The organism is Paenibacillus sp. sgz302115 (assembly GCF_056120445.1).
Genome location: NZ_JBVYOK010000013.1, coordinates 115,343 through 200,057 on the forward strand (window position 1 = coordinate 115,343; position 84,715 = coordinate 200,057).

The following is an 84,715-nucleotide window of genomic DNA, read 5'->3' on the forward strand; positions in this document are numbered from 1 at the left end:
TATTGGATACTTTGACCCACAGAAATCCAGCGAACACGATCACAATATAGACACCCATTTGTTTCGCATCCTCGGAGATGTTGAACGCAGAGACATACAGCTTCGAGCCTGCTGCAATAATGCCCCCGACGATTAGAGAGATCACGATGCCAAGGCGGATGAACTTTTTCGCGTGATCGAGTGCGATGTCGGTTTCGTTCGCGCCTAAACGGTTGCCAACCAGTACTCCGGCTGCACTGGACAGACCTGACAACAAACCAATGCACAGCCCTTGCAGCGGAAATGTAATGGTCATCGCAGTCATCTCCATCGTTCCCATGCGGCTGTAGATGATCGCATATGCCGTTTCGCCCAATACCCAGATCAATTCAGTCAACAGCAGCGGATAGGTCGTTCCAAAAAACTTGCGGATGAGCGGTTTAGGAATAACAAACAAGTTCTTTAGCCCGACAGCCCCCGGTAAACGATACCGGTACACAGCACCGATGATCAACAAACATTCAAAAACCCTGGAAATAAGAGTAGCTATGGCCGAGCCCTTCAGACCAAGCTCAGGTGAGCCGAAGTGGCCGAAAATAAGCACGTAGTTCAGGATAATATTCAAAACAACTGTAATTAAGCTTACATACATCGGCCATTTGGCATGTCTGGTACTGCGTAAAATCGCGGAATACATCATCGTAAACATGACAGGCACGAAGCCAAGTGACATGAATCTCAAGAAAATATGCCCATCGTCTATTACATTCGCATCTGTGGTGAACATGCTCAGAAAAAGCGGTGAGTCGATGAATACAGCCGCTGAGAACAGGAACGAAAACACAAAGCCGACGAGCAGACCGAGACCCAGCACCTGGGATACACTTTTGGTATCCTTGTTCCCCCAGAACTGGGCAGCATAAATGGATACACCCGTTGATAGACCGGCCAGTACAACTGCGATGATCCCGTATATTTTCGTAGACATCCCGACCGAGGCAATTGCCACGTCTCCAAGCTGTCCGACCATCATCTGATCCGTCAAATTGAGGAGTGCCATCAGCAAGCTTTGAAGCGTAACCGGTACAGCGATTTTATACACACTTTTATAGAAATTATCCTTCTCTAGCATGAATTTTTCATAACCCCCATTTTCTTGATTTTACAGCTCCCATAGCCACTCGAAGTCTATGAATTAAATGAATGTCATATCACTTTTTTATAGCGCATGAGTGTGTAGTTATCCTTGGGCTGGATCTCTACAACCTTGAACTTTTTGGTAAAGCACAATTGCTGATACCCGTCTCCATCCACTAAAGTAATGTTCGAAGCGCCTCCGATGATGATTGGGAGCTGCATCAAAATAATTTCATCAACGATATCCTGATTAAAAATATGCCAGTTCAAAAAGCCGCCGCCTTCTACCATGATGCTGGTAATCCCATAGTTGTCCTCCAATTGCCGCTCAAGCTCCACGAAATCTACTTTATCCTCGCCGCAGATAAGGCACTCCTTCCCTCTTTCCCGGATCTGCTTGATTTTGCCCTCGTCCCGCCCTTTCTCGGTCGTGACGATAATCGTCTTCCCCTCATCCGAGAGCACATTGCTATCCAGCGGAATGTCAAGGGTCGTCGTCGGAATGATACGGATTGGATTTTTGTTCTCCTCATACCGGTTAGTAAGAAACGGATTGTCTGTCAGGATCGTATTTTTACCAACCATAATCCCCTGCACATTTCCCCGGAATAGATGGATGAACTCGATATCTTCACTGGAAAACAAAGAAAAAAGCTCTTTACTCGAATTACCGGCCCCCATAGTTAGCTTTCCGTCAATCGAAATTTGGCTGAATATCGTTGTTTTCATTTCTCTTCCTCCGTCTCTTATTAGCTTTGAAATGCGCGTGAAGCTTCATGGATGGTCTGTTCCATTTTTTTCAACGCTTGTTCAGGATTGCTCAAGGGCAGCTCAGTCAGGCCCGCATTCATCGCTTCCCATACATGGATCATGAAAGGATTAGTTGGCATTGGGCGTGCATGATCTAAAAGCGACAAAATCGTTTTTTTGTTAGGCGCAGCAGAGGCAGCCAGGCGGTTCAGCACCTCTTCCTGAGCCGGAATCCGCTGCACATCGAGCGTCCACATGGTTTGGCATTCATCACTCAGCATAAAACGCGTGAACGACAGGATATCCTCCCGCTCCCCGGAAGTTAACGAATGGTTCGGGTAAATCAGGCCGATGGAAGAAGACATGGATAGCGATTGCCGGCCTTCTATGACCGGAAGCTGGCAAACGGCAAGCTTGTTACCCATATGCTTGTCCAGGTGGTTATAAATCCACTCGCCGCAAATAATGGCGCCGATCTTACCGTCAATGAACTGCTCTAGCAAATCTGTGGAGCCGTCGAGACTGACGAGCACGCCTTGATCCATCTTCTCGCGGATGAACTGGAGCGCCTGCTTCATTTCAGGGGTGATGATATCCGGCTTTCCGTTCTTTACAGGCCAACCGCCGAAAGCCGTGAGGAACGGAATAAACCAATAGCCCTGCTGCAAATCTGCCCCTAGTGGCACAATGCCTTGAGCGGACAGCTCCTCTGCCGCCTCCTCGAACATATCCCAGGCCGCCGGCGCACTGACGTAAATCTCCTGATTGTAATACACAACCAGATGGTTGCCCCGAAGTACCGGGGTACCATACTGAACGCCATCCAGTTGCATCGTTGAAAGGGCCCCTTCACTCAGCACATCGTCCAACAACCCTCCCGGCACTTCGGAGTAAAGGCCATTCTGGACGTAGGAGGACATATCGGCTGGAACCATTGCCAGGTGGGGACCTTGATGAGTGTCCTTAATTCGGTTCAACCCTGCAGTCAGCTCCGAAATATTCATCACTTGTGGCGTAATTTGTACGCCAAATCGTTCCGTATACAGCTTGCAAATTCCCTCCAGCACTTCAATCGAGGTATCTCCCGGACCGTCAAACTCATGCCATAACACGATTTCCTTTTTGTTTTTTTCCATCGCAGCTTCTCTCCTTTAACTGATAAGTTGAACTTTAGATTTTTATATTAGGTATTGGTCGTAACTGCGGGGAATGTTTGGACTTCCGGCCGCTGTTGTCTGCAGATTTCTTGATTGTTACCGCTCTTCGCGGTAGAAATCCGCAGACAAAGGCGGACGCGTTCGCTCCTCCAGTTCCAAACTTCCCCTCCGTCACTTCTGCCCTTTTTTTATTTTCTTTCGTTCAACTTATATGGCTTGTCTAATATTGTTAACGAGCACTAAAGCTTGATTCGGTGCAAGCAGCAGGCTGTCGAGGGTCTGCCCCACACTGCTGCCCGTTAAGGAACTATCTAGTGTCACGGTCATTGGGCATCGTCCGGGTACGGCAGCCTTCAAATCGACGTGGCAAGCATCAGAACTCAAATTAAAGCTGCACAGCAGCGTCTGATCTCCATGCAGATACCCATATAGCACAGTACCTTCCGGGGATTGAGCCACAAAGAAGTTTTCCGGCTTGACCAGCTGAGGCCAATCCTTCTTGAATTCACTTAACTCAGCCAGCAGCGGCAGCATTGGCGCAGGGTTGGTCCAATTAATCTGCATGACATTAAAAAAAGCGCGCGCGATATCCTCTCCGTTCGTATTGTCTCCAAGACCGCAGTTGAGGGGCTGCTCCTCATTCATTTCATAGCCGGTCGTCACGTATGGAATCGCGTTCGGAAGAAATTGATTAAATACCGCGATCATACGGGCAACCTCGACACCACCACGGCTCGTGATCCGCGGAGTATCAGCCGTTTCTGCACAGGCAAACACATGAATACACAGCTCAGGCAGCTCCTCTAGGAATGAAACGAGATTCTCCTTCGTAATTTGCGTCATGACGTTCCATCCGCTGCCAAGCATAATGTTATAGCCGGTGCTCGCCGCCTTCTTATGGTTGCGGTTGAACAAGTCTTCGCTGATCAAGATCGCATTCGGATTGATCTCTTTAATCGTGTCAAAAATTCGGGTCAAGAGCGGCGTAGGCAGCACATGTCCGATATCGATGCGGAAGCCGTCAATCCCGTACCTTTCGAGATTGAACCGTACTGCCTGCTCCAGTACGTCCCACAGCTCAAGATTCGGCTCATCTCCCGGATAATAGTTGCATTTGATCGTATCAAAAAGGACATAGGGCGCTTGATCCGGACTTATAAGATGTCTCACTTGAGGAGAAACATCCTTGTAAAGGCGCAAGAACGTAATATCTGTCCAAATCGGCTGCACATCATTAATCCAATCCGAATGCGCCGGAGCAGTCGTTATCCCCATTTCTTGCTCCACCAAGGTTAATAGTTCCTCCCCGGTTTTAGCAGCCTTTTCCTTTAACTGCTGCCAAAGGACCGGATGAAGTTCATTTGGCGGCAGTGAAAACTTCCGAAGGAACGCTGCAGTTTCCTGGCTGCGGTAGACCGTCTCCAGCTTGTCAGGCGTACACTCCTCAAAAAATCCAAGCTCAGGAATGGGAGGCGGCGCAAACCCCTCCAATGCCTCAGTTTTGATCCAGTACACCCAATCCGGGTGTTCGGTAATGAACTCACTGTTTTTCGCCGTTACCCGGGGAATGAAATCGAGAACGGTCTTTATATCAAGCAAATGGCAGGCTTCGACCAGAGCGCTGAGCTCATCGTGAATCGTGAACTGCTTCATGCCGTCTAAAAGGCTGTCGTGCAGGTTCTGGTCCAAGTGGAATAACGATTGCACCGCGTAAGGTGATCCGATATCCCCCTTCAGGTTCAATTTGCTGTATTGGTTAACCGGAAGCATGTACAGAATATTGATCCCCATCTTTTTCAGCAGCGGCAGCAGAATGCAGAACCTTAAAAAAGTACCTGATTCGATTGTTCCGTCATGGTTATAGTCCCAAGCAGTCGAATAGCGAATTAGCGAGGAATAGATCGCGCTGTCGTCCAGATCCGTACGTTCCTTGAGCGAATACCTCCATGAAAGCTTGTCCAAGTAATTGAAGTTCTCCGTCATAAAATCATACGGATGTACACAAATCTCACCGTCTTTTTCGGAAAGAACACGCTCATATTGGCACTCATTCCACACAGCAGGTATCCAGATCGGCTCTATATCCTTATCTTTGTGTGCAGACAGGTAATCCTGAACAAGTCTAAAATTGCTGTCTTTACTCATTGGCAGGTGCCACCTCTCGTTGATTGTAGTTCTACGTTTAGGGAACAAAAACCGTCTTGACGGTTTCACTCCTAACCACCTTCAAAGAGTTCAATTCATAGCCGATCAGCTCGTTAATTGCTGTTTCATATTGATTGAGCTTAACTTTTCTGGTCACCAGCTTCTCCAGCTCCGGTGTCTCAGCGGCAAACCGCAAAGCCTCCTCGAACATGTAGCGGTATTCGCCTGCTCCAATAATTTTGATGGCATTCTGTACGAATTTGGTAGGAGAAAAGGTATACTGGTACTTCGCATTAATTCCAAAAGGAATGATGCGGCCTCCACGCTCAATCCATCTCTCTGCCACTTCGAGCTGAGTGCCCACCGTGTCGATAATCAGATCAAACTTATGTCCTGAGCAGATCTCATCTACGACAGCTTGATCTAATTGGGACGGTGTTAGCGCATAATCTGAAAATCCTCTGGCAAAGGCTAGCCGATATGGATTAATTTCCGTCGCAACGGTGAGCGCCGCTTTTGATTTGCTGACGATTTGACTGAGCAGTCCCATCGGACCCGACCCGATAACGAGCACCTTATCGTCTGCCGATACGTTAGCTTCTTTGAAATTGTGCAGGACACAGGCTAGCGGCTCAATCAAAACCCCTGCTTCCCAGCTCATATGATCCGGGAGAAGGTGTGCAAACGTTTGTTCAGTTGAGTAAAAAAAAGTGAACGTCCCATTTCGATTCAAACCCGCAATAGGCATTCCCTTGCCGTCGGTACCCGTACACAGGTGCGGCTGTTTCTTCAGGCAAAAATAACATTCACCGCAGCTTAGATTCGGATCAATAACAACGCGGTCCCCCACCTTAACTCGGTCAACCTTGCTGCCGATTTCGATTACGGTCCCTACAGCCTCATGACCGCGAATGACCTCTGGAACTCCCTCTTCTTTACCGGTTATGACCGCCAGATCCGTTCCGCAAACCCCTGTCATCTCAATCCGAATCTTGACCTCATCTGGAGCTGTAATCAGCGGCTCTTCACATTTGCACAGCTCCAGCCGGTGGTTGGATGTCCACACCAGTGCTTCCACATACGTTCTTCCCTTCTATTTTTTTATAGATTCGAGAAAAAGTGCTTAATATTCATCCAGAATATACCACATCACAAAAGTCGAAGTAAGGTGAATGTTGTCGATGAATGTTAATGATTTGCAATTTTCATGAAAATACCATATATTTACATAAAATCAGACAAACAATAACAAAAACCCAATCAACACCCTCATATGTTGATTGGGTTTTTGTTATTGTTTAGATAAATGCCGCCGGTTTGATAAATTCCAGAGCACATTTGCAGTTATAGTCAGCGATATCCTTGGCAAGCTGCTGATCCGGGTATCCGCGATGAATCAGCTTCAAACCGCCTGAAATCAAGGAAAGATGGTGATGGAATTTATAAAATAACATCCTGTCCGGATCGAGGTTATCCTGCTTTAAATACCGGTAAAAATCCCTAAAGCGAAACTCCAGGAAGCTGTGTTCATGCTCAATATCAAAGAACTCGGCTCCGTCTATATCAATTAAGATAGGCTCCAAATGATCTGTGACCAAAACATGGTCAGGACCCAGCTCCCCATGTATAAATCCATAACGGCTTCTGGGCTCAATTCCCGATTCAAGCTCATGCAGCTTATCAAGCAGCTTGCTTTGATTTTCTCTGATGCTGTCAATATGCCGGGAAGCATAGATTAACTGCGATTTTGCATTTTCCAATTGGGCAAGATGGCATTGCCCCGTGTTGTTCCCGCTATGATTGGCCTTCCCGTAGGTACTTCTTTCGCCCGCATGCATGCCGGCAATCATATCCCCCAACTGCTGAAAAACCTCATCTTTAACCCGCAGATCGGAATGGTGGAAATAATCTTCAGCCTTCTGGCCTGCTACATACTCAACAAGAGCGTAGTCGAAAGTGTAGCGACTTCTTTCCTTATTCAAATCATAAAGAACAGGGGTTCGAATGGAATGTTCAATTAAATACCTGTTGTTTATCTCAAATAATTCACTGCCGAAGGATTGGGCATTTATATGATTATTAGCTATTTCCTCTTGAAAATAATTCATCGTAAGATCCCACACATACATAACGCAGGAAAATCCATTAGTGCAGTCTATCTTGTAGACCACCTTTTGTGCACCACCATGCATTTTCACAACATTTGCGACTGAGTAGCCCGCACCAAACACCTTAACTATATACTCCTGCAGACTGGCAGGATCGAGGTGACAACAAGATTCCAAGGAATAACACTCCATTTCTTCTTTTATTGCCGGCTACCTCACTGTATTATAATCCCAGGCAAAAATATAGACTGTTTCTTCAGTCTCTGTTATGATGTTGAATAAGGTCTTGAAAAAAATAGCCATACAAAACAGCCTTTGGAATGATTCCAAAGGCTGTTTTGTATAATGCATAGTGATCGGCTTGTCTAACATTTAAGGTCAAATCCAATTGGGAGGTGCTGACGATGAACGAGCCTGTGTTGAAAAAAGCAATGGACACATTGGAATTTCTTAGTCAGGATGCTGAGGCACGCCGATTGTATGAAGATAGACAGAAGTATCTGCACGACGAAGCTTCCATGATTGAGGGCGCATTAGCTGAAGGGGAGAAAAAGAAAGCAGTTCAGATGACCCTAGAGCTCCTTAAGCTTGGAGTTGACACATCAATTATATCCAAAGCGTCCGGACTGTCTGAGGCCGAAATCATCGCTTTGAGAAAGCACAACTGAATTAAGCAAATTAATTACAAAAAAGAGCGAATAAGCAGTTATCTAAGCTGCCTATTCGCTCTTTTACTATAGAAGGATGATTGTCTTCTAATTACTTGATGATGACGTATTCCAGGTTAACCAGCTTGGCATAGGTAACAATTTGGTCTGTTGTCAAGTTCAAGGAAACAACGGTATGATGGCCGCCGCCGTTCTCGATCCAGGCCTTAACCCCATCCTGGAAGTTAGGCTTAACTTTCCAGAGTACACGGGCCACTGGAAGCTTAGGAGCCGGAACCGTAGGTTCGAATGCCGTAACTTCGTTGATCAGCAGCTTGTAATGAGTACCGAAGTCAGCCATGGATACAACTACGCCTTCTCCTGCCTTGCCGTCAAACACCAGACGGGCCGGATCTTCACGGTCGCCAATACCCAGCGGAGATACGATGACTTTTGGTTTGTTGCTTGCGAGACTTGGATCTACCTCAAGCATATGGGATTGCAGAATGGCTTCCTGGCCTGCAGCCATTTCATAAGTGTAGTCTTCCATGAAGCCTGTATTCAGGTTGTGGCTCATCACTTTCATCAAGCGGTCAAGTGCAGCCGTCTTCCAGTCGCCTTCACCGGCGAAGCCATATCCCTGTGCCATCAAACGCTGCACCGCAAGGCCCGGAAGCTGCTTCATACCGTGCAGGTCCTCGAAGTTCGAAGTGAAGGCATTGTAGCCGCCTTTGTCCAGGAAGCGTTTCAGGGCGATTTCATAGCTTGCCTGAACCTTGACGCTGGCTTCCCAAGCTTCCTTGCTGTAAGTGCCGTAGTCAAATTCATAAAGCTTTGCATATTCCGCAAACAGAGCATTAACTTCTTCTTCCGTAACCGCGTTCACGTACTGAACAAGGTCTCCAATGCCGAAATAGTCAACGGTCCAGCCGAATTGAATTTGGGCTTCAACCTTATCCCCTTCGGTAACACCGACGTTGCGCATATTGTCGCCGAAGCGGGCAACCTTGATGCTGAAGCTTTCGTTATAAGCAACCGCTACGTCCATCCAGTCCGCAATTTGCTTCTGCACTTCAGCGCGTTCCCAGTAGCCTACTACCACTTTATTTTGTTTCTGCAGACGGGCATTGATGAAGCCATATTCCCGGTCGCCATGAGCGGCCTGGTTAAGGTTCATGAAGTCCATATCAATCGTTGCCCAAGGAATGCTCTCGTTGTATTGGGTTGCCAAATGCAGCAAAGGCTTCTGCAATAATTTCGTTCCGCGAATCCACATTTTTGCCGGGGAGAAGGTATGCATCCAAGTGATGACACCGGCAACCTCGTCACGATAGTTGACTTCCTTCATGATGGAGGTGATTTTATCCGCGCTGACAGCCAAATCCTGCAGTACAAGCGGGTAAGGCAGGACACCGCTGTTATTGAGTGCATCGGTCATAGCCTGCGCGTGAGCCTTAACCTCTCCCAGAGCTTCTTCACCATAAAGATGCTGCGATCCTACGACAAACCAGAATTGTTTGGCACTTACTGTTGACATGATGCTCATCCTCTTCTCTTTTGATAGTTTGTATTATTTCTGCCCGTAGTAGGCGTCTTTCCCATGCTTCCGTAAATAGTGCTTATCCAAAATCCGCTGCGGCAATTCTTCGGCAAAATGATTTAATTCCCGTGCGAACAAATTCATTTTCGATACTTCTTCCAGCACGACGCTGTTCATTACTGCAGATTTGGCATCTTTGCCCCAGGTGAATGGAGCATGACCCTTGAGCAGGACACCGGGAACTGCCATAACATCCAGGCCACGCTGTTCGAAGGTCTCGATGATGACACGCCCGGTCTCTGCTTCATAACCGCGGTCAATCTCCTCCTGGGTCAAGAACCGGGCACATGGTACAGAGCCATAGAAGGTGTCGGCATGGGTAGTTCCCATTACTGGAACATCAAGCCCGGCTTGAGCCCAGACAGTCGCCCAAGTCGAATGCGTGTGCACGATACCGCCGATCTCTGCATAATGCTTGTAAAGCACGGCGTGGGTCGGTGTATCGGAGGAGGGTCTCATTTCTCCCTCAACCACATTGCCGTCAAAATCAACAACCACCATGTCACTCGGCTTCATCTTCTCATAATCTACGCCGCTAGGCTTGATTACGAACAAGCTGCTCTCGCGGTCAACAGCACTTACATTTCCCCATGTGTATTTGACAAGTCCATGCTTGGGCAGGTCCAGATTGGCCTGGTATACCTCTTCTTTCAACCGCTCTAACACGTTAATCCCTCCAGTTCTCCACTAGATTATCTACAGCAGCCTGCTCAATCGCCAAACCCTTCGTGTAGCGTTCCATAAAGGTTTCGAAGCCTTTAACGTCGGAACCGTCCGGATATATTTCTTGGCCCTCAACGTTGCTGAAGACTTTGCTGTCGAGGAAGTCGTCTAAGCGCTCCTGCTGATCTTTGTTCATCATATAGGAAGCGAGAATAGCCATTCCCCACGCTCCGCCTTCTCCGGCTGTTGCCATAACGGAAACAGGAACATTGAGTGCAGCCGCAACAATTTTTTGTCCAACGATAGGGGTTTTAAACAAACCGCCGTGAGCCAGAATGCTGTCAATTGCGACGTTTTCTTTCTTTGTCAAAATATCCATTCCGATTTTCAAAGCCGCAAAAGCCGTGAAAAGGTGGGTCCGCATGAAATTGGCCAAATTGAAGTTGCTCTCAGGTGAGCGGACAAACAGCGGCCGGCCTTTTTCGATTCCGGTGATATTTTCGCCTGAGAAATACCCGTAGCTAAGCAAGCCGCCGCCATCCGGGTCTGCTTCCAAAGCCTTGTTGAACATCACACTGTATAAATGAGCCGTATCCACCTTTTGTCCCGCTGCTTCAGAAAATTCACGGAACAAGCCCAGCCAGGCGTTGATATCGCTTGAGCAGTTGTTGGCATGAACCATGCCGACCGGGCTGCCGTTTGGAGTGGTTACCATGTCGATTTCCGGATATACGGTTGAAAGCTCGTTCTCTAATACAATCATGGCAAAAACCGAAGTTCCTACGGAGATATTACCGGTCCGTTTTCTCACGCTATTCGTGGCAACCATCCCTGTTCCGGCATCGCCTTCCGGAGGACAAAGCGGAATGCCTGGCTGCAGGTTTTCAGATTGGTCCAGAATTTTTGCTCCGGTTGCGGTTAATACCCCTGCCTGCTCGCCGGCGGTATAGACCTTAGGGAGAATATCCTTCAGCTTCAAGGAGTAGCCTTTGGCCGCGATGAGCTCCTCAAACTGCTTAACCATCGCTTCATTGTAATCTTGTGTGGCTTCATCTATCGGGAACATACCCGAAGCATCTCCGACACCGATGGCCTTATTGCCAGTCAGCAGCCAGTGAATGAAACCGGCTAAAGTCGTAACAAATTCAATACGAGGCACATGCTGCTCTTTGTTTAGTATGGCTTGATACAGATGGGCAATACTCCACCGTTCAGGGATGTTGAATTGGAATTTATCCGTTAATTCTTTAGCTGCAGCACCAGTTGTTGCATTACGCCAGGTCCGGAACGGAACAAGCAGCTCGCCTGTGCTGTCAAAAGCCATATACCCGTGCATCATTGCAGAAAATCCGATCGAACCAATGGTTCGGATGGTGACTCCATATTTCCGTTCAACTTCTTGCTTCATTTCACTATAGGCCTCTTGCAGACCCTTGATAATCTCCGCTAAGTTGTACGTCCAATACCCGTCTACCAAAAGATTTTCCCACTCATAGCTTCCAGATGCGATCGTCTCAAAACGCTGATCAATCAGTACTGCCTTGATACGTGTGGATCCAAATTCGATACCAAGTGAGGTTTCTCCCTTAGTAATCGCTTGCTTAATGTTCTGATCCATAATCACGTTACTCCCCTCTATGACAACTGTTTTAACACCTATAATCGAAAGAAGGCGCTTTCCCTTATTGACAGCCTTAGTATATTTTTTGTTCGTACATTTGTCAATACAGAATAGCAGATATGCCTACAAATTTTACAATAGACAATTGTATGCTTTCCTTATACTGTTTATACATAGAAAACAAAGGATTATAATAAGTTCATAAGCGTGTTATGATATGTACATACAAATATTGCGGGTGAGTCAATTAGTATTAGAACAACTTTGGAGGAAGTGAGTACAATGAAACCAAAATATCAGGTTATCCTTGAAGATATAAAAAGCAATATTCTTTCAGGAACGTATAGCGTAGGTGAACAAATCCCTACAGAATCCGCTTTGCAGGAGATGTATCAAGTAAGCCGACAGACAGTGCGGAAGGCCATTTTAGAGCTGTCGAACGAGGGTTTTCTAAGAAGTGAAAAAGGATCAGGCACTTATGTCAGCAACCAGTTCCGGTCCAAATCCGGCGGGAATCCCAATAATCGGACCATCGGTGTGATCACGACCTATATTTCGGATTACATCTTTCCCTCCATTATCCGCGGGATTGAAGGCCGATTGAATGAGGATAATTATTCGTTGCTATTAGCCAGCACCAATAATGATGTTGCGCAGGAAAAGAAAGCCTTGGAAATGATGCTGTCCTTTGGTGTGGACGGCCTGATTATTGAACCTACGAAGAGCAATCTATACAATCCCAATATCGCTTACTACCTGTCGTTCAAGGAACAGGAGGTCCCTTTCATCATGATCAATGCTTATTATGAAGAATTGGAGGTTCCTTTCTTTTGTCTGGATGATGTACAGTCCAGCTATCTGGCGACTAAAGAACTGATTTCGAAAGGACACACCCAAATTGGGATCATTGCCAAAATGGATGATTTACAGGGGAAATATCGGATGAAGGGGTATATCAAAGCTCTTGGAGAAGCCAAATTACGGTTTCACCCCGAGCAGGTGCTCTCCTTCGATACCGAGACGAAGCAGGACCTGTCCACAAGCTTAAAGAAATTTCTAACCGAAAATAGAGACATATTGACCGGAATTGTCTGCTATAACGACGAGGTAGGGCTTGAGGTCGTAAATGTGTGCAGACAACTTGAGCTATCCGTTCCGGAAGACTTGTCCATTATTGGTCAGGATAATTCTTATATCGCCAAAAATGCGAACATCAAGCTAACGACCTTGACGCACCCCCAGGAGCAAATGGGACGCGACGCCGCCGATTGGGTCATTAAGAAGCTGCAGGGAAAGAAGGATTTACGAAACAGCACCTATTATCAACCTGTTTTAGTTGAAGGGGAGACTGTGAAAGCGAGATAGGGAGAACACTCCTGTGTTGTTTAAATGCTCCTACAAAATGGCCCTTGGAACTTGGAATCATTCCGAGGGCTGTTTTTCTTCGAATAGATCCCCGGGAAGCAGGAGGTGCCGGACCCAAACTACTTGCTTGCGGAAGTATCTTTTGCATACCCGAAAAACGTCATTTGGCTGTCCTCGTTCTCAGTCATACTGTACGGATGAATCTGATCAGAATGTCTGCGGACAAATTTCCCTTCACCTACCGGATAGATCTCGATATGAAGATTGCCGGAGTATCTTGTGAAATATAATTTTCCATTGATAAGTTCTACTTGTATCTTGTCTTGTAAATATGTTCCGCAATACTCTCTAAGCTTTTCTTCGTTGCACGGGAACTCTTCATGGTTTGCCGGAAGCTCTACATCCACTTGATGTACAATATCCGAAATAGCATTGCCCAGTCTGTACTGATCAATAGTCTCATTATTTGAAAGAATGATGATACACATATCTTCATCGAAATAATCCTGCATATACGTGCTTACCCCAAGATGATCACCGCCATGAGAATATCTGTCTGTACCGTAAACTTGATGATGCTCCAGTCCATAGCAGTAATTATTGCTGTTCTCCTTGAAAAACCTGGTGTACGTTTGTGGCGACAGGATTTTACGATCCCGCAAACAGGTATACCATTTGTACAAATCATCGCAGTTTGAGACAATAGCTCCTGCGCCGATGCCGAATTTCTCGTTATGATACGGAGCTTTGATGTTGGCATCCATATTTTTCACATAATTACATGATCGGTTCTTAATAGGTTTACAGCCATCATCAACATCGCTGTTCACCATATTCAAAGGCAGAAATATGTTGTTTCGAATATAGTCTTCGTACTTCTGTCCTGACACATGCTCAATAATCCATGCGAGCAAATTGTAGTTTGAGTTATTGTAATCAAATGCCGTACCCGGCGGCCTTGTAGGCTTTTTATTAATGTACTGCCGGTAGAAATCCTTTTGCGAATATTCTGTTCTATTGTATCCGGCAAAAAAATCATTTTCAAAATTATAGAAATTATACAAACCAGAAGAATGCGACAACAAATGATGTACCGTAATAGACTCGTCAATCTCCATATCGGCAGGAAGGTGCACTTGAGCAGGTTTGTGGATGTCCAGCATCTTCTTCTCGTGCAGAAACATAATCGCAAAGGCGGTAAACTGCTTGGACATAGAAGCGATTGAGAAGCATGAATTTATACTGTTTTGTATTCCGAATTCGATACTTGCATAACCGTATGCGTTTTCAAATAGGACTTCGCCCTTTCGGATGACTTGAATAACGCCGTAAAAGTCCCACAGCTCCAGATATTTGCTAATATACGCTTCTAGCTTCATTTGCAGTGCTTGCATCAGACCTCACTCCTCTAAAAATGTAAAATATGCCCTGTCTGTATGGTATCATGCGAGGCAGGCTTGAGTAAAAAGAAACGGTTGGCCCAGGTTCCCCCTGATCCAACCGTTTCTTGTGTAGCAGCTCCATACAAATAAGTGCCTTAACCGGGCTATTTTAAGATAATATTATCAATCAGTACCGCAGAATCAAAAATGCTGTCTCCCTGATCCCACACGTGGAAACGGAGCACAATCGAAGCCTTGCCGGCAAATTGGCTTACATCGAATTGTACATGCTTCCAGTTGGTCATGTATGTCGTATCATCCCCGCCGTAGAAATCAATCGGCACTTTGTTCGCATCAATCCAATATTGCGTGGAGCTATTGATGGATTCGTATCCGATGGTGACGGACTCTTTACCGTAGACACTAGAGGTTACAGTCTCCCCTCCATTAAGATGAGAGGTAACAACGGATGCCGGATTGATATATACACTGGAGGTTACCGTTGTTTTAAAAGTGTCGTTATATTTGGAATTAATATATTCCGTCGGCTCCTCAGAAATGAAATTGTAATCGAAGGAAAGCGTCGTTGCTCCAGCCGGAACTATGAAGCTTTGCTCGATATAACTATCCGAATTGTAGTCAAAGCCTCCATTATTGTTGTTTTCGAACCCGAGGCCTGTGCTGATAATCGCCATGTAGTTGCCCTCTGTCGGTTTGAGCGGTCCCAGCTTGGAGATCACCCGGACATCCCCGTTTCCATTCCAGCCCATCCAATTTCCAGTTTCAAAAGTTCCGTTGATCAGGCCTTCTGTCTTTGCACCAATGTTGTTGCCCTTCATAGCGAAAGCAGCCCGCCCATCGTTTGCGCCAACCGCAGCCACCGCTGCCTTGAATGCTTCTTCAGTCGTCTTGTTCTCATCGAACAAGGCGGTGAATACCGATTGAACTATCGCTTGATCATACGTAACCTTTACATAATCGGTATATCCATAATAAGTGCCAGCGCCGTTGTTGATGAATGCATCTGCCATCGAATTGTTGTACAAGCTCCGGCAGCTCCCATTAAATACGATCGTATCCGGCATCATATCGTTATAACGTGTAATAAAAGAAGGCGTAATCGCATAGTAACCGGAGATAATAGCCAGTCTTCCTTTTTTCAAGTCCAGCTCATAGGCTTTCTTACTCTCTGCTGTCGCCTTTTCCCCGGTCAGGAACATGACCTGCGGCCCGGCATACTTGAAATCAATACCGTACTTATAATGAAGAATCTGGAGCACAGCTTCATCATAGTAAGTATCTCCGTGCGTATCTAAAAACAAAGCTCCATAGTTGTTCAGCCCTTTAAAGAATTTAACATCTGCTGCAGTATCTTTTACTCTGTCCACAGGGGCCGGATACTTCGACTGAACGAACTTATTATACACAGCGTCATAGACTGTTGATGAGGCAAGCTTGCCGGAGAATGGAGAAATCACAGCAACCCGCTTGCTTCCTATGGTTGCAGCAGTTTGTTCCACACTTTGCGTTAGCGTATTTGCCTCCAGCACATTGCTGAATGCAGCATGTTCTCTGGTGCCAGCTAGACCCTTCGTATTCTCGGGAGCTGATGAAATCCCCCCCAGAATCCCGTTTTCCAATAGGTACCATACACTTCCGCCCTGGCCGGAAATACCTGCACGTCGCACGTCCTCTTGTTTTTGCAGCCAAGCTACGGTTTCTTCCTTCGCTTTTTGCAAATCCCCGTATTTAGCAGCCAGATCATTAAGCTTATCCTGCGTATTTTTTTCAATGATTTCCGTTTGTGCAAGCTGCTCATCCGTAAGATGCTTCACTACAGATAATTTCAAGACATTACCGCTTGGAGCATTTCCCGTATAAACCTGCAGATTTATGTAACCTTCCGTGCTTTCAGTCAATTTAGCTTTTCCACTGTAGATCCCGTCTGCCTGGAGGCTGTCTCCATGTTCCTTCAAACCATCATCATAAAGTGGTGTAATTCCCTTAATTACTTTACCGCTGTAATCCACCTGATAGACACTCGCATTTACCGTCATGGCCTCATTAAAAGATACGCGGAACGAAACCTCTGTTGGCTCATCCGCATAAATGGAGTCGGCGCTCTCCCCGTTCACCACAACCTGGAGACCGCTTGACTGTGCGGACGATGTTGGTACAGGAGTGGCCGGTGCAGGCGTTGCAGGTGCAGAAATCACCGTAGAAGTCCCGGACCCGTTTGGCACAGCAGATGCAGCCGGGGTTGCTGTAGGAGTTCCACCCTTGTTAACCTCAGCCAGCAGCTCCTTGGATTTCTCGATATATACCGACTTATTGGTTTTGAATTCATAAGCCAGACGAGCCAGCGCCTGCCGCTCCGCTTGGTCTTTCGGCTTAAACTTCAGCGTCCCGTCACTGCCTTGGGTTCCGTTGATGAAACCGCTCTTGAAGGCCAAGGATACGTGCGCTTGCGCCCATTTGGACACCTCCGACATATCCGACAGCTTGGTGTCCAGCGGAAGCTTCTTCGCTGTATCTTCCAATTCGAAAGCCCGAATGAAGAACACGACCAGTTCTTCACGGGTAACATGCGCATTAGGGCTGAAAGCAGCAGCCGAAGTACCTTCGGTGATCCCGCTCTCTACCAATGCACCTACGTAGCCGCGGTACCAGCTATTCGGAGCAACGTCTTTGAACATCGCCGCTTGACCGCCATTTTCTTTCAGACCGAGGGACAGGACGATGATCTTGGCCAGCTCGGCGCGTGTGATCGCCTTATTCGGTTTAAACGTGTGATCTTCATACCCAGAGATTATACCTGCTTCTACTAACGATTGAATCTCCTTCTGCGCATAAGAACCAGCGATGTCTGTGATCTGCCTCGCCTCACCAAACGCCATACTTGGCACAAGGGTGCTTAACAGCAGAGCAAATACCATCATCAGACTGATTCTACGGCGCACTGCATGCACTAGCATTGTCTTCTCTCCTTCTGAATTAAGATAATTCGACAACTTCTTGATTTTACAATAGGCACTGAGGAGCTTACATTATTTATCGGTAATTTTACACAGAACTTTTTACCTATTTTAGAATAAATGAACATGATTTATAGGCACAGCTTATCCAACCGCCGACTGGTTATCAGACCATCGAAGCAGTAGAAATGTCGCAGTATAAAAAAAGCCCCTGCAGAGCTCCGGCTGCTGCAGGGACTAATTCCCGTTAATTAGATAAAGATTCTGCCCACGCATCGACAGTTACCACCTCTGCCTGACGGGGGAACACCTTCTCGGTCAGAACGCGATGCACCTCGGGGTCGGCATCAATACAGGCATCGGAAAGCACCGTAAGGGCAAAATCTTTATCTGCCGCTTCCCGCAAGGTCGATAGAACGACCCCGCTTGTGGCGATGCCGCTAAGAACGAGTGTGTCGATCTGGCGGGACCGAAGGATCACCTCAAGATCACTCCCGGCGAACGCGCTCACCCGAACCTTGGTCACAATGGGTTCATCCGGCCGGGGCTGCACGGATTCGCTTATTTGCATCGCCGCTTCCGGTGCCGCCGCTGTTCCCGCCCGGCTGGCAATTTCCCCGAACATTTTGTTTCTGGAGCTAATCTCAGGATAACCGGCGCGGAACGCGACCCGTACATAAATCACGGGAATAGCGTGACTGCGTGCGGCTTCAATAGCCTTTTGGAACGGAAGCAATGCCTTCTCATTGTCTACGAACCGCGATACGACGCTGTTTTGCATATCCATGACCAATAGTGCGCTTTTGCCCGGCGAATTGTGCATGTGTTATTTAACTCCTTTTCTTCGAAGTGGACACGTTTGAATCACTAGCCCCATCATAAACGGAGTGCTGCCTCCGGTTAAAATTATACGGAGGTCCTTCTCCGTTTGTCAATCAACCGCCGGTGATGTACTATTTACAATGAGGTGTTATCCCAAGATGTCCAAAAAGAAAATTTCAGTTGGAAGCAGTGACACTACAGAATCCGTCGTCACGCCTCCCGTGAAGGCATTGCGTGCAGATGCCATAAGAAATCGAGATAAGCTTCTCCAGGTTGCCCATAAGGTGTTTACGACCGAAGGCGTCTCCGTTTCGATGGATGAAATCGCCCGGCGTGCCGGTGTAGGCGTAGGTACTGTTTACCGGCATTTCCCGACCAAGGAGGATTTGTTCGGAGCCGTCATTGTCAGCCACAAATCGCGTCTTATCGAAGAAGCAAATCAATTGCTGTACCACGACGATCCGGGTGAGGCGTTCTTTCATTATTTTGCAAAAATCATACGTGAGGGGATTGCAAACAAGGCGATAACCGATGCCCTTGTTAGCAGACTGAATAACGGTGGGCGTTCGGAGGTTGCGAGGGACTTTTGGCGGGGAATTGACAATCTTCTCGGCCGCGCCCAACAAAGCGGCTCCGTCCGGGCTGATGCCAGCATTGAGGATATCAAAATCCTGCTTACCGGCATCTTGCAGGCAGCCGCGGACGGCGAAACTTTCCCGGACCGCGCCGTGTCGATTCTATGCGACGGCCTTCGCGGGAATGCCAAATAACCGCTTGCTGTCCACGAGGGCGCAAGTGGTTAAGGTGAAGTCATGTTCATTAGATTTCTTTCACGAGAAATTCTATTTCGTACGGCAACGTCTTTCGTTGCTCTACTCGTTTTGATGTAGCGACTACTCGAGTTCGACCCAACCTATAAAAAAATCACCTTTACAATTGTTTTCTCATTAGGTTTCGAAGAAAAAGATAACTCTGCATGATGTTGTCTGCAGTTCAAATGCTGCCAATGTCAACCTTCGGCGTCGAATGTACTCAGATAACGATACTCCAGTAATAAACGGAAACATTCGTTGAAAATGATAAGTAGAGCATAGACTATCTACGCCATTTTATCATATGATATATCGTCTGCTAGATTTGTTTCGATATACTCCTGCTCAACCAATCCATCGTTTTCCGTTAGCGGAACGTAATCAGTAAGCATTTTCCCTTATTTCATTCAGTTCCTCCGCGCTAAACAATTCTGCCTGGTACAGATTGAAAAATCCCCCTAGATTCTTAATAAAGACTTTATATTCTACACTTGTTTTTTGATAACGGGTATCCAGATTTCGCTTCTGAAGGTTGGAGAGGATACATCCTTACTCTCATTCCATAATATTTCCGGTCCTCTTGCCAACTCATAACTCGCGGAAGGAAACCATTCTGAATAAATACGTCCCCATACGTTCTGCAAAGTCGCCGGGAATGGGCCGACCGCTTCAAAAACGGCCCAAGTGGCTCCAGATACCTCCAGTTTCGTCAAAAGCTCGGGACACTCCCGGCTGGTAGCCACGCCGACGTAGTGATCAAGCGATCCCTTCTCCTCCATACGCTCCTCGGAAAAATTCACCGATGCTTGAATCAATCCCCTCGGTTCAATATCCGAGAGTGCTTTGAGTTGAATAATGTCCTCCGGCGTTAAGCTTCTCCACATAGATTCGATTTCCGAATTCACACCATTGAATTGAATAGGTACCCTCTTCATGATGCCTACGATCTGGAATGGCTCCTTCTCTACAATACGGTAATTCATTGCGGTTCCTCCCTGAACGGTTAAGTGAAAGGTCATAGGTGGATAGGCCTTTAGGGAAGGTCCATTGGACTTTGCCGTTGATGGCGACATCCCATGCTGAGTCTGAAAGGCTCTAGAAAAGGCGTCGGCTGAGTTGTATCCGTACTTCATCGCCACATCAATAATCCGTACATCACGGGTTTGAAGCTCAAATGCAGCAAGGGTCAGGCGTCTCCGGCGGATGTATTCCGATAGCGTCATTCCGGCAAGAAATGAGAACATCCTTGAAAAGTGATATTCGGAACAACAAGCCTGCCTCGCCGCTTCCTTCAAATCTAAATCTTCCACAAGATTTTCTTCGATGTATTGCATAGCCCGGTTCAGATTTGCAAGCCAATTCACGTGAATAACCTCCCTTCAGATACAGAATAGCAAAGAACGATTATAGGCATCCGACATTTCATGTACGATTTTGTAGTACGGCCATTCCAATCGTTTACTGAGAAGTGAATGGCGCCGCCGCTCGCGCCTCCTATCACTAACCTTCCTGCCGTTCCATCAAATAAAACAAATAATCGGTCAGAACCCCGGCATCCCCTTGCTGCCTCAACATCGCGGTCACATTCCCCCGGTGATAAGTCCCATGGTTGACCACATGCTGCAGGATGTCAGAGAAATACGTATCGAGACGGCCGTACTTCGGATGCTCGATCGTCATCGCCTTGTCCGGGTCAGGCGTAGATAATTCCACCTTTCCTTTTTTTATGGAGAGTTTTATCAATCAAAAAAGACGCTCAGGAGCGCCCCACACTTAACAAATATTATAGACATTGGAGTAAATTTTATAGAAACTCGGGCCACGCCTCCTGTGAAGCGTGGCTCTTCCTCATAATCAGCCTTTCAAGAATTGCAACAATGCATGGTTAAATTCCTTAGCGTGGGTAGCATTGAATCCGTGGGGGCCGCCATCAATCACGACTAACTGACTGCCTGCGATCCGCTCATGCGCTTTTTGACCACTGATCTCGACAGGAACGATCGCATCGGCGTCACCATGGAGAATTAGCGTTGGCAATTTAAATTTCTCAAGGTCCCCACGGAAATCGGTATAGCTGAATGCCGAGATGCAATCAAGCGTACCTTTCGGCGACGCAAAAGCCGCAATATCGCGATTGTATAAGCGGAACGCTTCGTTTACCAAGTCGGTTCTGTCCCCAGAGGCGAAGAAATTGGTTGTGAACTCATCTAGGAACGCTAGACGATCCGCCTTCACCCCGTCTTGAAATCCTTTAATAGTCGCATCGTCGAATCCGCCGTCCGGGTTATCCGATGATTTGTACAGGTACGGCGGGATAGCACCGGCCAGCACCGCTTTCGATACCCGCTCCGTTCCATAAGTACCAATGTAACGCGCTACTTCGCCTCCGCCCATGGAGAACCCGACCAGTGTCACATCGTGAAGATCCAGGTGCAAAATCAACCTATGCAAATCCGCCGCGAACGTATCATAGTCGTATCCGTTCCACGGCTGGGAAGACTGACCGAATCCACGACGATCATACGTGATCACTCGATAACCGGCTTCCACTAGTGCAGGCACTTGCTTCTCCCAGGACCTTCCGCTGAGCGGCCACCCATGGATCAACACAACCGGCTTGCCCGCTCCGACATCCTCATAATGAAGCTCGATTGCAATTCCATTCTCGTGTCCAACCGTAACCTTTGCCATTTATATATCCCTCCGTTTTTTGTTTTTGGGCGCTTCCATATGCTTCCACTAATAGTGTTTTTTTATTAACACAGCGTTTTCTCTGATCATATTCTATCCATTAAAAGAATTATTTTGGTGATCACCGTATTCATGGACCTCCCCTTTCACTGTTGAATTTAGTTAAAATTCTTAACGTCCGGAATATACCAATTAATAATCTAGCTGTCAACGCCCAAAAAAAAATAGATTATTATGTCGATTACTATGAATTGACTATAATCTCTATTACTCTTATGACTAAAGTTCTATTTCACCGAAAAATCAACCTACCCTCTCTTTAGTGACGTTTTCCATGTACCATGATGTGAACTACACACACCTAAGAGGTGGGTGCTTCTTGGTCAATAGAGCTGCTGCTCCAAGTTTACCCAAGCTTATAGGATTGAGGAATTTATGCAGACCAGCCGGCTGTTTCGTGAAAGCTGGCCGATGCATGACGTCCAGATCGTCTTAAAATACTTATGACTTGCGTTCACTCAAGAACCGTAGAACCAAGACCCCCTTCGAGGGGTCATTTTCTTTTTTAGGAGGTATATAGATTGAAAATCAACAAACGAAGCAGGATATGAATACCTCAAGGATTGTCACCGCGGTATCTTATGCGGCTTCAATCGAGTGTGCATCCGTCTTGCGCCGAAAGAACGGCTTGCCTTTCGACCAATTGATGAACGGCCGCTCTATGACATAATAAGAGATCACCGCCGCCGCATACGAGATTACGACGACGGATACACTGATGCCGAGCCATCGCCACACGTCTTCAATCCCGGATTGGTGATAATCCTTTATGCCGTACTTTTCGATTAACGTAATGAACAAATAGTGCCAAATATACAGGCCGAACGAAATTTTCGCGGTAAATCGGAAAAACCGGTTATCAAGATAGCGCCCTAATATCACGCTGAACGGTGCCGACAACAACACGACTCCGAACAAAATGGCATAAGCCGGGAAGTAGTACGGTTGCTGCTGAAAGCTGAAGTCAAATTCGCCCCGGTGGCGCATACGCCAGAGCAGCAAGCCGGCAAGCCCCAAAGCAACTGCCCCGATTGCATCGAACAACCCAAACTTGCGCAACCGCTCGATCGCCGTGCCGCCCCGCATGATTGCGGTCGTAACGCCCGCCGCCAGGATGCCGATGGTGAAGTGGCCGAAGAATCCGATCGGATTGTAATTCGGCATCCAGTATTTTGCACCGCCAAGCTGACCAAATCTCCAACCCCGGCCCGTCTCGCTAGGCGTAAACCACTGATGTACGAGCGAGTTGGCGACAAGCACCAATCCAAACGCGACGACCCAGAACAAGATCGCTTTTCCAAACGAACGCCGCTTGCTGAGCATAAACAATAAAGCCATAAACAAAGGCATAAGCATGTAGCAAAACACCTCGAAGCTAATCGACCAGAATGGCCCATTCAAGTCGGACGGAAAAAACGTTGTATAGTGGAAGCCCGCCGTAAACGTGAAACCCGTTAGGATTCGCCGCCACAAGTACTCCGTAGGAATGTCCAGCCTCCATACGAGCAATAGACAAAACAGGAATGAAACATAGAAGCCGGGCATAATTCTCGCAGCGCGACGCACTGCATACGTTCGGATACTTGGATACGGCTCATTTTCCAAGTAAGCGCTCCAAAAGGGGAACGACAACAAAAACCCGCTTAACACGAAAAACAAGCTCACCCCGCTGTTCCCAAGCAAGAAAACCGACTGCAATTCTTGAAGCCAAGGCTTTTGTGCGGGCATCGCCAGCCGTTGTGACAAATGATGCAGGATGACGGACAGGCAAGCCATAGCACGAACGCCATCTGCTCCTGTTAATCGGGTACTGCCTAACCGAAGCGTTGACATCAGCTCAATTCCCTCTTTTCCCAAATGATTTCCCGAACGGATGAGCATCCGCGTAGACAACGAAAGGGCCGTCGAATTGAACAGGGGAACTGATGCCTGGAACACCGCAGCCGTATGTACACTACTCCCATTCGCAATGGCGCTGTACATTGATTTCAGGTACTATATCTTTCAATAAATCACAGAAAAATCCTTCAACGCTCATATTATTCAGTACAAAAAAATTCAAAGACCGAATTCCAAGATTGTATCATTCACCTATTGACTCGATATATAAATCAAAGTAAAGCTAATTGAATCAGGCGCTATTAATACAGACTTTGGCGGAAGATCAATGGAATTCTTTTTTAGTACAGTAGAATTGATACACCGCCGCCTCTAAAAGCAAAAAGGTACGGAAAAGCCGGTTCATTACCGGGTTTTCCGCACCTTCGCTCTCTGCTCTAAATCAACGCGTCGAAATGGCCCTCCGAGTTCACCGTCGCCGTCCGGGGATCGGTTAGACTAATGCCTTTAAGGCCTCCCTTTCCTTCAGTCCGCCAGAGCGGGAGATGGTCTTGAAGCGGAGAAGCCGGTACAAAATTGACCGGGGTGCTGCTCCCGCTTTTCTGCACCAGTTGGGTCTCCAGCAGCCGGATTTTCCGCTGCAGCTGCTCCCGGAGATAAGGAGTCTGCATATCGCTACCCTGCGCCGCATTCACCTTGTCCAGCTCAATCATCAGCCGGTTTCGCTGCTCCTCCAGGGAACTGACATCGCTCTCTGTGCCGCCGTAAGCTGCAGTGGCTTGTACTGGGCTGATTCCTGATACTGTCTGTGCCGCCATGATCTGTTCCTCCGTTTCCTTAGCCCCATTCCGAATCCGGCCAATTCAAAAGTTCTATTCATTTCTATTACCCGGCCGTTTCCGCCATGACACACCCGAACCACCATATCAGCAATAATCGTCGCATAGTCTCAGCCGGCCGCTTTTTCGACCATACCAAAGACCCACCGGAGCCCGGCAAAAGTCTCTTATAGGTAATCATCATTTTGTAGCATAATGCTTATTGGTTCAACAGAAGACGGAAACTTGCCGCTACTTATGATACGGTTCACGCGCTGTCTGTAACGGCAAGTTTTAGGGCCATCCTTTTGCGGGATGGCCCTTTCTTTGATTCGCTTTGATACGCCTTTTAGGTTCTTACTTGGATTCGATGCGGCCTAACGGATTGGTGCCCTCCTCCAGAGCTTTCTGGGCTTCCAGCCAGCTGAAATCGTCGAGATTAAGCACATCGCGAAGGTAAGACCACGTGAGTTGCCGGAGCAAAGCAACTCGTTCGGGGTTCTCGTCCGTCGTCTCCGCGATGTTGTACCCGGTAATTCCGCCAAGAGTGTGTTCTGCCCCAAAGAGGGTGAGCAGGCTCTTACTGCCCGGACTCAGGAAATAGGGGTCGGTGAACCAGTCCGGTCCCCGAGTAGACAGCAGGGATTGGTCATGATCCCCCACCACCACCAGGGTCGGCGTTCTCATGTCGGAGAAGCTCGGGTTCATAAATGAGAAGTGCTCTGCCGCGAACGGAGTCAAGTCAGCCCCGCCCAGTCCGGGTGTTGCAAGCAATACGCCCGCCTTGATACGCGAGTCGGACATGTCCTCTCCCAGTTCCCCGTAGGCATCGAGAACGCGCGCACCGAGCAGCATGCTCACCGTTTGACCTCCCCACGAGTGTCCGGCTGCAGCGATACGACTTCGGTCGAGACGTCCGCTTAGACCCGGAACGGAAGCTTCAATAAAATCAAGTTGGTCAAGGACGAGCTTTAGGTCCTCGACACGGAAAAGCCAGATCAATGGTGTACGGGAATCGTCAGGAGGAAGATTCAGCGTCCTCGAGTCGAGATGGGTGGGTTGAATGACCACGAAGCCGTGAGCAGTCCAGTAGTCGACTAACGGATCATAGCTGTCCAACGACTTACCAAAGCCATGCGAGAAAATAATAATAGGCAATTGCCCCCCCATCGCTGGCGCTGAGACCCGCACTTGCAAATCCTCACCGCGGCCCGGGGCTGACAGCACTACCGGCTTTACCGAGATGACTGGAGTAGACGTACTTACGTTCATTTTCATAATAGATGTTCCTTTCTTGATCTTCTCAATATCAGCTCGGGTTGACACGTCAACCTAAAGCAAATGTAGCATATTGAAGTTGACACGTCAACCATGCTATTATATTCCCATGGATAAGAGCAAACTGAACGAAGAAGAAATTCAATTATGGTATAAGTGGAAAGGCTCCTTTCACAGCATCTTCGGTCGCGTAATTAAAGAGATGTCCGAGCACACCGGACTATCCGAGGGCGATTATGGGGTATTGGATCGGTTAGACCTTCTGGGGGACGGCAGCCTTCGCCAACAGGAGCTGGCCGAATCCATGGACTGGGATAAGAGCCGATTGTCACATCATCTGACGCGGATGGAAAAACGCAGGCTTGTGATGAGGAAGCCAATAGACGCAGATCGCGGTGTTCAAGTCAGCATCACTCCCATTGGAAAATCAGCATTAGATGGTGCCCGTCCCATCGTCTCAATGGCCATACGCAAACATTTTCTGGATCAATTAACCGATCTGGACATTGAGTCGATTACGAAGCTGGCGGAAAGAACAAAAAAAGGGCCTACAGCGTCTTGTAATGCCTCGACGCCATGACCGCATTTTTTGAAGCAGATAAGTTGAACGTTAATTGAACAGGCCCCTTCCGCCACAACGGCGGAGGGGGCTTTGGCTTTCCGCAAGCAAAAGTCCCCCTCCAGGTATCACATCGTTCTATGACCCCAAAAGCTCGCAGAAGCCCGTTGCGCCGACTTTTCCGCCGACTGGCCCATACCATACCAAACCCATGCCCGGCAAAACGCCTTTCCAAGCCCTGTAATTCAACAATTTGACCATGATGTCGGTAACTACACCACTTGCCTAATAGTCTCAAATGGGTGCCTAATCCTATCCAACCCTCTTTCACTAAAAAGCGACATACATTAGAGTTAGGAACAAGGATTGTTATAGGAGGAGCTTATGTCAGATCAAATCAATCAGCTACAAAAAGAGCTTGCTGAACGCATTGAACGTCATACCGGCAGGGACGGCTTTCAGTTTACTGAAATTCCAGCCCTCACATTCTCGCGTTATTCCACATCGCATTACTCCACCGTGTCCGGGCCACCATATGGACTTTATAACCCATCCCTCTGTATCGTTGTTCAGGGCATGAAAAAAGTAATATTTGGTGGAAATCACTTCAGGTTTGGTCCATCGAAATACCTTGTTGCATCTATGGATTTACCGATTATCAGCGAAGTGCTGGAAGCATCTGCTGAGTTCCCCAGCTTGACATGTAAAATCGATTTTACGCCCGTTCAAATTCTAGAGTTGTTAAGCGATGATGAACTCAAGATAAAATCACGTGGAACATCCAGAAGCGGAATGTATGTTGCCCAGCTAGATGTATCTTTGTTAGATGCTGTCGTAAGGCTAGTTCGTCTACTGGAAAAACCGGCCGATATCGCTGTCCTTGCCCCGCTTTTTATAAAAGAAATTTTATACAAAACGCTTCACGGTGAGCATGGGGACTCATTACGGCAAATTGCAAAGGATGTGAGTCCCGCCTTTCATATTAAACATGTAATCCAACACATTCTGAAACATTTTCAGGACGCTTTACGCATTGAGGATCTGGCGGATATCGCCAGGATGAGCGTTCCATCGTTCTATAGACATTTTAAAGAAATAACCGCCATGAGCCCGATTCAATTCCAGAAGCAACTGAGGCTTCAGGAAGCCCGTCGCCTATTAATATCCGAGTCAGCGGATGTTGCAAATGCTGCATTTCAGGTGGGCTATGAAAGTCCGACACAATTTAGCCGCGAGTACTCCCGGATGTTTGGATATCCGCCAAGAGAAGATATGAAACGACTTAAAGGAATGGATTAGCAAAGAGAGGATGCTTGATCCTGATAGGATTAGGCATCTTTTTGATTTGATTGTGGTAACGGATGCTTATGCATTCGCTGCATAATTAGAGATGAAAAACGAACTATTAAGTTCTTACCAGAGAGGATGATTATCTTGTTAAAGCGAACCCTGGGGAGCAATGGTTTAGAGGTTTCTTCTATTGGGCTGGGTTGTATGGGAATGAGCATGGGTTATGGCCCTGCTCCAGATAAGAAGGAAATGATTTCGCTAATTCACAAAGCTTTTGATCAAGGCATCACATTCTTTGACACCGCTGAAATGTATGGCCCTTATACAAATGAAGAGTTGGTTGGCGAAGCTCTTGCTCCGTTTAAAGGGAACATCGTTATTGCAACGAAGTTTGGCGTTGAAGTGGAAACCGGCAAGCCCGTGCTTAACAGCAAACCGGAGAAGATCAGACAGTCGGTTGAAGGTTCTCTTAAGCGACTTAAGGCCGATACGATTGACCTGTACTATCAACATCGCGTCGATCCGAATGTCCCTATCGAAGAGGTCGCCGGAGTCATACAGGATCTCATCAAGCAGGGCAAGATCAGACATTGGGGACTTTCAGAAGCAGATGTGGACACGATTCGCCGTGCCCATGCCGTACATCCCCTCAGCGCAATTCAAAGCGAATACTCGATGATGTGGCGCAGCCCTGAGGAGGAATTGCTGCCTGCCCTTGAGGAACTTGGAATCGGCTTAGTCTCCTTCAGCCCGCTTGGCAAAGGCTTTCTAACAGGTACAATCGATAAAAATACCAAGTTCGACCATTCTGACAACCGGAATTTTTCCCCTAGGTTCAACACGGAGAATCGGGAAGCCAATCAGGTTTTGGTGGAACTTATAAATAACCTTGCCGCGGAGAAAGAGGCAACGCCCGCTCAAGTCGCATTGGCTTGGGTGCTTGCTCAGAAACCATGGATTGTTCCGATTCCTGGCACAAGTAAATCGGAGCGGTTGGAAGAGAATCTTGGAGCGGCCGAAGTTAAGCTTAACCCTGAAGAGCTAAGCCAATTGGACATCGCGCTGTCAAAAATCAAGATATCCGGCGATCGCTATCCGGCTGAGATAGCAAACAAAATGAGCAAATAAAACTTAAGTATGACTCGACGTCCGACCGTTTTTGAACCAGCCCCTTTCACAGCAAAAACACTGTAGGGGCTTTTTGATTTTCGGCAAGCCCTGCTATGAATACTCTTCGTTAATTTCGACCTGCTCCAAAATATTCAGCCATTCCTGAGGATTTGCATAAGTCAAAATCGGGTGATGTTTTGAGAGCACCAAATCCCCTATTACGGCAATTTTGTCTTCCGATCAAAGAACTTTCGATTATTTTACTAAAGACGAAGAAGCTGTTTTTGCCCTCAATTTAGCAAGGTTCTCCCCATGAAATCCCTTCACAATTAACCAGGCTGCCAAGCTCATCTCGTAAACGCCCACAGGAAGCGCCATCAAGCCTTTTACCGCCGAATAGGGTCCGATGATCCCGAACATTTGCAGCAAACCAGCTAAAAATACCATAACCGCTGTAATCATTCCGAAAATCGCTAACGGTTTAGGCACATAGCCTGTTCGATAAAGCAAATAACTATACAGACTAGTATTTATGCCCAACATGAAATTTGGACCCAACATAGCCGTCCAGCGATAAATCGACTGCAGCAACAGTCCTATGGGCTCAAAATTGGTTTTACTTGCTAAGTTAGTTGTATCATAATACGAACTAAGTTGTAACAAACCCAATATGCTTACGAGACCTATCGCAATAAAAACAGCTTCCATAAATCGAAAACAAAGATACCCTAATGCAAGATGCTCATTCCAATGCCGAACGTAGGGAAACAGCATGACTGCCGTACCAACAGCCGTTACCACAAGCAAGAGGTCATTCAATACACCGATTAACACCTTCGTTTCCGATCCATTTGCCACGACCATCTGCCATTGTTCTGACAAAACCGGTCCATACAAAACAACCGCTATGATGGACGTCACTGCGGCAAGAATATAAAAAATCCCCAGTATCCTTGCATTCCTTCGGTCTCGCGTCATCTTTTTTGCCTCCTAAGATAATAAATTTATTTGCTGATGGACGTATGGTATACTTACCTGCAAACACTTCACATAAGGAGTCACTATGGACCATAACGAAGTCATCGAACGCGCTTTGATCCATATCGAGGGCCATTTGCAACAATCCTTGACCGTAGAATCCGTTGCCAATACCTTCAACATGTCTAAATACTATTTTCATCGGCTGTTTTCTGCTATGATGGGCTGTTCGTTAAACCAATACATCCTATCCAGAAGATTGAATGCATCTTTAACCTTTATTCAGGACAAGAACAGGTCGCTAACCAATATTGCATATCAGCTCAACTTCGGTACGCAAGCCTCATTCACTCGTGCTTTCAAACGACAATACGGTGTAGCTCCAAGTTCTTTAAGAACAGGAGTCACAACTATCCCTCCGGTCCCCATACCTACAGTAGTGAAAAGACCCATAAAAAACATTAACGGTGATATCGTCACGGATTTCACCCTGACCGAATTCAAGGAGACCCGAATCAGCGGGATCGCCTTTGAAGTGAATTTAGCCAATAATGATTACAAGGAGAAGATTCGCGCACATTCAGAAATGCTGTTGAGTCACATTGATGAAACTATAAATGGTCCCTGTTATGTCATTTATTCAAACTGTCAACCCGATTCAACTCGGTTTAAGGTTCTGTTTGGGATCCCAAGCAGCATTGAAATCGATAAACCTTATTATTTCACGGTGGATGTGCCGCAAATTTTTTGTGCCAGGTTCAACTATTGCGGTGAACTACTTGACATTGGGGATGTACTGAAAAGCGACTATGCCCGATTTTTAAAGATCTCCAGGCAGGAAACGGCAGAAACCGATATTGAACTCATTCAAGCTTTTGATGACGTCCACCATCTGGATTCAACCTACCATATCTATGCACCTATCAAAAAACTCCCTGCCGATTCTGACTTGTAATTTCGCGGCTCGCCTGTCATTCTGTCTGCTCCTTTCTTTGCTTGACTTTGATCATTCCTTCTCTGCAAATAAAATAACATAACGGGTTTTGCTCGGCTTTCCACATCTTGCTGTAATCAGGGACGAAAAAATGCATCTCTCTCGAGATGCACCCTGATTGACTTCTTGTTAACTAACAGGAGCAATCCGCCCATCAGTGATTTAATGATACAGTTCCCCACGCTGTCTGTTCATCATTGCGTTGCTCTGTTACCTAAACAAAATTAATAGGCCGCTCTCTAACTTATACAGCTTTAACCGAGTGTGCATCCGTCTGCTTGCACCGAAAGAACAGCTCGCCCTTCGACCAATTGATGAACGGCTGCTCTATTGCATAATGCTGGCGTGAACTTTTGATAACTAAGTCCGAATACCTGCTTTATGTCGCGACAATGTGGTAATTCCTGACCATTGATTTTGGAAACGATCATTGTCACAATAGGATAAACAGCCAGATATTACGGAGTTGTTACTTTTTGAGGCAGGCAAAGACCTGAGAAGAGTCATGTTCGGCCCATTCTTGAATTGAAGGGACGATGCTTGATTCTATAAAGGTCTATTTGCCGCGCGAAATGATAGCCGCTACATGCACCACGGTTGGGAGGAGCTGCAATGCCCCGGGAAAATATTGCCCCGAAACAGAATGAACAGACCGAAAGGGAGGACCGCGGGTCAGCAAAAGCATCGGCTGTACGTCTGATTGTGCTGGCGGGTGGCGCCAGCAATATATCAGAAGCTACTCACTGCACAACCCGGCTTCGCCTTAGACTCCGGGACATCTCCCTAGTGGATGAAGCCAGCCTGTCTGGCTTGCCGGAGGTTCAGGGTCTATTTTTCCAGTCCGAACAGCTGCAAATCATACTCGGACCGGCCTACGTCTTCAAGGTACACCGGCAGATTGTCCGTATCCTTCAAGACGGTGGGCCTGTCCAGCAGCAGGAAGTGGAACTCCCGCCGATGCCGTCATTAGAACAACCAAACCAAAAGTACACTGCCGGTTCCGTCAGGACGCCTTTTTCTTTGTTAAGAAAGGCTGTCGATACGGTCAGCTTCTTCTCCGATATTGTGGTGCCCATGATTCCGCTTTTTGTCGGGGTCGGCCTCCTGCTCGGTTTGCTCGGTATGATAGAGGTCTTCGGGTGGGCAGCGCAGGACAGTATCTGGTTCAGGACCTTGTCACTATTGACCCGATCGGCATTTCAGCTGATGGCCGTGATGTTTGGCTACCACACCGCCAAGCGGTTTGGAGGGACCCCACCGCTCGGTGCTGCAATCGGCATTATCATGACCCAACCCGATCTGCTGCGGGTTACCGGATTCGGAGGAACGCAGGTAAGCTCGGCTGATCTATTGCTCGCACCACAGTTCGGATATCAAGGTGTAGTGATTCCTACTATTCTTGCCGTATTGCTGATGACTCTAATCGAGAAGGGGCTTCGCCGGATTCTCCCGTCGTCGACTTCAATGATGCTAATTCCCTTCCTAAGCCTTGCCACTGGAGGCACCTTTGCTATCCTGGTCATTGGACCGCTCACTTCTCAGCTTGGCGGCGCTCTAAGCAGCATGCTGGAACTTGCGTTCAGACAAGGCGGTACCGTTTTCGGGCTGCTGCTTGGCGGAATCTACAGCGCAATCGTCGTAAGCGGGCTGCACCATGGGATTCAGGCTGTTGAAATCGGACTGATTACCAATCCGGATATCAGCGTCAATTTCCTGCTCCCTATCTGGTCTATGGCCAATATCGCACAAGGTGCAGCCGGACTGGCCGTGTACGCCAGAACCCGGGACAAGGCATTGAGGAAAATAGCGCTGCCCGCCTCGATCACTGCCTTTTTCGGGATCACCGAACCGGTTACCTTTGGAATTAACCTGAAGCTTGGCCGCCCTTTCTTGGGCGCTGCGGCAGGAGGAGCTGCAGGAGGCGCTTATGTAGCTTTTCATCAGGTGGCAGCTGATTCATTCGGTTTGACCGGGATTCCAATGATCGCATTTATCGTCCAGCTCGGACAGATGAATCTTATCCATTACATGATCGGATTTCTGCTGGCAGCAGTAACAGCTTTTATGATTACCTGGATTCTTAGTGTTGACGAGCCGTCTGGCTTAAGGAACGAAAGAGCATAGGAGAACAACATGAAAATCAAAAAAATTCTGAACAACAACGCGGTTGTGGTGAACGACCTCGGAGAGGAAAAGATTGTCATGGGCTCCGGGATTGCTTTTCAAAAACGGAAAAACGATATTATTGATCCATCCCTGATCGAGAAAGTGTTCATTATGGACGACCCGGAGCAATACGGCCATTTGCAGGAAATGCTGCGGACATTACCTGAAGAGGAGATTGCAGCATCAGAACTAATTATTTCATACGCGGAGCATGAGCTGGAAGTAACGTTTAATGAACGCGTGCATATTGCACTGACGGATCATCTCTCCTTTGCTTTGGAGCGAATCCGTAAGGGGACGATGATCCAGAACACGCTGCTGGATGAAATCCGCATTTTATTTCCGAGAGAGTTCAAGATTGGACTTCATGCCAAGAGCATCATTCGCGAAGCATTGCAGGTTGATATCCCTGAAGATGAGGTGGGATACATCGCCATGCATATCCATACCGCCTGGAAAAACGCTGGTGCTCGCGGGACTGCCGCCGAAATGGCGGCAATGCTGCGGGATATTGCCGAAGCCGTGGAGCGGGCCGCTGGCATTATTCTGGAACGAAGTTCTGCCAACTATGAGCGTCTAGTGACCCAGCTTGAAAATATTCTGCGGTCCGACGAAACCGGCAAGCTGCTTAGTGAGCTGAACCCGGAAATTGTACGAATTGCAAAGGAACGTTATTCCCAGGAATACGCCCAAGCCAAAGAGGTTGGGGAGCAGGTGGAAGAAGATTATGACTATGTGCTCATCGACAGCCAGCTGGTATTTATCGCCATGGAAATCAACCGGATCAGCATCCGGTCGAAGAATGGGAATATATTGTAACCGGACATTCCGGGTCCATAGACCCTTGATAATGCTATGAACTAACGAAAAACACCTCTTTCATCCTAAAAAAAACAGGAATTTCAGTCTATAGCGATTATCCGTCATTAAATAATAGAATTAACGTGACAGCAAAATATTGTCGGGATTGTTACTGTTAAGCAGGCAAGACCTAAAAATCCATTTGGGAATCGATACTTTTTTAAGTGTCCCCCAATGGTATTTTTAGGTCTTTTTTCTGTTTTAAGAGGACATAGCCGAAACAGAAAAGGAGACAGGAAATATGAAGATCAAAAAGATTGTAAGACAAACAGCAGCAGTAACCTTTGCAACAGCATTACTTGCAGGTGGCGGGGCTTCAGCTTTTGCAAAAGGTGGAGACAGTAAAGACTTCAAAGAAAGCTACGGCTTTTCCCACATCACCCGTTCTGACATGCTAAAAATACCAGAGCAACAAATGAGCGAGCAATTCCAAGTGCCTCCATTCAATGCTTCCACAATCAAAAACATCTCTTCTGCACAGGGTGCAGACCAGTGGGGCAACCCTATCGACCTTGATGTCTGGGACAGCTGGCCGCTCCAAAACGCGGATGGAACGGTTGCTGAGTACAACGGGTACCATATCGTTTTTGCTTTGGCGGGAGATCCGAAAAGAGGATGGGACACATTCATTTACATGTTCTATCAAAAGGTGGGCGACACCTCGCTGGATAGCTGGAAAAATGCCGGAAGAGTATTTAAGGATAGTGATAAATACGTTTCAAACGATCCGATTCTTAATAATCAAGCAGAAGAATGGTCCGGTTCTGCAACCTTGACGAAGGATGGCAAAGTCCGCTTGTTCTATACCAACCGCCAAGGCTGGGATCCGGCGAACGGATTTTTTGGCAAGCAAACCTTGACGACCGCTCAGGTGAATGTATCGAAGCCGGATGCGGATACACTGAAGGTGGATGGTGTGGAAGACCTCAAATCAATCTTTGACGGAGACGGAAAGACCTATCAGAATGTGGATCAAGCCTTCGGTGGAGGCGATTATGCGGATAACCATACATTAAGAGATCCTCACTACGTTGAAGACAACGGTCATAAATACCTTGTTTTCGAATCCAATACCGGAACGGAAACGGGTTACCAGGGAGAAGAATCGCTAAATAACAGAGCTTACTACGAAGGAAACAAACCCTTCTTCGAAGCTGAAAAAGATAAATTGTTGTTTGGTCCCAAGAAATCTCTGGCGACATTAGCGAACGGCTCACTGGGTATTATCGAGTTGAATGATGACTACACACTGAAAACCGTTATGAAGCCGCTCATCGCCTCCAATACCGTAACAGATGAAATCGAACGCGCGAACGTCTTTGAAATGAATGGCAAATGGTATTTGTTCACGGATTCCCGAGGCTCCAAAATGACTATTGATGGAATTGGCGCCAATGATGTATACATGCTGGGCTATGTATCAAATTCATTGACCGGTCCTTACAAACCACTGAACGGCAGCGGACTTGTTCTGCACATGGATCTTGATCCGAATGATCTTACCTGGACTTACTCTCACTTCGCAATCCCGCAAGCGAAAGGAGACAATGTGGTCATCACTAGTTATATGACTAACCGGGGCTTGTACGCTGACCAGCATTCCACCTTCGCGCCAAGCTTCCTGGTGAACATTAAAGGCTCAAAAACCTCGGTTGTCCAAGACAGCATTCTTGAACAAGGACAATTGACAATGAACTGATCCCTTGAACAAAGATAAGCGTGCTTTTAAACGCCACTCTCTGATCTGTCACATTTGCTTGGCCTTTATACTCACTATTGGAATAGCGGTTTATTTTTCCGGACGGAACACGGCACCGGAGGAAACCTCTGCTACCCAATCACATCAGACCTATCGAGCCAATTATCATTTCACAACACCCGACAAATGGAAAAATGATCCGCAAAGGCCGGTTTATATCGATGGAGTATACCACTACTATTATCTGTATAATCGAGACTATCCCACCGGGAACGGCACCGAATGGCGGCATGCGACCTCCACAGATCTGGTGCACTGGAAAGACGAGTCGATCGCGATCCCCAAGTATACCAATCCAAATGGCGATCCCTGGTCAGGGTCGGTCGTTGTAGATGAGGCAGGTACGGCCGGGTTTGGAAAAGGAGCTCTGATCGCGATTGTAACGGAGCCCTCCGCCGATAGCGGGCAGCAGGAGCAATATTTATGGTACAGTACCGACCATGGATACACATTTACCGCTTACGGTAATGCTCCCGTTCTGCAGAACCCGGGGACAACCGATTTTAGAGATCCCAAAATCATCCGGGATGACTTATCCGGCAAATGGGTCATGGTCTTGGCTGAAGGCACAAAAGTAGGCTTTTATGAGTCTCTGGACTTAAAAACCTGGCACTATGTCAGCGGCTTCGCAACGGAGAAACTCGGAATTGTAGAGTGTCCTGATCTTTACCTGATACAGGCGGACGACGGGACCTATAAATGGGTGCTTGGCGTTAGCGCCAATGGCACCTCATCCGGTAAACCTAACACCTATGCTTACTGGACAGGAGACTTTGACGGCAAGACATTTTTCTCCGATCAGAAGAAACCGCAGTGGCTGGATTACGGTTTTGACTGGTACGGCGCTGTAACCTTTGAAGATGGTACAAGCAGCGACAAATCACATCACCGTTATGCTTTAGCCTGGATGAATAATTGGGAGTATCCCCATAATACACCCACGCTGCGGGAAGGGTTCAACGGAATGGACTCGATTGTTCGCCGAATTGAGCTGAAACAGGCAGGCGAGGGCAGCTATCAACTTGTCTCGAAACCCCTGGAGGCCTTAAGTCAAGCATCAGATGCAGCCGCCGCCTATGGGCCAATCGTTGTGAATGGTTCTGAAACGCTGCCTTTCACAGGAAATGCATACGAGCTTACCGCCGATATCACTTGGTCAGCGCTCAGGAATGTTGGGCTCAGGCTTCGGGAATCAGCCGATGCAAGCCATCATGTGGACACCGGAGTTTCTGTAGAGGGCGGGTACAGCTATGTCAATCGGGCTTACACAGGGAACCCTGATAAGAGCGGCAAATATCTGGAGAGCAGGGCTCTCTTCGATGTAAGCAATAAGAAGGTTCACCTGAGGGTTTTTGTCGATAAGACGAGCGTGGAGGTCTTTATAGATGAGGGGGCCATTGTTTTTTCCAATGTCGTTTTCCCCGAATTAGACGATCAGGGAATTACCCTGTTTTCGGACGGCGGCACAGCAGTTTTTAGTAATATTATGATCAAGCCGATCAAATAAATTTCCTTGCCATTCACCCGATTCCACATCAATTTGGAATCGGGTGTTTTCTGCGGCTCATCTTTACTTCTATACTATTCGTTCCGAACCATCCTCGCATCACCATACAAATCAAGATAACCTGACAACATACGTTATGAACTGGTACACATTATCCTTCAGAGCCGAGACGGAAGCCAGCAGCTTTTTGCCGGAAGGGCTCCAGCGCAATTGGTCAGCAACCTCAATATCGTTCAGCACGGGCGTCTGTTCTCCAGTCTCCACCTCCGTAATGAACAGACCATCCTGATTGTCGGCGGCGCTTGCGGCAGTCGTCACATAGGCTAGCTTGCTGCCGTCCGGCGACCAGCTTGTGCCGAAAATCTGCTGGCCCGATGCCACCCGGGACTGTTCATTACCTTCGCTGTCGCAGAGCAGCAGCACCATTTCTCCTGGCCCCTTCCGCTCCACAATCGCCAGTCTGCTTCCATCCGGTGAGGGAACGACCCACATGACATTTTTTTTCAGAGCCTTGGACTGCTTCGTTGCGGTATCATAGGCGGTAAGCTGGCTGTCTTCCCCGGTCACATAGAACACCCTGCTGCCGGACTGAACAACCTCATGCACATAAGGGATTCCGGTCTTGAGTACTGTGTCCTGCTTGCCGTTTATATCGGTTGAAATGATGTTTCCTTCCATATCCGGGAAAATAACATGCTCATTATCTGCCCATTTTCCTTCCTCATTTCTGAATTCCGCATCGCTTACTTTCACCGAAGTCCCGGCAGCCAGGTTCATGATATAGCCGATCCCGGTCGCGTCATACAGTTCTTTGTAAAAGAGCTGTTTCTTGTCCGGAGACAGCTGCGCCGCGCCATAATTTTTGTCTCCCTCCTGAAGCGGCGTGTCATTCCCCGAGGAGAGCGTGCGGAGATAGAGATTATGCGGATACCGTTCCTGGCCCTCGATTGTCTGCGGGGGAAGGCTGCGGTTCTCTTTGTCCACCACAATCGTATCCTCACTGGCAAAATCCAGCCCGCGCACACCCTCCACCTTGTCGATGCCCGCAAGCTTCAGCTTGGTGTAGACCGATTCGCTGGTGTTGTCGAGGACGGTGATTTTTTGCCCGCCTTTTTCTACGACCTGCCGTGTCTCCGTATTTCCTGTGCTGCAGGCTGTGACCCAGAGCAGAACTGCTGTGCTCATGAGAATCAGCGCCACCTTGCCTGCTCTGCCGCTCATTGTAATGTTCATGAATGTATCCCCCTAGAGGTTGTGTTGCTCCAAGCATACTGAAGGCATATTTCCAAAGCATCGCGGAATGTTTCCAAGTTGTAAAACTTCAGCCCTTAATCCACCGCCGGAAAAGAGAGTTCAAACGCTGATCCGGCTCCACCTGTGTCCAGCAAAGTAATGGTCCCGTTCTGCTTCTCCACCAGATTTCGAACGAGGGAGAGGCCAAGCCCCGTACCCCCGGACTGTCTGGACCGGTCGCGGTTGACCGTGTAAAAGGGCTCGAAGATTTTGTCCCTGGACCCATCCGGAATGCCGATCCCGGAATCCTTCACCGTAATCCAGACCCGGTTGTCCCTGACCTCGCTGTGAAGGTGGATCATCCCTTGCGGAACATTGTATTTGATCGCATTGTCGAGGAGGTTGATGAAGATGTGCATGAAGCTCTCCCGGTCGATCCAAATATGGGCCGGCTGGACATCCAGCGTAATCGTCAGACCATACCGCTCCGCCTTGCCGTTCATGCGCCCGCAGATATCGCGCAGTTCCTCCGCTACCTCCAGCCGCCCGGCCTGGGACTCGAAATCATATTTCTCAAGCGCCGTCAGTTGCAGCACCTTCTCTACCATTTCGTACAGCCGCTGCGTTTCTTTGGCGATGTTAAGCTTGGCGTCATGCAGCAGCTTGGGATCATCCTCGTACATGTTCAGCAGATCCACATAAGCCTTGATCGAGGTCAGCGGCGTCTTGAACTCATGGCTGATGTTGCCGATGTACTGCTTCTGCTGCTGCTCTAGCGCCTGCAGCTTCTGGACGGCGAGCTGCAGCTTATGCTGCTCCGCATCCTTCGCGGCAATGCTGCTCTCAATCTCCCGGCTCATAAAATAAATACCCTCGGCCAGCTCGCCCAGCTCATCCTTGCGCTTCACCGGCGGTGCAGTAATATAGTCGGCCCGCTGTATAGACTCCGCCGCCTTTTTCAATCGCCCGATGGCCACCGCAGCCCGGTTGAAATAAAGGTAACCTCCGATGAAGCTGAGGAGCAGAACCGCGCCCCCTGTGGTTAGGAACAGATTCAGCAGCGTCCGCTGGAAGCTCTGTGCGCTTGCCAGCGAATACTCCAGCTGCATAGCCCCCATCTGGCTGTCCGGCCCTTGCAGAGGCGCCAGATAGAGCAAGGTATCGCCTGCGCTCTGGTAGGCGATTTTATTCTGCAGCGCATAGGCCAGCGCATTTGCAGGCTTCGGTCCCGCTGATGCAGCCTCCCCTTGCCGGGAGCTGCCGACCTGCTGGCCCTGCGCATCATAGAGCGTAACCGCAAGGCCGGTGAATCCGGCCAGTTCGGCGGCCAGCGCCTTGCCCCGCTGCTGCATGAACGCCTGCGGCTCCAGCCGTGCTCCGGTATAGTAGGTCTGCTTAACCCGCAGATTTACTGTTTTGGCATGCTGGGCCAGCGTGCTCTCCATCTGTGCCTGCTGATTCAGACTCACTCCGCGCAGCACGAAAAAGCTCAGGATGCTTATCGCCAGAATTAGCAGCACGGCCAGGAACAGGCTGAACTTCAGCTTGATGCTGATTTTCATGCGAAGCTCCCTGCCGGGACGGCCTTATAGCCGACGCCATAGACGGTCTGGAGAATATTCTGGTACGGCTCGCCCAGCTTTTTGCGCAGCCGCTGGATATGGATGTCCACCGTGCGTGTGCCGCCGGCGTAGTCCATCTCCCAGACCTGCTCTAGCAGCTCTTCGCGCATATAGACGCGCTGCGGATGGGACAGCAGCAGGAGCAGAAGATCGAATTCCTTCGGCGTCAGCTCCAGCGACTCGCTGCCCAGCAGGACCGAACGCCGGTCCGCATGGACCTGCAAAGCGCCGTACTCAATGACCTCGCTTTTAACCTCGGCGGTGTTCTTCTCGAGCCTACGCAGCAGCGCCTTCACCCTCGCCAGCAGCTCACGGATTTCAAATGGCTTGGTCATATAATCGTCCGCACCCAGCTCCAGACCGACGATTTTATCGACGATATCATTTTTGACGGTTAGAAGAATAATTCCGATATCATCCCGGTCCTCCAGCTTGCGGCATACATCATATCCGCTCATCTTCGGCATCATCACATCAAGCACCATCACGTTCGGACGGAACGCAAGCGCTTTGCCGAGCGCCTCTTCACCGTCACCGGCGGTATCCACCTCATAGCCTTCACGCCGCAGCGCGTAGGCAATTGCACTTACAATGCCCGGTTCATCATCCACTACCAGCACTTTTTTGGCCACCCTGCGATTCACCTCTTTCGCTTGCATTTATTTTCACCCTTGATTTCCACAATTACTCTTCCGGTATACTTCCAGACGGGCTTAAGCCCGAAAGGTTCCCATAGGCAAAAAAGAAATGCACCCAAATCGTCATCCAAACGTAGTATCCGGAAGAGGCTCATTCTTTAGGTTATCTTAAAGAAGAGTTAAGCTTAATCTCAGCTTTGCCGGGTACAATGATATTAGTTGAAGCACCTTAGCTAACGTAACCAATAACCCTGCGCCGATATAACAACACATGAAAAGAGGATGACTTATGAATATAAAACGAGTAATGATTGTGGGGTCGATGATTGTAGCCATCTCCTTCGGAGGAACCGCCTGGGGCAAGCCCCTGGCAAGTGCCAGCCCGGTCGCTAAATGGTCTGCTACCAGTGTAGCTGAAAAGGATGACCTATTGGAAGCATTGAACCAGTCATCAGATGAAGAACTGTACGATTCGCTCTATGACGGTAAATCTCTGAAGGATATCGCTGCAGATAGTGGCGGTAACATTGACAGCGTCATCAATTTGCAAGTCGCCCAGCTTACACAGCAGCTCGATGCAAGGCTCGCCAGCGGCAGCATCACCCAGCAGCAGTATACCGCCCAAAAAGCCGAATTGAAAGAGATCGTGGCGCAGAGCGTCCTGACTTCATTCGGCTAACAGAGAGTACATAGTACTCGGTCGTCTGGAACAGGCCATCCCATCTGCAGGAAATATGCGGATGGGATGGCCTGTTTTTTTTGGGGTGGAGCGGCGACACGCGGCGGGATTAACAACGGCATTTTTGCCTTTGTTTCACGCCCAGCTGCCTGCGGTGGCACTAACAACGGCACTTTTGCCGTTGTTTCACGCCCAGCGGCTCGCGGCGGCGCCAGTAACGGCATTTCTGCCGTTGTTTTGAAAACTCAAGCCGCTTTCCGCCCGATCACGGCTTGAAAATCTGCTTCACTGAGCCGCGGCCCTGATCGGCTCTCAGCTCAACCTCAGCGTATGCTCCGTTGATGAAGGTAAGCTGCGGCGGAACATGCCCACAATCAATATCATAAATTACCGGCAACTGCAATTCCTCCGCCATGTCCCGGTAGACGTCCTCCACCGTATAATCCTCGACTGGCCGGTTGGCGGCGCTTCTGCCGAACATCAGACCCGCTGAGTGTTCAAACCATCCCGCAAGCTTCATCTGCACCAGCGATCTGCGCAGGTCGGTTACAGACAGCTCACAATTCTCCATATACCACAGGATTGGTTCATCCCCAATATAATGCTGCTGAAAATGCCGGAGATCACCAAACGGCGTGCCGATCAAATGTCTGATTACATCAATGCATCCGCCAAGTAGACAGCCTTGAATATGCACATCCTCGCCGGAAACGGAACGCCAGCGGGTCTGCTCCGTCAGGTGAAACACGCAGGGCGAGGATTCGCCGAAGTTCCATTCCTTTTGATAGCTTGCAGAAGAGTGCTGGAGAATGGCTTCCCCTGTCTGTGTTGCCAGCACCTCCTGCCACATCGCTGTAGTATCGTCCATGAATTCCCCTCTGAGATCAATCAGGTTGGTTCCATGCGCAGTGGCGATGCCCGTTCTCAGAGTGATTGCCAGCAACAGAGCACTAACATCTGAATATCCCAAGACCCATTTGCAAGGCATCGCATCAAAATCAACAGCTTCCAGAATCTCAATCAGCAGTTCTCCGCCCCAAGGCGGGAAAATAAGCTGAATACTCTCATCTGCCATCATCTGATTGAATTCGGCAGCACGCACTTTGGCCGGTGATGATTTGGCCTTGACCTGGGTCCACACGGTATCGCCGCATACTACGTGAAAGCCTGTCGACTCCAATCGGCTGACTGCCAGCTTCAGCAGAGCATGATGGTTCGCTTTTACCCCGGATGAAGGGGCTGTTGTGCCTATTACGCCTCCTGGCCGTAACGACGGATATCTGATCATTATAATTGCCTCCTCCAGTACAAACGGCCGTCCCATTCGTTATTAAAATAAAAAAAGTGACATTCAGTCTGCGTTCAGCAGGAATGTCACTTTTATAGTAATGTGGATGCTGAAGCACCGCTCTATGCTCCTGATTTGTCCCGCTTAATCTCCAAAATATCGAGGAAAAAGACAAAGATCGGAATACCGAGAATGAGTCCCCATATGCCAATATAATGCTCAGAGAACAGCAGCACGATAAAGGTGTAGAACATCGGCAGATTCATTTTGGAGGACATCAGCTTCGGATTGAGGAAGTACCCTTCCATCACATGCAGCACGGCAATCAGCGCCAGTACGTAAATGATCATCGTCAGCCCGCCAATATTGTAACCTATGATGCACAGGGGAATAAGTGAGATCACAAAGCCTACAACCGGAATTAGACTGAGCAGGAAAATCATGATGGACAACGCGAAAAGGTAAGGGAAAGGCGAAAAGAACATGCCAAGTATCCACAAGCCGCACACCGTAAACATCGTATTGAACAGCGCGATAAGAATTTGTGCTTCAATGACTTTGCCGAAGGAGGCGATGAATTTTTTGCCAAAATACTCCAGCTCCACGTAAAACCAGGAAATCTTGCTCTCTCTCAGGCGGGAGGTAAAGCTGACAATCCGGTTTTTTTCCAGGATAAAGACCAAGCTTAGAATGGTTGATAATACGAAGGTTGTGCCCCAGTCGCTGATCCTCAGCACATATTCAATACCATGGGTCATATAGGACTGATAGTTCAAATCCTTGAGTTTTTCGAATATATACTGCGCAATCTGGTTTTGCGGGATATCATCAGGGGTTAAATTCGTCAGGAAATCAGCCAATTGCTTAATCTGAATAAATACCCTGGGCAGGTATTTGACGAGCGCCATCACAATCATGGTGATTAGAGCGACGTATAGGAGGATGATGATCACCTTGCTATTCACCTTGACAAATTTGCCGATCTGCTTGGACAGCAGCACCTGAAAGCTGTTCATCACATAAGCCATCAGAAACGTGAGCAGCACCAGATTCAGCATATCTCTAATACTGTACAGCAGCAGTGCAATCAGCCCCAGAATCAAAAAGCGCCGGACTGTTAAATTCGCATAATAACGTTTAAATACATCCATTGTTCTTCTGTTCCTCTCCATTCGCTTGCGATTAGGACTTTTGTATATAGTTTATAGTCTACAGTAACGAAAACACTTATAGCAACTGAATGCCCCGCTAAATACGCGAAAATACAAATTTATTGTCGAAATGCCGGAGGTTTGCTGGGTCATGCCGCCGTTGTGCTATAATGTGCAGGTAAAAAAGGATACGCCGTCCTTAAAAGGAGTATATGCTTTCTAATAAATTTTTAAAAAAATTGGAGGTTCACCTGTATGGGCAAAATCATCTGCATCACCGGCGCTTCAACTGGAATCGGCCTGTCAACGGCTCTGAAATTCGCCAAGGAAGGCTGGACCGTCTATGCCGGAACCCGCAACCTGGACCGCGATCAGGAGCTATACCGCGAAGTGGACAATCTTAAGTTTGTCGAGCTGGAAGTCACGAAGCCGGAGAGCATCGGGCGGGTTATAGATCAGATTGAACAGGAGCAGGGAACGCTCGATGTGCTGTTCTGCAACGCCGGCTTCGGCTACCTCAGAGCGCTGGGGCAAGCCCCGATGGAGGACATTCACCGTGTCTTCGACACCAACGTCTATGGGGTCATGCATACGATCCGGGCCGCACTGCCACTGCTGCGCAAGACCGGCTACGGGCATATTGTGGCCACCTCCAGCGTAGGCGGACTGGTGGGCCAGCCTATGAATGAAATCTACTGCGCCAGCAAGTTCGCGTTGGAAGGCCTGCTGGAAAGTCTCGCTACCTATTACAAGCCGCAGTTCAATATTGATGTGACTTTGCTTGAACCCGGCGCTATCGCCACTGAATTCAACAAAACCGTGCTTGGGCACATAGCCGATACCGGCGGAATTCTGGAAGACGAATATAAACCAATCCTCGATGCCTACAGAGCCACTTTCCTGCAGCGCAATACGGAGCCTCAGACGGCGGATTCCGTTGCCGAAGTGATGTGGGATCTGGTGAACATGGAGACCAAGCCGCTCCGTATCCGCACTTCAGAGCAGGCCGAAAAGTTCGTCTCCCGCAAAGTAAGCACAGACCCTGCCGGTCTTGAAGGTGTCCTCAGCACCCGCAAAATCCAGCTGAACTTGTAAGAGATCAGCCTGTAAACACCGGAGCCTGCTCATCGGTATCTACAACCGTCTTCAGGCTGCAGATTTAATCCGGTCCCGCTCCCCTGTGCCGACCTCATGTAGACTGTCCGCTGCCTTCCCATATCCAGGGATTGGTAGCGGTGCGGGATGCCAGGCTGCTATCTGCTGCCGGAGCTACCAACCTATTGTGGAAAAAGGACAACTAATTCGTGTAATTTGTTCCCGCCAAGGACAATAGCTGGAAAAAAGGAACCTAATTCGCCCGAATGGGCTGATACAGGCAAAAATCCCCTGAAATAAGTGGAGAAAATCCAACTTAGGCTTGCTGCATAGACAAATCCAGCAGATTAGTTCTACTAATTCCACCTAATTCTACACAGCACCGCCTTATTTCAACTAACTCCCCTGGCTCTTTCATTTCACACACAATTCTATTCCCTCTATACATCCTATGCCGTTTTTCCGTTTCTTCTCATACGTCTATTAGACGATACGCGTTTCAGAAACACGGCAGAAATACACAAACAAAATTTGTTCAATTCCGCAGTACAGCAGCCGTACATTAACATATTCTGGACGAAGGAAAATTTACACCGCCGTTTCACGCAAAATTGCCCTCCTGGCACATATGGCCAGGAGGGCAATCTGTTCTCATATCACGCCTATCTCTGAATAGGCTCGATCCGGTATACTCCGGCGCTGCCGGCAGCTATAATCTGCCAGCCGAAGGACAGAACCGATTCCAGCCGGTTCTTCTCGTCCTCTGTCAAAGCCACTTCTACAGCTTCCTTGCCTTCCTCCAGCTCCAGCTCCGCCTGTATGCCAAGCGCGACGGAAATCCAACTGCGGATGCCGCGGATCGTGTTGTACTTGATCTGGTAGCCGCCGGTCACCGCCTGCCGGAACTGCTCAGACTGCTCGCCCGCCAAAGCGGTCAACTGTGCATAATCGAATTCATATTCGCTCTCATCAACCGGAAGCTCTCCCGATTCAACTCTGCGCAGCAGCTCTTCATCGGACCAGCCCAGGGAACGCAGTGATTCCACCAGCAGTGCATCCCATTGCGACAATTTCACTTTGTTTAAAATATCAGTCATCTCATAACCTCCCATTACGATTGTAAATTAATCGAACTATATAAGTTGAACTTTAGATTTTCATACTAGGGTCTGGTCGTAACTGCGGGGAATGTTTGGACTTCCGGCCGCTGCCCGCCTGCAGATTTCTTGATTATTACCGCTGTTCGCGGTTGAAATCCGCAGACAAAGGCGGTCGCTACCGCTCCTACAGTTCCAAACTTCCCCTCCGCACTCCTACCTTTTTATGATTTTTTTAAGTTAAACTTATTTAGTCAAGAGCCACGTAGTGGCCCGGGCTTACTTCACGGAGCTCAGCCTGCTCACCCGCGTTGCCTGCCCCGGCATAGCCGTCCAGTTGTATCCGCTGGCTTACCTTCTGCGGGTCTGTCTCCAGAATGGAAGACAGCAGCGCTTTGGTGTAGGGATGAAGCGGATTGTCGTACAATTCATCGCTCTCCGCAACCTCAACCAGGCGGCCCCCGTACATGACGCCGATGCGGTCGGAAATATGCCGGACCATTGACAGGTCATGGGCGATGAACAGATACGTCAGACCGAACTCGGACTGCAGGTCCTCCAGCATATTGACGACCTGGGCCTGAACCGAAACGTCGAGGGCTGAGATCGGCTCGTCGCAGACGACAAATTCAGGCCGTACCGACAGCGCCCGGGCAATGGAGATGCGCTGGCGCTGTCCACCGCTGAACTCGTGGGGATAGCGGTACAGATGCTCTCTCTTGAGCCCTACCCGCTCCAGCAGCGCGGCGACCGCTTCCTTACGCTCTTCGCCCTGGTAGATGCCGTGGATTTTCATCGGCTCGCTGATCAGCTCCAGCACATTCAGGCTCGGATTCAGCGAAGAATACGGGTCCTGGAAGATCGACTGAATCCGGCGGCGGAAAGGCTTAAGCCCCTTCTCGCCCAGTTTGCCGAGCGGCTGTCCGTCGAAAGACACCTCACCTGCCGTATAATCGTACAGCCGGAGCAGACAGCGGCCAACCGTAGACTTGCCGCTCCCGGATTCGCCCACCAGACCAAAGGTCTCGCCCTGGCGGATCTGGAAGCTGACGCCATCGACGGCCTTCAATACGGCTGTATCGCGTCCGCGCATATCCTTGCCTTTGGAGAAGTGTTTCTTGAGATTATTCACATCCACCAATACCTTGCTCTCACTCACTGGAATCCCTCCCCTCAGCATAAGCTGCCGGCTGCTCCTGCGTCCCCTGTGCCAACCAGCACATTGAGCGGTGGCCCGGAGAGAGTTCTACTGCCGGAGGGAGCTCTCTGCAGCGGCCAAAAGCATGTGGGCAGCGCTCCATAAACGGGCAGCCGGGAGGCGGGTCGAGCAGATCGGGCGGTGTACCCTCAATCGGAATCAGCCGTTCACGCGAACCGCCGCCGCGCTTCGGAATGGAGCGCAGCAGGCCTTGGGTGTATGGATGCTGGGGCCGGTAGAAGATATCCTCCACCGTTCCTTCCTCCATAATCAGCCCGCCGTACATGACGATTACCCGGGTGCAGACCTGCGCCACCACGCCGAGGTCATGCGTAATCAGCGCGACCGCTGTATCGGAATTGCCTTTAAGCTCTTTAAAAAGGTCAAGAATTTGCGCCTGTATCGTTGCATCCAGCGCCGTTGTCGGCTCGTCGGCAATCAGCAGCTCCGGCTGGCAGGAGAGCGCCATAGCAATCATTACCCGCTGCCGCATGCCGCCGCTGAATTCATGCGGATATTGCTGCAGACGCTGCTCCGCATCACGGATGCCCACCTGGCGCAGCATCTTGGCCGCCTCGGCATAAGCAGCGTCTTTATCCAGCCCACGATGCCTGCGGATAACCTCTGTGAGCTGCTGGCCGATTTTTTTCACCGGATTGAGCGAGGTCATCGGGTCCTGAAAGACCATCGCAATACGGTTGCCGCGCAGGTGCCGCCACTGCTTCTCCGAAAGCCCGGACAGGCTCTCGCCGCGAAACCGGATATTTCCGGCAGTGATGCGGCCCGGAGGCGTAATGAGCGACATGATCGCCTTAGCTGTGACGCTTTTGCCGCTGCCGGATTCCCCGACAATCCCAACAGTTTCACCGGCATCTATATGAAAACTGACTCCGCGGACGGCCTTGTTCTCTCCATCCCGGGTAGCGAACGAAACCTTCAAATCTTCAACAGACAGCAGATGTTCCGTCATTGTGTCTTCACTCCTATCTTCGGATCAGCTTCGGTTCAAAGCCCACCCGCAAAATATCACCCAGCACATTAAAGCTCAGCACCGTCAGCAGGATCAAAAGCCCCGGAAACAGCGCCAGATACGGCGCCTGGGCGATGTAGCCCTGTGCGCTGTTCAGCATGCTGCCCCAGGTGGCATTCGGCGGCTGCACCCCGAAGCCGAGAAAGCTCAGCGACGATTCCATCATAATCGCTGAAGCGATATTGTTGGTCGCGCCCACGATAATGACCGGCACAAGGCCGGGAAGAATGTGCCGCCAGATGATGCCGAAGCCGCTTTGTCCCGAAGCCTTGGCGTAGAGCACATATTCGCGTTCCTTGATAGTCATCGTCTCTGCCCGGACGACCCGGGCCACGTTCATCCACATCAGGAGTGCGATAATAATGATGATATTGCCGACGCTTGGCTTCAAATATACACTGAGCAGCAGCAGAATCAGAAACGACGGGATCGACATGATCACATCCAGCATCCGCATCAGAAGATTATCCAGCCAGCCGCCGAAATAGCCGCTGATTACACCTATCGTGGCCCCGATGCCGGTCGCTACGATCATCGAAGCAAACCCGACCAGCAGGGATACGCGTCCCCCGTACAAAGCTCTCGCCAGATAATCCCGCCCGTAGTCGTCAGTGCCGAACCAGTGGCCGGCCCCCGGCGGCGTAAGCCGGGCCATAGCGTCCATAGCATTGGGATCATAGCCGGACAGAAAGGCGAAAATCGCCCCGAGCGTGAACACGATCAGAGTCAGCAAGGCGGCGACACCCAGACCGTTTGTAAACAGCTCGTCCCTTACATTTTTCCATTTACTGCGATTCATGAGGTCACCCCTTTTTCAATTTGATTCGTGGGTCCACGAAACTGTAGAGTATATCTGCGGCCAGATTGCCGATGATCAGCATCAGGGAGGAGAACAGGGTAATCCCCATGATCACCGGATAATCCATCCCCTTGACCGCCGTCATGCCCAGCGAGCCGATACCCGGCCAGGAAAAGACTGTCTCCGTTACGATAGCTCCCGCCACCAGATCGCCCATAGACATACCGAGCAGCGTAATCACCGGCAGCAGCACATGCTTCATGACATGCCGGAACAGAATCGTGGACTTTTTCGAGCCAAAAGCATATTGAATCTGCACGTACTCCTCTTTCAGTTGTCCGATGGTGCTGGAGCGGATATAACGTACATACCCGGCGAGAAAACCGAAGGCCAGCACAGTGCATGGCAAAATGCCATGCTTCAGCACATCCACAGCCGACTCCACACCAATCGTGCGCATGCCCATGCTCGGCAGCAGGTGCAGCTTGATCGCGAACAGATACATCAGCAGAATCGCCAGCCAGAATAACGGAATCGAAATCCCGATATAGGAGATAAAATTGATCAGCTTGTCTACCCAGCGGTTGCGGTTCGCACCGGCAATCAGGCCAAGCGGAATCGCCAGCACCACCGCAAGGGCAATGGCACTGCCCATCAGACCGGCTGTAGCCGGAAGGCGCTCCAGAATTTGTCCGAGCACAGGCTGATGATTGACGAGGGAATAGCCGAAATTGCCCTGCGCTATCTCTTTGATCCAGATGAAATATTGAATATAGGCCGGTTTATCCAGTCCCAGGTTATGGCGGATACGTTCAATATCCTCCGCGTGCATATTCGGTGTAACAAAAGACAGCACCGGATCTCCCGGAGCCAGCTTGATCATTGTAAAACACACAACCGATACAAAAAACAGCATCGGCAGTGTCTGCAGCAATCTTCGGACGATGAGTTGTCTCATACGCAGCTTCTCCCGCTCCTGATCGGCAAAAAAATAAGCTGGGTGCCCAGCTTATTTTTTCCCGTACTTATTTTTTGGCTGATCTTATTTAAGGTAGATCTTGGACAGGTCTTCGAAGATTACGACAGGCTTCAGCACCGCTTCTTCAAGTCCGCCATAGTTCTTGGATACAGCAACCACTGTTTTAGTATAAGCGATAGGATAGATTGGTGCATCCTCTGCAACAAGTTCTTGTGCTTTTTTATAGATTTCTCCACGTTTGGTGGTATCAGCTTCTCCTGCACCTTCATTCAGCAGCTTGTCGACTTCAGGGTTCGCATAATGCGAATAGTTGGAGGAAGCGCCGGATGTGAACAGAATGCGGTAAGCATCCGGGTCATAACCCATGATATAACCGGTCAAGGCCAGTTCAAAGTCAGTAGCCTTAAGGTCGATGAACTTCTGCACCCAGGCAGAGGAATCCATGCTTTGCAGTTCAACATCTACGCCGACAGCCTTCAGCTTCTGCTGCACATACAGGGAGATCGCTTCCTGCGCCTTGTTGCCGCTCTGTACAATGAATCTCAGCTTCAGGTTCTTAACCCCTGCCGCTTCCAGCATTTGCTTCGCCTTGGCTGCATCGTTATCGAAGGTAGGCACATCATTGGTGAAATACAGCGCGTCTGGAGTCAAGAAGGACTTGGCCGGATCAGCATATTCACTCGAAGTGTAGGCTGTCTGGATAATTTCATCGCGGCTGAGTGCCAGCGACAGGGCTTGACGGACTTCTTTTTTCGCCAGAACGCCGGTATCGCTGTTCGCATTGAACATCAGATAAGACAGACGTCCCTCAGCGTATGGCAGGATTTCAAAATTATTCGTAGCCTGAATCGTAGCTACATCCTTAGGATCAAGATACTGCACATTGATTTCACCGTTCTGCAGAGCAAGGTTCGCTGCATTGGCATCCTTGGCAATCCGGTATGTTACCGAATCCAGATGCGGCTTGCCGCCGAAATAGTTATCGAATCGTTCCAGCGTCAGATATTCGCCAGCCTTGTACTCTTTGAACTTGAATGGACCGGAACCGACGGGAGCGGCGTTTTTGGTGCTTTTCTCAATGTCGGCTTCGTTCTCAAAAATATGCTTTGGAATCGGAGAGACCTGCACCAGCGTAGCTTCAAAAGCCGGGCTAACCTGCGGCAGCTTGAATTCTACAGTCAGATCATCCACTTTCTTGGCTGTGATCGGCTTATCGCCAATCAGGAAGTTGGCCCGCAGGAAGCTGTTCTGCTTCTCATCCAAAATTTTGTCGATAGTGAACACTACGTCATCAGCCGTCAGCTTCTCACCATCATGCCAGGTAAGTCCGCTCTTGAGCTTCAGTGTATAAGTAAGATTATCGGCCGAAGGTGTCAGGCTATCTGCCAGATAAAAGGTTTTCTTGCCGTTATTCACTTGGAACAGCGGCGCATACAGCGCCTGGTCGATGGTCAGGCTGACACGGTCGCCCGCATAGTTCGGATTCAGCACTACCGGATCGGATGCAACCCCGATGATCAGGTTTCCTCCGTCTTTTGGTCCTTCGCTGGCAGCAGGCTGCTGTGATTCTGCAGGCGCATTGCTGGCTGCCGGTGATGCGGCGTTATTCCCCCCGGAGCACGCACTAATCAAAAATGTTAATATCATTATAACTGCAAGTCCAGATAACCCTCTTCGCATATCTTTCTCTCCTCCATTGTCTATGAGCAAATCCACTCGTTGTTTTTTGAATTATACATCGGAATACTCGGAATAACAATGGATGGAATTTCACATAAATGTAACTTGGAGGAAAATCAATCCATTAGAGCCTCAAGGCCCGATCTACCACACCCTGATTTCCTTCATCACATCCCCGCGTTTCAAGGCATCCACATGCTCCATCCCGGCGGTTACCTGCCCAAATACCGTATGCCAGCCATCAAGATAGTCAAAGGCATCATAGCAGATAAAAAACTGGCAGCTTCCAGTACCCGGCCCAAAATGAGCCATCGACAATGCCCCGCGCACATGCTTATGGGGATTGTTCTGTGTCTCGCAGGGAATTTTGTCCGTGCCCCCTCTGCCGGTGCCTTCCGGACAGCCGCCTTGGGCTACAAAGTCCCGAACGACGCGCTGAAAGGTCAGACCGTCATAAAAGCCGCTGTTCGCCAACTTCTCGAAATTGGCTACAGTCCCCGGCGCATCCTGTTCGAAGAGCTCAAGCTGAATGGCCGTCCCTTTCTCCAAGGTAATCAACGCCTGCTTCATACGGTTTCCTCCGCTTCTGCAGCTCTACCGGGTCCGCCGATATGCGCAACCGTCTTCGCCGCTTCCTCCGGCGCATAAATCTCCTGCACATCCTCGTCCGTCAGCGGCCGGTATTTCCCCTCCGCATCGTACCAGAACACCTCGGCACGCGGATTCATCGCCAGCAGAAGATTGATCAGTTGTTGTACCTTCAGCGGTGATTGTTCCATTGCCCCCACTCCTCAAGCCGCAGTATATAATTCCCTAAGTCCGTCTATGCGGTATTGTATAACAGCTTCGCTGCAGACACCAAAACATATATTTCCTTGTGGCAAAAGGATGAATCAGGAACCTTACTGTCCGCGATCGTTCGGTGTCAGCATCGGCCCTGGGTAAAACCCCGTCTGGTTTTGCTGGCTAACTGTACTCTGTACAATTATTTCAGCTCTAATTGAGCTTCTGAGAGACTTAGTTGTATTTGCTGCAATTAAAATTCGGCCGGGAGGCGGATTGGCTGCATATTCAAAAAAATAGCTGCACGAAATACAATTAAACCTCGGCTAAGAGAATTTCCAGCCTGTTTAATTGTACTAAGTGCAGCTACCTGGTCATCCGTTCCTCTGACTTGGCCTGAATACAGCCAGCTCATTTCCTCACACCGAGCTCAGCGGCTCCTCCACAGGCTTCGGCTTGGTGATCGTAACGCTCAGCCCGCCTTCGGCTTCGTGCACCTCCATCACCGAGCCCTCTTCTGCTTCACCGGCGATCAGCGCACGGGCCACACGGGTCTCCAGGCTGCGCTGGATGAACCGTTTCAGCGGTCTTGCGCCATACACCGGATCGAAGCCTTCTCTGGCGATGAACCGTACTGCCGATTCGCTAAGATCAAGGCCCACACCCCGTTCAGCCAGACGCAGACGCAGGCCATCTGCCAGCTTGAGAACGATCTGTTCGATTTCATCCAAAGCCAAAGGCTTGAACATCACAATGTCATCCACGCGGTTCAGGAACTCCGGCCGAAAATGTCCGCTCAGCTCTTTCATGACTCTGTCCTTGACCGCATTCGTCAGCTCCCCGTTGTCGTCGGTGCCTTGAATCAGATGCGGCGAGCCAATGTTCGAGGTCATGATGATGATTGTATTCTTGAAGTCTACCATCCGGCCCTGTGAATCGGTCAGCCGCCCGTCATCCAGCAATTGCAGCAGGATGTTGAACACGTCGGGATGGGCTTTCTCCACCTCATCCAGCAAGACCACGGTGTACGGCTGGCGGCGCACCGCTTCCGTGAGCTGGCCGCCTTCCTCATAGCCGACATACCCGGGAGGCGCACCGACGAGGCGGGACACACTGTGCTTCTCCATATATTCCGACATGTCAATACGGATCATGCCGTCTTCACGGTCGAACAGCGATACGGCCAGCGCCTTCGCCAGCTCCGTCTTGCCGACCCCGGTCGGCCCGAGGAACAGGAACGAGCCAATCGGCCGGTTCGGGTCCTTGATGCCTGCTCTCGCCCGGAGCACCGCATCCGCGACCAGCCGGACTGCCTCCTCCTGTCCGACTACCCGTTCATGCAGCGTATCCTCCAGACGCAGCAGCTTATCCCGCTCGCCTTCTACAAGTCTGCTCACCGGAACGCCGGTCCAGCGGGAGACGATGTCGGCGATCTCCTCTTCGGTCACGGCTTCACGCAGCAGACGGCTCTCCTGATCCTGTGCCGCCGCTTCCTCTGCGGCCTTAAGCTGCCGCTCCAGGTCGGGAATAATCCCGTAGCTGAGCTCTGCAGACTTGTTGAGATCGTAGTCTTCCTGCGCGTCCACCAGGTCCTTGCGGGCCTGCTCCAGCTTCTTTTTCAGCTCGCGCAGGCCTTGAATGGCCGACTTCTCCTTCTCCCAGCGCGCCGTCATCCCGAGATGCTTCTCCTTAAGATCGGCAAGCTCACGCTGCAGAGTTTCCAGGCGGCGCTTGCTGGCGTCGTCGGTTTCTTTTTTGAGCGCGGCTTCTTCAATCTCCATCTGCATCAGGCGGCGTGTCACCGCATCCATCTCGCCCGGCATGGAGTCAATCTCCGTGCGGATCATCGCACATGCTTCATCCACCAGATCAATGGCCTTATCCGGCAAGAAACGGTCCGTAATATAGCGGTTCGACAATACCCCGGCTGCGACCAATGCGCTATCGTGGATTTTGACCCCGTGGTGGACCTCGAAGCGCTCCTTCAGCCCGCGCAGAATAGAAATCGTATCTTCAACATCCGGCTCACTGACCAGCACCTGCTGGAAACGCCGTTCCAGAGCCGGGTCCTTCTCGATATACTTGCGGTATTCATCCAGGGTTGTCGCCCCGATACAATGCAGCTCGCCGCGCGCCAGCATCGGCTTCAGCATGTTCCCGGCGTCCATCGCACCTTCGGTTTTGCCTGCGCCGACAATCGTATGCAGCTCGTCAATGAAGAGGATGATCCGTCCGTCGCTCTCGCGGATTTCCTTCAGCACCGCCTGCAGCCGTTCCTCGAATTCCCCCCGGTACTTGGCCCCGGCGATCAGCGCGCTCATATCCAGCGAAAAGATCGTCTTGTCCTTCAGCCCCTCCGGCACATCCTTGCGGACAATCCGGTGGGCCAGCCCCTCGACAATCGCCGTTTTCCCTACGCCCGGCTCCCCGATCAGCACCGGGTTGTTCTTCGTTTTGCGGGAAAGGATGCGAATAACCCGGCGAATCTCACCATCACGCCCGATAACGGGGTCAATCTTGCCCGCCCGCACCTCGGCTACCAGATCACGGCCGTATTTCTCCAGCACCTCATAGGTTGCTTCCGGCTCCCGGCTTGTCACCCGCTGATGACCGCGGATGTCCGCAAGCACCGCCAGCAGCTTATCGCGCGTCACTCCGCGGCTCACGAACAACCCGCGCAGCTCACGGTTCCCGCTGCCGGAATCGGACACCATCGCCAGTACGGCGTGTTCCACCGCCACGAATTCATCCTGCATCAGCGCCGCTTCCCGCTCGGCCTGCTCCAGCACAGCGATCAAGGGCTGCGACGCATACCGCCGCATTGTGCCTGCGCCCGATCCGCTGACGCTAGGCTTCCGCTGCAGCAGCTCCTCCGTACCCTGCAGCAGCTCGGCTGCGGGAATGTTCATCTTCTGCAGCAGGCGCGGCAGCAGACCCTCATGCTGCTGAAGCAGCGCCTTCAGCAGATGCAGCGTGTCAATCTCCTGATGCCCGCCTGCCGCTGCCAGCGACTGCGCTGCGGCAACCGCCTCCTGCAGCTTCTGTGTTAATTTGTTGAAGTCCATCTTCTTCATCACCTTTCTATCGTTGTACCGGACCTCAGCCCATCGCGGCTTTGCGCCGCGCGGCTCCGCCCGGGGCCTGCCGTTTGGCCCCGGCCTGGAAGCTGCCAGCTTCGGATAGCTGGCGGTACAGCTTCTTCTCCGCCTCCGTCAATTCGGCGGGAATCACAATCTCCACCGCGAACAATATGTCACCGTTCGCGCCATTCGGGCGCTTCAGACCCTTGCCGGAGAGGCGCAGCGTTTTGCCGCTGGACATCCCGGCCGGGATCTTCAGCTTCACGCTGCTGCCGTCCGGCAGCGGCACCTTGGCTTCGCCGCCGAGCACGGCCTGCCACGGCGCAATCTCCACCGTGCCATACAGGTCTCCGCCCTCCGGCTCGTAAATATCATGCGGCAGCAGATGCAGCGAGATCAGCAGGTCGCCGCCTGGGGCCGTTCCATTTCCGCCGCTGCCGGGAATGCGGATAACCGTTCCTTCGGCGGCACGCGCCGGGATACTGACATTCACATCCTTGCCTCCTACCTGCACCCGGATGCTCCCGCCTTTGTAAGCCTGCTCCAGCGTAACCTCAAGCTGCGCCTGCATCGTGCTGCGCGCTTCACCGAAGGGTCCGCCTGCTCCGCCGCTGCCGAAAAAATCAAACCCCGCCCGGTCCGCCGCACCCCGGCTGCCGAAGAACATTCCAAACAAATCGTCCCCGGAAATCCCGCCGGAGGAGGAGTAGCTTCCGCTCCAGCCCGCACCGAAAGGCGAATCTCCATACGCCGAAGACGAAGCTCCGCCGCGTCCTGCCCCGCCCCCTCTTGGGCCGCTGAAGCCGTAGCGGAGCTCCTCATCGTAGGCTTTTCTTTTCTCCTCATTGCCCAAGACCTCATAGGCTTCCGCCGCTTCCTTGAACCTCGTTTCCGCCTCCGGCGCCTTGTTGACATCGGGATGCCATTTCTTCGCGAGCTTCTGATAGGCCTTTTTTATCTCCTGCTTGGTGGCCTTCTCCCCCACGCCCAGTGCTTCGTAAAAATTAGCTGCCAAATGTGCCTCCTCCTTTCGTAAAATGCGGCGGCGGGTAATCCGCTCTCCGTGAAAAGACGCACCATAGCCGGAATCTCCCACTACAATGCGCCTGAATGATGGTGCTATATGAAAAGCCCGGCGAAGCCGCTGATACTGCAGAAGCCTTATTGGGTAAACGGTGCTGGTTACTATACCCGGGTCATCTTAATTTCCAGCCGCCCCGCCGGACTTGGACGTCTCCATCCTCCATACCGCAGCCGCCTGGCTCTCCGCTTCCCCCGGATGCCCGCCGCGCTGCACTTAACCGTCAACTTGCCCGCTTATTGAAGCTGTTCTCCGGTAGAGCCGTTATCCTGGATTTCAATGCGTTTACCGAGCGATTTTTGCCGTTTCGGTACCGAAAGGGTCAGCAGACCGTCCTTCAGCGAAGCGCGAATTTCATCCTCGGTGATGTCCTGCACATAGAACCGGCGCACATATTCTCCATACCGGCGTTCTCTGCGCACCACCTGATGGTCTTTGTTTTCCTCGTTATTTTCTTCGCTCCGGACCGCCTTGATCGTCAAGTAAGGGCTGGCGTAATCAATGTCGATTTCTTCTTTTTTGAAGCCGGGCAGCTCAGCCTCAATCAGATACGCCTGCTCGCTCTCGCGGATATCCGTCCGGAAGGACAGCGTGGAGCTTTTTATCGGTGCAAAAAAATCATCATTAAACACATCGTTCAGGGACTTGGCCAGCACACCAAAAGCATCATCTCTGCGTTTTCCAAAGGGAACCAAATCAAACATCATACATTCTCCTCTCATTTGACTTTGACTTTATTTGACCTATGGCTTTATTATAATCCCCTCGCAGGTACTTAACAAAACCCGTATAAGCCGAAAAACCGGAAAAATCCGGCGTTTCAGCTTATTTTACAGCACAAATTTTGGGATTATTAACGTTTTGACCTTATTTGACCTTTAATGAATATATCGCTCCCGATACTCCGTCTCCAGCATGCTCATCATTACCACATCATGGTACTCATGGTTGTAGAAAAGCACCTGGCGCCGCACGCCCTCCCGGACAAAGCCAATCGACTCATATACGTGCGCGGCACGGTTATTATATGTATAGACCTCCAATTCAATACGGTGCAGATTCAAAATCCCGAAGCCGTAGTCCAGCATCAGCAGCAGCGCCTCCCGGCCGTAGCCTTGTCCCTGATGCCGATCCTCACCGATGGCAATCCGCAGGTTGGCTGTACGGTTATTACGGTCCATATCCTGAATGGCGATGTCGCCGATGATCTCATCATTCTCCTTAAGGGCGATCAGCAGCAGCACCGAGCTGTCATCCCCGGGCTTGCGCTCAATATATGCCGTGATCTGCTCCTTGGTCATATGCTTCTGCGTCCCTGTGAGTCTGCGGGTCTCCGTGCCATAGAACATGTGGTAGTACAGCTCGGTGTCTTCCGCGTTAAGCGGGCGCAGGTACACCCTTTGCCCTGATAGAAGTCCCGAATGCTTGCTCATACTCTCATCTCCTGTCATTTATGTAGCTCTATGGTATTGCAGAACTGTATACTCTTAAATAGACAGAATCGCCTTTTTTCAAGGGACAGATTGGAGTGATCCTATGCTGCTTGTACCAACGCTCAGTGAAAATAATGGAATTCCCTACTATGTACAGTTATATGATTATTTAAAAAAAGAGATCATCAGCGGCACGCTTCCGGCAGGCTCCCGCCTGCCTTCGATTCGTGATCTGGCTGCCCAAATCCATATCAGCACCACTCCTGTAGAGCTTGCCTACCAGCAGCTCTTGTCCGAAGGCTTCATCACCAGCAAGCCGCGCAGCGGATACAGGGTACAGAAGGTGCACCTGCTCAGCGAAATAGCGGAGGGTCTGGAGCGCTCCCCTCTGCCGCCCCAGCCCATTACCGCCCGCGATCCCCGGACGTATGCTTATGATTTCCATATTTCGCGGAATGACTTCTCCGTTTTCCCGCACAAAATATGGCGCAGCCTCTACCAGGAGCAGCTAACAAACCCTGAGCTGCTGCAGTATGGCGACCCGCAAGGTGAGCCTGCCCTGCGCGTAAGCCTTGCCGCCCATTTGCGGCAATTCCGGGGACTGCGCTGCACACCGGAGCAGATTGTAATCGGCGGCGACCAATACACGCTATGCTCTCTTGTAGCGCTACTTCTTCGGGAGAAGACGGGTCGGCTCGCTATTGAAGATCCCGGCTACCACCTGCTTCCGGCAGCTTTCAGGCGGCATGGCTTCAAAATGCTGCCCATCCGGCTGCAGGAAGACGGGCTTGATGTACGGCAGCTATACGCCAGCGGAGCAAACGCCGTATACATCTCGCCCTCCCACCAGTTCCCCCGGGGCATGGTGATGCCGATTGCGAAACGGCTGGCGCTGCTGGAGTGGGCGCAGGCAAGCGGCGGCTATATTATTGAAGATGATTATGACGGCGAGTTCCGCTATCATGGCCGTCCGATTCCTGCGCTGCAGGGGCTGCTGGATAACAGTCCGGTGATCTACATGTGCAGCGTTGCCCAGTCAGTAGCTCCGGCGCTCTGCATTCATTATATGGTGCTGCCGCAGCAGCTTCTGCCGGACTATCACCGCCTGAAAAGCGAGCTGTTCCTGGAGCATTCCGCCTCCCGGCTCAATCAGATTGCGCTGCATTATTTTATTGAGAGGGGGTATTTTGCCAAGCATGTGCGGAGGATGCGCCTGCTCTATCAGAGGAAACATGATCTTCTCCTGCACTCCATCCAGCATTATTTCGGGGAAAAGGCTATCGTTTCCGGCCAGGGCGCCGGATTTCATCTTCTGCTCACGCTAAGAAGCGGCGGCAGTGCGCGCTGGCTGGCGGAAATTGCAGGGACCGCAGGCATCCGCGTTACACCAATGTCCTATACCTGGTGGAACCGGCCGGATAATGATGAGCCGGAATTTATTCTGGGCTTCGGCGGCATTTCCGAGGCAAGCATTGAGGAGGGAATCCGGCGGCTGGCGGAAGTGTGGCTGGGCCAGACACCGGAGAGGTGATTTTACTGAATACCCTTTGGTTTTCTTTGTACAAAGCTCTTATAATTCTTAACAGACGGAATTTTTTTATGATGCGAGATTAGCTCTTTATCGCTGATGATCCACGTATGATTTGATGAGTTTTTCCTGCGTATGGCGACAAAATTATATTTACCTGCAGAATACACCTTATATCCCTTCCGAACACTTCTTTTGCAAAAAAGATCATCTTCACCAACGTTCTGATCCGGAAACTGAACTTTGTTAAACACGCCCTTTTTAATGACAAGCGTTGCGCCTGGAAGTGTATTTACAGGTCGATTTTCATCCTGTGGAAAACGAAGTATGAGAGTCTTTGAGCCGCGTAAATACATATAATGGGCCCGCTTTCCAATAACATCGGCATTTGTTCTTTGGAAGGTCTTCAGGGTTTCTGTCAAATAATAGGGAGCGTAATAATCATCATCATCGAACTTGGCAATGTAGCTGTATTTCGCTTTCTTGACGGCGTAGTTGAGGCATGCACCGAGAGAGGAACGGCCCGGAACACGGAAAACATGCACGTTTCGCAGCTTTTTAGCTAAGCTCTGATAGGGTGCAAGGGGGATCTTATTGTTGTTGACAATAATGATCAGTTCTTTCTTTGGATGGTTCTGCCTTTTGTAATTATTGAACAGGTTCTTTAAAAAACTCTGGCGGTTTGTGCAGGTAATAATGGAAACCCCCTGCTTTTTTATACTATTTCTTGAGCTAGCTTCCATTATATCGCTCCCCTTATCCGTGAAAATCAACACTATCTCGCTATAAAATATGTGACAAGATAGCAAGTGTAACGGCATATCCACAAAATGAAGAATACGCACAACTCTACTTATACTTCGTAAGCATTTCAGTAAGCAGCTCCTTAACCGCCTGGGCCAGCTCCGGCGGCTCTTGTACCGCAGCCTCATTGCAGAGGCCGATTACGAACCGGGCGAAGAACTGCAGGTCGGTGCCGGGAATGTCCCCTTCCAGCCAGCCGGTCCCGTCTTCACGGATATGGAGTAAGGACGATGACCACAGCTCGGCCTCGCAAGCCTGAACACCCTCATTCGTCAGTTCAATATGCACGCGGACCTGCTCCCGATTCTTGGCTGTCTCCCGCCCCTGTCTGTTATCCGCTCCCCGCTCCAATTCTCCCCCCTGCCGCACAGGATTGTACTCATCTATATTTCCCAGATGCACATGCCGCAGATCCAGCGGCGCAAGCCCGGAGGTGTCGTACCCCGCCGCACGCATCCGGTCACAGCGGAACACGCGGATGCCGCCGCGCAGAAAACAATAGGCCGGACAATACCATAGCCCGCTGCTGGCATAAATGCCGATTGGCTGTATAGCTCTCTCCATGCGTTTGCCTTTGGACTCATAATCAATCAGTAGCACTTTCTGGGCTGTAGCTGCTTCCAGCAGAATAGCGAGATACGGGAACTCCGCCTGTCTGGCCGGGGTCACGAAATCAATCCGGTTCTTTATCCCGTCAATACGGTCACGGACATCTCCAGGCATGTAATGATAGAATTTGCGCAAAGCCGATACGGATTCTTCCTTGAACGGCAGATAGCTGTAATAACGCAGGGCATGGCTGGCAAAAAAAATCGCCACCGCCTCCTCCTCGGTAAATGCAATCGGCGGGAGGATTCTCTCGTTCAACACCTGGTAGCCGCCGTGCGGCCCTACTTCGGAATACAGCGGAACGCCCAGCTCCCCAAGCTCCTGCAGATCTCTAAGGATGGTCCGTGAAGACACGCCGAACTCCTCCGCCAGTTCTTTGACCGTAAACTTGCGTTTGCGGTTGACGGTCATCATCAGGTCCAGCAGCCGTTTTGATTTAGACATGGCATAACTCCATTTAATTTTTTATTTGTGACAATACTTGTCACTATCATACCCTACAATGAACTCATAGCCCAGTTGCACCGGGCAAATTTAGGCAATAGGGAGAGATTTGAATATGACATTACAGCTGAACCCTTTTATACTGCTGGGCGGAACTGCACAGAAGGCGATTGAATTTTATCAGGAGGTGCTGGGGGCAAAGCTGCTCTTCAAGCAAACTGTCGGAGAAGGGCCGCAGAATCCCCATTCGCCGATGTCCGAGCAAGAGAAGGCACTCATTGCCCATTCCGTGCTGCGCGTGGGAGAGACGGACTTTTTTGTAGCCGATCTGGAGGAGGGACAGGTGCTACGCCCGGGCAATGGCATCAACATCTGCATTACGGTAGACAATGCCGGAGAGGCAGAGCGGTTGTACCACTCTTTGCAAGAAGGCGGGCAAGTGGACATAGAACTCGGCCCTACCTACTTCAGTCCCGCTTACGGCATGGTCACCGACAAGTTCGGAGTGGCATTTCAGGTGTTTACAAAGCGGGGCGGGGAATAACCCCCAAAGCGAGGCGGGGGGCTTGATGAAGACTCCTCTGTCCAGCCCCAACAGGCAGAACCGGAGGCATTGCCGCCAAATAGCGAAGGGAAACAAGTCCACGGCTTGCCCGTGATCTTGTTTCCCTTCGCCGCTTCATTAAGAGCTTGTCATCAAGATAATGATGCATCTTTGGTTCTTTCCTGCTTCAGACTCACCAAATCTTGCACATTGCGTGCCGTAATGGAAGAAACGCCAAGATCGGCATAATGCTCCATTAGCCGCGTCTCATTCACGGTCCAGACATAAACGGGAAGTCCATGAGTATGGGCGCGCTCCATAAACCATGGGGTCACAAATTCATGATAAATGTTGACCCCAAAACAGGAAGCCTCCAGCGCCTCCCGAAAGGTCATCTCAGCGGCTAACTCGTATGGTGAAGTTCTGAAGAGCTGAGTGTCCGCATTAAGCAGCTTCCTGAGCTGCGGCTGTCTGCGCTGCGCGAGCAGGGCACGCTCACTTTCGCAGCCTGACAGAAAGACCTGTTCCAGCATGTCTAGTCTACGTACCAGTTCTGCGGCAGCTTCCACAGCTTCGTCCACCTTCAGATCGAGGTTGGCGATTGCTCCAGACGGCTTGAGCAACCGCAGCATCTCTTCCAGCGTGCTGAAGGTCATGCTGCCTCTCTTGCCGGCATAATCGGCGACAACCTCCACATTCTGCAGCTCTGCGAAGTCCGACTCCGAGATACAGATGCTACGCCCTTCTACGGTGGTCCAGACGTCATCATGCGTCAGGATGGCGATTCCGTCCTTCGTCACCCGGATATCGTCCTCAATGATATCCGCTCCAAGCTCAATGCCCCTCCGCACGGATTCCAGGGTATTGTCCAGCGTCTCCATGCAGCCGGTATGAGCTGTAATAAGAGGGAATCGTACCTTTCCATTTGCCTTCATTTCCGCACCCCCGCCTTCTTCTTGTATAAAATCCATATGGTATTATTCAAAATAAATGGCATTCGTAAACGCAATTAGCGTCCGAACCCCCTGAACAACGCCCCACAGTTCGGCGCGTATCCACAGCAGGCCTTGGACGGAGATTTCAGCATGAGGCGGAAGATTATCCGGCAATGCGGTGAACTCGGATAGTACTCCTAAATTGCTCTTCAGACTGATCGTATACATTTGCTCCGGCAAATGCCAATGCTCATGGCGGACGGTGAAATCCGCCTGAACCTGAACCAACGCCAATTGCTCGGTTTCGTTTGATTTGCTGGCCACATCCCCGATTTGATGCACCTTTCCGCTAACGTTCACTTCAATATCCAGCCTCGGTCCCAAGGTGACGGAGACCCGGCCGGAGGCCAAAGCCTCTATCGCCCGTTCAGTAAACGGCGCTTCCCCCTCTTCAATCCGCAGGTAGGTCACGGACAACGGTTCACCCGCCGGCTCCTGGGTATGCCAGTCGCGGCCCGAAGTGGCGGCCAGCCGGAAGCCCTCATTCAATTTGTCCGTCCATAACTGGTACGCACGGATGTTGTTCTTCTTCACCGGCGCAAAGGTCGTAGACCAGACCTCGATATAATCAATCTCATTCCAATCGCCGATTTCAAACTCCCAATAACATCCCGTACACATCGGGCTGCCGGGCCGAAAAGGATGAGCCATGCCGGCAAGTCCGCCCTGCTCATGAACCCGGGCCAGTCCGGCATGGATATCTCCCGGTCCCACCTTGCGCCAATCCTGGTAATCCTTAATCCCGATGGTCACCATATGGCCGAAGAAGGTGGTCCATTCCATCCCTGAGATAATCAGCAGCCCGGTCTCACGTTCAACCTGCTCTTTGTTCGTAAGGCCTGCCATCGTATTGTGATCGGTCAGGGCAATACAGTCAAAGCCAAGCGACTTGGCTCCCCAGGCCAGCTCGGCCAAAGACTGCCTGCCGTCACTGTGAAATGTATGCGTATGAAGCTCACAGGCCATCCAGGTCATTGCACCGCCTCCTCTTCCTGCCAGATTTGCAGCGAATATTCACAGTAATCGGTTACGATGGCATGCAGGCTTAAAGTAACCTCCCACATTCCCTTCCCGATCTCCCCGCAGACCAGGCCGGGAGAAGCTTCATCTTTGGATAAATACAGAAACTGCTCAGGATCGTGCCGGTGCGCCGCACCGCGGTGCCCATCCGGACCGTCAACCGATACCGTAAGCAAATTGTTCAGCGGCAAATACGATGTATAGCGCGCTTTGGCCTGTTCTACGGCTTCCTCCTCAAAGTAGAGATCAATACTGTGCTCGATCAAAGCTTTGGCCTTCTCTGAATCCTCCAGATGCTTGGGGCTGTAAGAAAAATTGATCCCTAGCCGTCCTCCCGCCGAAGTCAGGAAGAAACGGTAGGAAATATGCGATTTCGAGCATGCGGGTGTTACTTTGCACAGTGCATCCACGAATACCGTCTTCATGACTTCCGCATCCCTTCCTCTTTGATCATGGACAGGACATAGAAGTAACCGATAAACGAACACAACAGGAAGGTAAAAAAGGCTAAAGCTGCAGCAAGCTGACGGTCCTGGAAAACACCGAAGACCTGTTCCATGGAGACACCGAGCATTTGCGGAGCATTGGGACCCACCAGATAAGGCGCTGTAAAGGAACCGATCACCCCCATGAACACGAAGGTAACAGCTACGAGCAGCGTCTTATACGTCAATGGAAGAATCAATCTGCAGAAAATTCTAAGCCGTCCGGCACAGATGATAAAGCGGAACCCAGCAGCATCGTCGTAAACGGGATGTTGAACCATAAATTTGCGATGATGATGCCCTTCATGTCATAAATAATCCGTGGAAAGCTCTCCTCCCCCAGATGGAACAAAATCCGCGACGCCCATCCATGGTTGCCGAGCAGCTGAATCAGGCCGTAAGTTGCGATAACGGTAGGGATGAAGATCGGAATCATGTACATCCGGCGGATCCACCGCACGGCAAAGCCGTCGTTAAACCGCATGTAGACCGCGAGGACATAACTGATAGCCAGGACAAGCAGGGAAGAGATCACGGTGATCTCAAGGGTGAAGATAATGTTGGAACGCATCAGCTTATCCGTGAACAGGTATTTATAGTTGGAAAGATCATAACCGCCCGTTTTATTTGTGAGGCTTTCCTTCAAGGAGCTGATAATGGGCAGAACGACGATAAACACCAGAATCAAAAAGGAAGGGAGAACCAGGGAAATCCCCAGCAGCCCCCTTTTTACTTGTCTGCTCATTGGGCAGCAACTTCACTTTGCCATCTTTGATTGATATCTTTACCCAGATCCCCGAGGCTGAATGTCCGGTAGCCTTCGGATACGCCTTTGAAGGAATCCTGAATGTCTTGCGGCATATTGGTCAATTGAATGCCAGGGAAGCCCTGCATTTTGTTAACGACCTCCGTCTGCGCTTCAGGCGACAGTACGAAATCGAGGAATTTGTATACCGCGTCTTTCTTGTCAGAAAGCTTAGGCACCATCAGATAAGTAGGGCCGCCATTAAAGCCTGGGGTTACTTGCTGCATTTTGGTGGTAGCAGGCAGTTGTCCTTTGGCGATCTGATCCAGCACCATATCCGACCAGGCCGGAATCATGTCTACTTCACCGCTGGCGAGCAGGTCGAGTGTTCCCTGGTTTTTCTTCGGATAAATACCTTTACCGTATACATATTTGCCCAGATCCTTCAGCAGGTCAAAACCTTGTGTCCACTGGCTCTCAATGCTTGGATCAGAGTTGTGGATGGCCTCTTCCGGCAGGAATTTGTAGATTGATGTAATAACAAACGAGCTGCCGGAACCACCGGTCGAAGGATCGTTGTAAGCAAATTTCTCCGGATTGGCACGAATCCAGTCGTAGAGCTCGTCCAGTGTCTGTGGAGGCGTCTTGACCTTATCGCTGTTATAAGCGAGCACTACTGCGGACGAACGATAAGGAACGGCCAAATTGGATACATCGTTCATCGTTTGCTGGTCTACGTTTTTCAAGTTAGCAATCTGGCCGGTGCTGAGTGTATCCCAAAGATCATCTTTTTTGCCTTTAGTGACGTCATCAATTGAGCTTTCATAGAGATCCACGCCACCCGAGCCTTTGCTGGCCTGTTTGGCAGCCATGATTTTATCGTAGGTAGGCTGTGCTGCCGTACCGGAAGCCACGTAGACGGGGTTAACCTTAATATCCGGGTTTTTCTCTTCAAACATCGGAATCAGCGTTTTCCATAAATCATCCACATTTTGCGAACCTGTGTAATAGAAAGTGAACTCTGTCGCCTGGGCCTCTGGAGCTGAAGTGGAATTCGCGCCTCCGGCCGTAGCGGACTCGGCCTTCTTGTCAGACGCGCAGCCAGCCAGTAAAGAACCTGCCATAACCAGACTTGCCGTCAGGGATAGAGCTTTTTTCTTGTTCAACATACACAAATGCCTCCTCAGGATTTATGAATTTATAAAAGTCTTGGAAAATGGATTTACGCTTGCGGGTACGCCAAAATTTTGGAGAACTGAACGAAAATCTCTTGACCCTGCTGCAATTCCTTAACCTTGTCACGGGCCATGAAGGCCCGGATTACGCCATGATCCCGGATGTCGACCGACACTTCGGCATAATGTCCAAGCACCATAATTTGTTTAATGATTCCATGAAGCCCGCCTTCTGTTGAATTCTCCAATACAACATCCTCCGGCCGGACCGCGACGGTTGCTTCGCCTGACAGGCCGGCGGTATTCGGAAAGTGAAGTGAACCTATTTGAATTGCCTCCCCAGCAATCACCCCCTTAACAAAGTTCATTTTCCCGATAAACTGGGCGACGTACAAAGATTTCGGCTCATCATAAATTTCCTGTGGTGTTGCGATTTGCTCAATCCGGCCATGGTTCATGACCACGATCCGGTCGGAGATGGATAATGCCTCCTCCTGATCATGAGTGACAAATACCATCGTCAGTCCAAGCTCGGCCTGGATTTCCCGAAGCTCCTCACGCATCTCGTGACGCAGCTTGGCGTCCAGAGCGGAGAAAGGCTCGTCCAGCAGCAGCACCGCCGGCTTCAGCAGCAGCGATCTCGCCACAGCAATGCGCTGCTGCTGTCCGCCCGACAGCTGTGCGGGATATTTCTTCTCTGAGCCGGGCAGACGAACCAAGTCAAGCACTTGCGAAACTGCCTTATCGCGTTCGGCCTTTCGGATCTTCCGAATCTTGAGTCCAAAGGCCAAATTCTCATATACTGTCATATGCGGCCATAAATTGTAGCCCTGAAACACCATGGATGTCGGCCGTTTCTCAGGTGGAGCGCTGAGCACGCTGTTCCCTTCGATCATGATGTCGCCGGAGTCCGGGTCCAGGAATCCGCCGATGCTGCGCAGCACTGTTGTTTTGCCGCAGCCGGAAGGGCCAAGCAGCGTAATCATTTCTCCTTTTCTAACGTCCAGTGAAATATCGGTGACACCGTCACCGGTCTTGTACCGCTTCGACAGCTTCTGTATGGATAAATGAGCCTGCATAATAACCTCCTAGCAAAATGACTTCGGAATTACGCCAGTTATTTCATTTGAAATCCGCTCGACAGGACATCTGCGCTCACGAACTTCTGTGCGGCAAGCAGCAGAATCAAGGTTGGGGCTGTCAATATAATAGAGAAAACTGCGCCGGCATAAGCGGGATAATCCGTAATAATGCCGTACATGACAACGGGCATCGTTCTGAAATTAGGCACCCCAACAAGATAGGTTCCCTGCGCCTCATCCAGTGAACTCAGGAAAGTAAAGATCGAAGCGACAATGATTCCCGGCATAGCCAGCGGAAGGGTAATGCTGCGGAATACGCGGAACGGGCTTGCCCCCACATCTCTTGCCGATTCCTCCTGGGCCACATGCACATTCCGGAAGGAAGCCGTAGGTATCCAGGTCATGTACATCAGCACGTTAATGATATGGATGAGCACCACTCCTAGAAGGGTGTTCATCAGTCCGATCTTATAGAACAATACAGCTATAGAAACGTAGAGCCCCATTTTGGGAAAAGCGTGTGTCAGCAGAAACGAGAACAGGAAGAAACGGCTGAGCGGGAATCGAATCCGTGCGAACGCATAAGCCGCCGGAACGCACAGCAGGATCGACACCGCAGTGACAATAGCGGCGATGCCAAATGACAGTCCAATTGACTTGGCAATTCCGTCCTGGGACAGCACAAAGGACCACCATTTCAGAGACCACTCTCTCGGGAGCGTATCCGGGTAATTCCACTGTCCGGTAAAAGCCAGGATGGCCAGATTTAACAATGGGCCCATGAAGAAAATCACGAAGGCGGCCAGCAGCAAAAACTCTATGATTTTTTTAGGCCCAACAGCTTTTAAATACCATCTCATTACAGCGCTTCTCCTTTCGTCTCCGGCATACAGCCGTTATTGAAATCGTGTGGTTGAATCCCGGATTACCAGTTGCGGCTCCAGCTCAATCGCCGTTTCTTCTACCGGCTCATGCCGGATCAGCTTGTCCAGCATCTCGCAGGCCAGTCTTCCCATCATCTCCGTATCCACTTTTACCGAAGTCAGCGAAGGGGTAAGAATGGATGCAGCATCAATATCATCGAAGCCCATAACAGCCACCTGCCCGGGAACTGTAACGGAATGCTCCATCAACAACTTCACCGCCCCCAGCGCGATCATATCGTTAGTGCCGAAAATCGCAGTATACGGGTGGCTCCGGAAATGCTCCCAATGCTCTTTCATTTTCCGGTAGCCTTCCTCAAAGGTTGAAGACTCCAGATAAGTAATGTCGGATTCGCCAAACTCGTAGCCTTGCCCGTTCATATAGGTGCGGAAGCCCTCCAGACGGAGATGATGGCTCCGGTGGGACTGCGGTCCGGCGAGCACGAATATCCGGCGGTGACCGAGTCCACTTAAATGCCGGGCGGCTTCACTGCCTCCATTCTGGTCGCGGTTGACGATATGAATGACACCGGGAACATCCGTGGACCCGTTCACCATGATGTACGGAACGCCAAATTTACCGATATGATCAATCACATTCTGTTCCAGGCGGCTGATCAGGATCAGCCCGTCCACTCTTTTCTCCAGCATGAAATCGGCGGAGCGCAGCGACATCTCATAATCGGTAGTCACAAACACCGAATAGTTCATCGGAGAAGCCGTCGCCAGAATGGCGTCCAGTATTTTTCCGTAAAAGGGATGCGACGCGACAGGATACTCGCGGCGATAGATCAATACGCCGATATTGTGCGTCCGCTGCGAGACCATCGCCCGCGCAACCGCACTCGGTTTGTACTGCAGCTCCTGAATGACTTTAAGCACTTTGTCTCTTGCTTCCTGGCTTGTATACCCCCGGCCCGAAATCACCCGGGAAACTGTGGATTTGGATACACCTGACAATTGCGCAATCTCTTTAATATTTCTCACGGCTCAACCTCGCTCTCCATTGTGAGACCGTTCCCATATGAGATCGTTCCCACATCAAACAGATTAACTTTCGAATGTAAGTTAGGTATTATCGAAAAAGATCAATTGCGTAAAGCATTTTTCGGTTTTTTACGCTATCGGCCGCTCTATTTACCAGACTGAGCCAATAAAGCGCTTAATGTAATCCTTCTGCAAAGGCGGCTTATTGTTCTCAAAGTAAAAAAGACGCCCCTTCATTCGAAATTCAAATGAAAAGACGCCTTATGGGTAAGTTTGCTTTTTCCGTACTTATATATCATCGCGAGAAGTACGCTCATGGATGGATGCAACATTTTGGAAGCCGAAATCGAGGTCTCTTGTCATGTACTTGTTGAAAAAGCTGGGATCAATTCCTGTCAATTGATGAAAGAAGGATAGTTCCACCTTCCAAGTGTCCTCTATCATTTGACCAACGTCCACAAGCCCTCTTGTTGAAACAAGATCAATAATGGCTTTGATCTTCATTGGTTTCTGGATCGGAATGATTTTATCGAGCGGTTCCCTTTCTAAATAATTCTTCCGGTGCATGGCCGCATAAAAGTTCCGGTGAGCTTTGGGCTCCATTAACCCAAGTTGGGCAGCCCGATATCCCAGGACTTGCAATGAAGTTTTCCATTTCTTTTTCAGATCCAGGTAATCATCCGGATTCGTAATATGAGCAACATCGTTCATATCAGATGCGAATTCGTCTTCCGGCAACAATAATGCTCCGGCAAACAGATTCGCTTCATTTTCAATCATTTTATGCTCTTTGCGATCCAGGTTAGCGAACTCCAGACGATAATGAAGCAACAAATGCCCCAATTCATGTGCAATGTCGAAGTTTCTCCGAACAGCCGACCGTTTCATATTGCCTAATATGATATAGGCTCGGTTATCCTGGGTCCAGAGGCTGTAGGCATCAATCTCCTCACCAATGGCCTTCTCAAACACAAACACTCCGCTTTTTTCGATCAGGAATATCAGATCATCATTTGTCGATTGCGCTAAATCAAGTCTTTCCCGTGCTAAACGGGCGACATGATTGATTTGAACCGCTCTGTCGTCATCTGAATGATTTAAGTAATCAATAACCTCATCCCTTAACTTGATGATTTTAAGGGTAGGAAGACTAACTTTGGCCGTAATATAGTTGATAAAAGCATCCAAGTATTCAACATGCTTCGCTTCTGCCTGTGTCTTCGAGATGACATTCAAGACTTTTGAACGATAAGCTATGTTCATTAAGTCGACACTAGCAGGCGTCAAATATCGAGCAAGCATGTCTTCCGTATAAAAGTATTTACTTTTAACGCTGAAAATCCGTTTCAACTCATTCACGATTTGCAATTTCGGTGATGTATAAGCGTTCTCGTACTGCCAGACCGCTTGTTCTGTGACACCTAACTTTTCGGAGAGCTGTTTTCTCGAATATCCATGCATGATCCGTAAATTGGCCAGATTTTCACCAATGAACATGCCTGCATCCCCCTTAATTAACTAACACCATTCTGCCAGTCATGATTGTTGTTGTTCATCTTCAAGTATCCCGATATCAAATGCAGCCGGGTCCATAATTTCTTCGTTCATTTCCGGTGCCACGACTTCACGATCCTCGTCCGTTAAATCAGCTCCAGAGATAAAGTCTGAGAGATCTTCTACAAGATAAGCGATGTTATCGACCGGATTAGGCAAATAATGCTTGATTTCAGATATCTGGTAAGCCTCATCCAGGGCATATGTTAGAATGTGGAATTCGGTATATGAAGATGCGAAATTCTTCAGTTCATCTTTCACCTGACTCTCAACAATCCAGAAGGAAAGTTGTTCGACCTGCTTAACTTCTGTTCCTTCTGTCGATAATTGCGGATTGGAAGAGAATTTCAAGTCTTTATTGATTTTTGAAAGATCATGAAGATAGGTACGATGAGGACCTTTCTTGCTGCTATCGTTTGGGATCTTTGCTGCCGAAAAGGAATTCTCATTGAAATAAGCAGCGTTTTTGATAAGGAAAAGGATCTTGGAGTCTCCGTGGATGAATTGAAGATAATCCCATGTTAATCCCGCTTTCGATTTCTTGTATGTAAAGCCGTAATTAACACAATCTTCCGCAAGCCTGCTTTCAATAAAATTCCCCTTCGTCCAGGCAAAAGCTGAACTGATTTTCATTTTTGATTTTCGATCTTTACGATGTTCAATATAATCGCGGTACCCGTCAACGATAGCATCAACAATCATCTTATTGTGTTCAGAATTGAATTTATACTCATCCATATCCACCACTCCGATTCACGATGATAAAGGCAGTTATATTCTAATCGAAACTGGAGGGTATGGAAATGATTTTTTTTGATTTTTTTAAAGTTTGATTGTATATCACCAAAAAATTTTATAGTTCTAGTGCTTTACCAGGTACTTCGCTTGCATTATTATCGTTCCCGCTAATTATTATTCACTTCAGAATAGGAGGGCTCAATGAACCATTAGCATAAGTTAAACGTATTATCAATATTACGTTAGAACCGCATACACCAAAGGAGAGGTGAGAGGAAATGCTTACCATAAAACATTTTACTAAGAGCTACAAGGGTGGTAAAAAGGCAGTAAATGACTTGAATTTAGTGGTCGAGCGAGGCGATATCTATGGCTTTATCGGACATAACGGTGCTGGAAAGACAACAACCATCCGGGCAGTAGTTGGTGTGCTTGATTTTGAAGAAGGGGATATTGAAATTGACGGTATCTCCATTAAGAAGGATCCTGTGGCTTGCAAGGCGAGTATTGCGTATATTCCTGATAACCCGGATCTATACGATCATCTTACCGGCATACAGTACTTGAATTTTATTGGCGATCTCTTTAGCGTATCCAAGGCGGATCGTGAGCTGCTCATCAAAAAATACAGCGATGCTTTTCAGCTTACGGCCCATTTGGGTGATATGATCTCATCGTATTCTCATGGGATGAAGCAGAAGCTTGCGATCATCTCTGCTCTCATTCATAAACCAAAGCTGTTAGTGCTAGACGAACCCTTTGTTGGACTTGATCCAAAGGCTGCTCACATGTTAAAGACAATCATGGTGGATCTGTGCAGCCATGGCAGCGCCATCTTCTTCTCAACACATGTGCTGGATGTGGCCGAGAAGCTCTGCAATAAGATAGCGATTATCAAGGCGGGCCAATTGGTAGCCCATGGCAAGACCGAAGCTGTAAAGGGCGAGAATAGCCTGGAGGATGTATTCATGGAGTTGATAGACAATGATTAATATTTGGAGATTAGCGAAGCTGCAGTTACTTTCTTCATTTGGCTTGAATAAGGCTTTACATACGAAAGATGTTAAGGAAAGACGCAAATTGCTTCTACTGAGCATTGGTATTCTGGCGGGTGTGCTCATGATAGGAGTAGTTTCATTTGGCTACAGCTTCATGATGGCACTGGCTTTTGAACAAATAGGGCGGATGGACCTGTTGCTTGCCATTATGATGGCTGTTACTTCTATTGTAGGGTTCTTTACTACGATCTATAAGGCAAGCGGTGTATTATTCAGCTATAAGGACTACGATCTGGTTATGTCGCTGCCTATAAAGACGAGTCATGTTGTCGCAAGCCGTGTGCTCCAGCTCTATGTGCTGACTTTGTTTTTTACTGTGATGGTCATGCTGCCAGCCGGTATGGTATATGCTATAAAAGTGATGCCTGGGGCGTTATTTTATCTGTTTTTTCTAATGACGCTCTTATTTATTCCGTTACTGCCGATTATTGCCGCAACTATTATTGGCTCATTCATTAGCTGGTTCTCCTCCCGGTTTAAAGCGAGCCGGATGATCAGCCTTGTATTAACCTTTGCTGTAATTATTGCATTCATAGTTGGTTCATTTACTCAGAATGGGAACGAGCAGGCATTAGCTGATATGGGGACCGGGCTGGCAGATATGATATTTAAGCTGTATCCCCTGACAGCCATGTATGTAGATGCTGTGTGCTCGTATCAGATCAGTTCATTGTTATTATTTACTGCGATATCCGTATTTTCTTTTATAATATTTGCCGCTGTGCTAGGTACAAGATATAAAGCTATTCATACAGGTCTAATGACCAGTCATACAAACAGTAAATATATAATGAAGCCATTAGCCGTATCCTCTCCATTTCGTGCATTGTACAAGAAGGAGTTAAGCCGATATTTTGGTTCTTCTATTTATGTGCTGAATACAAGCATTGGCATGATTCTATTACTGGTGATGTCGGTTGCTTTATCGTTTGTCAGCTCGGATAAGCTAGGGGAACTGATCGAAATCCCGCAATTATCACATTATCTGAGTACGCTGGCTCCAATCATAGTTTCCTTATTCGTAACTTTAAGCTGTACAACGTCAAGCTCCATTTCTCTTGAGGGTAAGCATTTATGGATACTAAAAAGCTCACCCGTATCGAAACAAAGCATATTGCTCAGCAAAGTTGCCGTGAATCTCACCATTACATTACCGGTCTTGGTTGTGAGTTGTGTGCTGCTTATAATATCGCTGCATACAGGGTGGACCGAAAGCTTATTATTGCTTGTTATCCCTTTGATATATGCTTGTTATTCAGCGATGGTGGGCGTAATTGTTAATTTGAAATTACCTAATCTGGAGTGGACAAGCGAAGTTACGGTGGTAAAACAAAGTGCAGCGGTCATGGTGTCTATGTTCATAGGAATCCTTAGTCTGTTATTACCAATCGGTATATCCCTTCTTCTGACTAATGTAAATGGTAACCTCATCTTGTTAGGTGTTGGAATTCTTATGGTAGCGATATGTGTAGGAATGTATAGATATATACAGACTAAAGGGGAAGAGTTGCTTCAGAAGCTTTAACAAGCAACGTGTGAACCGTATCACAAGCAGGGCAAAATTTGCTGGGAATGATCCGCTATGTTAACTGCATCCCGGTTGGTTATAATGAGTTATTAAGGGGGTGTTGATTTGAACTATTCTCTGACTCACATTCCGTATCCACCGGGGTGTCCGGCATATTTCACCTTCGATGAAGACCATGCCGGGCAATTCCATCAACACTCGGGCCTGGAGCTGATCTGGCTCACTGCAGGAAGGCTAAAGGTGACGATCAAGCGGCAGGATTACGATCTGAACGATAACGATCTTCTGCTCATTAATCATTTGGAGTCCTATCGCGTTATTCCGCAGGTGCCGGACACGCATTTTATCCAGGTCCATCTGGACAGCCTGTTCCTCTCCAAATACTATCCCGACTTTTACGATCTGTACTTTGATGTGAGGTCTTTCAGAAACAGTGAAGATAATCAGAAGGCCTATGATATTATTCGTATTTTGCTTAGTCAGTTATTTAACTCTATATATCATACAGACCGCCAAGGGCATCAGGAGGATCTCCGTCTCTTAGGTTATCTGACCTCTCGCTTTACCCGGCCAGCGCACCGGATGGACCCGGACACTCCGTCTTCTTCACAGGATGTCAGCATTGTCCGGCAAATTTTGAACCGGGTTGAACGGGATTTCAAAGGAAAAATAACCCTGAATCAAATCGCCCGGGAGCAGCATTACAATTCCTCGTATTTGTCCGACATTTTCCGGAAAAATATTGGTATCACGTTCAAAGCGTACCTGGAGCAGATACGAATCAAATATTCTTTATATTTGCTGCAATCCCAGAATGCTTCGATTATGGACATCGCCCTGTCCTCCGGCTTTAGCGATGAGAAGAGCTATTACAAGGCAATCAAGCGTGAGTTTGACGCAACGCCGCTACAGTTAAAGAGACGCTGGCAGGAATCAAGTGCTCCCGGAAGCACTCCTTGCACGGGGGCTGCACACGAGGCCAAAATTCACGATTATGCTTCGCAGTTGATTGAATCCGGCATGCTAGAAAAAAATACGCTGCAGGTTTCCATAGTCAAGGATATCCAGTCCGGGGGATATAAGCTGAAGCCGGTCTGGAGCAAGATGATGAACATCGGCTCAGCGAATACATTGCTGAATCAAAACATGCGCGATCAGATTAAGGAGATGAAGGAGGACATTCCGGTCGAATATATCCGGTTTGAGGGGATTTTCAATCAGGAAATGGATATCATCCAGAAGGATCATGACGGATTAAAATTCAACTGGAAATTCGTTAATCATATCCTCGACTATTTACAAGATATTGAGGTCAAGCCCTTTATTTGTCTGAGCTATATGCCGCTCGCCTTTGCCAGCAAAAGCACCAGCTTCTTCAACTATCAGGGCAATACCTCACCCCCGAAGGAAATGAGTCAGTGGCTGGCGCTGGTGCAATCCTTTATTACGAATTGCATTAACCGGTATGGATTGGACAGCGTATCCACATGGTATGTTCAGATATGGACGGAGTTTCCGGTATATGATATCCACTGGAGCGGCACGCTGGAGCAGTATTTTGATTTGTATAGACAGACGGCGCTGCTGATTAAGGGGATTTCTCCCTCGATCAAGGTGGGGCCTGCGGCTGAGAACTTCCATACAAATGATCAGCCCTCGGAGCGGCTGCTGGAATTTTGCCAAGATCATGCGGTACCGATTGATTTTTATAGCTGCAATATTTACCATAACCAGATCGATTTTATCGAATGGGGGGAGCGTTCTTCCGCAGAGCCGGTAGACATTCAATCTATTCCCTTTCAATACGAGTCCAAAAATCACACCAAGCATGTGCTGGTCAGGACACACCGGATGCTGAGAACGCACTATCCGGAAGACGTTGAATTTATCGTCACTCGCTGGAACCTTAGCTGGGATGTCACCAATTCACTTCACGACACGGCATTTATGGCGACATTTATTATCGATAATATGCTTGACGAATCGGCGGCGAATGCTGGAGCGATCGGCTTTCTGTCAGCCTCGGACATTCTCTATGAATGGGATATCAAGAATGCACCCTTTTACGGGGGAACGGGTCTGGTCAATACGGAGGGCATCAAGAAATCAGCCTATTATGCTTTCGTATTTTTGTCCAAGCTGGGTAGTCTGGTAACCGCCAAGGGAAAAAATTACATTATAACGCGGCAAGGGGATAACATTCAGATTCTGGTGTATAACCACACTTATCTTAACCAGTTATATGTGAGAGGCGAGCAGGAAGAGCAGCAAATCTACCATAATTTTGAGGAATCCAGTGATTTATCGGTTGATATTCACCTACAAAATATTTACGGAACCTATAAATGCAAGCAATACAGCCTGAACCGAACCCATGGGTCGGCCTATGACGAATGGGTTCGGATGGGGGAATATGTTGATCTAAATGATGAAGAGACGGAATATCTCAAGAACATTTCCAGGCCGATGCTGCGAATTAGGCAGGTTGCCCTGAAAGGTGATTTTCAGTTTTCCCTGCATGTCCCGGTTCATGGCATCGAATGCCTGACCTTGAATAAGCTGTACAACTGAGCCAAGAAATCCCCTGTTTTTTTGCGGGTGATTTCTTGGCTTTTTTTCTGATATTCGGTTCAAATCAATTAAGAGTGCGCTTTCTTCCCTATGCTTCACCAAAGAAACAGGAAGGAATTACGATTCGAATTGGACTACACTTTAAGCAATGATATTTATAAAATCTCAAATCTGAAAGCGGTTTTATAAATACCGCAAACTCATGACAGGAGGAAGATCACCATGAAAGCAAATAAACAGTTTCGTTTATCCTACACTGCAAAAGCAAAAGAAGTTGTAAAGCAAATGAGTTTGGAAGAAAAAGTGCATCTCATGAGCGGCCAGGTATCCATGGAAGAAATGCTGGAGGATTTCAAAGTCAGACATTACAACTGGAGACCTTATCCGGCAGGCGGCAATGAGCGACTGGGTGTGCCGGAATTGAAGTTCGTGGACGGACCACGCGGGGTGGTATCCGGCAACAGCACCTGTTTTCCGGTGGCTATGGCTAGAGGAGCCTCCTTTGAGCCGGGGCTGGAGGAACGCATCGGACATGCTATAGGCAAGGAGGTGCATGCGCAAGGCGGCAACTTTTTTGGAGGCGTTTGCATTAATCTCCCGTATAATCCCGGTTGGGGAAGAAGCCAGGAGGTGTATGGCGAAGAATCGTTCCATCTCGGTGTGATGGGCTCGTCCCTGGTCAAAGGCGTACAGGAAGAAAATGTAATCGCTTGCGTGAAGCATTATGCGTTCAACAGCATGGAGTGGGCACGCTTCAAGGTAAGTGTCCTGGCCGATAAACGTACGGAGCGCGAGGTATTCCTGCCGCACTTCAAGGACTGCATCGATGCGGGCGCGGGCAGTGTGATGAGTGCGTACAATTTGTACCACGGTCTTCATTGCGGACATCATGACTATTTGCTGAATCAAGTATTGAAGGGTGAATGGGATTTCGACGGCTTTGTTGTCAGTGATTTTGCCTGGGGCGTGAAGGATACGGTAGAGGCAGCCAATGGCGGTATGGATGTTGAAATGTGCCATACCAAGTTTTTTGGTGACAAGCTGGTGGAAGCCGTCAGAAATGGTCAGGTTAGTGAAGAAAAGATCAATGCCGCGGCAATCCGGATCGTACGTACGATGCTTGCGTTTACGGAAGCAGAACAAGGCGCTGTATACAGCAAGGACCTGATCACATCGCCTGAGCATATCGCTTTGGCGCTGGAAGCTGCCGAGAAGTCCATGACTCTGATGAAAAATGATGGGCATGTGCTGCCGTTCTCCAAGACCGCAACAAAGCGCGTAGCTGTCATTGGAGAGCTTGGCAACATCAGCAATATCGGTGACCATGGCTCAAGCCGCGTGTTCCCTCCTTATGTTGTAACTGCACTGGAAGGAATTCAGCGCTTGCTGCCTGGTGCCGAAGTGATCTTCAATAACGGCGATGATCTGGAGCAGGCGAAGCAGTTGGCGAAGACTTCGGATGCAGTTGTGTTCGTCGTAGGCTACGACCACGATGATGAAGGGGAATCCGTTACGAACGAAGATGCGGATCTCAAAGCGGGCGGGGACCGCAAGATCAGCCTTGGCTTGCATGCGAAGGATGTTGCATTGATTAATGCGGTTGGACCGCTGAATAAACAGTCCGCTGTCGTGCTAATTGGCGGCAACATGATCATGATCGAGGAATGGAAGTCATCTGTATCTGCCATTATGATGGCGTATTATCCAGGCATGGAAGGCGGCACAGCGATCGCAAAAACCTTGTTCGGTGATGTGAATCCGGGCGGTAAACTGCCTTTTGTCGTACCAACGAGTGAAAGTCATCTCCCTCAGGTGGATTGGGATGCGAGCGAAATAAAATATGAGTACTACCATGGATACACCAAGCTGGACAAGGAAGGAATCAAGCCATCCTTGGCATACGGCTTCGGGTTGTCCTATACCGACTTTGCCATCTCCAATGCAGACTTTGCCGTCGTTAATGATCAAATTGTCGCCAAATGCGAGGTGAAGAACACAGGACGTGTAACCGGAGATGAGGTGCTGCAGCTCTATGTCGGCTTCCGCAATTCCAAGGTGGATCGTCCGGTGAAGGTGCTGCGCGGCTTTAAGCGGATGACGCTGAAGCCGGGACAATCAACGAAGGTGGAAATCGCTTGTCCGATTGAAAAAATCAAATGGTTCAACCCAGCCACAAATCAGTGGGAGCTTGAGCATATGGACTATGAGGTATACATCGGCAACAGCAGTGCTGAGAAGGATTTGATTCAAGGAAGTATTCGCTTATAGGGCTTATACAAAACGTTCACATCTGGAGGATGCACAATGGCAAAAAGAGAAGAATCAAATCATAAGTTATCCTTACTGGAAAAGGTAAGCTACGGTCTGGGAGATACGGCCTCGAACTTGATCTATGCGGTGGTTACGACGTATCTGACGTACTATTTTACCGATGTATACGGAATTGGAGCTGCGGCTGTAGGTACGCTCTTGCTGGTAGCACGCCTTGTTGATATGGTCGACAGCCCCATTTTCGGTATTCTTATAGACAAGACACATACCCGTTGGGGGAAATCACGTCCGTGGATTCTGTGGTCCTGCTTCCCCTTTGCCATCGTAACAACATTGCTGTTTATGGGCCCTGAGCTAAGTGCTTCCGGCAAGCTGGCCTATGCCTATATTTTCTATATCGCATCTAATATTCTGTACACGGCGGTGAACAACCCGTTGACCACGCTGCTTCCTAGCCTGTCCAGTGACATCCAGGAAAGAACCGTAGCTAACAGCTTCCGGATGTTTGGCGGACAATTTGGCGGCTTGATTGTGAACTTGGCCTTATTGCCACTTGTGGCATTTTTCGGAAATGGCGATCAGCAGAAGGGCTTCTTTCATACGATGATTCTGTTCGGTATTTTGGGGCTGGTCATGTTCCTGATTACGTTCTTTAACACCAGAGAGCGTGTTCAGGATAAATCAGGCGGTAAATCTTTGCCAGTTAAGGAGAGCATTAAAGCGATCAAGGGCAATTTGCCCTGGTTTGCCGGGGTGCTGGTAGGCGTGGTGTTCTTCATCCTGTATGTGATTAAGCTGTCTTCCGGTATTTATTATATTACTTACAACCTGAATCAGCCGGATATGGTAACTACAGTAAATACACTGGGATCGCTAACCCTGGTAGGAATTATTTTTGTGCCGTTTCTGTCTAAAAAGTTCAGTAAGAAAACCTTGATGATCATCGGTATGGCCGTCTGCATGCTGGGTCAATTCATTATTTATCTGGGCGAACAGAGCACCTTCATGCTGCTAACGGGTACGGTCATTGGTGCGATTGGCTTGGGGCTGCCTGTGGGCCTGCTGTTCGCCTTGATTGCGGACACTGTCGACTATGGTGAATGGAAATCGGGTGTTCGCGCCCAGGGCTTGCTGGCTTCAACCGCATCCGGGATTGCCATTAAATTAGGCTCAGGCCTCGGTGGTGCTATTCCGGCCTGGCTGCTGGCTGCCGGGGGCTATGTTGCGAACCAGACGCAGACTTCCTCCGCACTTCGCATGATCGAAATCAGCTTTATCTGGCTTCCGATCGCACTGTGCTTGTTATCCATTCTCATTCTGGCATTCATGTACAAATGGGAGAAGCCGCATCATGAGATTATTGCGGAGCTGGAATTAAGAAGAGCACAATAGGAGAGAAAAAGGTTCAGAAAAAGAATATTAAGGGCTTCAAGCAACAACGCCTACAACGCGCGTTCACTACTGCTCGCTGTAGGCGTTGTTTATTACTGTAGCAAGCCCTTTTTCCGATATAGTTCTTACCTATGAGTTTTATTCCATTTATATATTAGACCAATAAACCTTCCGGCTATAATATGTATTTAAACTAGCCCGAGAGAGGAATGATGCAATGTCAATCTATGATTTTGAAGTAAGGACAATTACCGGTAACCCTATTGAATTATCATCCTATCACGGAAAAGTCCTCCTGATTGTCAACACTGCCAGCAGATGCAGCTATTCCCGTCAGTTCACCGGGCTTCAAAAGCTTTACGAAAGTTACTATGAGCAGGGATTCGAAATACTCGCTTTTCCCTGCAACCAGTTCAACGAAAAAGAGCCGGGAAGCAGCCGCGAAGTACAGGAATTTTGCAAGGCCAACTTTGGAGTTACATTTCCGTTGTTTGACAAAATAGAGGTGAGAGGTCCATCTGCTCATCCTTTATTTCAATATCTGATCCAGCAAGCCCCCTTTCAGGGTTATGATACTCAGACCTCAAGCGGTCAATGGATGCAGGACTTTTTACAGGAAAAGCACCCGGAGATTTACGCCGGAGACGGAATCAAGTGGAATTTCACCAAATTTCTAATTGATCGCAGCGGCCAGGTGAAGGCCAGATTCGAAACACCGACTGAACCGTCTGACATCGGACCGATACTCGAAGAATTGATTAGTTGCCCGGATGACAAGCTTGGATGACTTAGTGTTTCAATTGATCATACTGGGCTTGGGCAGCATTGCTGAGACCAGAATTGAAGAGGTTACCTGGCCGGGGAGGCGCTTAAAAATGCATTCACATCCTCGGCTATTTTCTTAAATTGCGTCCAATGCAGATAATGGTGCCCTTTTAATGTGATGAGCTGATGGGTGTGTACATTCTTGAGCTGCTCCTGATAGAAGGTAATATTGGATCTGCCGTCTCCATTTACCTTGTCCGTCTCAGTCGTAAAAATCATCACAGGCAGATTGGGCGGAAAGGTCAGCTCCTTCGTTGTGTTGATGTTATGCCCCAGTTCCCTGGTTTCATTTACTACGTTTTTATTGTACGCTTTCCAGGCTGTAATCATTTTGGTCAACTTTATATTCTCGTCAGAATACGTACCTTCAGCCGCTTCCGGTAAGACATCTGACGGAGCTATATAGGTTGCAAGTCTCGCCAGACCACTGGGTGCAAGCAAGCTCATATATGTGGGCATCTGAGGGACAGATTCTTTAAAATATTCCACTGCCTGCGGCAGGGTGATGTCAATTCCGGCAATCGCTTGGATTTCATCGGGGTACTTATTGGCGTAATACATACTGTAGATGCCGGATACTGAGTGCGGCAAAAGCGTGTATGGGCCTTGGATGTTCGCTTGCTGCAATGCGCTGCGCAGCTCCTCGACTATGTTCTCCACAGTTCGTTTTTCATTGGTCAGATCACTCCAGCCATATCCGAAGGGCTCTACAACTACCACTTTATTTTGTTTGGCCAGCTCGTCCAGCAAAGGTTCAAAATCCAGCACAGGCGCGGCTGTCCCCAGTCCGGGTACCATTACAAGGGTGTTGCCCTTTGTTCCCTTCGTGTACACATGCATTTTCTTTCCCTTCACTTCAACATACTGGCCCCATGCCGGATATTGCTTATGCTCATACATTGTCATTACACCATTACCCGACACGATTATAAGCAGGATTGCACCTAAAAACAGTATGATGTTCCTGATTACTCTCAGGAATTTGAACTTTCTCTTCGGTTTCATTGAACTCATTGCCCCTTAAACAAGATTGGTGAATGAAGATGATTCATCTCATACACTTCTCATTCATTGTAGGGGCCTCAGGTTAAAATCCGGAGCGGCGGCTGTTTAAATTTTGTTTAAAACTTAATACAGCGCCCGCCACAAATAAAAGGTGGCATAGGCCTCCCAGCCGCGCCAGGGCTCCGACAGCTGCAAAAGCTCTGCCGGGGTTGGCTTTCTGTCCATGCCGGCCAGGAATTTGACCGCATTCTGCAGCCCGACATCCCCCACCGGGTATGCTGTGGTATCGTTCAGACAGCGCATCCGAACGTACTGCGAGGTCCACGGACCGACACCGCGGATCTGCAGCAGCCGCTGCTCGGCCGCTTCCGGTGATGGCATCGCCAGCAGATCCTCGCGGCTTAAACCGCCGCCTGCGATAAGTGCAGCCACCTCCAGCACTGTCCGCGCTTTGCTGCGGGTCAGCTGCAGGGCGCACAGCTCATCAAGCTCCACCTCCGCGATTACCTCCGGTGCCGGAAATTCGTAGTAGGTCTGCCCTTCCCACTCCAGCGATTTCCCAAATGCCGCGGTCAGTTGGTGCTTCAGCCTGTAGGCAAAAGCCAAATTGACCTGCTGACCCAGAATGGCCCAGCATAACGCTTCGAACAAATCCGGAATGCCGACGATTCGCAGGCCCCTATGCTGCACGGCCAAGGGCTGCAGCAGCGGGTCGGCTTCCGCCATCCGGTAGAACGGCGCAAGGTCACGCTCCAGATCGAACCATTCCATAATATAGCGGGCCAGCCGCTCCTGCGCCGTTGGACCCGGAGGGGTTCCATGCAGCAGTGTTACCCGCAGTTTACTCCCTTCCGGGACCGTCAGCCGGATAAGAACCGGAAGGTTGTCCAGGTTGAAATACCGGGTCACTCCCTCCTGATCAGTCCGGTACAGACATTCTAGCGGCGAGCGGTTCAAGTACTTCAGACATACGTCAAAGTCGAAATATTCCGGCAGCGGCAGCTCAAAAAGCAAATCGTTCATGTCCTGCTGCCCCCACATGCGTAATGCCTTCCAGCGTTAGCAATTCCTGCTTCAGCTTGAGACCGCCCCGGTAGCCGGTCAATGTGCCGTTCGTGCCGATAACGCGGTGGCAGGGTAAAATCACCGGCAGCGGATTCTGCCCGTTGGCCGTTCCCACCGCGCGCATCGCCTGCGGTCTGCCGATTCTGCCGGCAAGCTCCCGGTAGGTAATCACCTCACCATGCGGGATGGAGGCCAGTCCCTTCCAGACCGCCTGCTGAAACGGAGTTCCCCAGATGTCCAGAGGAACGCCCTCGAAGCTGACCGGAATTCCCGCGAAGTAACGCTCCAGCTCCGAAATAATCCCAAGCTGCGCGAACACGGCTTGATCCTCCTGATAACGGTGCAGCGGAGCGTAGGTTTTCAGCCATGCTCCCTCAGGGAGCTTCTCTTCTCTCCCAAAAGACAGGCGGACCAAGCCCTTGTCACTGGCCCAGAGGGTCCAGTCTCTATTCCCCAAATTCAGGGCATGACGATAAATTGTGATCTCATTCATTAGAAGTCCCTCCTTGGATTTGGCTGCGGTATTCCGTTGGCGAGAGGCCGGTCTTCCGTGTGAACCATGCGGCAAAATGGGACGGGCCGCGAAAGCTTACCGCTCGGCCCACCTCGGCAACCGCAAGCTCCGTGTCCGCCAGCAGCGCACAGGCTTTCTCCACTCGCAGGTGATCCAGCCTCTCAGCGGGCGAGCTGCCCGTGACCCGCTTATAGGTCCGCTGCAGATGGAACGGACTGACCTTCAGCACCTCGGCCAGTGACTGCAGCGTCATCTTTTGCCCAAACCGATCTGCCATTAGCTCATCCGCCTGGGCTGCCAGCACCGCATCCGGCCGCAGCACACCGCCTTCCTCGGGCTTGCATCTTTTGCAGGGCCGGAATCCTGCGGCTACCGCCTTCTCCAGCGAATCATAGAACACAACATTGCCCGCCTTCGGCGTTCGCGCCCGGCAGGAAGGGCGGCATACAATATGGGTCGTGAGCACCGCTGTATAATATACGCCGTCATAGGTCGGCTCGCGCCGCACAACCGAGTCATAAATACGCTCGAATAATGTCTGGTCCACAGTCAATCACCTCATACCGCCAGTATAAACGATTCGGTTCGCCTTATGCAGCCCTGTGAAATAGGAGAGCAAGATTACGACAGTGCCTGTCTTCCATGCAGCAACCCAGGAAAAAATCGGGCAAGCGGGCTTCAACAACGGCATTTTTACCATTGTCAGCGGCTTAGGACGGAGCCTTTGTGGTTCGGGAGGAGAGAGTTTTCGTCATATCAATCCTCCTGATTCTTAACATTCCTGTATTCGCTAAGTTTTCGACTTAGACAAAAACAAGGGCGCCTCGTATGATGGGGGTGTAAGGGATCGGAGTCCTAAAAACCCATCAGGAGGCGCTTACTATGAAGTCTACCCGAAACGAGACAATGAATCA

At 49.5% G+C, this 84,715-nt stretch carries 72 protein-coding genes and 3 pseudogenes (1 of these 75 only partly in view); 22 read left to right on the plus strand and 53 right to left on the minus strand.

What is annotated here, in order from left to right; translation table 11 throughout:
• The 6 genes from AC0LWN_RS22035 to AC0LWN_RS22060 all read right to left on the minus strand — a co-directional run.
• On the minus strand, positions 1-1,111 hold the 5' portion of the coding sequence (locus tag AC0LWN_RS22035; protein WP_474669098.1) for an MATE family efflux transporter. Its footprint begins 254 nt before the window's first position; the window shows 1,111 of its 1,365 coding nt (coding positions 1-1,111); the start codon lies at positions 1,109-1,111; the stop codon falls past the left edge of the window.
• Between the two features lie 74 nt (positions 1,112-1,185).
• Positions 1,186-1,845 (minus strand): dihydrofolate reductase family protein, encoded by a 660-nt coding sequence (locus AC0LWN_RS22040; protein ID WP_458965507.1) that lies wholly within the window; start codon positions 1,843-1,845, stop codon positions 1,186-1,188.
• Positions 1,846-1,865: 20 nt separating this feature from the next.
• Positions 1,866-3,002 carry a sugar ABC transporter substrate-binding protein gene (locus AC0LWN_RS22045; RefSeq protein WP_474669101.1) on the minus strand — a complete coding sequence of 379 codons (1,137 nt, stop codon included), beginning with the start codon at positions 3,000-3,002 and terminating at the stop codon, positions 1,866-1,868.
• A 228-nt stretch (positions 3,003-3,230) separates the two neighbouring features.
• Positions 3,231-5,168: an alpha-amylase family protein gene (locus AC0LWN_RS22050; RefSeq protein WP_474669103.1), complete on the minus strand. Its 1,938-nt coding sequence runs from the start codon at positions 5,166-5,168 to the stop codon at positions 3,231-3,233.
• Positions 5,169-5,205: 37 nt separating this feature from the next.
• The gene (locus AC0LWN_RS22055) at positions 5,206-6,246 is read right to left on the minus strand and encodes a zinc-dependent alcohol dehydrogenase (RefSeq protein ID WP_474669105.1); all 1,041 of its coding nucleotides are present in this window, start codon (positions 6,244-6,246) and stop codon (positions 5,206-5,208) included.
• 220 nt (positions 6,247-6,466) lie between these two features.
• Positions 6,467-7,408, minus strand: coding sequence for a phosphotransferase (locus AC0LWN_RS22060; RefSeq protein ID WP_474669247.1), 942 nt, complete (start codon positions 7,406-7,408; stop codon positions 6,467-6,469).
• Between the two features lie 248 nt (positions 7,409-7,656).
• On the opposite strand from AC0LWN_RS22060, the pseudogene AC0LWN_RS22065 reads away from it, so the two are divergent.
• Positions 7,657-7,944 (plus strand): annotated as a pseudogene (locus tag AC0LWN_RS22065) (PD-(D/E)XK nuclease family transposase); the annotation flags it as partial.
• A 91-nt stretch (positions 7,945-8,035) separates the two neighbouring features.
• Here AC0LWN_RS22065 and araA read toward each other — a convergent pair.
• The 3 genes from araA to AC0LWN_RS22080 are packed head-to-tail and all read right to left on the minus strand — an operon-like array spanning position 8,036 to position 11,804.
• Complete coding sequence (araA, locus tag AC0LWN_RS22070; protein WP_474669107.1) at positions 8,036-9,460, minus strand: L-arabinose isomerase; 1,425 nt, start codon at positions 9,458-9,460, stop codon at positions 8,036-8,038.
• A gap of 33 nt (positions 9,461-9,493) precedes the next feature.
• Positions 9,494-10,189 carry an L-ribulose-5-phosphate 4-epimerase gene (locus AC0LWN_RS22075; RefSeq protein WP_474669109.1) on the minus strand — a complete coding sequence of 232 codons (696 nt, stop codon included), beginning with the start codon at positions 10,187-10,189 and terminating at the stop codon, positions 9,494-9,496.
• Position 10,190: 1 nt separating this feature from the next.
• On the minus strand, positions 10,191-11,804 hold the full coding sequence (locus AC0LWN_RS22080; RefSeq protein WP_474669111.1) for a xylulokinase: 1,614 nt from the start codon (positions 11,802-11,804) through the stop codon (positions 10,191-10,193).
• Positions 11,805-12,089: 285 nt separating this feature from the next.
• On the opposite strand from AC0LWN_RS22080, the gene AC0LWN_RS22085 reads away from it, so the two are divergent.
• Positions 12,090-13,172, plus strand: a complete 1,083-nt coding sequence (locus AC0LWN_RS22085; RefSeq protein ID WP_474669113.1) for a GntR family transcriptional regulator — start codon at positions 12,090-12,092, stop codon at positions 13,170-13,172.
• A gap of 119 nt (positions 13,173-13,291) precedes the next feature.
• Here AC0LWN_RS22085 and AC0LWN_RS22090 read toward each other — a convergent pair whose 3' ends face one another.
• From AC0LWN_RS22090 to AC0LWN_RS22100, 3 genes are all read right to left on the minus strand, one after another.
• Complete coding sequence (locus tag AC0LWN_RS22090; protein WP_474669115.1) at positions 13,292-14,566, minus strand: serine hydrolase domain-containing protein; 1,275 nt, start codon at positions 14,564-14,566, stop codon at positions 13,292-13,294.
• Positions 14,567-14,718: 152 nt separating this feature from the next.
• The gene (locus tag AC0LWN_RS22095; protein ID WP_474669117.1) at positions 14,719-17,529 is read right to left on the minus strand and encodes an S-layer homology domain-containing protein; all 2,811 of its coding nucleotides are present in this window, start codon (positions 17,527-17,529) and stop codon (positions 14,719-14,721) included.
• Between the two features lie 247 nt (positions 17,530-17,776).
• Positions 17,777-18,352 carry a cysteine hydrolase family protein gene (locus AC0LWN_RS22100; RefSeq protein WP_474669119.1) on the minus strand — a complete coding sequence of 192 codons (576 nt, stop codon included), beginning with the start codon at positions 18,350-18,352 and terminating at the stop codon, positions 17,777-17,779.
• 157 nt (positions 18,353-18,509) lie between these two features.
• Between AC0LWN_RS22100 and AC0LWN_RS22105 the strand changes: the two genes are divergently transcribed.
• Positions 18,510-19,121 carry a TetR/AcrR family transcriptional regulator gene (locus tag AC0LWN_RS22105; protein ID WP_474669121.1) on the plus strand — a complete coding sequence of 204 codons (612 nt, stop codon included), beginning with the start codon at positions 18,510-18,512 and terminating at the stop codon, positions 19,119-19,121.
• A gap of 195 nt (positions 19,122-19,316) precedes the next feature.
• On the opposite strand, the pseudogene AC0LWN_RS22110 reads toward AC0LWN_RS22105, so the two are convergent.
• The 7 genes and pseudogenes from AC0LWN_RS22110 to AC0LWN_RS22140 all read right to left on the minus strand — a co-directional run.
• Positions 19,317-19,555: pseudogene (locus tag AC0LWN_RS22110) on the minus strand (hypothetical protein); the annotation flags it as partial.
• 93 nt (positions 19,556-19,648) lie between these two features.
• Positions 19,649-20,497 (minus strand): AraC family transcriptional regulator, encoded by an 849-nt coding sequence (locus AC0LWN_RS22115; protein WP_474669249.1) that lies wholly within the window; start codon positions 20,495-20,497, stop codon positions 19,649-19,651.
• 166 nt (positions 20,498-20,663) lie between these two features.
• Positions 20,664-20,876, minus strand: coding sequence for a DinB family protein (locus AC0LWN_RS22120; RefSeq protein WP_474669123.1), 213 nt, complete (start codon positions 20,874-20,876; stop codon positions 20,664-20,666).
• Between the two features lie 141 nt (positions 20,877-21,017).
• A complete protein-coding gene (locus AC0LWN_RS22125; RefSeq protein ID WP_474669125.1) occupies positions 21,018-21,854 on the minus strand; it encodes an alpha/beta fold hydrolase in 837 nt (278 codons plus the stop codon).
• Positions 21,855-22,493: 639 nt separating this feature from the next.
• On the minus strand, positions 22,494-23,747 hold the full coding sequence (locus tag AC0LWN_RS22130) for an acyltransferase family protein (protein ID WP_474669127.1): 1,254 nt from the start codon (positions 23,745-23,747) through the stop codon (positions 22,494-22,496).
• Between the two features lie 443 nt (positions 23,748-24,190).
• Positions 24,191-24,571 (minus strand): hypothetical protein, encoded by a 381-nt coding sequence (locus tag AC0LWN_RS22135; protein WP_474669129.1) that lies wholly within the window; start codon positions 24,569-24,571, stop codon positions 24,191-24,193.
• 357 nt (positions 24,572-24,928) lie between these two features.
• Complete coding sequence (locus tag AC0LWN_RS22140; protein WP_474669131.1) at positions 24,929-25,849, minus strand: alpha/beta hydrolase family protein; 921 nt, start codon at positions 25,847-25,849, stop codon at positions 24,929-24,931.
• Between the two features lie 109 nt (positions 25,850-25,958).
• On the opposite strand from AC0LWN_RS22140, the gene AC0LWN_RS22145 reads away from it, so the two are divergent.
• From AC0LWN_RS22145 to AC0LWN_RS22155, 3 genes are all read left to right on the plus strand, one after another.
• Entirely contained in the window at positions 25,959-26,429 is a 471-nt protein-coding gene (locus tag AC0LWN_RS22145) for a MarR family winged helix-turn-helix transcriptional regulator (RefSeq protein WP_474669133.1), read from the plus strand.
• A 363-nt stretch (positions 26,430-26,792) separates the two neighbouring features.
• A complete protein-coding gene (locus AC0LWN_RS22150) occupies positions 26,793-27,707 on the plus strand; it encodes an AraC family transcriptional regulator (RefSeq protein ID WP_474669135.1) in 915 nt (304 codons plus the stop codon).
• A 135-nt stretch (positions 27,708-27,842) separates the two neighbouring features.
• Positions 27,843-28,826 carry an aldo/keto reductase gene (locus AC0LWN_RS22155; RefSeq protein WP_474669137.1) on the plus strand — a complete coding sequence of 328 codons (984 nt, stop codon included), beginning with the start codon at positions 27,843-27,845 and terminating at the stop codon, positions 28,824-28,826.
• Between the two features lie 237 nt (positions 28,827-29,063).
• Here AC0LWN_RS22155 and AC0LWN_RS22160 read toward each other — a convergent pair whose 3' ends face one another.
• A complete protein-coding gene (locus AC0LWN_RS22160) occupies positions 29,064-29,786 on the minus strand; it encodes a DUF4386 domain-containing protein (RefSeq protein WP_474669140.1) in 723 nt (240 codons plus the stop codon).
• Between the two features lie 85 nt (positions 29,787-29,871).
• Between AC0LWN_RS22160 and AC0LWN_RS22165 the strand changes: the two genes are divergently transcribed.
• The 5 genes from AC0LWN_RS22165 to AC0LWN_RS22185 all read left to right on the plus strand — a co-directional run bounded on the left by AC0LWN_RS22165 (position 29,872) and on the right by AC0LWN_RS22185 (position 37,073).
• Complete coding sequence (locus tag AC0LWN_RS22165; RefSeq protein WP_474669142.1) at positions 29,872-30,741, plus strand: helix-turn-helix transcriptional regulator; 870 nt, start codon at positions 29,872-29,874, stop codon at positions 30,739-30,741.
• A gap of 651 nt (positions 30,742-31,392) precedes the next feature.
• A complete protein-coding gene (locus AC0LWN_RS22170; RefSeq protein WP_474669144.1) occupies positions 31,393-32,904 on the plus strand; it encodes a PTS transporter subunit EIIC in 1,512 nt (503 codons plus the stop codon).
• A gap of 9 nt (positions 32,905-32,913) precedes the next feature.
• A complete protein-coding gene (locus AC0LWN_RS22175) occupies positions 32,914-33,765 on the plus strand; it encodes a PRD domain-containing protein (protein WP_474669146.1) in 852 nt (283 codons plus the stop codon).
• Between the two features lie 283 nt (positions 33,766-34,048).
• Entirely contained in the window at positions 34,049-35,506 is a 1,458-nt protein-coding gene (locus tag AC0LWN_RS22180) for a glycoside hydrolase family 68 protein (protein WP_474669148.1), read from the plus strand.
• 76 nt (positions 35,507-35,582) lie between these two features.
• A complete protein-coding gene (locus tag AC0LWN_RS22185) occupies positions 35,583-37,073 on the plus strand; it encodes a glycoside hydrolase family 32 protein (protein ID WP_474669251.1) in 1,491 nt (496 codons plus the stop codon).
• A gap of 111 nt (positions 37,074-37,184) precedes the next feature.
• Here AC0LWN_RS22185 and AC0LWN_RS22190 read toward each other — a convergent pair whose 3' ends face one another.
• The 3 genes from AC0LWN_RS22190 to AC0LWN_RS22200 all read right to left on the minus strand — a co-directional run bounded on the left by AC0LWN_RS22190 (position 37,185) and on the right by AC0LWN_RS22200 (position 40,560).
• Complete coding sequence (locus AC0LWN_RS22190; protein ID WP_474669150.1) at positions 37,185-38,306, minus strand: TolB family protein; 1,122 nt, start codon at positions 38,304-38,306, stop codon at positions 37,185-37,187.
• A 95-nt stretch (positions 38,307-38,401) separates the two neighbouring features.
• Positions 38,402-39,868, minus strand: coding sequence for a sensor histidine kinase (locus tag AC0LWN_RS22195; protein ID WP_474669152.1), 1,467 nt, complete (start codon positions 39,866-39,868; stop codon positions 38,402-38,404).
• Positions 39,865-40,560 (minus strand): response regulator transcription factor, encoded by a 696-nt coding sequence (locus tag AC0LWN_RS22200; protein ID WP_474669253.1) that lies wholly within the window; start codon positions 40,558-40,560, stop codon positions 39,865-39,867. Before AC0LWN_RS22200 ends, AC0LWN_RS22195 begins: the two co-directional genes overlap by 4 nt.
• A 295-nt stretch (positions 40,561-40,855) precedes the next feature.
• Between AC0LWN_RS22200 and AC0LWN_RS22205 the strand changes: the two genes are divergently transcribed.
• Positions 40,856-41,245, plus strand: coding sequence for an SHOCT domain-containing protein (locus AC0LWN_RS22205; protein WP_474669154.1), 390 nt, complete (start codon positions 40,856-40,858; stop codon positions 41,243-41,245).
• Between the two features lie 265 nt (positions 41,246-41,510).
• Here the strand turns inward: AC0LWN_RS22205 and AC0LWN_RS22210 are convergent, their stop codons facing one another.
• Together AC0LWN_RS22210 and AC0LWN_RS22215 are read right to left on the minus strand one after the other, a co-directional pair.
• Positions 41,511-42,533, minus strand: a complete 1,023-nt coding sequence (locus AC0LWN_RS22210) for a S66 family peptidase (RefSeq protein ID WP_474669156.1) — start codon at positions 42,531-42,533, stop codon at positions 41,511-41,513.
• A 122-nt stretch (positions 42,534-42,655) separates the two neighbouring features.
• Positions 42,656-43,684 (minus strand): AI-2E family transporter, encoded by a 1,029-nt coding sequence (locus AC0LWN_RS22215; protein WP_474669158.1) that lies wholly within the window; start codon positions 43,682-43,684, stop codon positions 42,656-42,658.
• Between the two features lie 255 nt (positions 43,685-43,939).
• Here AC0LWN_RS22215 and AC0LWN_RS22220 point away from each other — a divergent pair, with 255 nt between their 5' ends.
• A complete protein-coding gene (locus AC0LWN_RS22220) occupies positions 43,940-44,779 on the plus strand; it encodes an SDR family oxidoreductase (protein WP_474669160.1) in 840 nt (279 codons plus the stop codon).
• A 662-nt stretch (positions 44,780-45,441) separates the two neighbouring features.
• On the opposite strand, the gene AC0LWN_RS22225 is transcribed toward AC0LWN_RS22220, so the two are convergent.
• The 10 genes from AC0LWN_RS22225 to AC0LWN_RS22270 all read right to left on the minus strand — a co-directional run bounded on the left by AC0LWN_RS22225 (position 45,442) and on the right by AC0LWN_RS22270 (position 56,440).
• Positions 45,442-45,876, minus strand: a complete 435-nt coding sequence (locus AC0LWN_RS22225; RefSeq protein ID WP_474669163.1) for a hypothetical protein — start codon at positions 45,874-45,876, stop codon at positions 45,442-45,444.
• A 250-nt stretch (positions 45,877-46,126) separates the two neighbouring features.
• A complete protein-coding gene (locus AC0LWN_RS22230; RefSeq protein WP_474669165.1) occupies positions 46,127-47,056 on the minus strand; it encodes an ABC transporter ATP-binding protein in 930 nt (309 codons plus the stop codon).
• The gene (locus tag AC0LWN_RS22235; protein WP_474669167.1) at positions 47,028-48,044 is read right to left on the minus strand and encodes an ABC transporter ATP-binding protein; all 1,017 of its coding nucleotides are present in this window, start codon (positions 48,042-48,044) and stop codon (positions 47,028-47,030) included. The genes AC0LWN_RS22230 and AC0LWN_RS22235 overlap by 29 nt, the downstream gene beginning before the upstream one ends.
• 13 nt (positions 48,045-48,057) lie before the next feature.
• The gene (locus AC0LWN_RS22240; protein WP_458966384.1) at positions 48,058-48,903 is read right to left on the minus strand and encodes an ABC transporter permease; all 846 of its coding nucleotides are present in this window, start codon (positions 48,901-48,903) and stop codon (positions 48,058-48,060) included.
• A gap of 4 nt (positions 48,904-48,907) precedes the next feature.
• Positions 48,908-49,861, minus strand: a complete 954-nt coding sequence (locus tag AC0LWN_RS22245) for an ABC transporter permease (protein WP_458966385.1) — start codon at positions 49,859-49,861, stop codon at positions 48,908-48,910.
• Positions 49,862-49,945: 84 nt separating this feature from the next.
• On the minus strand, positions 49,946-51,562 hold the full coding sequence (locus AC0LWN_RS22250) for an ABC transporter substrate-binding protein (RefSeq protein WP_474669169.1): 1,617 nt from the start codon (positions 51,560-51,562) through the stop codon (positions 49,946-49,948).
• Positions 51,563-51,706: 144 nt separating this feature from the next.
• A complete protein-coding gene (locus tag AC0LWN_RS22255) occupies positions 51,707-52,132 on the minus strand; it encodes a peptidylprolyl isomerase (protein ID WP_474669171.1) in 426 nt (141 codons plus the stop codon).
• Entirely contained in the window at positions 52,129-52,341 is a 213-nt protein-coding gene (locus AC0LWN_RS22260; RefSeq protein ID WP_458966388.1) for a hypothetical protein, read from the minus strand. Before AC0LWN_RS22260 ends, AC0LWN_RS22255 begins: the two co-directional genes overlap by 4 nt.
• 423 nt (positions 52,342-52,764) lie before the next feature.
• On the minus strand, positions 52,765-55,410 hold the full coding sequence (clpB, locus tag AC0LWN_RS22265) for an ATP-dependent chaperone ClpB (RefSeq protein ID WP_474669174.1): 2,646 nt from the start codon (positions 55,408-55,410) through the stop codon (positions 52,765-52,767).
• Positions 55,411-55,444: 34 nt separating this feature from the next.
• Positions 55,445-56,440 (minus strand): DnaJ C-terminal domain-containing protein, encoded by a 996-nt coding sequence (locus AC0LWN_RS22270; protein WP_474669177.1) that lies wholly within the window; start codon positions 56,438-56,440, stop codon positions 55,445-55,447.
• Positions 56,441-56,548: 108 nt separating this feature from the next.
• Between AC0LWN_RS22270 and AC0LWN_RS22275 the strand changes: the two genes are divergently transcribed.
• Positions 56,549-56,749 carry a hypothetical protein gene (locus AC0LWN_RS22275; protein ID WP_474669179.1) on the plus strand — a complete coding sequence of 67 codons (201 nt, stop codon included), beginning with the start codon at positions 56,549-56,551 and terminating at the stop codon, positions 56,747-56,749.
• On the opposite strand, the gene AC0LWN_RS22280 is transcribed toward AC0LWN_RS22275, so the two are convergent.
• Both AC0LWN_RS22280 and AC0LWN_RS22285 read right to left on the minus strand, forming a co-directional pair.
• Positions 56,743-57,210 carry an Hsp20/alpha crystallin family protein gene (locus tag AC0LWN_RS22280; protein ID WP_474669254.1) on the minus strand — a complete coding sequence of 156 codons (468 nt, stop codon included), beginning with the start codon at positions 57,208-57,210 and terminating at the stop codon, positions 56,743-56,745. The two genes, AC0LWN_RS22275 and AC0LWN_RS22280, sit on opposite strands and share 7 nt — an antisense overlap.
• 174 nt (positions 57,211-57,384) lie before the next feature.
• Positions 57,385-57,939, minus strand: coding sequence for a GNAT family N-acetyltransferase (locus AC0LWN_RS22285; protein ID WP_474669181.1), 555 nt, complete (start codon positions 57,937-57,939; stop codon positions 57,385-57,387).
• Positions 57,940-58,042: 103 nt separating this feature from the next.
• On the opposite strand from AC0LWN_RS22285, the gene pdxR reads away from it, so the two are divergent.
• On the plus strand, positions 58,043-59,470 hold the full coding sequence (gene pdxR, locus AC0LWN_RS22290) for a MocR-like pyridoxine biosynthesis transcription factor PdxR (RefSeq protein WP_474669183.1): 1,428 nt from the start codon (positions 58,043-58,045) through the stop codon (positions 59,468-59,470).
• Between the two features lie 2 nt (positions 59,471-59,472).
• Here pdxR and AC0LWN_RS22295 read toward each other — a convergent pair whose 3' ends face one another.
• Together AC0LWN_RS22295 and AC0LWN_RS22300 are read right to left on the minus strand one after the other, a co-directional pair.
• The gene (locus AC0LWN_RS22295; protein ID WP_474669185.1) at positions 59,473-60,210 is read right to left on the minus strand and encodes a glycosyltransferase family 2 protein; all 738 of its coding nucleotides are present in this window, start codon (positions 60,208-60,210) and stop codon (positions 59,473-59,475) included.
• A gap of 106 nt (positions 60,211-60,316) precedes the next feature.
• Positions 60,317-61,324, minus strand: a complete 1,008-nt coding sequence (locus AC0LWN_RS22300) for a helix-turn-helix transcriptional regulator (RefSeq protein WP_474669187.1) — start codon at positions 61,322-61,324, stop codon at positions 60,317-60,319.
• A gap of 115 nt (positions 61,325-61,439) precedes the next feature.
• Here AC0LWN_RS22300 and AC0LWN_RS22305 point away from each other — a divergent pair, with 115 nt between their 5' ends.
• Positions 61,440-61,868, plus strand: a complete 429-nt coding sequence (locus tag AC0LWN_RS22305) for a VOC family protein (RefSeq protein WP_474669189.1) — start codon at positions 61,440-61,442, stop codon at positions 61,866-61,868.
• 152 nt (positions 61,869-62,020) lie between these two features.
• On the opposite strand, the gene AC0LWN_RS22310 is transcribed toward AC0LWN_RS22305, so the two are convergent.
• From AC0LWN_RS22310 to AC0LWN_RS22355, 10 genes and pseudogenes are all read right to left on the minus strand, one after another.
• Entirely contained in the window at positions 62,021-62,803 is a 783-nt protein-coding gene (locus AC0LWN_RS22310; RefSeq protein ID WP_474669191.1) for a glycerophosphodiester phosphodiesterase, read from the minus strand.
• Between the two features lie 42 nt (positions 62,804-62,845).
• Entirely contained in the window at positions 62,846-63,838 is a 993-nt protein-coding gene (locus AC0LWN_RS22315) for a CehA/McbA family metallohydrolase (protein WP_474669193.1), read from the minus strand.
• Complete coding sequence (locus tag AC0LWN_RS22320) at positions 63,835-64,308, minus strand: hypothetical protein (RefSeq protein WP_474669195.1); 474 nt, start codon at positions 64,306-64,308, stop codon at positions 63,835-63,837. The genes AC0LWN_RS22315 and AC0LWN_RS22320 overlap by 4 nt, the downstream gene beginning before the upstream one ends.
• A pseudogene (locus AC0LWN_RS22325) lies at positions 64,305-65,113 on the minus strand (ABC transporter permease). The gene AC0LWN_RS22320 and the pseudogene AC0LWN_RS22325 overlap by 4 nt, the downstream one beginning before the upstream one ends.
• On the minus strand, positions 65,110-66,282 hold the full coding sequence (locus tag AC0LWN_RS22330) for an extracellular solute-binding protein (RefSeq protein WP_474669197.1): 1,173 nt from the start codon (positions 66,280-66,282) through the stop codon (positions 65,110-65,112). Before AC0LWN_RS22330 ends, AC0LWN_RS22325 begins: the two are co-directional and overlap by 4 nt.
• Before the next feature lie 53 nt (positions 66,283-66,335).
• Positions 66,336-67,367, minus strand: coding sequence for an ABC transporter ATP-binding protein (locus tag AC0LWN_RS22335; RefSeq protein WP_474669199.1), 1,032 nt, complete (start codon positions 67,365-67,367; stop codon positions 66,336-66,338).
• A 38-nt stretch (positions 67,368-67,405) separates the two neighbouring features.
• The gene (locus tag AC0LWN_RS22340) at positions 67,406-68,230 is read right to left on the minus strand and encodes an ABC transporter permease (RefSeq protein ID WP_474669202.1); all 825 of its coding nucleotides are present in this window, start codon (positions 68,228-68,230) and stop codon (positions 67,406-67,408) included.
• Between the two features lie 36 nt (positions 68,231-68,266).
• Entirely contained in the window at positions 68,267-69,280 is a 1,014-nt protein-coding gene (locus AC0LWN_RS22345) for a LacI family DNA-binding transcriptional regulator (protein WP_474669204.1), read from the minus strand.
• 288 nt (positions 69,281-69,568) lie between these two features.
• Positions 69,569-70,777, minus strand: a complete 1,209-nt coding sequence (locus AC0LWN_RS22350; RefSeq protein ID WP_474669206.1) for a spr1629 family repressor/antitoxin — start codon at positions 70,775-70,777, stop codon at positions 69,569-69,571.
• 39 nt (positions 70,778-70,816) lie between these two features.
• On the minus strand, positions 70,817-71,572 hold the full coding sequence (locus AC0LWN_RS22355) for a spr1630 family ClpXP-sensitive toxin (RefSeq protein ID WP_474669208.1): 756 nt from the start codon (positions 71,570-71,572) through the stop codon (positions 70,817-70,819).
• A gap of 278 nt (positions 71,573-71,850) precedes the next feature.
• On the opposite strand from AC0LWN_RS22355, the gene AC0LWN_RS22360 reads away from it, so the two are divergent.
• The 6 genes from AC0LWN_RS22360 to AC0LWN_RS22385 all read left to right on the plus strand — a co-directional run bounded on the left by AC0LWN_RS22360 (position 71,851) and on the right by AC0LWN_RS22385 (position 81,179).
• Entirely contained in the window at positions 71,851-72,564 is a 714-nt protein-coding gene (locus AC0LWN_RS22360) for an ABC transporter ATP-binding protein (RefSeq protein WP_474669210.1), read from the plus strand.
• A complete protein-coding gene (locus tag AC0LWN_RS22365) occupies positions 72,557-74,155 on the plus strand; it encodes an ABC transporter permease (RefSeq protein WP_474669212.1) in 1,599 nt (532 codons plus the stop codon). Before AC0LWN_RS22360 ends, AC0LWN_RS22365 begins: the two co-directional genes overlap by 8 nt.
• Positions 74,156-74,263: 108 nt before the next feature.
• On the plus strand, positions 74,264-76,729 hold the full coding sequence (locus tag AC0LWN_RS22370; RefSeq protein ID WP_474669214.1) for a GH39 family glycosyl hydrolase: 2,466 nt from the start codon (positions 74,264-74,266) through the stop codon (positions 76,727-76,729).
• Between the two features lie 222 nt (positions 76,730-76,951).
• Positions 76,952-78,997 (plus strand): beta-glucosidase family protein, encoded by a 2,046-nt coding sequence (locus AC0LWN_RS22375; protein ID WP_474669216.1) that lies wholly within the window; start codon positions 76,952-76,954, stop codon positions 78,995-78,997.
• A gap of 36 nt (positions 78,998-79,033) precedes the next feature.
• On the plus strand, positions 79,034-80,392 hold the full coding sequence (locus tag AC0LWN_RS22380; protein WP_474669218.1) for a glycoside-pentoside-hexuronide (GPH):cation symporter: 1,359 nt from the start codon (positions 79,034-79,036) through the stop codon (positions 80,390-80,392).
• Between the two features lie 217 nt (positions 80,393-80,609).
• Positions 80,610-81,179, plus strand: a complete 570-nt coding sequence (locus tag AC0LWN_RS22385) for a glutathione peroxidase (protein ID WP_474669220.1) — start codon at positions 80,610-80,612, stop codon at positions 81,177-81,179.
• A 62-nt stretch (positions 81,180-81,241) separates the two neighbouring features.
• On the opposite strand, the gene AC0LWN_RS22390 is transcribed toward AC0LWN_RS22385, so the two are convergent.
• From AC0LWN_RS22390 to AC0LWN_RS22405, 4 genes are all read right to left on the minus strand, one after another.
• Positions 81,242-82,222 (minus strand): alpha/beta fold hydrolase, encoded by a 981-nt coding sequence (locus AC0LWN_RS22390; RefSeq protein ID WP_474669222.1) that lies wholly within the window; start codon positions 82,220-82,222, stop codon positions 81,242-81,244.
• Between the two features lie 123 nt (positions 82,223-82,345).
• Complete coding sequence (locus tag AC0LWN_RS22395; protein ID WP_474669224.1) at positions 82,346-83,245, minus strand: DNA-3-methyladenine glycosylase family protein; 900 nt, start codon at positions 83,243-83,245, stop codon at positions 82,346-82,348.
• A complete protein-coding gene (locus AC0LWN_RS22400) occupies positions 83,226-83,780 on the minus strand; it encodes a methylated-DNA--[protein]-cysteine S-methyltransferase (protein WP_474669226.1) in 555 nt (184 codons plus the stop codon). The genes AC0LWN_RS22395 and AC0LWN_RS22400 overlap by 20 nt, the downstream gene beginning before the upstream one ends.
• Positions 83,773-84,348: a bifunctional transcriptional activator/DNA repair enzyme AdaA gene (locus AC0LWN_RS22405; protein WP_474669228.1), complete on the minus strand. Its 576-nt coding sequence runs from the start codon at positions 84,346-84,348 to the stop codon at positions 83,773-83,775. Before AC0LWN_RS22405 ends, AC0LWN_RS22400 begins: the two co-directional genes overlap by 8 nt.
• Positions 84,349-84,715 lie beyond the last annotated feature (367 nt).

What these genes read in the sequence shown, in the direction of transcription:
- AC0LWN_RS22040 (WP_458965507.1), bottom strand. Translation starts at nt 1,845, where the DNA reads ATGAAAACAACGATATTCAGCCAAATTTCGATTGACGGAAAGCTAACT.
- AC0LWN_RS22045 (WP_474669101.1), bottom strand. Translation starts at nt 3,002, where the DNA reads ATGGAAAAAAACAAAAAGGAAATCGTGTTATGGCATGAGTTTGACGGT.
- AC0LWN_RS22050 (WP_474669103.1), bottom strand. Translation starts at nt 5,168, where the DNA reads ATGAGTAAAGACAGCAATTTTAGACTTGTTCAGGATTACCTGTCTGCA.
- araA (WP_474669107.1), bottom strand. Translation starts at nt 9,460, where the DNA reads ATGTCAACAGTAAGTGCCAAACAATTCTGGTTTGTCGTAGGATCGCAG.
- AC0LWN_RS22080 (WP_474669111.1), bottom strand. Translation starts at nt 11,804, where the DNA reads ATGGATCAGAACATTAAGCAAGCGATTACTAAGGGAGAAACCTCACTT.
- AC0LWN_RS22085 (WP_474669113.1), top strand. Translation starts at nt 12,090, where the DNA reads ATGAAACCAAAATATCAGGTTATCCTTGAAGATATAAAAAGCAATATT.
- AC0LWN_RS22090 (WP_474669115.1), bottom strand. Translation starts at nt 14,566, where the DNA reads ATGCAAGCACTGCAAATGAAGCTAGAAGCGTATATTAGCAAATATCTG.
- AC0LWN_RS22095 (WP_474669117.1), bottom strand. Translation starts at nt 17,529, where the DNA reads ATGCTAGTGCATGCAGTGCGCCGTAGAATCAGTCTGATGATGGTATTT.
- AC0LWN_RS22100 (WP_474669119.1), bottom strand. Translation starts at nt 18,352, where the DNA reads ATGCACAATTCGCCGGGCAAAAGCGCACTATTGGTCATGGATATGCAA.
- AC0LWN_RS22105 (WP_474669121.1), top strand. Translation starts at nt 18,510, where the DNA reads ATGTCCAAAAAGAAAATTTCAGTTGGAAGCAGTGACACTACAGAATCC.
- AC0LWN_RS22115 (WP_474669249.1), bottom strand. Translation starts at nt 20,497, where the DNA reads ATGCAATACATCGAAGAAAATCTTGTGGAAGATTTAGATTTGAAGGAA.
- AC0LWN_RS22125 (WP_474669125.1), bottom strand. Translation starts at nt 21,854, where the DNA reads ATGGCAAAGGTTACGGTTGGACACGAGAATGGAATTGCAATCGAGCTT.
- AC0LWN_RS22130 (WP_474669127.1), bottom strand. Translation starts at nt 23,747, where the DNA reads ATGTCAACGCTTCGGTTAGGCAGTACCCGATTAACAGGAGCAGATGGC.
- AC0LWN_RS22135 (WP_474669129.1), bottom strand. Translation starts at nt 24,571, where the DNA reads ATGGCGGCACAGACAGTATCAGGAATCAGCCCAGTACAAGCCACTGCA.
- AC0LWN_RS22140 (WP_474669131.1), bottom strand. Translation starts at nt 25,849, where the DNA reads ATGAAAATGAACGTAAGTACGTCTACTCCAGTCATCTCGGTAAAGCCG.
- AC0LWN_RS22145 (WP_474669133.1), top strand. Translation starts at nt 25,959, where the DNA reads ATGGATAAGAGCAAACTGAACGAAGAAGAAATTCAATTATGGTATAAG.
- AC0LWN_RS22150 (WP_474669135.1), top strand. Translation starts at nt 26,793, where the DNA reads ATGTCAGATCAAATCAATCAGCTACAAAAAGAGCTTGCTGAACGCATT.
- AC0LWN_RS22160 (WP_474669140.1), bottom strand. Translation starts at nt 29,786, where the DNA reads ATGACGCGAGACCGAAGGAATGCAAGGATACTGGGGATTTTTTATATT.
- AC0LWN_RS22165 (WP_474669142.1), top strand. Translation starts at nt 29,872, where the DNA reads ATGGACCATAACGAAGTCATCGAACGCGCTTTGATCCATATCGAGGGC.
- AC0LWN_RS22170 (WP_474669144.1), top strand. Translation starts at nt 31,393, where the DNA reads ATGCCCCGGGAAAATATTGCCCCGAAACAGAATGAACAGACCGAAAGG.
- AC0LWN_RS22175 (WP_474669146.1), top strand. Translation starts at nt 32,914, where the DNA reads ATGAAAATCAAAAAAATTCTGAACAACAACGCGGTTGTGGTGAACGAC.
- AC0LWN_RS22180 (WP_474669148.1), top strand. Translation starts at nt 34,049, where the DNA reads ATGAAGATCAAAAAGATTGTAAGACAAACAGCAGCAGTAACCTTTGCA.
- AC0LWN_RS22190 (WP_474669150.1), bottom strand. Translation starts at nt 38,306, where the DNA reads ATGAACATTACAATGAGCGGCAGAGCAGGCAAGGTGGCGCTGATTCTC.
- AC0LWN_RS22195 (WP_474669152.1), bottom strand. Translation starts at nt 39,868, where the DNA reads ATGAAAATCAGCATCAAGCTGAAGTTCAGCCTGTTCCTGGCCGTGCTG.
- AC0LWN_RS22205 (WP_474669154.1), top strand. Translation starts at nt 40,856, where the DNA reads ATGAATATAAAACGAGTAATGATTGTGGGGTCGATGATTGTAGCCATC.
- AC0LWN_RS22210 (WP_474669156.1), bottom strand. Translation starts at nt 42,533, where the DNA reads ATGATCAGATATCCGTCGTTACGGCCAGGAGGCGTAATAGGCACAACA.
- AC0LWN_RS22215 (WP_474669158.1), bottom strand. Translation starts at nt 43,684, where the DNA reads ATGGATGTATTTAAACGTTATTATGCGAATTTAACAGTCCGGCGCTTT.
- AC0LWN_RS22220 (WP_474669160.1), top strand. Translation starts at nt 43,940, where the DNA reads ATGGGCAAAATCATCTGCATCACCGGCGCTTCAACTGGAATCGGCCTG.
- AC0LWN_RS22225 (WP_474669163.1), bottom strand. Translation starts at nt 45,876, where the DNA reads ATGACTGATATTTTAAACAAAGTGAAATTGTCGCAATGGGATGCACTG.
- AC0LWN_RS22230 (WP_474669165.1), bottom strand. Translation starts at nt 47,056, where the DNA reads ATGCTGAGGGGAGGGATTCCAGTGAGTGAGAGCAAGGTATTGGTGGAT.
- AC0LWN_RS22235 (WP_474669167.1), bottom strand. Translation starts at nt 48,044, where the DNA reads ATGACGGAACATCTGCTGTCTGTTGAAGATTTGAAGGTTTCGTTCGCT.
- AC0LWN_RS22240 (WP_458966384.1), bottom strand. Translation starts at nt 48,903, where the DNA reads ATGAATCGCAGTAAATGGAAAAATGTAAGGGACGAGCTGTTTACAAAC.
- AC0LWN_RS22245 (WP_458966385.1), bottom strand. Translation starts at nt 49,861, where the DNA reads ATGAGACAACTCATCGTCCGAAGATTGCTGCAGACACTGCCGATGCTG.
- AC0LWN_RS22250 (WP_474669169.1), bottom strand. Translation starts at nt 51,562, where the DNA reads ATGCGAAGAGGGTTATCTGGACTTGCAGTTATAATGATATTAACATTT.
- AC0LWN_RS22255 (WP_474669171.1), bottom strand. Translation starts at nt 52,132, where the DNA reads ATGAAGCAGGCGTTGATTACCTTGGAGAAAGGGACGGCCATTCAGCTT.
- AC0LWN_RS22260 (WP_458966388.1), bottom strand. Translation starts at nt 52,341, where the DNA reads ATGGAACAATCACCGCTGAAGGTACAACAACTGATCAATCTTCTGCTG.
- clpB (WP_474669174.1), bottom strand. Translation starts at nt 55,410, where the DNA reads ATGGACTTCAACAAATTAACACAGAAGCTGCAGGAGGCGGTTGCCGCA.
- AC0LWN_RS22275 (WP_474669179.1), top strand. Translation starts at nt 56,549, where the DNA reads ATGAAAAGCCCGGCGAAGCCGCTGATACTGCAGAAGCCTTATTGGGTA.
- AC0LWN_RS22280 (WP_474669254.1), bottom strand. Translation starts at nt 57,210, where the DNA reads ATGTTTGATTTGGTTCCCTTTGGAAAACGCAGAGATGATGCTTTTGGT.
- AC0LWN_RS22285 (WP_474669181.1), bottom strand. Translation starts at nt 57,939, where the DNA reads ATGAGCAAGCATTCGGGACTTCTATCAGGGCAAAGGGTGTACCTGCGC.
- pdxR (WP_474669183.1), top strand. Translation starts at nt 58,043, where the DNA reads ATGCTGCTTGTACCAACGCTCAGTGAAAATAATGGAATTCCCTACTAT.
- AC0LWN_RS22295 (WP_474669185.1), bottom strand. Translation starts at nt 60,210, where the DNA reads ATGGAAGCTAGCTCAAGAAATAGTATAAAAAAGCAGGGGGTTTCCATT.
- AC0LWN_RS22300 (WP_474669187.1), bottom strand. Translation starts at nt 61,324, where the DNA reads ATGTCTAAATCAAAACGGCTGCTGGACCTGATGATGACCGTCAACCGC.
- AC0LWN_RS22305 (WP_474669189.1), top strand. Translation starts at nt 61,440, where the DNA reads ATGACATTACAGCTGAACCCTTTTATACTGCTGGGCGGAACTGCACAG.
- AC0LWN_RS22310 (WP_474669191.1), bottom strand. Translation starts at nt 62,803, where the DNA reads ATGAAGGCAAATGGAAAGGTACGATTCCCTCTTATTACAGCTCATACC.
- AC0LWN_RS22315 (WP_474669193.1), bottom strand. Translation starts at nt 63,838, where the DNA reads ATGACCTGGATGGCCTGTGAGCTTCATACGCATACATTTCACAGTGAC.
- AC0LWN_RS22320 (WP_474669195.1), bottom strand. Translation starts at nt 64,308, where the DNA reads ATGAAGACGGTATTCGTGGATGCACTGTGCAAAGTAACACCCGCATGC.
- AC0LWN_RS22330 (WP_474669197.1), bottom strand. Translation starts at nt 66,282, where the DNA reads ATGTTGAACAAGAAAAAAGCTCTATCCCTGACGGCAAGTCTGGTTATG.
- AC0LWN_RS22335 (WP_474669199.1), bottom strand. Translation starts at nt 67,367, where the DNA reads ATGCAGGCTCATTTATCCATACAGAAGCTGTCGAAGCGGTACAAGACC.
- AC0LWN_RS22340 (WP_474669202.1), bottom strand. Translation starts at nt 68,230, where the DNA reads ATGAGATGGTATTTAAAAGCTGTTGGGCCTAAAAAAATCATAGAGTTT.
- AC0LWN_RS22350 (WP_474669206.1), bottom strand. Translation starts at nt 70,777, where the DNA reads ATGTTCATTGGTGAAAATCTGGCCAATTTACGGATCATGCATGGATAT.
- AC0LWN_RS22355 (WP_474669208.1), bottom strand. Translation starts at nt 71,572, where the DNA reads ATGGATGAGTATAAATTCAATTCTGAACACAATAAGATGATTGTTGAT.
- AC0LWN_RS22360 (WP_474669210.1), top strand. Translation starts at nt 71,851, where the DNA reads ATGCTTACCATAAAACATTTTACTAAGAGCTACAAGGGTGGTAAAAAG.
- AC0LWN_RS22365 (WP_474669212.1), top strand. Translation starts at nt 72,557, where the DNA reads ATGATTAATATTTGGAGATTAGCGAAGCTGCAGTTACTTTCTTCATTT.
- AC0LWN_RS22375 (WP_474669216.1), top strand. Translation starts at nt 76,952, where the DNA reads ATGAAAGCAAATAAACAGTTTCGTTTATCCTACACTGCAAAAGCAAAA.
- AC0LWN_RS22380 (WP_474669218.1), top strand. Translation starts at nt 79,034, where the DNA reads ATGGCAAAAAGAGAAGAATCAAATCATAAGTTATCCTTACTGGAAAAG.
- AC0LWN_RS22385 (WP_474669220.1), top strand. Translation starts at nt 80,610, where the DNA reads ATGTCAATCTATGATTTTGAAGTAAGGACAATTACCGGTAACCCTATT.
- AC0LWN_RS22390 (WP_474669222.1), bottom strand. Translation starts at nt 82,222, where the DNA reads ATGAAACCGAAGAGAAAGTTCAAATTCCTGAGAGTAATCAGGAACATC.
- AC0LWN_RS22395 (WP_474669224.1), bottom strand. Translation starts at nt 83,245, where the DNA reads ATGAACGATTTGCTTTTTGAGCTGCCGCTGCCGGAATATTTCGACTTT.
- AC0LWN_RS22400 (WP_474669226.1), bottom strand. Translation starts at nt 83,780, where the DNA reads ATGAATGAGATCACAATTTATCGTCATGCCCTGAATTTGGGGAATAGA.